Origin of the sequence: Alteromonas portus (assembly GCF_005117025.1) — a bacterium.
GTDB classification, from domain to species: Bacteria; Pseudomonadota; Gammaproteobacteria; order Enterobacterales; family Alteromonadaceae; genus Alteromonas; species Alteromonas portus.
Window position 1 is genome coordinate 1 of the sequence record NZ_SWCO01000012.1, and the last position, 115,343, is coordinate 115,343.

The following is a 115,343-nucleotide window of genomic DNA, read 5'->3' on the forward strand; positions in this document are numbered from 1 at the left end:
CCATGATCAAACTCTTCAATTAAATATATCGAAATATGAATCGTCGTTGTGACACTCTTAACGAGTGCCCACACAGATTGTCTTGTCTAAATTTTTAAAGAACATTCACTTGAAGCCGTTGCTTCTTAGTGACTCACCCTGTTCGAGTGAGGTGCGCATTTTACATCGTTTATTTTCGATGTCAACCATGTTTTTAAACTTTTTATTTGCTTGAAAACTTGGTTTCGCACTTGTTGCTAAGTTGGCTTTGTTTTTCTCGAAGCCCCCTCAGAACGTGGAGCGCATTATAGATACCTCTTATGAAAGATCAACACTTAAATTGGATTTTTTTGCTTTTTACACCACTTTTGGTGTTAACCGCTCATTTCTGCATCATTTCTAGGTACTCAATCCATCTTTAGACTAGTTTTTTCACATTTTATTGTTCAATTTGTTACAAATGAGTAAACTATATACAGCCTCCAACACCATAATAAACAATAGAAAGGTAGGTATATGAAAGTAGGCTTTATTCAATGCGCTGTTATTAGCGCTATTTTTGCAATTGCAGGTTACTTGTTATTTTCTTCTGCTAGTTTAAACGTCCATGTTCCATTAACTGTATCAGCAGCTCTGCTGATCAGTGGTATTGTTACTCCTTGGCTAGCGTCTCTTATTCAAAGTCCATCTTCCTCAGATGCCAGAGCACATTCTAGTGACGGATCAGTAGAAACTTTATATGTGGGTAATTTGCCTTACAGAGCAAATGAGAACGCAGTAAAGGAGTACTTCAGTAGCTTTATTGAAGTGCAGTCGGTTCGTTTAATGAAGGATCGTAAAACTGGAAAACGGAAAGGCTACGGTTTTATCGAAGTTGTCACAGACGACCTTAGCAGTGTTATCGATAAAACTAACGACTCAATCTTTCAGGAACGAACGTTGAAAGTTCGACCTGCAAAAGACAAAGTCGAACACGCGTAATTCTTATTCGTAGTTTTCAGTAATGTAAAAAAGCCCGGTAAGCTTTCGCTTCCGGGCTTTTTATTATCGTAAGCATTAGCTCTCGCTGGCTTCAGCTGATTGAGGAAGGCCATCTAATAGAGTTTGGTTAAAAGATCGAAATCTATTTATGGCAGATATAAGATCAGGAACCTGTACATCTTCCATTTCGTTAATGATGCCAGCTATTAGCGTATTGTAGTCTTCACTACTTTCTAACGTTCTTTCAGCATTAGCAAAAGTATCCATCATCTTCTCTAGGTATTGCGCTATTGGACTTACCACATTTCCAAATTTCGCATTGTCGCTTTTGTCTTCATTGTAATGTTGGATGTTCTCGTACGTCTTTAACACTTCAGTCTGTGTTGTTCTGTTTAACTGCAACGCGTAGCCAACTAACTCTTTATCGTCAAAACCTAAACTCAATGCTTCTTCAAATGCTTTATCAATGTCTCCACTATAGAAGGTATCAGCGAGATCCTGAACTTGAACAACCAAATCAGCTATCGACGCTAGCTCATCTTCATCAAGTTCTCCCTTCAATGAAAAGCTAATGCCGCTTCGCTCGAAATATTGATAAGAAGTTTGCTCAGTGTAAGACGCTGAAAAATTGCTTTCACTTTGCTCGCCACTATTGCCAAATTGATCTTGAGATGCCTGAGCTTGGAAGCTAAGTTGTTGAGACGCTTCAAACGAACGAAGACTTTCAAAGCTAAAAGTCACCTCATCACCGTCTTTGGTTCGGATCAGCAAGCTACCGCTTTTCTCATCCGATGCGGCAACAGCGTTTAAAGATGAAAGCGTCACAGCAGTCGGTTGCTGGCGACCAAATATATCCGTTTCTAGATCGTTTATTCCGGTATCGATGAGATCGCGGCTTTTTGTCATTCCTTGTTCGATCTCTTCATTCATAAAACCAGCGAGATCTTTTTCTGCCATCGCGAACCCTCGGCTTACGCCTTCTCTCGCTTGGCTAAATAAGCCATTGAGCTTTTCTTCGCTAGCGCCACCGTTTGCCGCACCTCTAATAACGCCACCTACGAACTTAAGTACGTTTCTGGCGACTTTTTCAAAGTCGAACAAACTGTTCGACTTATCTTCGATATTCTTCTCTTTAGTTTCTTGCGGCTTTTGACCATCTATTTCCAATGCTTGGTTAAGGCTACTGCTAACCACTCGTAAACCAATGCTAGTTTGGCTACTTGAAACAGATACTGATGCCGCTTGTTGTTTCGAAAACTCAGCCGCTTGCTGCAATCCGTCTTGCTGTAACTGCTTTTTCAACATTTCGTTCGGGTGAACTGATGCCTTTTGATCTGCTTTTTGATCAACCTTTTGGTCGCCCATAAAAGCCTTAATTTGACCCACGTTCATAATTTGATCCTCACTATCCTCAATCTTATTATCGGCAAAGAATCAGCATTGTTTAATTTTAATACAGCTTTTTTTCTAGGACATTCTTAATAATAACGTAGAAGTAGATAGCGCTTGTTGCAGTTATTTTATAAGGGACTACAATTCGCGACCTTAACATTGAATGGAGAATTTTATGACCGCGACCGAACAACAACGCTATCAAGCTCAGTTGGACGAAAAAGTAGAACGTCTAACTGCGTTACTTTCTCCGTTCAATGCGCCTGACTTGTCCGTATTCCCATCGCAACCAACGCACTACCGTATGCGCGCCGAATTTAGAGTATGGCATGAGGGCGATGATTTATTTCACATCATGTTCAACCAGGAAACAAAAGAAAAGTATCGCGTAGATAGTTTCCCTCCAGCTTGTAAAGCAATAAACCATGCTATGGGTCTGTTGCTTGAAGAAGTAAGACCAAATGAAGCGCTAAGAAAGAAGCTTTTTCAAATCGATTATCTTTCTGCACTATCTGGCGAGCTTGTCATCAGCCTTTTATACCATCGCCAGTTAGATGAAAAATGGGAAGAGGCTGCAAGAGAATTAAAGGCAACGCTAGAGAATCACTTTCCAAAAGTAAACATCATAGGCCGTGCTAGAAAACAAAAGCTTATTATCGACAATGACTTTGTTATTGAGCGCTTACCCGTTAATGGAAAAGAATTCATATTCAAGCATATAGAAAATAGCTTCACTCAGCCCAATGCCGAAGTGAACTGTAGCATGATTGAATGGGCACTAGATTGTGTAAAGCCGCTCTCTGGCGATTTACTGGAGATGTATTGCGGTGCAGGTAACTTCTCACTGCCGCTAGCGCTTCACTTCGATAATGTTGTGGGGACCGAAATAGCTAAGCCTTCTGTACAAGCAGCGCAGTTTAATATTGAACAAAACCAGCTTAACAATGTGAAGATAGTAAGACTCGCCGCTGAAGAATTCACTCAAGCTATGAAAGGTGAACGTACGTTTAGTCGCTTAGAAGGCATTGATCTAAGTGCATATAATTTCACGACTGTATTGGTAGACCCACCAAGAGCTGGGTTGGATGAAGACTCGCTGAGAATGATTCAGGATTACGATAATATCGTGTATATCTCGTGTAACCCTGAAACCTTAGCTCAAAACCTTGAGCTTTTAAGTGAAACTCACAACGTTGCTCAATCGGCGCTATTCGATCAATTCCCGTTTACTCATCATATTGAAGCTGGTGTTTTACTTACACGCAAAAGCTAGTTTTGGTACAAATTGACAAGGCCTTTGGAGTTACAAAGGCCTATCGACACTAATTCAATTATACGCTTTTTTGAGTTGCGCCTACTTGAACAAAACGAAGCTGCGCTTTAACTCTCTCACCGATTTCGCGGCGAAGCTTATCGTCTGCTTCTAGGGCCTCTGCCCCAGCACTGAATACAAGCCTTACCATAGCATCAGCTTGAAGCTGTGCGCATGCGTATTCTACGCCCTGCTGCTCAATAATATAGTCGGTCAACTCGTCGATGAAGTGCTGAATCTCTCTAAATACTGCTAGTCGATAAGCCGACGACGTACCGGTATGCTCGCGAAGTAATAAACGAAATACGTTTGTGTTGGCCGCAATGAACTCCATGAAGGTTTCAACAGAGGTATGAATGACGCCGCCACCAGAAGCTATACGTCGCCTTGCTTGACGCATAAGCTGACGCAACGCTAAACCGGCTTCATCCACCAGCGTTAAACCCAATTCGTCCATATCTTTGAAGTGTCGATAAAAAGACGTAGGTGCAATGCCCGCCTCTCGGGCGACTTCACGCAAGCTGATTGCCGATAAGCTGCGGTTTTCATCTAACAAAGAAAACGCAGCATGGATGATATTTTGGCGGGTTTTTAATTTCTGTTCTTGTCGACTCACATTCGCACCATTGGTTGAGTAGCACTTAACGGCTTGATGATTTTTAGCGCTTGGGATTGAAGCCCTTACGTCATCTGTATAGCCATTAACGCAATCAAACTTCGTACATCAAAGACTAGCATGCGTAGTCTATCGCAACACACACCAGTGGGGAAAGAGAAACAGAATCAACTCTTTTATAAACAAGGATTAAGCAGAAAAGGCGTCAAATAGCGAGCGCTTTAGCATAGCTTTACTATAATTAAACTTTACACATGTAAGCAGAACTAATCGGGGTTTTGCTTGCCTGAAGCCTCGTAAAACGATAAATTAGCGAACAGTTGTAAGCCAAGTTGTATAAAATGAAAAAACCTCCTCTTATCCTTACTAATGTGCTGGTATTTATTATATCTGGCGCAATTGCATTTATTGGTGTGCCGCTATGGGTGGCGTATCAGGGCATCGATTGGGCAGAAATCGGTGTGGCTATATTTTTATTTTACTTTACCGGTATGTCTATTACTGCCGGCTATCACCGCTTATGGTCTCACAAAACCTACGACGCTAATGTGGTCGTTCGTGTGATCCTTGCCATTGGTGGCGCTATGGCGCTGCAAAACAGTATTTTGCACTGGTCGTCAGATCATCGCGTCCATCATCGTCATGTTGATGACAATGACAAAGACCCTTACTCAGCGAAGAAAGGCCTTTGGTTTGCACACATTGGATGGATGTTGCGCGAGTATCAGGCAAAACGATACGACGACTACAGCAACTGTAAAGATCTACAGAAAGATAAAGTGGTAATGTGGCAGCATAATTATTATTTGCCCATCGTGCTGGCCGCTAACTTTGGTATCACAGGCCTGCTGGGCTATTTGAACGGTGACGTATTGGGTATGATCTTGGTAGCAGGTGTTCTTCGCCTAGTGCTTGTTCACCACGTGACCTTTTTCATCAACTCTCTTGCTCACTTTTGGGGTAGTCAGCCATACACCGATAAGAATACAGCACGTGATAACGGCATTCTTGCTTTCTTCACCTTCGGGGAAGGCTATCATAATTACCATCACATTTTTGAGTACGACTATCGTAACGGCATTCGCTGGTATCAGTTTGATCCTACAAAATGGCTTATTAAGGGATTATCACTGGTAGGGCTTACATCAAACCTTCGCAAGGTTCCAGAAGAACGCATTGAAAAAGCCTTGGCAGCAATGCAGCTGCAAAGAGCAAGCGAGAAAGCATCGCTACTGCCTAATGCTGAAGAGGTGATGCACACCATTCAAGAAGAATACGACTTATTAATGCAGCGTATGAGTGAATACTACGCCACGAAAAAGCGCGTTATGCGTGTTAAGAAGCGTACTCTAAAACGCAGTATTGAAGGGCTTGAACTTGCATACAAATACAAAGAACTCAAACATGCCTTTGCTGTACAGAAAGAGAAGTGGATGCAGTTACAGAGCCTATCTTTGCAAATGGCCTAAATTAGCGCACGCTGTTACAGTATAGAACCTTAAAAACCACATAAGTACCTGCTTATGTGGTTTTTTTTATTCTATAGTTGGTATTACAAGGTAATACCAGTCTGCACAGATAATTACCCAACCAGCGAGAGATAAAATGTTCTTAGTCGCGGCGTGTTACCGCAGGTATAGCGGTTCTGCATCAAGGTGACACAACAAAGAGGAAGGACTTTTTAAAACGCGCTCTTCGAGAAGCGCTAGGAAGCTTCCTCTGGGAATTTAAAAGGGAACAGCCATTCCTGCATTCCCACGCTTTGCTAGGAAACTTGCCATCGCCTTCTGAGTGGGCAATTAGCTATGCGGATTGGTATAGGGTCGTTATACTAAAACCAGAATTATTTATTTTGTATGAAGGTCAACTTTTTACGTGACGTCGAATTACAAAAGTAACAACATGGGAATTAAGATGGCAACGAAGCAAAAAACCAAAGCCCCGGCGTATCATTATGATGCAATCGTTATTGGAACAGGTCCTGGTGGAGAAGGCGTTGCAATGCAGCTTGCCAAAGCCGGCAAAAAAGTGGCCGTTGTAGAGCGCTACGAGGCGGTGGGAGGTGGTTGTACCCATTGGGGAACCATTCCATCAAAAGCGCTTCGTCATTCAGTTAGTCGTCTTATTGAATATAACTCATCTCCCCTGTTTGCCGACAATCATTTAAGTAAAAGTCTTACATTCTCAGATATTATGAGCCATGCGAGTGGTGTTGTGAAAAGCCAAACTCGACTTCGTTCTTCTTTTTACGACAGAAACCGTGTAACGCTTTTCCACGGTGAAGCCAGTTTTATAGATGCGCATACGCTGGAGATAACACGTAAAGATGGCTCGAAAGATACAGTTACGGCAGGGCAAATTGCTATCGCTACAGGGTCGCGTCCTTATTGCCCGAAAGACATCGACTTTAATCATCCCCGTATTTATAACTCAGACACGATCTTATCTTTAGATCACGATCCTAAGTCCATCATAATTTATGGTGCAGGGGTTATCGGCTCTGAATATGCCAGTATCTTCAGAGGACTAGGGGTGAAAGTCGATCTAGTTAATATGCGCGATCGCTTACTGTCATTCCTTGATGACGAAATATCAGACGCATTAAGTTACCATTTATGGAATAACGGTGTGCTTATTCGTCACAACGAAACCTACTCTTCGGTTGAAGCAAACGATGATTCGGTAATTTTGAACCTTGCGTCAGGCAAACGCATGCGTGCAGATTGTTTGTTGTTCGCCAATGGACGTACGGGTAACACTGATACGCTTAAACTTGAAAACATTGGCTTGAAAGCAGATGGCAGAGGCCAGCTTAGCGTTAATGAGAATTATCAAACTGAAGTAGACAATGTCTTTGCTGTAGGCGATGTTATCGGTTACCCAAGCTTAGCATCTGCGGCTTATAACCAAGGTCGCTTTGCTGCTGAAGCTATGCTTGGTATCAAAACACACTCGGCGCTGGTAGAAGATATACCGTCAGGTATATATACCATTCCGGAAATTAGTTCTGTAGGCAAAACAGAGCAAGAGCTTACTGCTGCAAAAGTACCTTATGAAGTGGGAAGAGCCCAGTTCAAGCATTTGGCACGAGCACAGATCGCATCAACGCAGACAGGTAGTTTGAAAATCTTGTTTCACCGTGAAACTAAAGAAATATTAGGCATTCATTGTTTCGGTGAACGTGCCTCCGAGATTGTCCACATCGGCCAGGCTATTATGCAACAAAAGGGCGAAGGCAATACTATCGATTACTTCGTAAACACTACATTCAACTATCCGACCATGGCTGAAGCTTACCGCGTAGCCGCCATTAATGGTCTTAACAGAATTTTCTAGCAGGCACAAAAAAGCCGGCGAAATTGTCGCCGGCTTAATATGCGTTAACTAGGAAGTTAGTTACGGTTCGCAGCAAGCGCGTTAAGCGAGTCTTTATGTGCTACGATGTCGATGTGCATATTTTCTTGATCGAATGTCATTGTTGCAATGGCGTAGTCACCCTGACTATCGCTTGCAATATCAATAAGCTTTGCTTGTGCATCACGGAAACGAATGTTATTGCCGATTTGATCCGACATACATTGGTTATTCATTTCGAATGTTTTCGCATCCATGCAATCGAAAAGCTGGTTTTCACCAGATTCCGCATGCGCAATACCAAAGGCTGCTGATAGAGCTAGTGTTAGTACTACTTTACGCATGTTTCTTCTCCTGTGCTACAGTCTACTACTGTCACTATTAAACATACTGTATATACATTAGATAGTCAAATTGAGATCATACAATTGTGACAAAAGTATTACAAAGAGAAATAATTGGAGAAAATATTGAAAGGGCACAATGTACTGGTGGCCAAAGCAAAAAGTTGCACGTTGTGTGCACCTCATTTACCTCACAAACCTAACCCTATTTTTAACACTTCACCATCCACAAAAATTCTTATTATTGGGCAAGCACCAGGGCTTAAAGCGCACGAAAGAAGCATTGCGTTTAATGATCCCAGCGGGGATCGCTTGCGTGAATGGCTGTGCGTATCTAAAGAAACTTTTTATAATTCTCGCTTGATCTCGGTGCTACCTATGGGCTTTTGCTTTCCAGGATACAAAAACGGCGCTGATGCCCCTCCTAGAAAAGAATGTGCACCTACATGGCACAATGAGTTTCTCACCTACCTAAAGCCTAAAGTCACGCTTTACGTAGGTCGATACTCACAGCAGTATTATTTACCCCAGTACAAGACTTTGACTGAAGCAGTAGGCGCGCCGACTAATACACACTTTGTTTTACCTCACCCGTCTGGGAGGAATAACAGGTGGCTTGCTAAAAATCCATGGTTTGAGCAGACTATACTTCCCAAACTGCAGCGCGTTATTTCAGCAGCCTTATCTGATTAATCGTGCGCCTCAAGAAACGTTAGAAGTGCATCAAAAGGCATGGGCTTGGCATATAAATAACCTTGCGCCTCATCACAACCAAGTTTAATCATGTAGCTTGCTTGCTCTCTTTTTTCCACACCTTCGGCGATGGTGAGTAAACCCAACTTGTTTCCTAACGTTACTATGGTTTCGGCAAGCACTGCACTAGCACCCGGTTTGATGTCTTTAACGAACGAACGATCGACTTTCAAACGATCTAACGGTAGCTGCTGCAAATAGCTCATAGATGAGAAACCTGTACCGAAGTCATCAATCGCTATTTGAATGCCAAACTCTTTTAGAGAACGCAAGGCATCTATGACTATTTGTGGTTCATCCATTACCACACTTTCTGTTATCTCAAGCTCTAGCAGGCTTGGCTCACAATTGGATTTAGAAAGTGCTTGTTTAACTTTCTCAACAAATAATCTATCTCGAAACTGCGGAATTGATATATTTACCGCAACCCGAAGGTGCCCGAAGCCTTTGTCTTTTAGCTGCTGCAAGCGGCGGCATGACTCTTCCAATACCCATTCGCCGATATCAACGATAAGCCCTGAATATTCAGCAAGTGGTACAAAAACAGCTGGAGATATATAGCCACCCTCGCCATCCGGCCAGCGCAATAGACCTTCCATCCCAACCACTTTTTCACTAAGTAAGTCCACTTGCGGTTGAAACCAAAGCTGTAGCTTTCTTGCTGCAAAATCACTGCGTAGTTGGCGAATCATATCCAGACGCCAAGTTGTCTGATCTTCAATGTCTTTAGCGTAATATTCAAAGTTGTCAGTCAGATTTTTCTTAGCGCGGTTCAACGCAATATTACTGCGCTTTAAAATCTCAATGCCGATTTGGCGTTTATTATCTAATTTGCACAATCCAATGGTGACATTCACAGGAAGGGTATGATCACCAACTTGAAATGAGGACTGGAAAATCTTGTTGATTGATTTAGGACAAACTAGCTCATCAGGACCAATGAGCCCAAACACATCGGCCCCTATACGGCCTTTTTGAACCTTGGTATCGAGAGAGGAATGAAAGCGGTCGCTAATTGCTCGTAAAAGCTCATTACCAACTTCTTGCCCAAGACCGTCATTGATATCTGAGAAGTGATTAACATCGATAAGCGCGACCGAATAATTTGTTCCCGCAAACAAATGAGGCTTATCAAGCATATTGATAAATTCGTTACGGTTGGGCAATCGCGTTAGCCAATCTCTGAACGCAGCATTTCTCAATTCATGAAATAGATTAACGTTCTCATAGCCTACAGAAATACTGGACAGAAAAACTTCTAGTAAGTTTTTATCCAACTCGCTTATTTCGTGAGTTTGTCTCACATAAACCGCCGCTTCAAAACCAGCCCTGCTTATGAAAAGTACGGTACAAGTAGACTCAAAGATATGCTTTTTAAGACGCAAACAACGACTTACATTCTCTTCAATTTCACTATTTCTGACATCTACAACAGGGTGATTAATAAATTTGGCATACTCCCCAGCAGCACCGAGAACATATACTTGTTCGTCATCTCGATCTAGCAGCGACCCTGCTCTAGCGCATAGTAAACCTTCAGAGTCGAGCCCTATTAAAGAGCTGATTTGAGTGACAACACCTTCACAAAATTCTTTAACTGAATGTTCTTCAAATAAATTAGCTGAGGACGTAATAATCTTTTCTAAACCAGTACGACTTTGGCTTATGGTTATAATTTGCTGGTAAGAGCGAAGCGAGGAAATAATGGTAGTAAGCAGTTTAGCGCGGGTTAGTTCAGTTTTCGTCTTGTAGTCATTGATATCATAAACTTTTATGACCTGCTCTTCTGGAGCGTACCCTGGTTGCCCTGTGCGCAAAATAATACGAGGCTCGAACAACTTCATATCTTCGCGAATGTATTTAACAACATCGAAGCCAGCATCATCAGTTTCCATTACTACGTCAAGTAGGATAATAGCGATACTGTTACCGTGTTCGTGAAGCTTCTCTTTAGCTTGTTTTGCCGAGTATGCATGGATGAAGTTTAACTTGCGATCATTGACTATGAGATCAGAAAGCGCAAGACGCGTCACTGTGTGGATCTCTTCGTCATCATCGACAATAAGAATGTTCCAGTCTTTACCTAGTAAGGGTTGTTCTTCGACCGAACCATCATCATCTAAAAAAATTAACTCGTCGTTATCGTAATCCATTGCCGACATTACCGCTCATTTCCTCGATACATACAAAACAAGAATGTACGACTTACCGTATAAAGGCAACGATCACATTGATAATTAGATTACGCAATGCAATAGTGCTCTCATGGTACATGCTAATTTACATTCATTTATTTAAGCAAATATGAAGATTACACCTCAGCACTTCTCACCTGAGATCAGAAAAACTCAGAACTCGGAGGTCAATAGCACTAAACCAAACATTGACCAACCCGCTGCTGAGAAAGTGGCAAGCACTGTACAAACCGATGCTAGCCGCCAACGCATGCTGTCGTGGTTTGCTAGAGTGGGCATAAGCCCTTCAATGTTGTCTCCCGATCCTAAGAAGCAAAAACATGCACTAGAGCGAAGAAAACAGATTCTAGAAACTCAAAAAGCGAGCAATCTTCAAGCAGTCTTAAATATAGCACTAAATGTATCAATCAACGAACAAACTAGCGATAATCTTGATCCAGACTGGTTTTTCGCTTTTAGTACCATGGCTGAAGAAATTTACAGCTCACCAATGCAAGAATTGTGGGGCAAGATTTTTGCCGTGGAAGTAGCGCGTCCGGGTAGTTTTTCTCTTCGCACCCTACAATTGCTTAAAACGCTAACTCACAGAGACGCAAAAGTATTTAATAAAGCAGTTAATGTAGCAAGCCGAAAGAGTAGTGATGCGGTTCCGCGTATATTAGTGGGGTATCATAAGCGCAAAGGTCTTTTTTCGTTTCTAAAAAAACCTACTCCAGAACAAGTGAACTTAGCTTCAGTTGGATTAAGTTACCCTGATTTATTATCGCTGCAAGAAATGAAATTAATTTATGCCAGTGAAATCGAAAGCGGAGAATACATTGAAGGACAGCAGGTAACTTGGCGATGCGTTAATGAGAATATAACGCTTACTTGTAAGACACCAGGAGTGGCTTTGGTGTACTACAAGTTTACTTCAGTGGGTAGCGAACTTTATAAACTAGTTACTAAGTCTTCTAACGAAACATATCTACAAGCGTTAAAGCACGTGTTGGGAGAGGTATTCAACATAAGTTAAATACCATCTCCAAACTCATGCAGTCCACATTCACGCTTTAACCCAAAGAAACGTGTGTCTTGCTCACTCATTCCTTCTTGAAGCGATTGAGTTGTATGCCAATCACCAATTGAAACATAACCTTGTTCCCACAATGGATGATAGGACAGGTCGTTGTCTTTAAGATAGTAGTGAAGGTCTTTATTACTCCAATCGATAATTGGATATAGTTTGAACTGCTGACCCACTTTTTGTAACACGGGAAGTTTGCCACGAGTATCAGATTGGCTTCTGCGCAACCCAGCGAACCAGGTTCCTGCTTTTAGCTCGCGTAAAGCGCGCTGCATTGGCTCAACTTTGTTCATCTTATTGTATTTCTCAATACCTTCAATGCCTTGTTCCCAAAGTCTACCAAAACGCGCTTCTTGCCATGCAGAAGACATCTCAGCACTGTACACGTGTAAGTTTAAGTTGAGCTTTTCAACTAGCTCATCGATAAACTTATATGTTTCTGGAAACAAATAGCCGGTATCGGTAAGCACAACAGGAATATCCGGCTGTGCTTGAGTAAGCATATGCAGCATAACTGCCGATTGCGCTCCAAAACTCGAAGACACAATATGAGCATCAGGTAAGTTATCCAGCGCCCAAGCAACCCGCTCTTGCGCCGTCATTTTTTCCAACATATCGTTGATATCAGCAAGGGCTTCCTTGCTGATATCAAGCGTAAGTGTCTGCTGCTTTTCTGCTGTATTATTCGTCATAGAAATCCCGTGCGGAGTCTACTACTGGTTTTACAACACCAGCGCGAACTACATAATCACCAAACGCTTCACCAGCTTCACGTTCTTTGGCCCATTGACCAAGTAGCGTATCTAATTCAGCCATGATTTCTTGTTCGCTAATGTTTTCTCGATACATACGTGGAATACGTGTACCTTCTCGGTTTCCGCCTAAGTGCAAGTTGTACTTGCCTGGGCCCTTACCTACCAAGCCAACTTCTGACAACATGGCGCGACCACAGCCATTCGGGCAGCCAGTTACGCGGAAGATAACACTGTCTTCTTCTAAACCGTGTTTGGCAAGTAAGCCCTCTAACTCAGTAACAGCGTCTGGCAGGTAACGTTCAGCTTCTGCCATCGCTAACGGACAAGTTGGCAATGCAACACAGGCCATTGAATCCAATCGCTGGTTAGAGATAGAAGGTGCTATGAGACCATGCTCACGAGCCAAAGCTTCTATCTTGTCTTTGTCCTGTGGTGGAACACCAGCAATAATCAAGTTCTGGTTTGCTGTTAAACGGAAATCCCCTTTGTGGATCTTCGCAATTTCTGCACAGCCTGTTTTAAGCGTTTTACCGAGATAATCTAGTATACGGCCGTTTTCGATAAACACGGTAAGGTGGTATTTTCCGTCAATGCCTTCAACCCAGCCAAAGCGGTCACCACGGTCGGTGAACTCGTAAGGGCGGCTTTCCTGGAAAGTTACGCCTGCGCGCTTTTCAACTTCAGCTTTGAAATTGTCTACCCCTACACGCTCTAGGGTATATTTGGTCTTCGCATTTTTACGATTAACACGGTTACCCCAGTCACGCTGGGTTGTTACCACCGCAGCAGCTACCTCTAGCGTGTTTTCAAGCGGAATAAATCCGAAGTCAGAGGCTTTACGCGGGTACGTGCTCTTGTCGCCGTGAGTCATTGCAAGACCACCACCAACAAGTACGTTAAAGCCAACTAGCTGTCCATTTTCAGCAATCGCAACAAAGTTAAGATCGTTAGCGTGAACATCTACATCGTTTTGCGGAGGAATAACCACCGTCGTTTTAAACTTACGCGGTAGATAGTTATCACCCAAAATAGGCTCTACAGGCTTTTCAGTCGTTTCGACTTTTTCACCGTCTAGCCAAATTTCAGCATACGCGCGAGTCTTAGGAAGTAAGTGTTCACTTATCTTTTTAGCCCACTCAAACGCTTGAAGGTGAAGCTCAGACTCAACAGGATTAGAGGTACACAGAACATTTCGGTTTACGTCCCCTGCTGTCGCGATAGAGTCTATACCGGCCTTGTTCAGCATTTGGTGCATAGATTTAATTTTAGGCTTTAACACACCGTGAAATTGAAACGTTTGACGGGTAGTTAAGCGAATGCTGCCGTACATAGTGTGGTCAGCGGCAAACTTATCTATGGCTAGCCATTGGTCTGGCGTGATAACGCCGCCCGGTAAACGTGCGCGTAACATCACATTGTGAAGCGGCTCTAGTTTCTGTTTTGCACGTTCAGCACGAATATCACGGTCGTCTTGTTGGTACATACCGTGGAAACGAATAAGCTGGAAATTATCAGCCGTGAATCCACCGGTAAGATCATCTTTAAGATCGGTAGTGATGGTGCCACGCAAATTATTACTTTCACGCTTTAAGCGCTCGTTGTCAGCCAGTTTGCCCTCAACGATAAATGGTGATTTTTCGTTACTCATTAATAGACATCCTTCTGATAACGTTTCGCTTTTCGTAACTCTACTACATAGGCTTTTGCATCGGCTTCAGACTTTCCACCGTGCTCTTGCACAATACTAATAAGGGCGTTTTCAACATCTTTCGCCATGTGCATTGCATCGCCACACACATAGAAGTGTGCGCCCTGCTCTAGCCATTCGTACACCTCTTTACCGTTTTCTAGTAAACGGTGCTGAACATATACTTTTTCTTCTTGGTCACGAGAGAATGCCAGCGTAATTTTGTCTAGCAGGCCTTCTTTAACGTAGCCTTGCCATTCCACTTGGTATAGAAAATCTTGCGTGAAATGTGGGTTGCCGAAGAACAGCCAGTTTTTGCCTTCCGCGCCTTGTACATCACGCTCTTGCATGAACGATCTAAACGGTGCAATACCCGTACCTGGGCCAACCATGATGACAGGGGTATTGGGGTCGGCTGGCAAACGGAAGTTATCGTTACTTTCTACGAATACTTCTACGTCGCCATTTTCTTCTAAATATTCACACAAAAAGCCAGATGCGCCACCTTGATGACGGTATCCAAACGCTTCATAGTCAACATGAGCTACGGTTAAATGTACTTCTTCTTCCACCTCGGCTTGACTCGATGCTATCGAGTACAAACGAGGTGTGAGAGGACGCAATGCGTCTACAAGTTGTTGTTCAGACAACTTACCCGGATGGTCGCGCACAATATCAATGATTTGGCGCTCAGCCATGTAGGTTCGCAGCTGTGCTTTGTCTTCCATCAAGGCAGCCAATGATTCAGAACCTGTCGCCGCCTGATACGACTTGATAAAATTAGGGTAGCTAAGCGTTAACTCAAGCTTAGACGTTAACGCTTCAGTTAACGGCATAGTCGCATCACCAACCGATACTTCGGCATTGCCGTCGAGTGATAAAATGCTGATAAGCTCAGAAACTAACGATGCTGCGTTTTTAAACCACACGCCCAACGCATCGCCAGGCTGATAGGTAATACCGCTATCTTCAAGGCTAATCTCGATATGGCGAATATCTTTAACTGAATCACGGCCAGTGATCTTTTGAGCATCAATTAAGGTCGCTTTAAACGGCGCCTTTTTGGTGTAAGTTTGCGCTGCTACACCCTGCACTGCCGCGCCAGTTTGCGCCGCTACGGCAGTCTGTGGAGCTGCACTAAAATCGCCTTTTAACGAATCGATAAGCTTGTTCAGCCATGCCTCAGCTTCTGCTTCGTAATCAACGTCACAGTCAAGACGCTCCACGATAGCTTTACCGCCTAGCTTACCTAAACGCTCATCAAAATCTTTACCCGTTTGGCAGAAAAACTCATAGCTGCTGTCACCTAAACCTAAAACGGCGTACTTGGTGCTAGCAAGCTTAGGTGCTTTTTTACCTGCCAAGAATTCGTGAAGCTCAATGGCATCATCAGGTGCATCGCCTTCACCGTGGGTACTTACAAATACCGCAACGTGTGTTTCTGCTTTCAAGTTACGCGGCTTGTAATCTGCCATGCTAACCAGCTTACTATTGAAGCCTGCTTCTTCTGCTTTAGCCTGGCACTGCGCAGCCACGCCTTTTGCATTTCCCGTTTGAGAGCCATACAAAATAGTTAACGTTGGCGCGTCACCCGCTACTGCCGGAGCGCTCTGTAACGCTGGGGCAATCGAACCGCCTTGTGCAGCAGCCATGCCCGCAGCATAACCACTTACCCAAGTAAGTTGATCACGATTTAACCCTGCAATGGCCTGCGTAATTGCATTCCACTGCTGTTCGTTTAATACCGCGCCTGGCGCTGAGTTCGAATTAGAATCTTGTGACATAGTCTTTTAGCCTTTTATCAATGGCGCTAAGGTAACGGCTTTCTACAAGAAGAGAAAAGAATAAATGAAACTTTTTTATTACTGAAAGTGCTAATGACTGTGTTAATAGGTAATAACACCGTCAATGGTTACTTTAGATTCACAAAAAAGGCGTGAGCTGCAAAACGCAGTCACGCCTTTAAAAATCTAATGTTTATGCCTAAAAGTGAAGCTCTAGCCCAGCAAATACGCCGTCGAATTCCATATCAGCGTAAACATCGTCAAGATCTTCAATATCAACCGTTACGTTTCTGTAACCTACTTGAAGTGTCATATCGACAGCTAAGCTTTCAATAAACGAATATTGAACAGCTGCTTGATAATCACTTAGCTCGTGGTCATCGAATGACAAATAGCTACCTTCAAAATATGCAGACAACCCAGTAAACGGAAGACCTAACTGCACTTTTGAATACGCCATTGGGACTATGCCCGAAAACTCAGCTGACCCGCTGGTGTTACTGTCTGTTTCAACAACACTTAAAGCGCCATCAATATATTTTGCATTTACACCAAGATCAAAACTAACTAAGTCGTTATCAAACAGCTCGTAGTACAAAATGAAATCAGTTGCATCAAGCGCTATTTCAGTATTAACAACAGCGTCGCTTCGGAACAACTCGTCATCAAAGGTAAATTCAGATTGAAGTGCTGTAGTCCCAGAATTATCTAACGTGGTGTGATTTACCTTCACATTCGGCAAGAAAGGTACTGGATGTTCAAAGGCAATGTATAGCGCCGTATTGGTTTCATCATCAAAGTTGAAGTCAGCGGTGTTATTGTTATCAGCAAATCCACCTTGAGTGTCGGTTTGCCATACCTGTGCACCAACATACACGCCAGCGATAGTGTCTGCTTGAGATGAAACTGAAAATAATGCGCATCCCAATGCGGCAGCTATAAGACCCTTTTTCATTAATTATCCTTGATTAAGAAGTTCTGATATTTCAATTAAAGCAGCGTTTGCACGAGAAATATAGTTAGCCATAACTAAAGAGTGATTAGCTAACATACCAAAGCCGCTGCCATTTAAAATCATCGGACTGAATACAGACTGTTGTGTTGCTTCCAGTTCGCGAATAATTTGCTGAAGACTTACTAGTGCGTTCTTATCCTCTAGCACATCGTTAAATTCAATTTCTACGGCTTTAAGGAAGTGTAGTAAAGCCCATGTTGCGCCACGCGCTTCATAAAAATTATCATCTAACTTCCACCAACTGGTTTGAACAACGCGTTGATTAGCACTAGGCGTAGATTGTCGCGCGTTAGCATCTCTAGCCAAATCTGTATTAATTCTGGCTGATCCTACGCTGGCGCTTAGTCTTTGTGAATAGCTACCCAACCGTTTTTCGACCTGTTTCAACCATTCGCGCAAATTATCTGCACGGGTGTAAAACTGACTATCGGCGTTTCGCGTGTTTGCTAGTTCGTCGCGATATTTTTTCAATAATTCAATACCTTCGGCGTAGCTCGATTCAGACGAAGGTAGCGCCCAGCTTTTATGATCCATATTAAATTTGGGATGCGCTTTGGTAAGGTATGGGTTTTCAATTGATTGTGATTGAGAACGGCTGAAATCTTTACGCATAGAAAGAGCAAGATCACGCACCATTTCCAGTGCACCAAACTCCCACGCAGGCATATTATCTAAAAAGACACCAGGGGGAATGACATCATTTGAAAGATAACCACCTGGCTTATCTAGCAAAGTTTCAGTCACATCAATCATAGTGGTAGTTAAGGTGTAACCCGCGATACTTGTTGGGTTCTCAACAGGTGAGTTCTGCTCCAAGCGCTTTCTGACATCGAACGTGTCTGGAGATAAACTCCAATACCACCCGATTAACCAGAAAAGTAAAAAGATCACCACAGCGACAATCGCTATCCGTTTTGAGTTAATAGATTGTCTCATATAAACACCAACCTTCCTTTTAAATAACAAATAGCCGACGGTGGTCAGCTATTTGAAGTCGTAATACTATGTGAAAAATGCGAAACCTTTATGACGGTTACCGATATAACACCACCTTTTACTACGTTAACACAATTTAAATTTATTTATGTTAATTATAAAGTATGGTGCATGTTCTGGTCATTTTGCTGCTTATAAGCGGCAGAGTTACGATTTTTCAGCGCATATAGGGCAATACCGATTAGTATAACTGGCCAGAAAGCGCTGACTCCCATTACGAGGAGTGCTAAAAAGCCCGCTCCCAACGCTAATAGAATTGTACCCAAAACGCTTACGGCAACGACGAAGCCCACGATGGCTAAGACTACACCTATTAACGATAACACAGCCACATTTTCCCAGGGGCTAAGCAGTTCGTCAGACATTATAAGATGCATACCTAAGTAGCTGTCTACAAGGCTACCTAAGCAATTCACCAGTATAATGGCTATTATCAATGCAATAAGAAAGTTTTTCATTACACTAATCTCGGTAACAGGATTACGGCAGCCACGTAAGCCACTAGCGTGATAGGGGTTGCGATAAATAGACCCGCTACAGCTGCTGCTCTCACCCATACTGCATCTATATCAAAATAACGTGCAACCCCTGCACATACACCTGAAATGATTCCAGAATCAAGGTCTCTATAAATTCTTTTTTGTGATGGTACTTTCATCATCTTCTCCAAAAATGCTTAATTTCGATATCTTCAACAATATGGGCGGTAGCTAAGGCCGCTTACGCAACCTTTTTCTTCTTAAGCTCTGCCAATTCCTTTTCAATCGCTTCGTTTGCTTCCATCGCATCGAACTCAGCCTGCAAAGATGTTGCTTCATTCGACTTTGTTAGGTCGTACGCATCCACTTGCGCTTCTAGATGGTCAATGCGCTGCTCGTAGCTTTCGAAACGCATCATTGCGTCATCAATTTTGCCCTCGTGGTCAGCTTGCTTCACTTTCAAGCGTGTTTGCGCTGAATGTTTGCGCTGAACTAAGGTTTTTTGCTTAGCTTTGGCTTCAGCCAACTTACTGTTCAAGCGAGCAGTATCGGCTTGAATCTTTTCGATACTTTCTGCAAGTTGCGCTTCCTGCTCTTCAAGAGACGTAAGTTTAGACACATATTTTTGCTTCTCTATAAGCGCCGCTTTTGCCAATGTCTCTTTTTCGTTGTTCATTGCAATTTGTGCTTTGTGCTGCCAACCTTCCACTTCTTTGTTTGCTGACGCGATATGACGTGCTAATGTTTTTTGCTGTGCAATAAAGCGCGCCGCGTCAGTGCGAACTTCAACCAGGGTTTCTTCCATTTCTTGAATAATCAAACGAATGATTTTTTCAGGATCTTCAGCTTTATCTAACATCGCGTTGATGTTTGCTTGAACAATATCGTTAATGCGTGAAAACATACCCATGATTCTTTCTCCGTTAAAAGTAGTGTTGTGGTTCCCAGCATTTATTCTTAAGTTCACACACTGCTGGTTACCGCTGACTGAGTTCTCCTCAACACTTTTAGTATTACAATGACTATGCCACTTATTTAAAGTATTGATAAATATAGATTTATTTAAAAATGACAGCCTAGCAATTTGTACACTTTAATAGCAGATACGATAAATTAGTGTATTTAACTAACTGAATTGTTAAATTGACCACTTTTAATCGTCAGCATTCAATCTTTAGTATTTCAAACATGCTTACATCATTTTTTAAGCAAAAAAAAAGCGCCTTTCGGCGCTTCTGCTAATTAACAATATTTATCTAGTCTGCATCTTCTTCTGTTGAACTACCGTCTGAAGTTGCGGCAGCCACTAAATCAGTCACACTGACCTTACCGCTTCCACGTTCTTCTTGTGGGCTAAGTTCAAAGTGATAAGTTGCGTTTGCTACTGCTTGATATACGTCAGCCTTAATCTCTTGAGATGTGCTGGCGACTGCATTAGTAACTACATTGGTCAAGAACGATTGAAGCACTGACTCTTCTGCATTTGCTACGCTGCTTGCCATGCTTGCTGTCAGTAAAGTTGCTGCGATTAGTGAAGTTTTCATGATATCCCTCTAAATTTAGTCAGTGCAACAACACGCCGTTGTTGCGATACTTAGAGGATTGCGAGAGCTGTGCCAACTCCTTAAAAACAACTTAAGCAGCTGATATATATAAACTTTAAGAAAAGCTCGCGTAAACGCGAGCCTTTAGCTAAATTGAACAAATATTAAACTTTGGTCAAAAGTACTAAGTTATTAGTCTTTTTGACTATTGTACTCAGCAACTTCTTTTTGCGCGCTCTCAACAGCGTCGAGTGCATTCAAAAGTAAATTAGGATCTGGACTCTTACCCGTACCATTTTGACTTAGATATCTACGCCAAATGCGTCCACCCGCTTGCCCTTGATAAAGGCCCAAAATATGCCGTGCAGCATGCCAAGGTTTAAAATATGGGTCCTCTTGACGTTCAATGTATTGCTGCATTTGAAGCACTATCTCACGTCGCGACAAACTCTGAGCATTAGTATCGCCAAATATGTCTTTATCAACGGTAGACATGATATACGGGTTTGCGTAAACCTCGCGTCCTACCATAACACCGTCAACGTTCTCTAGTTGTTGCTGAGTTTCAGCAAGTGTTTTAATACCGCCGTTAATGCTAATAGATAACTCAGGGCGCGCCTGCTTTAGCCTGTGAACTCGAGGGTAATTCAAAGGCGGAATTTCACGATTTTCTTTTGGGCTTAAACCTTGTAACCACGCTTTTCTTGCATGAACGATAAAGGTGTCACAGCCAGCGTCTGCCACTACATCGATAAAGCGAGCAAAGTCTTCATCTTCGTCCATATCGTCAATACCAATTCGGCATTTTACCGTCACGGGAATATCTACCGCTGCCTGCATAGCCTTAACGCAACTTGCTACTACCTCTGGCTGAGCCATCAAACAAGCACCAAAACTGCCATTTTTAACTCTATCGCTTGGGCAGCCTACGTTTATGTTGACTTCATCGTAGCCGCGCTCTTGTGATAATTCAGCACACTTGGCCATGTCAGACGGGTCACTGCCTCCCAATTGAACCGCCACAGGGTGTTCTTCTTGGTTATAGCCAAGGTAATCGCCTTTACCATAAATAATCGCGCCTGTAGTGACCATTTCAGTGTAAAGCAGCGTGTGCTTAGACATTAATCGTAAAAAGTAGCGACAATGCCTGTCTGTCCAATCCAGCATGGGGGCGACTGAAAATCTTCTATCTAATGATTTCATTAGCTTTTCCTGTTAATTCATTATTTTTCATATAGATAAAAGACAACTTCTGACGTTACGTTTTGATCTATTTTTGTATATCTATGACTATTTTCAATAAAAATGTCCCCTAGGGAACATCAAAAAGGGACATTTCTGTACCCTACCACTTACTACTTTGATAGTATGAACACACTAATTCTACTACAAATTGAGATATGAAATCATGGCTACAGTTTCTATTGAGACGAGAAAACTCAAAAGCGGATGTTCTTATAGAGCTAGGGTTAGAATTACAAAGCGTGGAAAGGTTATTGATAAATCTGAAAAGACCTTTAAAAACAGAGAATCAGCCGAAAATTGGGCAAAGAAGAAGGCTAAGCAACTCGAAACTAAGCAAGAAGAAATAGCTAATGGAACATACTACTCTGAATATAAAGAAGATCTAAGAGATGTCACCGTTGGTGAGCTGATACATGAATATCTGCAAAACCCATTAACCTCAAAAGACCTAGGAAGGACCAAAGGCTATGTCCTACAAGCTCTACTAAATTATGACATAGCGAATAAAATAGTTAGTTCACTACAAGCATCTGATTTAATTGAACATTGTCAAACTCGACTCAGTGACGAAAGTGCTCCATCGCCACAAACTGTATATCATGACGTCACTTATCTACATTCTGTGATCAAAAGAGCAAAACAAGTATTTAAAGTCAAAGCGAACTTGAGCTATCACGAAGAAGCGATACCTGAGTTAGTTTCTTTAAAACTAATTGGGAGATCTGGAAAAAGAAGTAGAAGACCCACCAGAGAAGAACTCCGAATGCTTAAGGATAGATTAAAGCAAAGAGAAACACAGCGGACATCTAAGATACCTTACTCAGATATCCTTGATTTTTCAATTTACACAGCAATGAGAATTGGTGAAATAACAGAACTAAAATGGTCAGACGTAGATCATGAAAATAAAACAATTATTGTCAGAAGCAGGAAGGACCCTCGAAAAAAGCAAGATAATAATTGGGAGGTCCCGCTACTTGGTGAAGCATACTCGATATTAATTAGTCAAAAGGAAAAACAAGATAATCCAGATGAAATCTTAATATTTCCATTCAACCCTAGAAGTATCACTGCAGGTTGGCAGAGGGTAAGAGCCTCTTTAGGTATTGAAGACCTCAGGTACCATGATTTACGCAGAGAAGGTGCTTCTAGATTAGCTGAGCAAGGATACGATATCAGAACCGTAGCTAGAATCACGGGGCACAAAAATTTAAATATTTTATATGATGTTTACTCATCAATAGAGATAAAGAAATTTTCTAAATTAGAAAATGAAAAATATGAAAAATCACAATCGCAATCAATAGACTGATTTTCAAATGACAATAGAAGAATCTTGACGGGGGGGTGAACTGCAAGGACGCATTAACCTGTCATAAAAAGTATTGCAAAGGCGTTCACCTATTTATCAGGCATCTATTTCTGCAGTGTTTTTATGGGGGGCATAACTGCTGAGCTGATCAAACTCACTGACTTGGGGGGCATCACTCCCAGACCTTGAAAAGATCCGACTACAAGTTCTTCTAGTCGCAAAGTTCAATCTTAATAAGATTGAATTAATAAATTTTCACCTCTAAACCTGTTTATACTAACTATAGTACATCCCGTCTTAATGCAGGTAGAACGCCATTGGTTTATTTTTTATTTGCTCAGTCAAAGACTAAACGCCCTGCTTTTTACTAGTGCTGGTTGGTTAACCCGTATTCTAGGTGTGGAAATAAACATAAACACACTTCTTAATAAGATAGGTACCACATAATTCAAATACTTCAATAAGTTAAGGTAACTTATTTTTTGTTTGTAGTTTTTCTGCTGACGAACGTTCTGTTGTTGTGTATCGCAAAACGATACCGAAAATTAGCAAATTTTTTATTTATAAGGCCTATTCTGCGAAACTGGGAGCCCTAAACTGGTTTACGTTTTGTTAAATCAGTTGAAGGTCTAAGGGATTTTGAAATAACAGTTTCACTGAGTGAACTACCCGACTCCCCCTTAGCTAAGTATTGCTTTCGAGACTCAGCATTTAGATAGAAAATACTTTCTAGGTAACTAAGTTGTGCTTTTGTCACTGTATTTGAATCATACTTGGTTTCAGCTAAAGCTTGTATCGCTAGCTCGATAGTCAGACCTGCATTTATAAATGTGAGCAATGTATAAGATTGGTGTTCGCTTTCATCAGCGCTAATAATATTATCGACAATGGCGCAGACCCTTTGTGATGACCAGCATCTTTCCTTGTCAAAGTAGCTATCTATAGCCGATGCAGCGCTAGCTAACGATACACTCTGTAGAAGTGGAATGAGCTTTGGCTCAACCAATAAAAGTTGCGTTACCTCACTTTTGAGCCAGTTAGTATTCTCAAGTCGTAAAGCGTCAATCAGTTTAATCGTTATTTTTTCATAAATGTCACAGTTGCCGTTATTCATAATCTTATCGTTTGTTATATAAATAGGATTACATATTGCAAATGCTTTTCAACGCATGGCATTGGCATTTATGGAAGAAGTGAATAAATAATGAATTAATTTTTCTTTCTACGCCTGCGCTTTCTTTTGGGTGATACTTTTGAATTATCTGGCATTACATTATTCAGCTGCTCAACTTTTTCAATAATAGGCATCAATTCAGTATCACACTTTTCTGATAAGTCATTTAGTGTATCGAGCTCCATTGCTACTTCGATAGCACGCTGTTCGCTAGGTACAGGTAAAGATGCCAGGTAATTATTTGCCCAGTGCTGGATCGACCTAAACACAGTCTGATACTTAGCTTTCAGTTGATTCACCTTCTTTTCAATTAGTTTGGCTTTCTCTATTCTGACAACCCAGTAAGGTTTGTTGTATTTCTGTCTTCGTCTGGGTGAGTAATTGTAGTTATCTTCTCCTACAGTTATACGAATCCCATCGTTCAAAGCTCTTTTTACAATATGAGTAACTGCATACTGAGTGATTTTCTTTTGGTAGACGTCATCAATTACATTTGAGACAAGAAGATGAACATGAGAGGGTTTATCTTGTGAAGATGACTCATCATGAAGTACTGCATAAGCGTGTTGTTTTATCGAAGCTGCGTCCGTGCCTATTTCGTTAGCGATAGCCCTATAAGTAATATTAAGAATTTTTTTCCAATCTTCGGGTGTGGGTTGCTCAATATCTGTTGGTATTGTCATTATGAACGAGGTGCAGTAGTTGCTTATGCCACCGCCCCTGAGTCCATGTTTGCGCCTTTTATCTTTATGTCTTTCTATTGCTCGTAGGATTTCTTTAGCATTATCAGTAAGTATGCTTATATTCGTGTAATGATGAGAAGCTCTGCTTTTGTCTGCCAAGTATTCAACATGGTTCGTAAATCCTTTCTCTGCATTTTTTATTTGTTTAGTTTTAACTATCCAATTTTTTAACATCTGATAATTTTTTTGTTCTAATTATTTTTTATCATAATTTATATAAAATACAATGAGTTGCATGATTTCTTATTAATAATGATATTACTTACTGAAATATCTCGTGCTTAGCAAGATAGGGGCTTTAATTCTTAAACCGCCCTCTTGCAAAAGGGCTGAGCCCCTTTGAACCCTAAATTTCTCCGAAATTTACAAAATAAAACACGCCAAACCTTTATAACCAGAAAGAATAATCTATAACAAAATGATACATATATATAATACTATTAATTAAGTTCCTGTATTCATAACTAGCCACAGAGAATATTAATGATTTCACTCACTATTTTTTTAAGAAAAATTGCAACTTTCAAAACAAGAGAGGGAAAGAAAAGTATTATTATAAACATCTGAAAGAAAAGGAAAAAATACACGCAGCCCAATCATTGATTTTAATATTTATAACCTTAATATATGTTTAGACCAAGAAACATAGGAGATAAAAATGGTTCTATTCGAAGAAATAAAAAAAGAAATAATAAGGCTTGGAAAAGCCAAATCTGCTTATATTTTAGCTCGAGCTTCAGCATCAGCTTGTAATTCTGAATATGGTGTAAGCCTTTTACAAATTTCTGTCGGACTCGATAAGAGAAACAAGTTACTTGCAGCACGACTATTTAATATTAGAAATGAGCCAGATTACAGCAATCACTCCCAACACATGATGCTTGATTGGCTTGAAAATAACGACTGGATTACACGATAAATATAAAAATAAAGAGCAAAGAAAATAATTATAAAAACTGATACAAAAAATTTAAATTGAACATTTCTTTACTCCTCAATATTGGAGTAAACATGAATAAAAATAATTACAATACTTTAACACTTCACCTTCTGTTAGGCACGTATGGAGGTAGAGTTTTAATACCGTTAGAAGAAATTTGTTATGAGATTTTTGGACTTTCCTTAAATACAGCAAAACGGCAAGCTAAAAAGGAGTTACTGCCCGTACCCTGTATAAAGTCTGGCTCAAGTCAGAAAAGCCCTTTGATGGTTAGTATTTATGATTTAGCAAACTACATGGATAAAAGTAGAGCTATTGCGTACAATGAATGGAGAAAAGCTAGAACCTTCTAATGGTTTCTACAAGCCCTGTAATCTGCGAGTCCGATAAGTGATGGTTAAAAGCAATAGAGCAAATCTCATGCTTCTTAGCTTATCGGCTTTATTACAAGCTGATAAGGTTTTGGTCTTCCTGTATAGTCACGATAAATTTGATGTAACACACTTTGATATGACGATCGTACTTAACGACACCTCAATTCGTGAAGAACTCAAGACGTTTCTCAACTCTTCTTCGATACGCCCAAGAAAAATTATTGATGAACTTCATGTACACAGAGGAAATGCAATCGCAGATGTAGTGGCTTTGTATAAGGAAGCTCATTGCTTTGAAATTAAAGGAGAAACAGACAATCTATCACGAATTAGAAAGCAATCTCAGTTTTTTGATTTAGCTTTTAAAAAGGTTACGTTAGTTACAACAGAAAATCATCTAAAACAAGCAATGATTGTTGCACCTATTCACTGGGGAATATTGTTAACTTATCAAAAAGGCTCTGTAGTTAAATTAAAGTACATTAGAAAAACAGGTAGAAATCCTCATTTTAGGAAAGACGTTGCAGCGCTCACTTTATGGAAACATGAAATGTTAGAGCTTAGTGCATCCAGTGGGCTAGAATCTTCACCTAGAGCCAATAAAAGCAGTCTATCCTCCGCACTAGCCTCTAATTTGCCAGAAAAGGCACTTAATGAGGGCATTGCGAATCTACTGGTGAATCGAACTAAAAATAGTCATTCATCATGAATTCAATGTGAAGATTAATTAGTGCCTTCGGTATTGTACTGGGTGTGACCTGTTTTCCAGTTGTTGTTCTAGCTTTTTCATCGATATACTTGTCGCCAAATGAGTATGCAGCTCCTCTAAAAAACGGCTCTGTAATCAAAATGGCAGATAAGTCATTATACTGTAAGTTTCCTCTTGGATGATTGTCGAGTGCAGCTCCACGTTTTATGTGGACTAGGTTGTCATAACTATAAATTAATCTGGGAGCAGTAACTTTACGCATCAAATTACCTTCGAATTCGATATCTGAATAGTTTGGGCTTACTGCTGTGTAATCTCCTAAAACTATATCAGGAAATTCGTTCTGCACTGAGTGAAAAATAGTCAATTCATTTCTCTCGACCGTTACTTCTTCACTTGGATTCAATAAATCCCTAATTGAAGCCGTAATTGTAGAGCCAGTAACTATCACTTCCTCAAAATCATAATCTTCTAAGATCTTCCCCAAAAAGTTTATAATCTGAGCACTCCTACTTCCGACATCAATTCCGAAACATACACGGTTATCAATAATCAAATGCATAGTTTTGAAATTACTAGCACAATCACTAATAAGATCTTCAATTTCATCATCTATCAAAGGATAAGATAGGACGTTATCCACTACTATTCGTATAGCGACTGTATCAGATTGAATTGTTCCATCTGCTTTTTTGCTATTAACTAATTCATTATGGCGTTCACTTCTATCGATGCCGATTACAGGGATAAAATAAGAATTTGCAAACGTATCTATTAGAAATGCATAGCTATCATCAGAATTAATTTGTATGCGATCATCGATATCAAAATTATCTAAATAGAAAAAATCTAATTTGCTTAGATATTTCTGATACTTAGCAAAACACTTTCCAATTGTAGACTCTAAATCTTGCCCTGTTAGATTCTCTTTTCTCGCAATATCAAAAAAAGGGTACAATTCCTCTTTTGTATGATCTTTCAACTCATCAATTGCAGCAATTTCATTTGTTTTAAACTTTAAAAAAGGTATGTAATCCATTACAAAAATTCTCTTACATCATGTTCATTTACTAAATCGGAAAATAAGTCCCAGCGATTAAGCTCCTTCCTAAGTCGCCCAGCAACAATGGCGGGATGAACTCCAATCTCTTCGGAAAATTTAATAACATTCTCAGGTGTCAAAGAGTACTTGGCAGGGCACGTTCTCCATAAGTTTTTCGGAATAAGAGAATTTAATGCAAGCTTATCAGCTTCCAACTCAATTATATTTTCGGCAGAATCACTGTCTAAATCATCTATGATTGGTGATGATAACTGTTCACTATGCAATACAAGATGTGAGAGTTCATGCATCAGCGTAAACCAAAAATTATCTACTCTACCATACCTCAAACTCATCGCTATTAGTGCCTGTCCTGATTCAAGCAAATAGCAGGCACCATCTAGATTTGCTCCTTGAAGTGATCTCTCAAAAACTAGAACAATACCTTTAGCTAATAGAATTTCTTCTAATTTTCTTAAATTACTCAGATCTTGTGTTAGCGAGGAGAGTTCTTTGAGGTCCTGTTTAGAAATTCCCTTAAACTCTACAACATTGTTTAAGGCAACAAACATAGTAGCTAGTTTCTTCGCCCTTCTAAACCACATTAGTGACAACGTAGAGTTAGAAGAATCACTTTTTCTAAACAAAGTTGGAGTGGCTATATTTTCGTGTATTTCTCTAAAAAGCTGAGCCTTTTCTATGTCTGATTTAGGTCTTTTCTGCTTTGGCAATTCATTTAATTTTTCTTTGAAAACAGCATAAGATCTCAAGGCATCTGTAAGCTTAAACTCAGATTTTGTTACTGAAAAGTCATCAATATGGTCTGATATTTCTTTTTTCATGACAGCCCCAAATATTGCTTGGCACCATCTTCAGGCATTTCATAAAATGCTAATACCCCCTTATCAAGCTCTGTACACCTAACCATACCAATTTTTTCATAGAACCCCATAGCTTTTGGTAACGCATGCAATGAGAATCCGTACCTTAAACCTAAAGTGTTAATTGCGTAATTCATAACGAGTTGAATAATTTCAGAACCCAACCCACTATATTTCTTAATTTGCATTGGGTTCGTTCTATTCCAAGGGGCTACTGCTACATATTCAATATAGAAGATGTCTCCAGGTTCAAGTGTACTCGCTTTAGGATGATATATTAGACAGACTGCTTGGGTCTTCCCCTCAACATCAAGGAAAAACCATTTATACTCTTCTGACTGAAAATGAGCTGACTTCAACAACCAGTCCCAATGCCTATCATCCAGTTGTATATCACGTTCAATCTGGGCAATTTCATCCTGTGTGAAGTCGGAGGTGGCTATGAATTCAATCAGTGAAACGTTGAACTCTTCCCAAAATTTATCGCAGTTGTTTGCTCTAACGAAATCAAGTCCAAGAAATGTTTGATAGGTTACCAATTCTCCTTTTTCATTATCTTTAATGCTCCCTGACGCAATACAGTTGTTATTGTCAGGTTCAGCTTCATCAAGCATCTTCCTGATTTGCTCAACGGTCATCCCCATCAGTAATTAATCCTTTAGTATAAGTCACTTAATGTTAACATAAGAGCCCACATTCGCCCAATTCCCTCTACCATTTATCCCCTTTTATCCCCTAAAACAAACCAAGCGAAAGCAAACTATTGTTTTTCATATCAATTTTAGTTAAATCAGTCCAATCCAGCATTGGAGCGACAGAGAAGCGCCTGTCGATAGCAGGCCTAACACAATTCTCATTTAAAACCTTAATATTAGGCACTTACAGCATTCCTCAAATAATCACCAATGCCACAAGCATTGGACTTTTCACGGTTTTTAGTCCCCATAAAGGGAACGCGGTGCCCAAATGGTGGAATAATTTTCCGCTTTGGCGCACCCTTTACAATAGGTCAAATAAGATGGCTAATATTAGCATAACTAAGGGAACGAGAAAAAATGGAGTTTCCTATACAGCAAGGGTTAGACAGAAGCAAAGTGGCATTATTACGCCCGAATTCAGATAATAAGTGCACCACTCATGGTTAAACGGTGAGAAGAGATCAACTGCCTGTTGGTGGTACTCTGTAATAGCTAAAAAAAAGGGTAGTTACCATGAGTTACAAACAGTTGATCGAGGGACAACGATACCAGATAGAAGCCTACTTGCGCTTGGGTTTCAGTTATCGGGAGATTGGAAAACGTCTGAGAGTGAGTCACAGCACTATCAGTCGGGAAGTCAAACGCAATCGAATTCGTGACAGCCATTACTTGCCTGAAGTGGCTCAGAGGAAAGCAATGAAACGACGATGTCACGCCGCAAAGTTCAAACTGCCGCAACTGACGATTGCTTTTGTTGAGTTCGGACTTAACTAGAAATGGAGTCCTGAGCAGATAGCTGGCGTAGGCAAAATTATCGGTCATCACGTTAGTTACGAGTGGGTTTATAGGTATGTCAGACTTGATAAATTACGCGGTGGTAAACTCTATAAACACCTACGGCAGAGCCACCGAAGATACCGTAAAGGTAACCGCGCGAAGCGTGTGATTATCTCGAATCGCGTGGGTATAGAGCATCGCCCCGCGTGAATAAGAAAAAGCGGTTCGGAGTCTGGGAAGCTGACACGGTTCTGGGTAAACAAGGAACGGGCGCGATTGTTAGCTTGGTCGAACGCAAAAGTAAGCTGTATCTGATATGTAAAGTACCAGCGAAAAGTGCAGCCGATGTGGCGCGGGCCATGGTTGGCATGCTGTGGAAATATCGAAGTCATGTTAGAACTATTACGGCTGACAACGGCAGCGAATTCTGTGACCACGAGTTGGTCGCAGAAAAGCTTAGAACTGATATCTACTTCGCAAACCCGTATTCATCCTGGGAACGCGGATTGAAAGAAAACTTCAACGGTATACTGCGCCAGTACATCAAGAAAGGCATCGATTTACGGACGGTAACAGATAGGCAAATTAGCGAGGTTGAACGGGCGTTAAATGCCAGACCGAGAAAATGTCTCGGCTTCAGACAGCCCATCGCGGTATTCAATGAATTACGCAAGGCTGCCTAATTTAGCGAGTGGTGCACTTCGGAGTTGAATTCACGGAAAGATGAAATAAAAGAAGAATTAGGCATCAATCTCGCTAAATCTATATTAGATGCTAGCTTATCGACGAGAGACAACTTGGTTAAAACGCTTTCTTCAATTTCCGTTGTCTCAATACCAGCTTACATTGGCGCACTTAAAGTTTTCCCCACCTCAATTGAATCGTTTGAAGTCGGGTTAAAATTACTACCTGTATTGTGCTGGGCTCTCGCATTATCTATTTGCTTTGTGATTCTTTTCCTGAAAGCCGTTGTGTTTGATTTTAAGAATATACAAGTAATAATTGAAACTCATTATGATGTCGCGAAAAAGGCTAAAACGAAAGCACTATTTGCAGTCGGGCTACACATCGCTGGTTTGGTTCTAGCATCATATATATTTCTATAAATGCATAACAAGCGCTGCAAAGGACAAACTGCGGGTCGCTTCCGTCACAATTAGTTTCACTCTGTTTTGCCACTGAGCTAGGCGTTGGGCATTTCTTTATTGGCCATGGTCGTTTCTTCATTTGGTTGTGTGACGAGTCTATGAATTAGATTCAATATTGAAAAAGAAAATCGCAAACCATTGTGATATGAGTGAATCGCAGGCTTAACATTAGCGTCACCTAATGTTTAGATACTTTGCGAAGCTCTAAGTATAGATTGGATCTGCTCTGAATTTACTTTACTTCTTCTAAAGAGATTAAATGATCAGGTTAGCGCAGATAACTCATTAGAAGACTTCTGTCGTACTGAGAATATCAATTAACTTTCTAGATATTTCTAACATTAATGCGTCAAAAATATTATTGTATTTGTTCTATGGCGCAGATAAATTGTCCACTTACGCATATTGGGTGGAGGAAGACTAATGCCATATGCACCAAGTATAGGGCTCAGTGGTATAGATTATCTAATAAGAGAATACGGCCAAGACAGTGATAATTTACTTATAGAAGTTGGAATTGACCCTGAGGTACTAGTAAGGGCAGAAAGCCAGATTGACGGACAATTATTTATCGATGCTATTGAGAAACTCGCTAGAAAATTAAATCAGCGTTACTTAGGTATTCAACTCGCAAAGATTCAAGGGGCAACTGTGTTAGGCCCACTATGGTTTCTGCTTAGAAACTCTGCTACTGTTCAAGAATCCATCGACAGCCTGTTGTTAAATTATCCTTCTCATACTGATATTTCTTATTTTTCCACACAATTGCACTCCAGAGGTCTCATACTTACGTATGATATAAATCCACAAATTGGCGGAAACCATACACAAGCGATTGATCTTGGGCTAGCAATTTGGTGTTTATCATATAGGCGTTATATTGATCCTAAATGGCAACCGAAGGCGATATATTTGAGAACAACTCAACCTTATGATTCAAATGCTTATCATGAAATATTTGGAGAATCGATTTACTTTGACCAAGAAATAAATGGTATAGTCATAAGCGATGATGAGTTAAAGATACCAATAAAACAAGCTAGCCCTTTAAGAAAACAATATTATAAAAGACAACGGCAGCAATATGTAGACCTCAATCCACGCTCAACAATAGTTCAAGTCGAACACGTAATACATGCGAACTTGACTTCTCATTGTTGCAATTTAAATTTTGTTGCGCTGTGTTTAGGATTAAAACCTCGAACATTGCAACTACACCTACAAAAGCAAGGCGTAAAATTTTCTGAGTTGCTTAATAAGGCGAAGTTAGCCCTAGCTATTAAATATTTAACACACTCAAATTTATCAGCAACTGAAATATCTCAAAGACTACACTTTAATGATTCAGCTACATTTACACGCTTTATAAAAAGGCACAGTGGCAAAACACCCAAACAACATAGATTAAAGTGCGTGCGATAAACACATCACATGTTGATTACCCTACCTTTACTCTGAAAGGTGAATTGTAAAAACCACAATCACTTAAGTCTTTATCAAAGCTTTCATCCTGCTTTTATATTTTGCGCAAATAGTCAAACTATATGCGTAAAAAATCAATTTTAAATTTAGGTTATTTGTTAGCTTTAGTACATGAACAGTTAGAGACAAGCTAATAATAGAGAGTAATAATTGGCCAAACAACGTCTGCTAGTTAATGATACAGAAGTTATTATTGATGGTGATGGAAATGACACCATTTTAATGATACACGGCTGGCCTGATAATTCTGAAATATGGAACAATCAAGTTGCGGCATTCAGAACACACTTCCGCTGTGTGAGATTTACTCTTCCTGGATTCAGCTCGACTGATACTTGCATTTCGCCAAGTTTAGAAGAACTGATTGAATTATTTAAACAAATAACAGTAAGTGTTAGTCCTAACAAACCAATCATTTTAATGATTCACGACTGGGGCAGCTTATTTGGTTACCACTTTTACAATCAATATCCTGATCTCATTGCAAAGATTATAAGTGTCGATATAGGAGATTGGAAAAGTTGGCAGGACAATAGCTCATTATACACGAAGTCATTAGCCTTTATGTATCAAATTACTCTAGCATTGTCGTGGAAAATTAACGGCTTGCTTGGCACATCAATTACTCACTTGTTAGCACATATGTTTGGCAGTCCTACTCATAAAAGGCATATCTCAGCCAACATGAATTACCCGTATTGGTATTTTTGGTTTGGCGGTAGACAGAACTATAAACGGCAATTTAGAGACTTCAACCCCAGTTGCCCGTTCTTATTTATCTATGGTGAAAATAAACCAATGTCAGGTCACGACAGTCAATGGCTGTCAATTCAAACAGCCAAATCCGGTAATGAATCACACTCTATTAAAGCTGACCACTGGCTTATGAATAAAGCCTCTAGTCAGTTTAACGAGATTGTGTGGACGTGGTTAAAAAAGAACTCCAATTAGGTTCCTAGCACGAGTTATACATTCTAAGGGAATAAATATGCGAAAAGTGAAAGATAGATTTTTTGATGTACCTACTAAAAGCCTGACTTCATCTGTAGGGGAGGTGCAAACTCCAATTAAGTTTTTCGATGCAAGTAATGTCCATGCGTTTTTTCTGTGTTCACGCAAGGCTGTAGAAAAACACTTAGAAGGTACAAATTTAAAGCCAGGGCTAAGTTTTGGTAAGTACACCGTGGTAACCGTTTCATTTTATGAATACCGGAATTCAACAGTCGGGAGATACAATGAAGTTGGCGTTGCCCTACCGGTTTTAAAGAAGAAAGCTAGAGCACCATTGGGAGGGATCACCGACTTGTTTCGAGGAATAGAAAATAGGGAATTGTGCTACTATATTTTAGATTTGCCGGTCACTACCGAATTCGCTAGTGAAGCTGGGATTGAACTTTGGGCACTGCCAAAATTTAACACAGGTATCAGCTTTGACCTAACTAGAAACCGCTTCGATGGGGTTGTCTATGAACCAAACTCTAACAACCAAATCTTGTCACTAAAAGGAAGCCTTGGTTCTGGTTTGACGGTTCCGCCATTTAGTATTTGCCTTTACTCTATAGCGGATAATAACTTATACCGCTCAATGATAGATGTTAGAGGACGAGTAAAACTTTCACTCAATTCAGGGCTTATACTCAAAATTGCAGATACTGAAAATCCAATGGCTATGAGAGCTAAATCTCTTGGCTTAGATGGTGCAAAAGCGGTAGCAGTTACGACCACCGATAAACTGCATTCGTTGATGTATGAAATAGTTAAAGTTGGCGAACTTAATCACTCTTAAATACCATCAGGTCACAAATTGCTAAGTTAAAGGTGTTGGGACCTGAATGCTTTTCATGTTTCGATTTAAACAACACTTTTACTTGGGTGATAGTCATCGCTAAATTGTAGTGGTGTGATTACCAAGGGATACTGACGGTATAAGTACCAAGCGATTTTGACGTAATCACACTAATCCAACCAAATATATTAAGCGAACGAAACAAAAAAACTCATCTCCCAATTTAAAACCTTTAATGCGCCGTTGTATGTTAAATGTTTAAGTAATTAGCCTCACTCGTCATTCAAATCAGACTCCCAAAGCACCACTTGTCCTTTTAACTCACCAAAAAGGTTGAAATACTTATTGTGTAATACGTGTCTTTTTATTTTTAGTGTTGGGGTCAGTGTATCATTTTCTGGTGTCCAAGCCTCATCAACGACAACGATGGCGCCCACTTTTTCGTGACTTTCTAACTGCTTATTGACCTTTATTAACGTTTCATTTAGTGAATTAGCAACTTGTCTTCTTGGTTTATTGGAAGCCCCTTCAGACAATACCACTAAGGCGATGGGAGCCGCCATACCAGAACCTATAATACATAACATTTCAATGTGCTTATCTTCAGCCAATTTCTTTTCAATAGGTATGGGCGATACAAATTTTCCTTTTGCAGTCTTAAAGTTATCTTTTACTCTCCCTAGAATAGATACTGCTCCTGTTACTTCATCTATCTTGACTAAGTCACCCGTTTTAAAAAATCCATCAATGGTAAAAGACTCTTTAGTCGCCTGCTCATTTTTATAATAACCATCAAATAAACCTCCGCTTTTAAACAAAAGCTCTCCGGCCTTTGATACTTTTACCTCACAGCCAGGTAGCACGTGACCAATGCTACCTAGAAAAGCTTGATTAAAAGGCATATTGCCAATGGCATATATACAGTTTTCGGTCATGCCCCAACCTTCACATATATTCAGTCCAACTCTCTGATACCAAGAAAGAAGGTGTGGTGATATTGGAGCGGTTCCTGTCGCAACTATGCGTGTATGCTCTAACCCCAGTCCTCTTTGTATTTTTTTTCGAATCACTGCAGAAATAAATGGCGTGGACAATAAAAAGTTTAACTTTTTATCTCCAATACTATCTACGATCTTCTTCTGAAACAGACTCCAAAGGCGCGGAACCGATAAAAACACAGTGGGTTTTGCAAACATTAAATCGTCTACAAAGTATTCAAGTGATTCAGTGAAATATAAGGTCATATTTGCCTGATATGCAGCTCCTTCGACAAAACAACGCTCTGTAATATGCGCCAGTGGCAGGTAAGATAACATTCTGTCTTCAGGACAAAATTCCATTATTTTAGTTATATTATTATTTGCCCAAGCATATGCACGAAAGCTTATCATCGCTCCTTTTGGATGACCTGTACTACCTGAGGTGTAACTCAATGTCATTAAATCGTCTAGCTCTGGCTCATATGGCACTAGACAACTAACACTTGTGCTGTCCTGTTTGATATCCTCCCAACTAAATTGACAATCCAATGACTCATATCCCATAGATATGCTTAGTATTGAGTTATCTACTCCAGCTTTTGCCTCCTCAGGGCTATCTAATTTGCCAATAAAAACTGCTTTTGACTCTGAATGGTTCAACACATATTTAACTGTTTCAGCATTAGCTGATGGATAAATTGGCACACTGATCATTCCTGAACGCACAATTGCTAAATCTGCGATAATCCACTCGGCGCAATTTTTAGCGAAAATAGCGATCTTGTCTCCTCTTTTAAGCCCTAATTTATTTAGGAACGCGGATATATTTTCAACTTTTTTCTGTATCTGCTGCCAGGTATGTGTTTCGATTACTCTATTTTTAGGTTGGTGCAAAAAGACTTTATTTGGAGTCTTCTTTGCCCAGTGGTTAAGCCAATCAACCGGCGTCATTTTTTCAGGTGTAATCATTTTTAAGGTCTTAATTTTATTGTTACGGTAATTTACCTAGTTGGTTAGTAGAAAAAGAGCCTTCTTAGGCTCTTTTCTCGACTCAGCTTTACTCGGTGAGCCCCGCTTTAATCACGTCATTTGCTGCTAACTTGGCCAGAATAGACTTAGGTAACACTTTATTTGCCCAATACCCAGCTTTTGCCTTAGTGCCCGTCATTACCATGCACTTTCCTTTTTTAATTGCCTTAACAATGTCATTGGCAACCACATTGGGTGGCGAACCGTCATTTTGATACTTAGCATTTAAATTGGCGATTTGCTTAGCTGTAAACGTTAAATGTCCGGTAGGCAATAAATTAGTATTGATTAAACCAGGATGCACACTCATGACCTTTATATTGCTATATTCAAGCGCAAGCTCTGTTCTAATTGCATCTGTGAAACCTTCAACGGCCCACTTTGAAGCGACGTATGCAGATTGAAAAGGAAATGGTGTTTTTGAAGCTATAGATGACATATTTACCAGATAACTAGGGGACTGTTTCGACCGCATTTTATCTAGAAACAACTGGCAACCATTCACTACTCCCATGATATTGACCTGAATGGTTTTATTCCAAGTAGCCTCAGTAGTCTCTTCTAATCTTGACAAAAATGCCACACCCGCATTGTTAAAAACAATATCTGGGCAACCGTGCTTGTGAATAATATTTTCTACTAGGTTTGAGTATGCGTTTCTATCTACTACATTTAACTCATAGGTATAAATGACTTGGTTTAATTGAGAAACCTCGTTTGCTAAAATATTCAACCCTTCTATATTAATATCAGTAGCGATAATACGGCATCCTTCTTTTGCAAACGCGATACAAGTTTCAAAACCAATTCCAGAACCAGCGCCAGTGATAAACACCAATTTGTTCTTCAAATCTTTCATAAAAGTTATTCCCCTACATTTTTTGAGATTTGCTCGAACTTTTCGGGCTTAGCGATTGCCCTTCCTTCTGGATTTATACAAAAGAATGCAGGCAAGCCATCTTCATGAGCATAGGCAGGTAAATTGGAGTTACTGGTACAAACTTGACCGTCTTTGGTGAATTCAAAATCTCTAAACCAAACGACTCGACTAGGCATCGGATAAGATATAAACCTTTCTTCTTTAGGGATATATCTAAGTACCCGATCTGAATTATTAGCTGCAATCCAAATATCTCCAGTATGCTCATGAACATTTAGAGCATAAGGAACTTCATATTCGTTTTTTGATAGCAGCGGTAATTGGATGTTTTCAAACTGTTTTGTTGAAGGATCAAAGCGCATTAGAACACCTTCATCAAAAGAAGGAATCCAAAGGATACCATCTTTATCAAAGCGCATTCGTCTAGGCCCTTTGTATGGCGTTTCATATTCCGTTATTTCTAGTGTTTCAGGATCGATATGACCAATTTTGTTATCTAGTAGCTTTGCATACCACACACCACCATCCGTTGGATGGATATCAATACCATATGGCCAGTTAAAGATTTGGCGGCCACCATCTAGAGTTTTATGGTGAGAAAGCGCTATCTGATAATTTTCTTTAGGCCAGTTAGAAGCTATCTTTAATACAGTTCCCATAAACATATCCGTCATCCATTTTAAGAAGCCATTTGACGGCAATTTTATTTCAGTAAACTCTTCTTCATCTGTATCAAATTTCAGTACCATGTTAGAGCCAAGTACAGTAAACCAAACATCATTATTTTTATCTTTTCGGATGGTGTGAGAGTAGATCCCTTTTCGCCATAAAAAGCCTCTCGGGATAGGGTAAAGTTGCCATTGTTTTGTATCAGGATGAAAGCTAATTAGTACACTAGATAATGCGGCGGTAAAGAACATACGACCATCGTCGATTTGTACACCACTATGAGGGCCATGGTGACCTGTAAATATCCCTATGGGTAGTTGAGCCCCCTCAAAGTTACCTCCCTCTGGCAAATCCTCCGTTCCAGGAATCTTATGTAAAGTCACTTTATCTGTAACACGGTCTAACTCATAAATGGTATCGCTTCCTTCATCAATACCGTATAAATTACCGTTCTCCCCAACAATAGTATCGTGCAAAAATGACATAGGAGTCGCTACTAGCCATTCATGAATAGTGGCTTGAGCTAACTCTGGTGAGTAATCTAGTGTTTGAATAACTTCAACAGGTGAGCCGTCAAAACCATCAAACAACAGGTCCTTTATTTTGTGATGCTCTTCCTCTGTAATAAACGCGCCATATCCTTCCATTCTTTTTATACTCATACTCCAAGCATCTTTATTCCTTGGAACACGTGTAATAGAATTACCCAATTGATGACAGTAATTACATTGGCTAATAACAGCTCCACGCGTTTCTTCGTCATCTAATTTTAGCTTAGTCACATGAGCAGAGGCGGGTAAAGAATCTGAGACTTCCTGAGCTGACTCCATCTTTTCCAAAATAATCAGCTGCTCGGCTACAGTATTTTCGTTCAACTCTAGTGGCAAGTTGTTATCTCTGTAATATGGGCTCCGACCTCTGAGCGTTGTCTTTCCAACAAAGTCCGTTTGCAACTTAAAATATCCTGTGTGGTCAGTGTATGTGCTAAGTTTTTGAGTTCGTTCTTCATTCCACAAACTAACAATTGCACCCGCAATGACTTGTTGGCCTTCGGTCATAACGCGACCAGATATTTCTGCAGCATAAGAGCTAAAGCTGACCAAATTTGTATAAGTAATAATTAGAGCTGCGAGCAGTAAATTCTTATGAGAGTAGAAGCACGAAACATTTTTTGTGTGATTAATTTTACAGTCCATCTTCGGTCCATGTTAATTATTTGTGATAAAAATTAACAAATTAAAAATTGAGTAATTTGATTTATCGCGCAAAATTTTTGATTATTTACGTGAATTGATAATATAACCTTCGATGTACTTGATCTCGGGCTGAGTTAATTCGCCATACAAGAACTCAGTTTTATCGCAAAAATTTTTTTCTTAACACCCAAATAATTATTCATACAATCCGAAGCAATAGCGGCACTTATTCGGCAAGAGGATGTGTTTTTTCCCTACGCCCCTTTACCAAAAAAAGACTGCCTAGAAAGCGATAGCGCACAAGGGGCAGTATAGAGAATGCAGCGGCGGCAATTCTAATACATGCATCGATATTACCAGGTGAATCTACGACAGGGTAAGAGAAGCCAAAACTTGAGATGCACTGTACTCAGTACCCCGTTGTTGAAGCGGCCCCCTTACTCCCCTAAAAATGTTAGACACGAATGTCTTTATTGTTCATTAAATATCAATGTTCAAAAAAAGTGAACAGTTAAAAATAATGAACAAATGGATAACTTACTAGCTGAAGCTGCGAAACTGTTAGCCGCAAATACCAAGCTAAATGTCACTTATACGCATCACAATGCCCGAAATACTGAGGAAACGGACGGACAACTGACGATCACTCACGGAAACCAGAAACATACTTGGTGTGTGGAAGAAAAGGAGGGGCTTACTCGCCACAGACTACACAAGCTTCAACTAGAAAAAATAGTTTTTAACAACAAAAAAACACTTATAGTCACAACCTATATCAATGAGAACATTGCCGAGCTTTGCCAGGAATTGCAAATCGATTATCTCGATCTGGCAGGTAATGCACACCTCAACATACCTCCCTTTTATATTGATATCAGAGGCAAGAAACCACCTAAAGAGCATCAAATACAATATGCGAGAAAGCTAACAGGAAAAGCGTTTCAACCTAAAGGCATGAAACTGGTCATGATGTTGTTATTGAAGCCTGAGCTTGTTAATCAGCCAATGCGGGTACTTGCGGAGCAAGCTGAAATTGCTTTAGGCACGGTAAAACAAGTTTTAGATGACCTTAAGCAACTCACATTTGTTCTCGAAAAAGGAAAAAAGGGATTCGTCCTCAACGAAAAAGATCTGCTTCTAACGCGATGGCTGGACGCTTATCCACACAACATGGAAGCAAAACTGGAGCAAAAGCTATATGTGCCTCAGAATATAGAGCAGCTTCGTAACGCACCACTAGTTAAGTACGGAGCACTCTGGGGCGGAGAGGTCGCCGCTGATGCCTATACTCATTACCTTACCCCCAAAACATATCAAATATATGCTGATACTGAAGCACATAAAGCCCTATTAAAAACGTTCAGGCTACGCCGATTACGTGCTGAAGAGACAGACGTTAATATACTGAAAATTGTAGAGCCGCCTGTGGGAATCGATAAAATTAGGGGTGAGTTACCTGGCTATATCGCACCATTGCTAGTCTATGCTGAACTACTCAACAGCGATGACCCTCGCAACCTTGAAACTGCCAAAAGGATCTACCATGACCACCTCGCTTGATGTATCCGAAAAACTGCCCAAAGGGCTTGTCGAGGTATATAGTCAAATTCACGGTATTGCCGAAGAGCTACGTGTGCCGTTGCTAATTGTAGGGGCTACTGCACGGGATATTATCTTAGTTCACGGCTATAACGCTGCTATCGAGCGCGGTACGAAAGATGTGGACTTTGGTATCGAAGTGCAGAATTGGGCGCATTACGAAGTGTTACGAACTGCACTGATAGAAGCGGGATTTACACCGCACTCGAAGAAGGCACATCAACTAGACACGACTGACAGTGACGGCTTGCCTTGGGAAATCGACTTGATCCCGTTTGGTGGGGTCAGTGACGATAACGACCAGATCGCTTGGCCGCCAAAACAAGATTTTGTTATGAGCGTGCTAGGGTTCGATGAAGTCTATCAAAACGCATGGGACGTTACCCTGTCAAAAGGTTGATATAACAAAGTACACTGTCGCAGGTTATGAAGAAGCCGACATACTCATAGAGATTATAAAAGATAGGCTAAATGGAGTATAAAACCATCGGTTGTTTCTGGATATTTCCGTCAATATTCTTACACTGAGGAACACAATAAGAATACAACGAATGTCACTTTTTACCGAAATCCCCATATATATCAAGGCGTTTTAAAATTAGGCGTAACTATCCAACATTGGAGCGACAGTGAATTTGCGGTTGATAGACTTTACAGCAGTATTCAATGTGAACCTTTATTTCGTGTACTCAAAACTAATCCAATAGATGAAAACCCTTTGGGTATTCATCTCTTCAACTCCTTACTGCACTCTCTTTGGCGTAACGGCCTTCAACAAGAAGTAATTTGGCGGGATTATAGCATTTGGGTAGGCAGAGGAGAAACCAAACTACTTTTTAAAAAGGGACTTTGCCAGTCGCGGTCTGCCACACCTTTGTAACAGACCGTAGTTTTACATAGGTAGATTTCTATGTTTGATTTTAGCTAGTTTCAAGCTCAGCTTCAGCACTAGAGAGCATTGCGAACTCTTCTTCAGCCGATCCGGCCACTAAGTGATGCTTGGCATAGAAAATATAATAGAGACCTCCTGCGAGAAACAAACCTGCAGTGAGGAAAAATGCTTTAGGGTCGAATGCATATACTCCAGTCAGTGCAATCAGCGACAGGACTAAAGCAATTGCAGAGGTGACTATGCCGCCCGGAGTTCTATACGGACGCGCCATGAGAGGTTGTTTAATTCGTAAAAGGATATGGCTAAGCGCCATCAGCGCATAAGAAATCGTTGCTCCAACCACAGCCATAGCAAGGATCAGATCTCCTTCACCACTAAGCGAAACTAAAAAACCAAAAACTCCAGGAACCACCAACGCCCGCACTGGTGATTTATTTCTATTAGTGAGAGACAAACTCTGTGGCAAGTAGCCTGCTCGTGAAAGGGCAAAAACCAATCGGCTATACCCATATATGATTGAGAAAAATGACGCAACGAGCCCAGCTAAACCCAGTACGTTAACAAAGGTAGCTAAGTGACTAAAACCTTCAATATTCAGTGCATCTACTAAGGGAACAGCACTGCTACCAATGACTTCTGCTCCTACCGCACCGGCGAGAAGCACAACTACAATTATGGCAGTGACTAACAAAAACACCATAGCTCCGATAATACCTTTTGGCACATCGCGCTGAGGGTCCTTAGCCTCTTCAGCGGCTAGCGGCACACCCTCAACAGCCAAAAAGAGCCACATAGCAAAGGGTAAAGCTGCCTAAACACCATACCAACCAAAAGGTAAAAAGCGGTCTGTATTATTGGCGCTTGAAGTAATATCGAACAAATTTGTCGCATCAAATGACGGTAAAAGTGCCGCGCCTGTCACCAATATGGCCACCACTGCAAGTATACTTATTACCATCATGACTTTGAGTGCTTCCCCTACTCCCTTGCAGTGAATACCAATAAAAACTGCATAAAATGCCGCATAAATCAGGGGGCCATCTACACCGAGCAACTCGTTAACCGCAGCGCCTATAAAAATGACGATAGCCGCAGGAGCGAGCGCATATTCAATCAATACTGCCAAGCCGGTAAAGAAGCCACCGGCGGGTCCCATTGCCTGACGAGCAAAGCTATACCCCCCTCCCGCAGCGGGAATAGACGATGACATTTCCGCCAACGAGAGTACTAATGTTAAGTACATTATCGCCATGGCAATAGCAGCAATAACAAAGCCGCCCCATCCTGCCTGACCGATACCAAAATTCCATCCCGCAAAATCTCCGGAAATCACATAAGATACTCCCAACCCCGCAAGCATTAACCAGCCAGCAGTGCCTCGTTTTAGTTGTCGTTTGGCAAGATATGTTGATTGTTCAGACATCATTTTTCCTGTGTGTAATTTGGTGCAGCAACTAAAAAGCTAGAGCCATTTGAGTGGTTTAATGTGACGTCGCTATCAAGTGTTGATGAGCGATCTTTTAAATTCACGCCGGTTAACTTCCTTCTGCGTGCTTCTCTCATTAGATAAAAAGCCTTTTGGCATGCTTCGGGATAGTTAAGTCCTTGTGGGCGTATATTCGATATGCAATTGCGAGATGAATCTCGAGCCCCTCTTTGGGCCCCCCATGTTAAGTACATTCCCATACTGTCGGGCGAACTAAGTCCTGGCCGTTCACCAAGTAATGTCACTACAAGTGAAGCATTTAAACACTCTGCTACATCATCGCCCACCGCCACCCGACCTTGGCTAACTACTATGATGGGGGCTACGCTCCAACTCACCTCATCTTCACTTAGTAACGTTAGTAAGCCTTCAATCACGGGTTGTGCATGCCGACGTACCGCAGTAGCAGATAGTCCATCAGCGACAACAATTACTAGGTCAAATGTGGTTTCAGTTTCCGAGCAAAAATTGCGCAATGTCTCCCAACTGCTTTCGCTGAGTTGGCGACCTTTGTCAGGCCGTTGTAAGTAGTCAAAGCGGTCGAGTGCTCTACTATTAACGGCCATTGGCTTGCCTGAAATACGACGACTGATAATCGTACTGTCTCGAAAATTGGTTAAAAGTGTTGGGATATCCAATGCACTGTGTACCGCATCAATTGCGCGGGCGTGATCCAGCTGAAAAGACAGCATTTGTTTAGTTGGAATACTGGTGCCTGCTCGTCCTAGTGCGATGCGAGCTGAGGTAAAAGTTTTTAGTTTTTGCCATGGGTTTTCATGAGTGACTTTATCTTCATCTCGCTTATCTAAACTCTCTTTTCCACCGTTTTTTTTCATAAACTTTTCTATCCTAAATGGGCCAATGAATGCACCAGAGGAGAGCGGTTACTGTTGCTCAGCCTAACTTCATCTACACTGTCAAAAATCTGCATTTTAGTAAGCCACTGCTCGAACTCAGGCGCAGGCTTCAGCCCCAGAACTTTGCGTGCGTAAAGTGCATCGTGAAAAGAGGTGGTTTGATAATTGAGCATAATGTCGTCAGAACCCGGAATGCCCATAATGAAAGAACACCCGGCGGTTCCAAGCAGGGTCAGAAGATTATCCATATCATTTTGATCGGCATACGCATGGTTGGTATAGCAAATGTCACACCCCATAGGCAGCCCAAGTAGTTTTGCGCAGAAATGATCTTCCAAACCTGCACGAATAATTTGCTTACCATCAAAGAGGTATTCAGGCCCGATAAACCCCACAACGGTATTAACTAAAAGAGGGTTGAACTTGCGCGCTACTGCATAAGCTCTAGCTTCGCAAGTTTGCTGATCAACACCATGAAATGCATCTGCCGATAACGCAGTACCCTGGCCTGTTTCAAAGTACATTGCATTATTGCCCACCGTGCCACGTTTGAGTGATTGAGCAGCATCAAACGCCTCTTGCAATATAGAGAGGTTTACGCCAAAGGTGTCGTTTGTCCCCTGAGTACCGCCTATGGACTGGAAAACTAAATCGACTGGTGCTCCAAGTTCAATCGCTTCGATAGTGTTCGTAACGTGAGTGAGTACGCAAGACTGGGTAGGAATTTCATAGTGATTAATGACGTCGTCCATTAACTTTAATAGGCGAACAGCTTGCGGAACATTGTCAGTTGCGGGATTAATACCAATGACAGCGTCACCGTTGCCATACATTAAACCATCAAAAATTGTCGCTGCTATACCATTCTCAGAATCAGTAGGATGGTTAGGCTGTAGCCTTGTCGATAGTCTACCTGGCAGGCCAATAGTATTGCGAAATGCGCTTTTTACATGACACTTCTGCGCTACTAGAATTAAGTCTTGGTTTCGCATAATCTTGCTAACTGCTGCTACCATCTCAGGTGTTAAGCCGTGGCGAATAGACGCTAATGTACTGGGGGTCACAACATCTGAAAGTAACCAGTTTCTAAAGTCTCCAACTGTTAAATGACTAATTGGAGCAAATGCAAGTTTATCGTGGCTATCAATGATCAATCGCGTAATTTCGTCCATCTCATATGGAATTACGACCTCATTTAAAAAAGTTGAAAGGGGTAAATCTGCCAAGGTCATTTGTGCAACTATGCGCTCCTCAGCACTTGAGGCTGCGACACCTGCCAGTTGGTCACCAGAGCGTTCTGGTGTTGCTTTAGCCATTAAATCTGCCAACGATGAAAAATGGTAAATTTTTGTCCCCTGCTGGCGTTTAAAACGTGCGGTCATAATAGTTCTCAATTTCCACTTACTGGTGCGCTGCTTGCTACACCTCATTAAACTAAATCTTGCGAAATGCGAACCAACGGAATATCAATAATCGGCATAATCAATACATGAGTAAAAACAAGGTGTTGGCATACACCGCACATTATTAGGGCAAAACAGATGAAGCAGTCCTATGACAACTCAAAGTGCAACTCACCAATGTGGTGCACGTCATACACACAAGATGTCAATGCTCAGGCTGGCCAGTTAAAAGGTTGGCAACAAGAGTATAACCAGTTGTCTGACGGTACCTTTCAAGGTGCAATGATTCATACAGATCTTGGACATTTTCGCTTATTTCAAGAGCATACTAGTCAGGCCTTGCAGCAATTCTGTAGAATACCTGAAGGTGCTATTTGGATAGGTTTTAGTGCTACACCACAACGTGTGTGTATTAACCACCAGCAGACAAATGCAAATACTCTCATGGTACGTCCCGGCGGTATCGATTTTGAATTATCTACTGATATAAACAGTACGTTGTTTGGCGTGGTGATCGCGTCAGATACCCTAAAAGGGCAAAGTGAACGTTTATTGGGCCATTTCGCAGAAACACTAGATACCCCTCAAATCAATGCATTGAGGAATTACATGGCGACGGTGTTCAAAGCACAACGGTTACGTTGGCAAAGCAAAACCCATCAGCAGCTGCTACATGATTACTTTAATAGCTTGTTGTCTAGTAGCGAAAAAAATGCACAGTTAACAAAGAACCGCAATCAAGCTATATCTGCCGTGCGAACCTATCTCAGTGAAGCGAACAATGAGGCAACCATAACGGTAGCTGGGTTGGCAACCGTTGCTGGGCTTTCACCTCGCGACTTATATAGGCTGTTTTACGATCACTACGGTGTATCACCGGCTCGCTTTTTACAATCACGCCGTTTAAATAAAGTTCGCCGTGAATTGCAAAATAACTTTAATAAACGATGTGTAGCAGACATTGCTTTTGAAAATGGTTTTTTCCACCTCAGCCAGTTTAGCAAGCAATATTGCAGGTTATTTGGTGAACTGCCTTCTAAGACTAAACTAACGGACGTTTAGGTGCAGACATTACGGATTAGATTCACACATCAAAGCGTTAAACTCAGCCTCAACGTTTTGGCGTAGAAACGAGATTCCGTGTCCTATTCAACTTACTGAATAAAGTATGGTTTTTGTGTAGGTATTTACCACTATTATGCTTTTAGCGTATTTCAAAGTGAGCGATTAGCGGCTATTGTATAAAGAGAAAACTAAAATTATTAGCACAGACAAAAATGTGACTGCAGTAGACAAGCATGTACCATGCTAAACACTGCACCTTCCGGAGACATTTTATGGCGGACAAGAAGCCGAAGGATCAGCAAGCGCAAGACGTTTCTCAAACAGACAGTACACCTCAACCCGCTGATGAGCTTGCACAACTTAGAGAAATATTATTCGGTCAGACAAACCGTGCTTTTCGAGCAGATCTTTCTGCCCTAGAATCACGGGTGAACGACAGTTTTACAAAACTTAACGCACACCTTGATGACCAGTTCAATGATATACGTAAGCTTATCGACCAGCAGATCACCGAACTTTCAAACCAGTTAGCCAGTGCCAATGACAACCATAGTAATGTGCAAGAGCAGTTGCAGCACACTACAGATAAGCTACAAAGTGAATTGGAAATAGCCGAAACTGCTGCTAAGAACGACAACGACGCTTTAGAAGCACACGTTGTGAAAGAGTTGGAGTCACTGGACAACTTGTTTAGCAAACGTCATCAAGAGTTGTTAGAAAAGCTACAGCAGGTTACCAGCGAACTTTCAGAGAGTAAAACCGACAGGAAAACACTGGCAAACTTACTTTCAACCATGGCAACCAACCTCGCGACCGATCATTAATTAATGAGTGACAAGGTGCCGCCGTCTGAATTGCCGGACAACTCTCTTGAAAAAGTCAGAGAGCTGCTTATTGGACGGGATGACAAGTTCGTTCAAGAGAAGCTGCAGCGCGATGCCAAAGGCATCGTGACTAATGTTGTCTCCGAAGCGCTGTTTGATCGAGAAACAAAAGATGGTTCGGTTAACAAGGTGCTCGTTCCCCTTGTTGAAAAGTCGCTGCACCGGTCTATTGAAGCCAATAGCGAAAAGATTGTCGGCACACTTTACCCATTGGTGGGGACGCTGGTTAGAAAAGCGGTGTCTTCATTTCTTGTAGAGTTTGTCGAGCGCACTAATGCGCTCATTGAAAATAGCTTCAGCCCCAAAAGTATATCGTGGCGTTTTAAGGCATGGCAATCTGGGGTCAGATACTCAGAATACGTTGCGTCGCAAATTTATCAGTATCAAGTTCAACAACTTCTTGTCATACATCGTGAAACCGGCACCCTACTGCATAGCATTTCATCCGATCCAGAAAAAGAAAAGGATGCCGACCTGATTTCATCAATGCTGGTAGCCATTAATGACTTTGTTGCCGACGCTTTTGGTGTTACCGCTACCGAGTCTGACAACGAGTTGGGCGAGATAAAAACCGAAGACTTTACGTTATTGATTAAAATTGGACCGCAAGCTCTGCTTGTTGCAGCAGTTACTGGGAGCATCCCGCCCGAGGTACGCGGGAAACTGCAACAAGCCCTAGAGGAGTTTCACCAATTTTATCAGCAGCCGTTAATTCAATACGATGGTGACAACGCTCCGTTTGATGGTTGTGAGACTATTCTTTCTGATTGCTTGATCAGTGAAAGAAAAGAAGGTGAAGGGAAAAAATCAAAACGCATAGTAGGCGCTGCGGTGATAGTAGTTATCTTTGCCGCACTAGCAGTATTGTCGTTTATGCGATTGTCACTTAGTATTTTAAAAAGTGATTTGCACGAGCTTACTCCTCCCCCAGGTATCATAGTAACAGACACCTATATTTCTAACGGCAACGTGTACGCCAAAGTGCTGCGCGACCCCGTAGCCATCAACATAGAAGAATGGCTAAATGAAAATGCCATTGATGCGGACAAAGTCACCATTATTGAGGAGCCATTTGTTTCTTTAAAACCGAGTGTAGTCGAGCGCAAACTTGAGAGGCTAATTGACGACTATCCACTTAGTGAATCAGAAAGCATTTCCGTTGAAAAAGGTGATAATCGCCGCTTTGTTATCTCAGGCACCGTATTTACTCCTACCGCAGTTAACCTTACTCAGCAAATAAGCGCGATACCAGGTATTTCAGCGATTACCGTTGATACAAATACACTTGATGTAAAAGCGCCCTATGAAGTAGATGATACTGTACTTCAAAAAGCAGCTTTAAGTCGGCTAGTGAATAAGGTTTCTTCACAAAATGTACTTTTTGCTACTAACCAAGAAGCGCTTTCTGAAGTACAGTTAGCAAAACTAGAAGCGCTGGCAAACGACATAAAACAATTATTAACGCTCGCAGATAAAACAAATACTGTTGTGAGTGTCGTTATTATGGGTGCCAGTGATAATTCAGGGTCAAGCGCACGCAATCGCGCCTTGAGCCAAAAACGAGCAGAGAATGTTGTGAATTCATTAATTTCACTTGGCGTAGAAAGTGATATCCTTATACCCGTTAGCTTAGGAGAGCTACCATTGCAGAAGGCATCAATGGGTCGTTCAGTCATGTTAAACGTTTTAATATCCAGTGAGCAGTAGTAAGGAAGCTATGCGGTGATACAGAAAAAAGTTTGTATTTTAGGGCCCACTGGCGTTGGCAAAACAAGTCTGGTAAAGCAGTTCGTTGAAGGTATTTTTTCTGAAAAGTACAAAACGACTATTGGCGTTAAAATTGACAAAAAACAAGTCAATAAAGAGGGACGAGGTGTTCAACTTCTGCTTTGGGATTTAGAAGGTATCGACAGATACTGTGGCTTTAACCCTCGCTACCTTCGCGGAGCCAGTGCTTATATTATTGTAGTTGACCAAACCCGCTCTCAATCCCTACTTGAGGGTATCGAAATTCTAGATCTTGCCAAAGAGCATTACCCCGATATTCCCGCATTTTTTGTTGTGAACAAAACCGACCTTCCTACAAGCTGGCATTGGAGTGAGGAAGAGTTAAATAACTACGCCCAAAAGTTTTCTTCACTTACCAAAACAAGTGCGAAGACCGGTGAAAATGTAGAAAACTTATTCAGTACAATTGCGTTTTGGTAGGAGAATGCCATGGATATCCATTTATTAAATGCGTTGGGCATAACTAACTGCGCGTTGTTTAAGTGCAGTTCTGAAAAAGACATTACGTGTTTAACACCGGAACTACCATGGTTAGCAGATGTTGTTGCGCTTGACGAGAACAACAAACTGCAAAGGAAATACATCCCCTCTATCTTTCTAGACGATTTCTTTCTTGACGCTGATGAGGTGTGGAAAGGCGAAGCGTCGTTTACCCTCTCTTCAGGTTTTTGGACAGAGCAAACCGAAAATAAGGTGTTGCGTCTTGAAGCCTTGGCGATAAACAGCGAATCAGGTTCACGCTATCTTGTCGTGAAAAACGTTGAAGAACAGTTCGATGAAAAACAACAAACGCTGCAAGCAGCCAGAGAATTGCTGTTAAGCCATCATGAAATTGTAGGGCAGCACGAATATATTAGGCATAGATTGAATAATGTGCTGCGTAAAAATACCCGACTGCAAAAGTTAGTGCCGCCTATCCAGCAAGCTATTCATAATTTAGAAACGGGTGTTGTTATTTTAGATAGCGAGGGCGCGTTAATTCTCGACAACAAAGCTTCTCACAGATTGCTGCTTTGCAATAGCACCACGCCAAGCTCTATTCGCATAGGAGAACTGATAGAAGACATTGATGCTCCATCGACTTTCCTGCCTGCATTAGTTCAACGAAAAGCGCCGTGGCAGGGAGAAATATACTGGCAACCGGTAGATGATTATAAAGTTTGGCTTCAGGTAACAATCCATCCGGTACTGCATGGAGATGAACTCACTCACTGGGTTTACTTGTTTACCGATATTACGCACATACACAATAGAGAAGAAAGTGTATTGACTGCAAGCGGGATGGATTCACTAACAAAAGTGGCAAACCGCAATTTATTTACCGATACGGTAAGGCGACTAGTACAAGAAGACACCCCGTTTAAGTTATTTATTATTGATATCTGTGACTTTAAAAAGATAAACGAAGCGCTTAGCTATCAATCCGGGGACGAAATATTAAAATCTTTCGCATTACGCCTGCAGACCTTTATTGGTAACAGCGGGTTTATTGCAAGGATAGGCAGTAACGAGTTCGCGCTTGTAAAACGACTAGACACCTTTACAGATGTAAATGGCGCTGACTACGTCCACCAGCTGCAGAGCAAAGTTACACAGACATACACCGTACTTAACGGTAGCGAGCCAAACTTAGGCGTAAATATTGGTGAAGCAAGTTTTCCTGAGCACTGTTCTTCAACAGAAACGTTACTTCAGTGTGCAGATATCGCACTTCAAGCGGCTAAATATCAAGGTCGAAATGTTGCGCTGGTATACAGTGACGAATTGCACAAGCAGCATAATGCCATTCACGAGCTTGAAACAGAGCTTCGCAATGCCATTAAAAATAACGAGCTTAAACTATTCTTACAGCCCATTGTCGACCTATCTTCTGGGAAAATAGTGAAATGTGAAGCACTGGCAAGATGGATTACACCTGAAGGCAAGTTTATTTCACCGGAAGTTTTCATCCCACTAGCAGAAAAAAGCGAGCTCATTTTCCCTTTCGGCGAGTGGCTTATAAATGAAGCTTGTGATGCCATTGAAGCGCTAAAGGCATCTAATTTAGATATCAGGTTGGCAATTAATATATCAGGCCGTCAAGTATCAGATTTAGCCCTACTTACACAAATAAAAAATGCGCTGGAAGATCACCAGCTACCTGGGTCCAATCTGTCTATAGAATTAACAGAGAGTGTTTTTGTTGAGAGCCTAGACACAGTGTCAGTCTTACTTAATGAGCTTAGAGCAATGGGTATAACTGTGTCGATTGACGATTTCGGCACAGGTTTTAGTTCACTGGTTTATCTAAAGAAACTACCCATTGATGAACTTAAAATTGATCGCTCTTTTGTGAGTGAGCTTGAGAACAACACCGACGACCAGGCAATTGTGCAAGCTATTCTTGGGTTGGCAAGTAATTTGAACATCAAAATTATCGCCGAAGGTATTGAGACTCAACAGCAACAGCAATTTTTACAAAACCATCACTGCACATACGGACAAGGTTATTTATATCAGCGTCCTGTGGAGATTTCTGAATTTATCTCACTTGCACAGAAGCTCAGGTAAGAGCAGGGCCTTCATTTTTTGCAAACAAAAAAGCCGGAGCAATTTCCGGCTTTCTTCCAACTATACTTGGCGCTTAAATCAAGCCCATGTGCCCTGCATGAAACTCCAAATGCTCTTCAATAAATGATGCGATAAAGAAGTAACTATGGTCGTAACCTTCATGCATATTGAGCGTAAGTTGGGTGTCGGATTGCTGTGCAGCGTGAACCAAAGACTGAGGCTTTAACTGCTCGTGCAGGAACTCATCTTTTGTGCCCTGCTCTACTAGTAAAAGCACACTATGGGTTTTACTTGCTAATAGCAAAGATGCGTCGTAGTCCTTCCACGTTGCTTCGTCATCACCTAAGTAACGACCTAACGCTTTTTGGCCCCATGGGCAATCTGACGGATTAGATATAGGGCTAAATGCTGAAACCGATACAAATTTATTAGGGTTGCGCATGCCAATAACTAATGCGCCATGCCCACCCATAGAGTGACCACTAATAGCCCGCTCTTTGGTAACAGGAAACTCGCTTTCAATAAGCGCGGGAAGTTCGTCAACAATGTAGCTATACATTTTATAATGTTTATTCCAAGGCGCTTGGGTTGCATCGACATAAAAACCAGCCCCTAAACCAAAATCGTACGCCCCTTCTTCATCATCGGGAACCCCTTCCCCACGGGGCGATGTGTCAGGAGCAACGATGGCCATGCCAAGCTCCGCAGCCAGTTTCATTGCCCCCGCTTTCTGCATGAAGTTTTGGTCGGTACAGGTTAGCCCTGAAAGCCAATATAATACCGGCACGGGTTTTTCTTTAGAGGCAAATGGGGGAAGAAAAATTGCGAAAGTCATATCGCATTGTGTGGATTCAGCTTTGTGGGTATAGCGTAAATGCCGCCCACCGAATGCTCTATTTTCGCCAATTAGCTCCATTTCAGCTCCTTAAATTCTTAAATTTGTACCTTTATTGTGGAATCAGTAAAGGCTCTATCGGATTTTAGATCAAGTTCGTTTACACTAAGCGCCTAATTTTTGAGGTAAGTACAATGGTAAAAGCCCTGTTGCATCATATTGTTGGCACTATTTCGGTTATCTGCTATTTCCTGAATACAGTTTTGTGGTCAACGCCCATATTCATCTTAGCGATATTTAAGTTAATTCCTATTGCCCCGTGGCGACGTTTCATCTCTTACTTACTTGATGCATGCGCAACGGCATGGATTGGGGTAAATAACCTTAATCAGCGCATCAGTGGCCGTACAAAGTGGCAAGTGAACGGGCTTGAAAAACTCACTCGAGACGACTGGTATCTCGTTATTGCTAATCACCAATCTTGGGTCGATATCCTGGTTCTTCAACGTGTATTCAACCGAAAGATCCCTTTTCTAAAGTTTTTTCTTAAAAAAGAACTGATATATGTACCAATACTTGGTCTAGCTTGGTGGGCACTCGACTTTCCATTTATGCGCCGTTACTCAAAATCATTTTTGGCTAAGAACCCACATTTAAAAGGGAAGGATATGGAGACCACGCGCAAAGCGTGTGAAAAATTCCGTAATAAACCAGTAAGTATAATGAATTTCGTTGAAGGTACCCGTTTCACGCAGGCAAAGCACGATAAACAAGCTTCACCTTTCAATCACTTACTAAAACCAAAAGCTGGCGGCGTTGCTTTTGTTTTATCGGCCATGGGCGAGCACTTACATAAGCTTATTGATGTAACCATAGACTATCCGAACGGCGTACCATCTTACTGGGACTTCGTAAGCGGTAAAGTGCGCGACGTTCGCGTGAACATTAAGGTTATGTCTATTAAAGACATTATGGAAAATGGGGTATTTAACGACAGTTATTTTGACGACCCACAAGTTCGTGCACGCTTTCAAACATGGCTCAATGAGCAATGGCACGCCAAAGATCAACTTTTAGATTCACTTAACGCAACTCAGAAACCATTATGATCCGTGTAGTACTAGCGCCCTTTATATTTGTTATGCACACCACGCTGCAAATTCTCAACCTCGCTCTATGGGGCGGACTAATTATTCTACTTGGCTTGGTAAAACTGCTGTTACCAAATGGAAGAATTAGAACTGCCTGGAACAAGGTTATGCATGCCCTAATGTTTAGCTTTGGGCGTATTAGCGTGATATTGATTAGGTTATTCAATAAGGTTGATATTGAGTGTTCGGTTCATGGTGAGCTTTCAAAGAACAGTTGGTATTTGATTATCGCTAACCACCTTAGTTATTTGGATATCATCCTGCTCATAGAGTTCGCCACACACCGCATTCCCGCGCCCAAGTTCTTCCTTAAAAAAGAGCTGATATGGCTACCGTTTGTAGGGCTTGGAGCATGGGCTCTTGATATGCCGTTTATGCATAGATACACCCGTGCATACCTTGAAAAACATCCAGACAAAAAAGGCAAAGATCTAGAGACCACTAAAGCGTATTGTGAGAAGTTCAGAACGGTTCCGACTACTGTCATTAATTTTGTTGAAGGTACTCGCTTCACCACACAAAAACACTTGTCTAAGCAAAGTCCATACGAGAATCTACTTCCGCCAAAAGCCGGCGGTGTATCCTTCACGCTATCAGCTATGGGCGAGCTATTTACCAACGTGTTAGATATCTCGTTGCTTTATCCAGAAAACAAGCGCCACCCAATGATGGCAATGTTAAGCGGTCAAATGACAAAAATCGTCATTGACGTAAATGTTACACCCGTCCCCGAGTTACAGCAGGAATCAGAACGCACTGAGTCTGAGTTTCGTCTCTATTTTCAAAACTGGTTGAATGGTCTATGGGAAAATAAAGACAACCGTATTAAGAAACTGTTGGAGTCGTAAATAATGGAAGTCAGTGCTTCAGTACGCGATCACTTTATACATTTGGTAAAAGACATTTTTCCAAATTTAACTACTGATGACCCCCTTTATAGTGTGCTAGCGCTAGGATCTATATTATTTGTTGCCGCGCTCATTTATATCGTTGCGCGCCTTATAGTACGTCCTCAAATTGCTAACTGGGTATATAAGTCAAATAATAAGTGGGATAACGCGCTTCAGAAACACGGCTTCTTCAGGCGTTTAATGCACCTTTTCCCAGCCCTCTTTATTTACATCACCACACCTGTGCTGATTGATAACGAAGCTGTGATGCATGGGATGGTGATAAAGAGCGCTCAACTGTACATGTTGTATAGTGGGTTATTAGCTTTGTATGCCATGCTAAGTACGGTAGAAGATGTGTACAATGCGTCAGCCCTATCAAGGCGCGCTCCGATCACTGGCTTTATTCAAGTCACTAAGCTCGCTTTTGCAATCATCACCATACTATTGAGTATTTCGTTGATTGTAGACAGAAGCCCACTGCTTATTGTGTCTGGCTTAACCGCCATTGCCGCTGTTTTACTACTCATTTTCAGAGACACCATTCTAGGCTTTGTTGCCGGCATTCAAATAGCCGCTAACCGCATGTTTAACACGGGCGACTGGATTGCTATGCCCAAATATGAGGTAGACGGTGAAATACTCGAAATAGGCCTTACTAACGTTAAGGTACAAAACTGGGATAAAACTATTTCGACGCTGCCGACTTATAGTCTTACCACAGAAGCAGTTAAGAACTGGCGAGGTATGCAAGAGTCTGGTGGACGAAGAATTAAGCGCGCCATTTATATTGATGTGCACTCTATCAAGCTCTGTGACAACGATATGCTAGAGCGCTTTTCGAAAATTCGCTATATCAATGACTATATCGATAAGAAGAAAAATGAGCTCCGCGCTTATCACCGAGATTACTCTATTGATGAGTCGGATCTGCTAAACAGCCGCCGCCTTACCAACATCGGCACTTTCAGAGCTTACTTAGAGGCATACTTGCGCAAGCACCCGGATGTAAACCAAGAGCTGACCCTAATGGTTAGGCAGCTACCGCCCAATGAGCTTGGTTTACCTTTAGAAATTTACTGCTTCAGTGCCCAAAAAGAGTGGGTAAAATACGAAAAGGTGCAGGCGGATATTTTCGACCATGTTATGGCCATGCTGGATTTGTTCGACTTACGCGCTTATCAACGTGATGGACATTTGTCGTTACTTGCCCACCGTGAACACAGCGCTTATGGAAACAGTAATGAAAGCCGCAGTACGCAAAAGGATGATCAGGAAAAAAGCGAGTCTAATCAAAAGAGTAACGACGAATAAATTAGACTAACCAATAAGGCTTAATTTAGGCGAAAAAAAACCGGCTGAGATAGCCGGTTTTTTAATGCTTATCGCTTAAGCCAATGCGTAGGCCATCAGTAAGCAAAGTACTAAACCAGTAACGCCAAAAAAACCGTACTCAATTTTTTCCTGCATACCTTCAGCACCTGCTTTAGCAGTCATAAAGCCCATAACGATGCTGCTTAGCCCTAGCGTAAAGGCAATTAGCGCAACACCAAACATAATTGCATTAATCCAATCAGCCATTGTGATAACCCCTTAAAAATATTGGCGGTATTATGCACCAATAAATAAGATTTAACCATGCTTGGATTGGCTTAAATGTACCCCTATTGGTATTAATTGATCTTAGTCAAAACTACTAATTAGTTAGTAAATTCACTAAATAGTGTATTTAGCAAAACATCAAGAAATTATAAATTTTAATTAACCATTTGAAAAATAAAGACTTTAAATATTGGCAAGGCCATTGCTCTACCTTAGATATAACAGCGAATATCGCTAGCGTCTATCTGTCAGTGACACTACAACGCATTGCAGTTTACTTCGAGTACTTTCGTTAACGCGTCACACGTAAATTAAGGAATGAACAATGTCTAACAAACTATTACTTTCAGTTGCCGTTACCAGTGCTTTGATGAGTGGCCAAGTATTTGCCCATGACCGCAGCTTTCAAAACAACAGTTGTGACATGGAACTTGATGGCCATATTCAATATTACCAAGGCGATTTAACGGTACAGATGGACAATGGCTCAGTGATGACGATTGATTCTCACCACAATATGACTATTAACGGTGAATCGGTTTCGCTTAATAGTGAGCAACAGCGCTGGGTAAGTGAGTATTACAACAACATTGATATGGCTATTCCTATGACGTTGAATATCGCTAGTGAAGGCCTACAAATTGCCAATGTGGCAGTAACTGAAGTGTTTACTGAACTGCTGGGCGGCGATCAAATGGGTGATGATTTTCGTGAATTGTTCGACTCCCTTGAAAACAAACTAAACGCCTCATTCTATGATGACGCAGGCAATATTCGCGTTGACTCAACTAAATTCAACGAGCCAGGTTGGTTTGACGAGAGCTGGGAGCAAGAATTTGAGACGCAAATCGAGTCTTTGATCAGTGAATCTATGGGCAGAATACTTATTGCGGTGGGCACACAAATGCTGTGGGAAGGCGGTGATATGTCTGAGTTTGAGCAAAAGATGGAGCGTTGGGGTGAAGATTTAGAGTATCGCCTTGAAAGCCAAGCGGCTGCGCTAGAAGAAAAAGGCGAAGCTTTGTGTAAAGTACTGAAAAAAGCCGACTATGCCGAAGGTAAAATGCAGGCATCTATATCAGGCCTTGATGACTTGAACCTGCTAGACATTGACCAAGACAGCCACCATGATCACAACGACGAAATGAAAATGTAGTGAGATGATTTAGCGAACAAACCCTGTGAAACCAAATTACTTACTTTTCTGTATCACTTACTTTAAAAACCGACTGTAACCCAGTCGGTTTTGTGTTTTTTGTACTCGTCGTTAACAAGCTTCATTATTACTTCACCTAATTCAGATTTCTAATTTTACAGTTAACGACAATCGCCCTTCAATTAATGTACTCTTAAGCCCTAAACAAAGGGGTATTAAAACAATGACTCAGAAAGTAGTAATTAGCGGCTACGGCTGGTTAGCTGGCTATATAGGCAAGGCGCTTACAGGGAAGGTCAGTATCGTTGGCACCACTCGAAGCCAACAGAAACGCCTGGCGTTAAAAGAACAAGGTATCACCGCAATTGAATATGCACTGGGCGATGATACATCCGCGCTATGCAACCACCTACCAAACGCAACCCTATTGCTAAATATTCCCCCCGGTAGGAGAAACACAGATCTCGCGTCATTTACTGATAATATGCTGCAGTTAGTAGACGCAGCCATCAGCGCAAACGTAGCGCATATCGTGTTTATCAGTACCACATCTGTTTACGGCGATGCCACTAACGAAGTAGTTACCGAAGTTAGCACTACGCAGCCGCAAACAGCTTCGGCCAAGGCGCATGTTACTATTGAGGACTATTTGTTGTCTAAACGAGGTCAGGTTGATATCAGTATTGTTCGTCTAGCCGGTTTAGTAGGGCCAGACCGTCATCCCGCCCGTTCTCTAAGTGGAAGACAGTTGGATGCAGGAAATAAACGAATAAACTTAGTACATGTTCACGACATTGTTCCTGCTTTGACGACTATCATTTGTAATACGCCGCTTAATGACACTATACATCTTTGTAGCTTATCTCACCCTAAACGTGGCATTTATTATGTGGATGCGGCGAAAGCAATGAATATTGATGCCCCACACTTTTCCGATACTGAAGCGCCACCTGTGGGCAAGGTAATTGACGCTTCGAAAAGTTGGGCAAGGCTGAACATTACGCCATTGTATGGTGACCCCAATCGCATGTTCTAAGCCCAGTAAGCCTGCAGCTAAGTATGATAATTAACAATATATGATTGGGTTCAGTAAAATTACCGGGGCTTATTGGCTATTCAATTACTAGAAAATTACACGCTAGCCAAAACCTATCAATAGAAACAAAAACGGCAAGCGTACGCTTGCCGTTTTGTTATGTGATTTTCTGCTATTTCGCGAGAAATAAAGCAATTTTTATAGTGAGTCTTATTAACCGAAAAAGTTGTAGCCGAAATATTTAACGGCGACCGTGTTGACAAAAATCACAAGTAAAATTGCCGGAATAAACGTTTTCAGTGAAACGTCAACATACTTCTCGAACCAGCTTCCTTTATAGCCGCTACTGCCCTCTTCTAAAGAAGCATTGAAGTTCACACTCTTCCAACGGTAAATAACAAACAAGCAAATTAGCAAGCCGTTGAGTGGCAAAATTGTGTCGTAGAACACATCGTAAATCACGTCAAACAGCGATTTATCTGCGCCAGCGTAGTGCATAAACGACGTTAGCATTTCAACTTTACCAAACGACAACGCACTAAGAATTGCCAGCACTATCATTATGCTACCTAACGAACCAAGGGCCCATTTACGGCTTACGCCTTTTTCATCCATAAGCGCCGCAACCGGTACTTCAAAGATAGACACTAATGACGTTATTGCCGCAAAGAAAACAAGCAGGAAAAACAGGCTCGCAACAATTGATGCTCCCATATACCCAATAGAGTCCTGTAACGCTAAAAAGATACTAGGCAGGTAGGTAAAAATCATACCCACTGACGATTCACTTAACTCATCAGGATTAATATCTGGGTTAAAAGAGAAGATAGCAGGAAGAATCATTAAACCCGCCGTAAACGCTACAGCCGTATCAGTTAACGCCACCAACTTTGCCGCATTCGGTACATCTGCACGCTTATCTATGTAGCTGCCATAGGTAATAAGAATCCCCATACCCAAAGATAAAGAGAAAAAGGCTTGTGATAACGCACCATTTACCACTTCGGCAGTAATTTTTGAAAACTCAGGAACGATGTAGAACTCGACGCCAGCCATGGCATTTTCGCGGGTTAGAACGAAGATAACCAGACCTATAAGCATAACGAAAAGCGCAGGCATCAGCAGCTTGGCTGCTTTTTCTATCCCTTCTTTTACACCGCCTTGAAGAATGAGGTAAACCACACCAACAACGGCCGCCATATAGGCAAAGATTGCTTCTGAATTAATGAACAGCCCAAAGGTGTCTGGGTTGGCTAACTTATCTAGATTTCCGCTTACGGCTTCGAACAAATAGCCGAAAAGCCAAACAGTAATCACCATGTAGAAAACGGCAATCATAAACGGCGTGGCAATAGCCAACCAACCGGCGATTTTCCATCTCTTTTGATCCCCACTAATTTCGCTATATGCGCCTAGCGGGTCTTTTTTAGCGTGGCGCCCCACCGACATTTCTGCCAGCATTACTGGTAAACAAATGGCAAAAACAAAAATAGCGTACATTAAAAGAAATGCACCACCACCGTTTTTAGCTGCACCGACAGGGAAACCTACCAAATTACCTATACCTACCGCAGAACCTGCAGCAGCCAAAATGAAACCTATGCGCGATCCGAACTGTTCTCTGGCCCCGCTCATATCCCTTCCTCTTGTTGAGTTATTGTTATAGCAGTTCGCCGTATTGCACGTTGTGATTAACAATACGCCTTGTGATGCACAAGCACGTCGTGTACTCACCACTTATACTTGCTGTCGGTACTTACTGTTTGTAAGAATCGAGCCGAGCGAACTGGTATTCTTTATTATCAGGATGGCGTTTGTTGTAATGACTCACGTGTGGCGTCAACGCGTTGTATTGCTACCTCTATGGGCGTATCAATACGCTGCACCATTCCCAAAATAACATGGTAACAGCAGTGAAATAAAAAGTCTTGATGTTGAACTTGCAGAAATGGAGTTAGACCGTATCACCAACTTACCACTTCGCCGTTCCAGTCGATAAAATGACAAGCTTGGTCCCGATCAAGCTTAGAAAGATGGTGAATAAGTTGCTTAGCAGTAAACTCGGGCGTAAACAGTTTTTTGGCGGCGACATTTTTTTGGAAAGGCTTAGAAAGCCCTGTATCAACCGTACCTGGGTGATAACAAACAAGTATGGCGTCTTTCAATCTACGTTTGTATTCCACAGACGCTGTTTTAACCAACATATTTAGCGCCGCCTTCGAAGCGCGGTAACCGTACCAGCCGCCAAGTCCGTTATCAGAAATGCTCCCTACTCTTGCACTTAAGCAAACAAGGGTAGACCCATGTTTACTCATTATATTCACCAAGTGCTTAAGCCACAGTGCGGGAATGATGCTATTTGTCGCGAAATAGGCAGCCAAGGCCTGTTCATTGAGATCATCCAAACGTTTCTCAGGATGAATATTCTCGCTTTCACGATGTAGAAATCCTGTTGTGATAACTACCGTTGTTAGCACAACCTGCTGTTCCGCCAGCTGTTCAACGAATTCGCTTATGTGCCTATCGTCCTGTTCGGCAATCTGGTGATATGAAACATTCTCAGAATGATTAATATCAGTTACGGGGGCACGACTTACCGCAAACACCCTTGCACCTTCGCTACAATATTGCTCAATAAGCGCAGACGCGATGCCGCCAGAAGCACCTACTATAAGAACGTTATTTTTCATTCGCTTCTCCTGGGATGCACCGGTCGCACTGGCGTTTTTTGCCTGTTAACAGATATGAAATGGTGTACCTGTGCTTTGCGAAAATATTATAAAACCCATCGGCCACATAACGAATAACTGGCCAGCGAAGTGGTGCATACAGCCACCCCATCCCCACGGCTTTCCATGCTTCATGAGTGACATCAAGACCCGTTATTAGAGTTCCGTCTTCGCGAAGGCCATGAATTCTGGCATTAAGCGCATGCCAATCCATGGTTGGATATCGGCTTGAAAAATCGGGGGCCTGAATATCTACCAAGGTCAATTTGTTATGCTTATCTCTTTTTCTTAAATGACGCATTTCAGCAATACACAACGGACAATAACCGTCATAAAAAATAATCACGACTGAATACCTCTGCCAAATCTTGAACACATTGATACGCATTGTTATAGGTAGCGAACTGCTTCAAGGAAAACGATTAGATGTTCAGGTTAAAACCTTTTACCTAACTCGCACGTTATTCTTATTTAATATTCGTTTATACGATAAAAAAACACGCTTGGATGACTTGTGTTGTGACTTACACGTACCCACACTACAGTCAAAGATTAAGAGAGGTTTTACTATGGCAAATTTACAAGTCGCCACCTTGGCTGGCGGATGCTTTTGGTGTATCGAATCGGCGTTTAACAGCGTTGAAGGCGTGGAAAAAGCAATTTCTGGCTATGCTGGGGGCGAAAAAGCCGATCCAACCTACGAAGAAGTTTGTTCGGGCAATACTGGCCATGCTGAAGTAGTACAGGTAACGTTCGATGCCGACATCATCAGCTATCGTGAAGTATTAGAAATTTTCTTTGCGCTACATAACCCTACACAGTTAAACAGGCAGGGTAACGACGTAGGTACACAGTATCGCAGCGCCATCTTCTATCATGACGAGGCACAAAAAGCTGAAGCAGAAAAAATTATCGCAGAAATTACAGAAGAAAAAATTTGGCCCGATCCTGTAGTGACTGAAATAGTAGCAGTAAATAACTACTACGACGCCGAAGATTATCATCAAGATTATTTCAAAAATAATCCCCAGAATCAGTATTGCTCAATGGTAGTTGCGCCTAAGCTTGCGAAATTCAAGAAGACCTTTGCATCTCGACTTCGCAGTGACGCATAGATAAATCGGTTGTGTGAAGCGAATTTTTAATGGCGTTATTTAACAGTAAATGGGTTGCTTATAAGCAACCCATTTTTATCATTGATAAGTTCCGCTTACTCGTTAACTCTATTCAAACCAAACGTCATTTATTTTAAGCGGAAATAGCAATGGCGCTAAGTCTTCATAACGCTTCTTGTGCGCTTCACATGTCGCGTTTTTAAGGTAATTCTTTTCCCAAGGGTCGTTAATGATCCACAACGTATTTTCAATAGTCACTAACCCTTCCATTGACGAATTATCCATTGTGTACTGTTGGCAATTCTGATCACTAGCAACATCAAAGGTAATGGGAATGCGTTTAGTTGGCTTGCTACCAGTGGTATCAATTACCCATAGTTCATTGTCGTTTCTTGCGGCGCCAAACAAATATGATGCGCCAGTTGAATGGGTATATAAAGCCAAACCATTTATAGGGTGATTACCCGAGGTAAACGAAGGAAGCTGAAGGTTTGGTTCGCTCACAATTGCAAAGTCGGTCGATGAAAAAAAGTCTTTATCGACAGACAATGTAAAGATTCTTGGCTGCCCCGCTTTGTCTTTTTCTAATGCCAAATACAAAGTGCCGTCTTCCGCCATAGTCAGGCCTTCAATGCCGTCATTTGGGAAATTTCCAACTTCCAATTCTGTAGGGAACTGGAGTGGACGTACATCTGACATTTCAACAGTGCCGTTGTCCTGTCGCGTTAGTTTAACCAACAGGGTTGGGTAGTCTGTCGAGCCTGTATCTTCGTACTTGGTTTCACAACGAGGGCTTAAGGCTCCTGTACGGGTTGCATCTTCTGTGACGGTATAAATGATATTAGAATCTCTAGGGTCTACCGCTAACGCTTCTAAATCTGGTTGTTCGCTTAAATAGCTATAGAAGCAGCTTCGGCGAACGTCTCTTGAGAATGAAAAGCGCTCACTAGAGGCAACGAGCGTTGCCGTTTCAGGTGAAATGGTATGCAACCTCAACTGCTGTATAACATCCGCGCTTGCATCAGCAATTGTCACAAGCTGTCCGTCTAGCACGACTAGCCCCGATGTTTGGGGGTCAAACATGACTTTCCCATCTTCATTGAGGATCCACTTCCCTACAGTTGTTTCGGTCAAATCGGTAGGTTCGGGACTAATGACGACATCTTTGGGTTCGCTGCATGCAGTCACCAGCATCGCCGTTAAAACGCCGGCGGATAAATATTTAAGCATAATATGAAGTCCTCTCTCGACTCGCTAGAGCGAGAGCAAAAGCTAAAACTGAAAAAATTGTAAGGGAGTATATAGAGCATACCGTTTACGCACAAAAAAGAGTAAGGTTATAACGGTTATTTACATAGCTACTGGTTTTGTGGCTGGTAAAAGACACTATAAAGACTGTAAAGCTTCTTAGTGTTTAGGCTGAAAAGCTTTAACGAATAAATCGAGTATTGAAGGAGAAAATCATTCCTACGCAGCACTTGCCCCAAGTCATTGCAGGGCCAATAGTTAGAAAAGTGACGCCTACTGAAAGCCATATATGGGTAGTCACTAGTAACGCCGAAGCTCCACAACTGAAACTGTCTGTCTGTGACCAGACTATAGTAGGTGAGTGTCAGATTGAAACTGTACGCGTAGGGTCTTTTGCCTTCATTCACCTCATCTCTTTTTACGCCGCTGACACTTTTAAAGACAGAGCGCGCATTAGCTATCAACTGTTATTTGACGATCCGTCTGCCCAAGACAAATGGGAAAAAGAACAGCGCGCAATACTCTACGATGGCCAGCCCTCGCCAAGCTTTCACTATACAGAAACCCCCGAAACTATCTTGCACGGCTCTTGCCGCAAGCCTCATTTCCACAGTGAAGATGCGCTTGCGCAGGTTGACGTGCTTCATAAAAATGCGTTTGAAAAGGGTAAGGACTTTCCCGACTTACTTTTAATGACGGGGGATCAAATTTACGCAGATGATGTGGCAGGGCCTATGCTTAAAGCCATTCACAGTGTGATAGAGCGTTTAGGCCTTTACCACGAGGCTCTTGAAGGCGCAGTGGTAGGCAATACGAGTGAACTTGCAACCCATGAATTTGGGTTTTATGAACGTGAACAGCTTTTGCCGCAAATAGCGACCAACACGGTACTATCTTCAATTTTCTTTGGCGCCAAGAAAAAGCCTGTGTTTACGTCGGTCAATGCACAAAACCATTTAATTGGCAGTGCAGAGATCATCGCTATGTATTTACTGGTGTGGTCCGATACGCTGTGGCCAGATACGTTGCGCTCTGATGGCTCTATAAATAAAGACGGTATTCCAGAAAAGTATTCGAACATTTTCGATAAAGAAAATGATGCGCTTGCCGGGTTCGTTAAGCAATTACCACAGGTGCGCCGAGCACTAGCGCACATTCCTACCTATATGATCTTTGACGATCACGATGTTACTGACGATTGGAACTTAACACGAGGTTGGGAGCAAGAAGTTTACGGCAACCCTTTATCAAAACGCATGATCGGCAATGCACTCATTGGCTACTTGCTATGCCAAGGCTGGGGCAATGCGCCTAAAAAAGTCGCGCCGCTGATTGCAAAAGTACAGGAATCTATAAGTGAAGATGGTTTCACTGCACATGATGAAGTTATAAACGATCTTTTAGATTTTGATCAATGGCATTACCGCTTAGATACCACGCCTCCTATTGAAGTATTAGATACGCGAACACAGCGCTGGCGCAGTGAATCAAACATGAACAAGCCCTCGGGCTTAATGGATTGGGAAGCCCTGTGCGACTTTCAGCATTCAATAATCGGCAAAGAATCTGTCATCGTTGTCTCTGCCGCCCCCATCTATGGGGTTAAAGTTATTGAGGCCATTCAAAAAGTGTTCACGTTTTTTGGCAAGGCGCTAACGGTAGACGCTGAGAACTGGATGGCCCATAAAGGTACTGCCAACGTCATATTGAACATATTCAGGCATTACAAAACGCCCCCCGATTTCATTATTCTATCTGGCGATGTGCACTATTCCTTTGTATACGATGTACGTCTGCGCTTTAGGCGCAATAGCCCCCATATCACACAGTTCACCTGCAGCGGATTGAAAAACGCATTCCCAGATGGGCTAATAAGGTGGCTAGATAGATTAAACCGCGTATTGTATCGCTCCAAGTCTCCCCTGAACCTTTTCACTAGGCGCAGAAATATGTCGGTGAAAGCCAGAGAACCAAGTATGGGTTATGGCGAATTATTCAACGGTTGCGCCATTGGTGTATTAAAAATTTCACAGAAAAACACCGATGTTCAGTGCAAAGCTTTGTTGAGCAACGGTAAAGAGGTAGAATTCCCAGCTTCTAAAGATGATTAGTTTAAAAGAGGTATCTAATGAGTGATAGCGCACTGTCCATCGGATTATTTTACGGCTCTACAACTTGCTACACCGAAATGGCAGCAGAAAAAATCCAAGCGCAACTCAATAGCCTTTTTGACGAAGACATTGTTGACCTTCACAACATTAAAGATGTAAACCTGACGCGCACGGCCGAATACGACATCATCATATTTGGAATTTCGACCTGGGATTTTGGTGAGCTCCAAGAAGATTGGGAATCTCACTGGGAAGAGGTTCACGGCTTAGATTTAGCAGGTAAAACCATTGCACTATTCGGGCTAGGCGATCAACTCGGTTATGGAGAGTGGTTTCAAGACGCATTGGGCATGCTTCACGATGCGATATTGCCAACAGGCTGCAACATCGTGGGTTACTGGCCAAACGAAGGCTATGAGTTTACTGCCTCTAAAGCCTTGACCGAAGACAAGACCCAGTTTGTAGGTTTATCTCTTGATGATGAAAACCAATACGATAAAACAGACGCACGCATCGAAGCATGGTGTGAACAGTTATTGGTCTCAATGGCCTAAACAGCGGTTGCATTGGGAATTCAGTATTGGAAAGTAAAGGCCGTCTTCATCAGCAGTTTTATCGCAACGGTCCGAGCCACCGGGACGGCGCTGACGTTTCATTTCAAGATATTCGCAAGCTGTTTAATTTTGCTACGATCACTGTAGGCAGGTGGGTAACCGCTGAAGAACAACAGATCGCAGCAAATTTGTTTTTTGATGCGCTTTACGATCTGGTTGCGATCTTAAATATAAATGAACAGGTTCTGTCGCTAAACGGTTCTTTGTCACTGGCATTCGGCAGCGGCGGTCAAAAACACAGTAGCGCTCATTACAATAGTGCAAAAAGGCAGCTTGCGTTAGCTAAAAACGCCGGGGCTGGCGCGCTGGCTCACGAATGGTTTCACGCTTTCGATCATTACATTGCGCCCAGGATGTTCGACGGCATCGCCGCCGGTAGCTTTGCGACACAGGCATGGCTCGACAATGCCCCAATGAATCCCCATCCATTGAATCAAAAATTAAGCGATTGCTTCTCGCTATTGTTCTTAAATGATCAAAAAAGGCCAAATGAGTACTTTGTGCGATCCGTAGAAGCTGATCGCGCGCTAAAAATGTATTATTATGCTATGCCTCAGGAGATGGCTGCCCGAGCATTTGAAGCCTGTATTCAAGATCACGACATCAAAAATGCGTTCTTGGTACAAGGAACAAAAAAATCAACGGAAGCTAGACTTGGCATTTATCCTCATGGTAACTTGCGTACATCACTCAATCAGGCATTGATGTTGTATTTTTACCAATTAGGTGCCGCTATTTCGCGCAAGCAAACCTAGTTTGTTGTTTTATTACCGTGAAACTGAGTATTTTTTCAACAACAAGTGTTAATGAGCACACTGTTTTTATACAAAAGTCTGTATATTTTTGTAACAAGCAGTATACTAAATGGCTCGAACGTAACAGAAGAAAGAAGACGAGATGAAAAGAAAGAAGCATACCTCGGCTGAAGACGAGGCTCAGATTGATATGACCCCCATGTTGGACATCGTGTTCATCATGTTGATTTTCTTCATCGTAACGACCTCGTTCGTGAAAGAGAAAGGTTTAGACGTAAACCGTCCAGAAGATAATCAAGCGAAAAACGACAAGCCTTCTAAAGCGCTTTCTATTCGTATTGCGGCTGACGGTACTATCACGATGGGTGGCCGTGAGGTTGATATTCGTCGTGTGGTTGCGAACACGCAAACATACCTAGCAGAAAACAACACTGATTCTGCTGCTATCCAGGCTCACGAAGACAGCGAGCACGGCACAGTAGTTGAAGTTATGAACCAAGTTAAAATTGCTGGTATCGACAAAGTATCTGTTTTGGTTAAAAAGAGCAGCTAAAACGCTTTATTAATCAAATACTAATTAAGTAAAAGCCACCTTCGGGTGGCTTTTTCGTATCCTCTCTTATACCAAAGTATCTCTTGTGCTATCGCACGAATTTTGTTCAGATCGTACCATTCGGTGTGTCTGGATAAACCATGTTGAAACTCGGTTCCAGACTCGGATGTCACTGGAGCCATTATGCACAAGAAACTAGTTTACACTGCTGTACTTGCAGCGGTGATCTCAGCACCTCAGGTGTCTGCAGCCAAAATTGAATTAAGCGAAGCGTTCGACTATAACGCGTTCATCTTTAATAGTTATGAAGGTGAGCGATCTGACGTTGAAGGCTCCTTAGCTGTTGGTGGAAACCTAACGGTGGAAGACTTCGATGTGGGTCTTTTACTTCCTACCGATCTTTCCTCTAGTGCGCTTTACGTAGGTGGCGATCTTAGTTACACCCGAGGCCATGTTCACGCAGGGCAAACCACAGTTTCAGGTATGGTTACCGCTAATAGCGTAATGTTCGATGGAGCACTAAACAGTGGCAGTACTACCACCGTAACCTACGGTAGCGTGGAAAACGGCGGTATATTCAGTGAAGGTGACGTAACATTAGAAAAGGCAGGCGTTAATAACGGCGATATCCAGTCTGAACAAGCCGTTACCATCCGTGAAGCGGGTGTGAATGGTTCGATAACCTACGGTACAACGCTTACTGTGGATAACGCTGGCTATACTGGAAGCGCTGTGCAGTCTTCTAGTAACACAGTTAACATCGACAACCTTGATTTTAATTCAATAGCTGCTGAAGTAACGGCACAATCTCAAGAGTTTGCTTCGATGGATGTCAATGGGACAACCACGCTTACCTGTACTGATGCCTCGGACCCTAACAGGTTAGTCAGCTGTAACGATAGCGATAAAGACACACTAGATACCATCGTATTTTCTGGCACCGATGATGTAAATATTTACTCTATTACCTCTGATTGGTTTAGCGCTGACGATAAAAGCATCGTTTACAATTTTTCTACCACCAGCTACAACATCATTAACGTGTATGGTGAATCCGTTGAGTTATTTAATACTGGATTCTTTAATACTGCTTTTACGCAGGAAAACGAATATTTTACAGAAACTGGCCAGTATAGAGACAATGACAACAATATAGGTCAGCGCCATGATGGCCTTTATACCAACAATATCTTGTTTAACTTTGTTGATGCTGATTTCCTTACGCTGCACAGCGTAGGCGTTAAAGGCAGTGTATTGGCGCCATACGCCCAGCTAAGTTTCTACAATGGTCATGTGGATGGTAACGTGATTGCCAACAGTTTGATCACGCCACTAGTAGAACTGGTGAACGACCTAGGCGAGACCTACATTGCACCAACGGGTCAAATAAATAACTATCAGTTTGGTGCTATCAACGTCAGTGAACCAGCCTCAATCGCCCTGTTATTTGGTGCGGGTTGTTTTATGTTGGTTAGACGCAGAAAAGCGAGTTAACGCCTTAAAAGAAAAATTACTCTTCAAAATAAAGCGGCTTTATAACGCAAAGCCGCTTATTCTTGGTGAAGACAGCAATAGTTCATCGCTGGTTACACCAGTACCTTTCCCTTCTCGCCATCTTATCTGAATACCCGCTTCAAACGCTTGATACTCAACCGCAAAGGCTTTTCCAATATACCCAGCCACAATCCAGTTGTGGTTAATACGATATTGACCTTCTGCCGTAAGGTTTCCGCTCAGGCCTGTGTCTGAGCTCTCACCAAGAGTGGTATCGAGATCTGAAGGGAGGTAGGCTTCTCCTATAGGGAACCTCAGATCATCATCTTGCTCTACATGTGAGAGCGCAAGTGAACTTCGCAGTTTAACCTGCCAGTTAAGTGCTTCAAGTGTGAGCAGTTCAGAATAGCCGCCAATACTAATAAACGCGCTCGGGCTAAAATAGCCACCGTTGCCAATGGTAAAGCCGCTTAAATTTTTGTCGTAGCTTGTATAGCTTAAAAATGGCCCTACACGCCAATAATCTAGTCGACTAAACACTAAGCTAGCAATATCGTAACTCACGTCACCACGTAGCGACAGCGCGCTATTATCTGCAACGCGCTCGCCTTCCAAACGACTTATTTGCGCAGTGCCAGCTACTGACATATTGTCAGCTATTGAATGGGCGATTAATCCACGAAAACCACTTTCTATTACATAGCCCCATGACTGATCGCGATTAGCATAAAAAGTGCCCGTCTGGCTTAACAAGCTGTCTTCTTTTGCTTCTCTAAATAAGGTTGCCGCAACGGTCGTATTGGCTAAAAACCTTGTCGCCGAAATTTGCCCTGTGACTTTAGCGCTAACAGGTTGCTCAAACATGGCATATTCTAAATTCGCGTAAAAGTTGAAGTCTGGCGCTTGATAATAGGCTTCAGCCCGAACACCTGTGTCTTCGAAACCGCTTATGCCCAAAAATGAGCTGTCTAACTGCCTGTCTCCGAACCAATCACCTACTTGAGGAGTACCACTGTAGAACTGTTTATAGTCGAGCGATACTTGCCACAGCCAGTTTTTATAACCGCTGCCAACACCTATATACTGAGACAGTACATCAAAGTTACCAAGCCCTTCACCACCACTTCGGCTACGGGTATTTATTCCATACAACGCAGTGAGTCCATCTTTAGTTTGTGCGGTAACGGCTTGAGGATCGTCGTTTTGATAAGCCAACCAAAACTGTTTTCTAGGCCAAGCGTTGCGTGTCGTGCGCTCTTGAAAAATACGTTTTACTTCGCTGAATTTCAGTGCCAACCTATTTAATGTGGCATCATCACTTTGATTAAGTGACACCAATTCATTGGCTATAACAGCATTGCTTGGCGTTTTAGATAGCACTTGCTCAAACGCTGCCGTTGCTGTTGTGGTGTCTTGAATTTCTTTGGCAGCCCAGCCTATTAGTGCTTGTTCATCAGTGCTTAAAGGCCGCAAACGGGCGAGTGATTTACCGGCTTCGATACTTTCTTTAAAACGCCTTGTATCGTAAAACTGTGCCTGTCGACTAGCCAGACCATCAGCACAGCGACGAATGAATATTTCCGTGTTGATACTGCATGCTAAATCGAAGGCAATTTGCGCAGCATTATCACTGCCTTTTGCAATAAGTGATAAATACCTGCCCTCATTATCATTGACCAAGCCAAATAATGCTTCAGCAAAATCGTAGTTTTTAGCATCGTATTGCTGCCACGCCGCGCCTTGAAGTACCTCTTTTACGTAGCCATTGTCGTCAGACTTGAGAAACTGTGCCAACCTTGTCGTATCACGCAATGACAGCGCCTGCTGTAGCTTTATACCTGTAACGCTGTTAAGGCCTTGCTGTGCTGATTGTTTATCGATATCGCGAACAGACGATTGCAAGGCCTCGGTAAACTGTTGCACCGCCATTTCTAGCATACCTTTGTCGATGGCAGTCCACCCCATGAGCAAGTAAAAGTCAGTGCGCTTTAACTGATTGCTTAACGCAATCAGTGTTTCTACTTGTTGCCTTGATGCATTTGCTCGGGCTTTAGGGGTTAATTGAGCAAACTGCTCAAGCGGTAAGGCTTTTGAAGCGGGTGCTGCTTGCTGCTTTTCATTAGACCCTGTTGACTCACCTGACTCAGCTACTTGCTCTATCGCTTTGGGCGCAGGCTCTATCAATTGCTCTGGCTGTGTTCGCTCAGTTTTTGGCTTTGAAGCAACAGGCTTTATTGTGCCTTTTAATCGACCATTAATTCTATTTAGCTCGGTTTCAACTTCTTGAGGCACCTGCCATCCGGGGTAAAGGGCCTTTAAGCGGGCAAATTCCTCATTGGCTTGCTGTACTTGCCTTTCATTTATATGGTACCAAAGGCCTGTTAAATCTGGCTGATCTTGTTGAACCGGTATTATGCCCAGATCTTTTTCTTTGTAGGTTGTTTTCGTTTGTCCAACGGCCTGCATCGATACCAATGACGTTGCCACTGCGCCTAGAGCCAGATATATAGATGTGCGGGTAAACCTAGCTTTCACGATGCATTATCCAAAACCGCTAACATAGAAAGTAGCGTTAAACTTGCCGAATAATAATCCATGTTGCGATTAATCGTAGGCCAGTTAATTCCGTGCTGTTCTTCCGTTCCCACCAGACTATTCACAGCAAGCTTAACTGACTGCATGCCTTTAGACATTTCATATTCAGCTGTTTCCTCGCTTAACAGATTTACAGTCGCTGGTGTAGGTGTCATTGCCCACCATGCAAAATAAGGCGCAATGAGCTTTTCGGTTAAGATCGCGTCATCTCGAAACCGAGGTGACCATGCAAGCTGCAGCGGAATACGGATCGCGTTAAAGCCAAACTCAGGTGATATCACGTTGTCTAAACTTAACGTACCAATCTTGTTGTCTTCGTCAGTAGTGTTGGGCGTAAAGCGTACCCAGTCGCTAGGCAATTGATAGGATGAGAACTGCATTCTAGACAGCAAAGTTATGCCCGATTGGTAAAGTTGCTCCCATAGTGAAGGCGTAGTCGAAATTGATGCTAAATCTGTTATGGCGGGAAAAACCCAGTAAGACAGATTCAATTGCACGCTGTTACCGCCTGAATGTTCTTCTAGAAACCCGTATTCTCCCGGCAACAATACTACGCTGTTCTTATTCGTCACGAGCAGCTTCTGCTCTACAGCACTTACAATATTTCTCGCGTCTTCTAAATAAGCACCGGTGCCCCATTTTTTATTAGCTCGCAACAGTGCCCAAGCGATGAGTAATTCACCATCAGAAGCGTTATTAGGGTCGTCGATACATGAAGAAGAATTATCAGCACAAGGGCGGTAGCGCCAGCTAAACAACCCGTCATCTCGCATTAACGTGCGCTTTGTCCAGTGCCATAATGCGTCAAACGTGTCTTTATCGTCGGCCGCAGCTGCGAAGAGCATCCCGTAGCCCTGCCCTTCGCTGTGAGACACATTATCATTACCTGTGTCTATCACTCGGCCATCATCAATAAACAATGCCTTGTAAGCAATGTATTGGGATGTAAACTCGCTATTATCTTTGGTAGAGCAAGACACTACCCAAAAGGCAATGCCAAGCAAAAGTGCTACTTTGATAACGCGGTGCATATTTACCATGATTCTTGCACTTGTTTATTTCTGCGTTTAAGCAGTAAGTACACTAGCAAGCTGACAACGAACACCACAAATACAAAGCCTATTAGCCAATACCATGGATTATTTGATAACCATAACCTTAAGTGCAGCCACGTATCATCAGCTTCGCCAACTTCGTACTTATCGCTGACCTGCATGACAAGGGATGGCGACAATCCATCTTTCCAAGCAAAGAAGTCTCCTCCCATTTGTCCCCACATGGAAAGACTAACAAGATCTTCAACCCTGGCATTAAGTAGCTCCGGCGTTTGAGCCGCCAATATAAACAAGGTATCGGTTTGTGTAGAAACTGGGTGTTCTTGAGCGGTAAGAATAGCCTGCTCACCTAAATCGCTTTTTTGAACGGTATGCCCATCTATCCTCATCTCTTTGAAAGACTGATCGCCTGTCATAGTTCTAATACCGTTATACAAGTTGTTTTGTAGTCTGTATGGCCAGCGTTTTGTAGCTTCAATCGCTGTATTGAATTCAGCTTGCTCTATCTCATCTAAGGTATCAGGCGTACCTAGTACAATCACCGAGCCTTGTGAAGAAAGATCGCTCCCCAAACTTACTTGCACATTGAGAAGAGGCGCACGTGCTACTTGAGCGAATTTTGCCGATAATGTTAACGCAGGGTCTAAATAGTCGTCTGATGGAATTGCTATCGTCGAAGGCGGTGCCGATTTAAAACGTGCGAATGGGTATGCAGTTTCAGAAAACAAAGCCAAATCAGGCTGCACAGCCACGCTTCCCGCCTTTGGGAGTTTTATAGCGGAAGAGTCATCCAGTTGGAAAACTAAATGCGAACCAGACACATCATCACACGGCACACCCGCTAATGGTGCTCGCATCGATATCGCAAAATCTAAATTATTTACACCACCTTTGAAAAAGCGTGCGGGCACCCTAAGCTGATAGTCTCTGTATGACTGTCCGTTGACATTATTAAGTGATAAACCATGAACTAACTCATCGTTTACGCTGACATTCATAACAGAGCCTGGCCCAAAGCCAGCTCCGTAACCAAAGTCTAAAAGTAGATCTACACTTGCGTTTTCGGGCACATAGAAGTCTGCAGGTAACCTAAATGAAACACGTTTATTGAAACTATCTTCACCCCTAAATTGCGCCGTAGACACGCCAAAATCTTCAAATGCATAGCTTGTACCGGGGTTCAGTACAAGGTTACGCTGCAGCGTTTCAGCATTCATTTGAGACTGGGAAAGCACCGTAACCTGAGAAACAGGATTAATAGCATCATCCATAACTGCAAGGGCTTTGGCGGCCTCTAGTACCTGACTTTGGGTAGTACCGCTAATAATAAGGCGATAGCTCATGGGCACAATGACTTTGCTGTCTTTAATAAAGGCCGGAGTGCGCTGCGTCATCAAAAACGCACCATCGATGTCGTTTATCACGTCATCAGACAAAACCGGTGAAAGCGCTTCGGCAGTACCAACAAGCACATGAATTGGCTGCTTTGGCTTTGCGTTTAAATACCATGCACTGCGCTCATACCTTGCTACATTTTGTTCGTTCCAAAAACTGTTTTCTGTCTCTTCTAGCTCCGGTAAAACATAGCCATCGTCGAAACTATCGTGGTCAATGAAAAGCGGTTGATATTGGTTTCTCAATGCAAGTGCTTGCGCCACTATTGGCAATACTTGATGCTTTATTTGCTTTTCCGCTTCACGCGCAGTATAAAGCTGCACTTCTCGCTGACCACCTATGCCTGGGTGGAAAAAGCCGCTAAGCTCATCAAACGTGAAGCGTTTTTCACTAAGCGATGTAGCCACTTTTAACGTTGAGTTATATGCATTAATTTCACTCCATAACTCTGGCGCGCCTCCGTCAACACACTGCTCGGCATAATGCTGACTTACTGTCAGTGTCAGAGAATTGAACCCTGCCCGCCATAACGTTTTAGGAATAACAACTTCAGACACTAAAGACGGCCTGTCAGGATCAAATGCAATCTGGCCAATAGTGGCATTGTTAAACCTTACGAAAAGCTGCGAACGCTTTTTAATCAGCGCCTGCGAGCTGACCACTTCTAAGGTTAACAGCGCGCTATCAACGTCTGTCATTGCACTTAGTGGAATTGGAATATCTATAGAGGCAGCTTTACCTTGCAATCGAACATTGCTGTCGCCCCCGAAAAAGTCTGTCAGGCGATAGGTATCGGTCTGTGCTGCAAGGGTAAAAGGCATGCACAAACATGCTATGAACATAAAGTAGCTTTTTATCATTTATTTTCCTTTACCGATTTTGGAAGCACACCCAATTTATCGGCGAATTTACCCATTAATACAAGCATATGCAACAAAGCGGGCTTTAAGCCAACTTTTAATACATGTTTAGCGCCAAACCAATATGAAATTGGCCGTGTCCTTCTTCGTTGAAAGGATAACCAGCGCAAACTATCACACAGTGAAAAGGCAATAACTTCGTTTTCTTGTTCTGAAGTTGTCGGAATGAAGCGTACGCGGAGCATTTTTGATTTACTGTCGTAGTGCAGCACGTTTATTGGTATATGCACATTTTTACTAAGCGCATGACTCCATGAAGTCAATATCGCGCCTTGGGGTACGTAGGCGCCCTCTCCCTTTAATCGAAGCCGAGCACCGCCTAACGACATATCAACTAAATCGCCAACCCACGCTTGGCCGTTTTCAGCCTTAATAACAACGCTATTGGTGGCAGGCAGGCGCGCCTGACTGCGTACTTGTTTTCTCTCTAATAATACACTGAGTACAGACAGTAATAATATTAAATTAAATACGTTCCAGAGCATGACTACTACGGTTAGCTCACGTGTTATTGGCTGGGTAATAAATTTATAGATGCCGCTGCATAATGCGATTAAAACGACCAAAATCAGCCAGTAAAATACGTTAGAAAGTGGCGATACAAATGTTTTTTCCAGGCTTTCTCCTTTTGGCGTTACAACAAAAGAAGGGGCGCGGGGTTTAAGGAAAACTTTTACAAGGGCGTTCAGGGTAAAAGCACACTGCAATATTTCATATAACTCTGAGACCAGCGGCCATCGCGTTCGCCCAAAAAGCATGGTAGATATCATGTAGGTAGCGATAACATGAGGCATCGTGAAGGCGAAAATCTCAAGTAATGACGCGTGATACACTTGTAGCCCAAAAACCAAATATGCCAGCGGCATTAATAAGAAAATGATACGAGCAAAAGGAAATAGCCAAAACATAATGGAACTCATGTAGCCCACCCGCTGGTACCACTTCAGTCCTTCTGCTTTAAATGGTTTTTTAAGTAGCAGAATCTGCGTCATACCCTGCGCCCAACGCATGCGCTGTTGAATGAATGCATCAAAAGTTTCAGGGGCAAGTCCGCTCACCATAGGCCTATCGACATACACTGACTCGTAGCCCATTTTATGCAAATCTAGCGCTGTCTCGGCATCTTCCGTTATAGATTCACCGGAAATACCGCCAACAAGGTCTAAATGCTTTCTGCGCATTAATGCTGCTGAACCGCAAAAGAACGAACTTCCCCAATAATCGAGCCCTTTTTGAATTGTGCCATAGAACATGTCATTTTCTGACGGCATACGTGTAAACGCCGAGAAGTAGTTACGCTCTACGGGGTCTGGGTTCGCCATAAAGTGAGGGGTTTGAACCAAGAACACTTTTTCATTTTTAAGCATCCAAGGTACAGTTCTATCCAGAAAATCTGAGGTGGGCACATGGTCAGCGTCTAAAATTACAATCAAATCACCCGTTGTGTTTTGAATTGCGCTGTTAACGTTACCCGCCTTTGCGAACTCATTTTTTTCGCGTGTGTGATACGTAACACCAAGGCGAGAACAAAGCGCCTGGAGATCCTGTCTTCGCTGCTTTGCCGAGGCTGCTGAGACCGGATTCTCAGCATTGATTTTTTGATCTGTTCCGCCATCGTCGAGCAAATGGATATAAAGCTTGTCTTTTGGGTAATCCAACATTTGCGCGGCACGAATTGTCACCTCTAAGATCTCTTCATCTTCGTTATAACTGGGTATCATAACGTCGACACTGGGCAGCGTAGACTTATCCATACCTTCTAGAGTTAGTAACGGCCGACTTAGAGGGAAAGCATTGACGATAGCCCCCAATACAGAAGTAATGCCTGCATAAATTTCCGCGCCAAACAAAAGCCAAACGGCAATCATTGAAAGTACATCAGAATAAGTAAGCGTATAAATGCCACGCCATAATAAATACCTAACGCTCAATGCTATAGCAAGGATAAGCGCAAGTACTCGAAATAAGTTCTGATATTTTTGGGTATGTCTTGCTTCTTTACTACAAAGCGATATGAAGATGAGAATGGTAATGGATGCTAAAAGCTGGCCGAGGGCATCCATGGGTGCTAACAGTAGCGCCCCAAGTAAAAACGACGCTACTAATAAAATGATAATAAGGTGTGACGTATAATGATGTTTATGAGTTTGCGAATAATCCAAGGTTGCTATCCAGTATGTGTATGTGCGTTACACTTGCATAGTTCGCCCTGTTGATTAACGTCATCTTTCCGTCTGCTATTTCTACCTCATGATTGCTTTTGTAAAACAAACTAGAGATGTGATCTCTGCGCTTCCTGTTGCTTTTAGATATTAAGAACCACGCTGGGTAAGTTGCAACGCCGAAAGCGGCCACTGCGCTTAGTACGTAAAAAACAACTGGAGACATAGACGGTGCTAAGTACAGGGAAAATAAAAACATAGCCATGCTCAATACCGTAAATATACCAGTAATCTTGCGTAAGCGTATAACTTTAATCAGTTTATTTTCTGCATCTAGCAACATATTAAGTCGCTTCTTCCACAGATTTTCTGTTTCTAGACTTGTTCGTGCTTCTACTAAACGAGGTTGCTCGCTTGCTGAGGTAGCATCGCGAAAATGTCTCGCCCGCTCAAATACGTTAACTGCCATGCCGTTATTTATCGCACTCTGAAACGATTGCTCAAGCAAGTCTGATTGACTAGTTTGTTGTGTATTTTCCACTAATTTCACTGCGCACACTCCCCTCATTACTACACGATGAGTTTACTTCCACATATTCAGAGGAAAAATTGCTGAAACCATACTTACTGATTAGAAATGATACGCTTATATTTGGATAAAGATATTGAACTTTAGCCCATTGAACTTTGGTATACCCCTTTAAAAATAAGGCGTACAGAGATTTGGCATAATATTTATTGACCGTTTGGTTAAGTATTTTTAAGAATTCCAACCACCGGGAACTGCTCTTTTTTTGAGCAAAAAGAGAGGCAAATTAGACTAATTGATTAGATAAAGGTATTGAAGGTTTTAACTAGGGTTTGCGCAGCTTACTTAAAATACTGATCAAATTGCTTACGTTGAATACCGTGCCGAAAATACTTCCTACAGAAATGGCGTACAGCAGCCCCAAAGTTTCAGCTAGAAGAAAGACTTTTCTAATAGTATGTGTGTTGCGAATAACCAGTGATCCCACTGTAAAAATAAGTGACGACGCATAGGCAATGAAAATGATCCAACTGTGATCTAGTACAAACCATTCGTAAGCCAGAAAGCCTAAATTCACTGCAACAAAGAAGAACAAAATAATATTACTTCTATGTTTAATGGCAACGAAATTACGTACGCTGGCAAGTAGCGTTCCGATGCCTGCGGCCATAGCGTCTAGCATAAAAAAGTGCACGCTAAGTGCGCTTAAGGCAAAGGCAGAAATGAGCAAATATTTGTCTACATTCGTTTGGCGATAACCAATAAAATTTAAAACCACGGCGATTGCGCCAAAGCCTTCTGCGATTATGTTCATTTATATAAGCTCATCAAAATTTAAGGTAAAAAGGCTGACAAAGGGCTTTATATTCGCTTGTGTAATTACCCTGCGCGTCTCTAATCGTTAATGTTGTCTTACTCGCCTCTTCATTAATTACCCCGATATTTTCAATTGGCGATAATGTGGAAGTTAACGCTAGTTTTCTAAAGTGAAACGCACAAAGGTAAGGAGTGCTGTTAGATTCATGCCTGACGTAAAGCTGTTTTTCTAACGCGAAGCTATATGAAGCGGCGATCTGAATTACCCTTGCTTCTAGCGAAAAAGGATAAACGCAATACAAATGCCCGTTTAATTCAAGCATTTCCTGACTGACTTCAAAAAACTCTTCTGCACTAAGCGCCAAAGCCTGCCTTGCCACATTTCGAGGTTGGCTTTGCTGATTGTAAGCATTTGAACGTTTGGCTGGCGAGTCGAAGTAAGGCGGATTTGAAATGACCACATCGTACAAATAGGGCGATGTAAAACTATTTACATCACAACAGCGGGCAAATAATTGGTTAGCCCACTTTGAATTTTTAAAATTTAACGCGGCCTGCGCCGTTGCATTTTCATCAATTTCTATCGCATCTATTCGAACGGCTTGCTGGTTATCAACACGCTGTTCATCGGCACTACTATGAAAACTATGCTCCAACTTTTGCGCCATCATCAGCGCAAGAATGCCACTACCCGTTCCAATATCTAGAACATGCTTGGCCGGACCTGGCTCAGCCCAACTTCCTAAAATCAGGCTGTCAGTGTTCACTTTCATGGCGCACTTGTCCTGCGCTACGGTGAATTGTTTACAGCGGAACATAAGAAAGTCGTATTACCTAATGCGTTAAAAAGGCGCGCATATTATACCAAGTCGGGTTGTGCTTCACGTTAACGTTGTGACATTTACTGTGAGCACTTATTTCCAGCGCTGCAGCGACATCATGTTCCTGGCCACATCAACAGCATGAACGGGGCGGTATTTCTTTAGCGGCCCTTTCATAATACTTTGCCAAATAGGCGCGGTTTTCTGCGCTATATCTTCCAACGTTCGAGATTCATCGCGACTGCCTAGCAATAACGATGGACGCACTGCAGAGGCATGGGGTAATTGCGGCATTCGCATGATCGCGTTTTCTAGCTCACCTTTTACGCGCAAATAAAAGTTACTGCTTTTAGCATCAGCGCCAACCGAAGATATCCATACAAAGCTGTCTGCGCGCTGTGCACGGGTAAGCTGTGCGGCAACATGCACATACTCAAAATCAACGCGGCGAAAGGCTTGTTTGGACCCCGCCTTTTTGAGTGTAGTCCCTAGGCAGCAATACACATGGTTTACGCTAAAGTAGCCTTGGTAGTCTTGTAAGTTGTTAAAGTCGATGACCACAGGCTTTAAGCGTTTGTGGGGGTCGTTAAACATGCTAGAAGAAAGTGGCTTTCTGACTAAGCAGGTTACTTCGTTGTACCGTCTGTCCTGTAACAGCATATTTACAAGCGTTCGTCCTACTAAACCTGTCGCTCCTAGCACCATTGCGGATTTCATACGTCGCACCTTGTATCATAAATTGATATAACTACAATCAAACCTTCGACAGTCAATTATGCAGATAAAAATGAAAAAAGCCCTTTTAATTGGAGCCGCTATGCTCTCTACTGCTTTAAACGCTGAAACGCTCACAATCGAGCGCATTTTCTCTTCACCTTCTCTTGATGGCGATGCCCCCCGTTCTTTAAAAGTGTCACCCGATGGTCAACGGGTAACATTCCTTAAAGGTAAGCAAACCGACTACGAGCGCTTAGATCTGTGGGAATATCACATTGAAAGTGGTCAAACTCGCATGCTGTTCGACTCAAACGACCTACAAAGCGGTGAAGAAGTACTTTCCGATGAAGAAAAAGCACGCCGGGAGCGCATGCGTTTATCTGGCAGCGGTATTGTTAGCTACCAATGGTCGGACGATGGTAAAGCATTGTTATTCCCGCTGGGCGGAGACGTTTTCTATCACAAGTTAGGCGAAAAAGGCGCAAAACAGCTTCTTGATACTGAGGCATTTGAGACCGATATTAAATTATCGCCGAAAGGTAACTACATTTCGTTTATCCGCGACCAGAACCTTTATGTTAAACACATAGAGTCAGGGAAAGAGACAGCAATTACCAAAGAAGGCGGCGGCAACATAAAATTTGGTATGGCTGAGTTTGTAGCCCAAGAAGAAATGGGCCGCATGACCGGATATTGGTGGTCGCCAGATGAAACTAAAATTGCTTTTACCAAGGTTGATGAAAGCCCAGTAGACGTGATCACGCGTTCTGAAATCTATGCTGACGACATCAAACTTATTGAACAAAAATACCCTAAAGCAGGCACGCCAAACGTATTGGTTGAACTTGCTATTCAAGACATCAACTCTGGCGATCGTACTTGGGTTGATTTAGGTAAAGACAAAGACATTTATTTTGCCCGCGGTAAGTGGATGCCAAATAGCACTACCTTTACCTACCAGTGGCAAACGCGTGATCAGCAAACGTTAGAGCTACGCGCGTTCGACCTTATCAGCAAAAAAGAAAACGTATTGCTTACAGAAACAAGCGATACCTGGGTAAACCTGCACAACGACCTTTATTTCTTAAAAGAAAAAGGCCAATTCATCTGGGCATCTGAGCGCGACGGTTTTAAACACCTTTACCTATTTAACAACAGCGGCAAACTGGTTAAGCAATTAACCAAAGGCGACTGGGTAGTGGACAGCGTTGAAGCTATTGATACTGCAAACAACCGTTTGTATTTCTCTGGCCGCAAAGACACGCCACTAGAAAGCCATGTTTACAGCGTGCCTTTAGATGGCGGCGAAATTTCGCGTATTACTGAACTAGGCGCGTATCACAGCGCGGCATTTAGCAAAGATGCCTCTATCTTTATTGACCGTTTCTCAACGATTAACTCTCCTGCACAAGTTAGTCTAAATAGCGCCACAGGCGAGCGAATTACCTGGCTTGAAGAAAACAAAGTTGAAGAAGGCCACCCTTTGTACGCTTACATGGATAGCTGGACAGCACCTGAGTTTGGTGACATCACCACGAAGGATGGTGCAACCCTTAAGTATCGAATTTACACGCCTGACAGTGCCAAGCAAAACCCTAAACAGAAGCACCCGGTTATTGTTTACCTTTACGGCGGCCCGCACGCACAAGTTGTAACAAATAGCTGGGCGGGTAACCGTGGCTTGCTATTCCAACACTGGGTTGACCAAGGTTATGTGGTATTTACGCTAGATAACCGCGGCTCTAACTATCGCGGCAAAGGCTTTGAAGATCCTATTTACAAAAAAATGGGCTTTATTGAAGTAGACGATCAGGTTGCAGGCGTAGAGTTCTTGCGCACACTTCCTTTCGTTGATGCTGAACGTATTGGTGTTCATGGCCACAGCTATGGCGGCTACATGACCCTAATGACCATGTTCAAAGCGGGCGATTACTTTGCAGCGGGCGTGTCAGGTGCGCCGGTCACTGACTGGCGCCTATACGATACCCACTACACTGAACGCTACATGGGCAACCCAAATACGGATGACGATGCATACACTGCGTCTTCAGTATTCCCTTACGCAAAAGATCTGAAGGGCGACCTTTTGATTTACCACGGCATGGCAGATGACAACGTGTTGTTTACCCATTCAACGATGCTCTACAAGCACCTTCAAGACTTGGCAATTCCATTTGAAACCATGGATTACCCTGGCAAGAAGCACAGCATCCGTGGTAAGCAAACGGGCATTCACTTATATAAAACGATAACTAACTTTTTCAATAGAACGATTAAGTAGCAATAAGTAGATGAAATATAAGGGTATAAAGACAACTTATCTTTATACCCTTTTTTTTGGTTATTAAACTTTATAATAATTTTTTGCTACAAGGTTTGTTAAATTTTTTTTCATAGTGTAGCTTCAAAAACGAGCATTTTGCTTACCCACCACACAAAAACAATCAAAAAGGTGGGAATGAACAACAGGTGGAATAGAGTGGTACCTATGAAAAATAATAAATTTACCCCTTCTTTAATCGCTGCTGGCTTGGCACTTTCAAGCTTCGGCGCTCTTGCAGACAACGACCGTTATATTATTCAAGTAGACAACAACGCCAAAGGCATTGTCAAAGCACTTGCAAAACAGTCTGGTGCAGAAATACACGTTGATGCCGACGGCTTTATTGCTGCAACCTTCAGCGGTAAGTCACTAGACGACGTTAAAGGCTTACTCAACAATCCACACGTAAAACTAGTTGAGGCTGACCAAAAACGTGTACCACTGGCCTTATTTAACGATGACGCTGGCGACCCAACGCAAACTCAATTAACTCCGTACGCGGTTTATCAATCACAGGCTGACCAAGTTGTATTTGATAGCAATGCAGGCATGAAAGTGTGTGTCATTGACTCGGGGCTAGATTCATCGAATGCTGATTTTAATTGGTCTGCAATTACCGGTGACAACGATATTGGCACAGGTAACTGGTTTGAAAATGGCGGCCCACACGGCACGCACGTGGCGGGAACCATCGGCGCCGCGGATAACGGCTTTGGTGTAGTTGGCATGGCACCAGGTGTTGATATGCACATCATCAAAGTATTTAACGCTTCTGGCTGGGGCTATTCATCAGATCTAGCGCAAGCAGCTCAGCTTTGTTCTCAAGCTGGTGCCAATATTATCAACATGAGCCTTGGTGGCGGCGGTGCAAACTCTACAGAAGAAAATGCGTTTAAAGACTTCGTTGCGGCAGGCGGTCTGGCTGTGGCTGCAGCAGGTAATGACGGTAATAGCGTGCGCTCTTACCCGGCTGGATACTCGTCAGTTATGATGATTGGTGCTAACGACGCCGACAATAACATTGCTGATTTCTCTCAGTATCCGTCGTGCACCACAGGTCGTGGTAAACGCGTAACGACCGACGAGACCATCTGTGTAGAAGTCACCGCAGGTGGTGTAGATACTCTATCCACCTATCCAGCAGGTGGAGCTTCACTTTCTTCAATGAGTGCTGACGGTGTCGGCTTTGCTTCATCAGCGATGGAAAATACCGGTACGGCATCAGCTGCAACCTACTTCCTGGGTCTAGGCGACGCAGTAGATACCGGCGCAGCAGGCAAAGTTTGCGTAATCGACCGTGGTAGCGTGTCGTTCTACGACAAAGTTAACAACTGTGAATTATCAGGTGGTGTGGGTGCTGTTATTGTAAATAACGAGCCGGGCATGCTTTACGGCACCCTAGGTGATACAAACAATACATCTATCCCTGCTGTAGGTGCAGCATTCGAAGATAGAAGCGCATTAGTTGCGGCATCTACCATTGATATCTCTATTGGCGCAAGCGACTACGGCTACATGAGTGGTACATCAATGGCAACACCAGCCGTTGCAGGTATTGCAGCACTGGTATGGTCAAATCACCCAACTTGTACAGGTGAAGAGATTCGAAGTGCACTTAAAGCAACTGCGATGGACGCGGGTGCCGCGGGCAAAGACGACTTCTTTGGTTATGGTATCGCCCAGGCGGCTGATATGAATGCATACCTTACTCAAAATGGTTGTGCTGGCGGTGGCGATACTGGCGGCGGTGACACAGGTGGCGGCGACACGGGAGGTACGGGTGACCTGACCCTAACCGCTAATGGCTATAAGGTAAAAGGCACCCAAAGAGTGGATCTTTCTTGGGCTGACGCTACGTCGTCAAATGTTGATGTATATCGCGACGGCAACGTGATTGCTACCACGGCGAACGATGGCGCTTATACTGATGCCCTTAACGTTAAAGGCGGCGGTAGTTACAGTTACCAAGTGTGTGAGGCCGGCACTACTACCTGTTCAGCAAGTGTTAGCGTGGTTTTCTAAGGCTTTAGCGGTTAATGTTTCTGGCATGAAATTGCAATGATTCGCAAACATATTGTCGAAACTGAATTTGAAAGAAATTAAAAAAGCGGGCAGTTCACGCTGCCCGCTTTCTTTTCATTAACCGTAAACTAGTAAAGCAATAGCGCCTAGCTAAACATCTGGGTTGCTAGGTTTTGCTGTACCGCCTGAGCAGACGATGCACTTAGTTCAATCTCAATAGGATCGGCTTTGCCCGACAGCCAAATTTTAAGCTCGGCGTCAGTATCAAAATGCCCTGCTGTCTCAACGATAAACTGAGTAATAGATTTGTAAGGAATGGAGTGATAGTTCACTTTACGCCCGGTAAGGCCTTGCTTATCAATAAGGATTAGGCGCTTGTTCGTGAATACACTTAAATCGCGCACTAGCTTAAACGCAGAGGTAACAGTTTCATTAGCAGCAAGTATAGGCGTAAGCTCTTCTTGAACGTCTGAAGCGCTAGTCTCGCTTGCATTACCCATGATGGTATCAAATAAACCCATGACATTTCCTTTTAGGCAGAGGCAAGTTTAACTCGCCATTGAACTCTATGCGCCAGCGGCTTGGGTTTATCTAAAGCAAAGCCTTGACCGAAATCTACTTTAAGCTCTCGTAACACTTCGGCGGTCGCGTTATCGACCACAAACTCGGCTACGGTCTGTTTACCCATACTGTGCGCAATATTATTTATCGCTGTTACTGTAGCATGATCGATAGGATCGTGAACGATATTTCGCACAAAGGAGCCGTCAATCTTAACGTAATCAACATCAAGGTTTTTAAGATAAGTGAATGAAGACATACCTGCACCAAAGTCGTCTAAGGCAAAGCTACACCCCAAATCGCGTAGTGTAGAAATGAAGTGTTTTGCAGCGCTTAAGTTAGTTACTACTGTTGTTTCTGTAATCTCAAAACAAATTTTCTCAGCAGGTACAGAGGTACTTTGCATGCGCTTGGCAATGTTGTGCAGCGCCATTTCATCACCCAGTGTAATACCTGATAAATTAATTGCGACTTTGCCTACGTTATCGATGTGAGCAGGATTACTTTCAAGGGTTTTAAGGGTGTTATCTACCACCCACATATCCACTTTGTTCATTAAACCGTGACGCTCTGCTAACGGGATGAAAAGCCCCGGGCTTATAAGGCCACTGTCTTTTGCATTTAGACGAAGCAAAATCTCGTAATGCTGAAGTTGGGCGGCCTTTTCTTGATTGGGCACGTTAAGCGGCATGATTGCTTGGCTATACAACTCAAACCCGTCGTTTTGTAGTGCGTGGTGCAAGGCATGTAACACCTGGTTTTCACTGTCATCAATGGCCATCTGTGAGTCGTTATCATGAAATACAAAGTAACGGTTTCGCCCCAGGTGTTTAGCTTTGTAACATGCGTTGTCGGCCGCTTTAATTAACGCTTCTGCGCTTTGTGTACTCTCGTTTATTTCGATAACGCCAATGCTTGCCCCCACAAAGAACAACTTGTCGTCATAAACAAATCGGTAGTTTGAAATTGCCACTAAAAGCTTATCTAAGTGCTTTGTAACCTCATCCAAACTTTGATTGCGAAATATAATACAAAACTCATCTCCCCCTATTCGGGCAAGCAAGTCTTGCCCATTCACGTATTGCCTAAATATGGTGGAGATCTCTTTTAGTAGCTTATCACCTGCTGGGTGACCACAGCTGTCGTTAACTAATTTGAACCTATCCATATCGATAAAGCACATTACGCTTTGCTTGTGATAAGCGCGAGGCGAATAGATGTTTGCCGCTTTTTTAAAACCAACTTGGCTCAAAGCTGCGCTATTGCCTTGCGGAACAACGTCATTATGTGTTTCATCAAGGATCTCTCGCAGTTTTTCATCAAATGCGTAACGATTAAACAGCCCGGTTAACTGGTCATGATTAGCTTGAAAATACACTTCTTCCTGCAGCGCCAGCTCCTTGGTCACATCACGCGCTATGCCTTCAATAGCCACCAGTACGCCTTGTTCGTCAACAATGGGGGTGTCTGAAAACTCAATCGCTAACGGTGTACCCACTTTGCCTTGATAATGCACAATATAAGGCTCGGGCTTTTCACCACGGGCAATGGTTTGACGTATCTCAAACGTCTCGTCAGGTACTTGGCGAACGTACCTCGACTCGTTCGCACAGAAGTCTTCTGCACTAAAACCCAGGATCTTTTCAATCCCGGCACTCACATACATAAAGTTGTGATCGACGGTCTTGGTGTAAACAAAGTGGCGGTGCATACCATCAACTAACCGACGATATTTTTCTTCGCTGCGCTTTAGATCGTGCTGGGCCCGAAAACGTTCGGTCACGTCCCTTACGGTTACCGCAATATTATCACCCGCTTTAACCACCTGAACTTTTATCCATTGTGGCGCTATCTTGTCGCTATGGACGGCGAGGTGGGCTTCATAAGGCACGCCAAGTTCAGCAACGTTTTTGGCGTTTTTAAATTCACTGCTTAAGCCTAAATAGCGCGTTTGCTCAGCTAAGCTCATAGGCTGCAAGATGTCACATGCACCGCGAAACAAATAGCGACTGTATGAATTTGCTTCCACTAGAAAAAAATCATCGTCTGTGGGCTGATAAATAAGAAGCGCGTCTAGGGATGCTTCGCTAGCAGTAAGGTAACGCTGCTGACTTAAAGATAAATTAACCGCGCCTTTAAGCTGCTTATGCAGTACGTAGCTCACCAGAGCCGACATCAACAGACCAATCATCATGATCAAAAAGCCAGCATTATAAGGACTTAACTGGGATTGCATGGAAAGGGAAAAATCCCGTTCTAAAAACGTGAACGGCAAAAGCGACACAATAGTGCCGTCATTGATTAACTCACCACTTTGAAACAACGTTGCACTGTCGGCGTTAAGCTTAAAGTTAAACTGCGGGCCAACTAACTCGCCTAACATCACGGTTAATATGGTTTGTATGTCGAAACCCGCCACTAAAAACCCATGTTCAGGCTCTTGAGGGCTTATAGCCCTACCTACAATAATAAAATGGTGTTTAGCGGCATCTGAGTATAAGAGTGTGCTTTCCAATTCTTCGGACAAATGCGAAACGTTTAAGCCTAACGCTTCCATAGGCTTGCCAATCAAACTGTTGTCTATGCGGGTTTTAATACCAGAGGCTGGCGTTGCCACCCACGCTACCTCACCGTTGGCATCGACAAATACCAGCGATGAAAAGCCTCGCTGCATACCCATTAATGACAAGGCTTGCGCATTAAACCAGTCTACTTGGTTTGGCTCAAAGGTAGGCCAATTTTGCATTAAATTGTGCAGTGCTTGGATGCGTTCGCTTGAGAAAACTTCTAGACTAATTTTTACCTGCTCAGCAACCGACTGGGCTTTAGAAATACGTGCAGCGCGTTCATCGTTTTGAATAAAAATGCCCGCAGAAACGAATAAAAAGGTGAGAAAAAGAAACAAAACCGTAGGTAAGGCGTAAATACGATGGTTGTGTTTGCTTAACATGTGCCTGTCTCCGGTAACTTGCGCCCGTATACTAAAGTAGAATTATTAAATAAATATGAATTGTCTTATGTGGTTTAGGCTCTGGCGTTATCTCATAGTATCTGGCACTGTAAGGTATTTATTTTCCTTTTAGTGCGTAAAGGCCCTTGTCGGCGCTACCCCATAAAAAAACAAAATGAAAAGAGCGTGACTTAATGAGTATTTCCCCAAATTTCGAAGATATAAAACAAGCCTATGAACGTATAAAAGGCGACGTAAAGAAAACACCGATTGTTGAATCTTCGTTGCTCAACAAATGGATGGGCAACCGCATTTTGTTTAAAGCGGAGTGCTTACAGACCATCGGGGCATTCAAAATTCGCGGCGCTATGAATTTTTTAGCCCGCTTGAAAGAAGAAGGTCGTTTACCGAAGCATGTAGTTGCCAATAGTTCTGGAAATCATGCTCAGGCAGTAGCCTATGCAGCGTCTCACTTTGGTATTAAGGCCACTATTTTCGCTAGCGAGACCATTTCACCAATTAAAGCTGCCGCTACGCAAAGCTATGGTGCTGAATTAAAACTATTCCCTACCCGTCCAGAAGCAGACGCTGCTGTAGAGCAAGCCTCAAAAGCGCCAGACACAGTCTGGATACCGCCGTTTAACCACAAAGATATTGTGGCAGGACAAGGCACGGCAACGTTAGAAGCGCTTAACGAAATTGGTGAGGTAGATGCTGTCTTTGCGCCGTGTGGTGGCGGAGGGTTATTATCGGGTTCGTTGTTGGCAACTCGCGCACTACAGCCAAATGCATTGGTCATTGGCGCTGAGCCCGCCGAGGCGAATGACGCCTCTATGTCGTTGCAAGCTGGGGAGATCATTGCTTTAGATTATGCACCAAATACCTTAGCCGACGGCGCAGCCACGCCATCTGTTGGCGATGTAACGTTTCCTATACTTCAAGAAATAGACGATTTCTACGAAGTAGATGAGCTGCAAATTGCTTATTGGACGCAATGGCTACATCATCTACTAAAGCTTCATATTGAGCCTACGTGCGCGATGACCATGGCTGCTGTAGCGGCTTGGGCTGCCAACACTCCCCCCGGGCAAACCGCCCTTGTCATATTGAGTGGTGGCAACATTAGCCAGGCGAGTATGGCTAAGATTTGGGAGAGAGACTTTTTGTTGCAACCTCCCATCCTCGAGTTCGATAACGAAGACGAATTAGAAGTTACCGAGCGTGTTGAAGCATAGGGTTGTGTTAGCGCGCAGCCTTTGAAGCTCGAGCAATTCTTGATGTTTAGGCTGCAAGGGCAACTTGGTATAAAAGACTAAAAAACAAAGAAAAAAGCAGAAATAAAAAAGGCAGAAACTCACTATGAACTCTACATTGTTCAAACTGACATTTAAAAAGCGTTCGCTTTCAAAATTACTCACCTCAACGTTTGCGACAGCGGCAACGTTAGGCGCTATGACCGCCACGTTTACAGTGGATGCTGCAACGCTAGTCGAGAATGTAAAAGGCTATACGTTAAATGAAAGTGGCAAACTCATTATGTTTAAAAACCTTGTCATTGATGAAGGCAAAGTGGTTGCATTAGATATCGATAAAGGCAACACGCCTGTCGACAGCACCATTGATGGCAAAGGCAAAGTCATGCTACCCGGGCTTATCGACGCTCACGGGCATTTGCTAGGCTTAGGCGCAAACTTGCTAGAAGTCGATTTGCGAGAAAGTAGCAGTGCTCAAGACGCGGCAAAGACAGTTGCCGAATACGCCTTTGCAAATGGACAACAAGCTTGGATCACTGGGCGCGGTTGGAACCAGGAATTGTGGTCTGACAGAGCGTTTCCAACAGCGGCTGACCTGGATAAAGTAATTTCTGACCGACCTGTGGCACTAGCTCGCGTAGACAGCCACGCTACCTGGGTGAACAGTAAAGCGATGGAAATTGCGGGTATAACTAAAGACACCCCATCGCCTGCAGGGGGCGAAATCATTAAAGACGCTGACGGTAATCCTACCGGTGTTTTCATTGATAATGCATCGCAGTTAATTGAAGCGCATTTGCCCAAAGCAAGCAGCGCTATTTACGAGCAGCAATTACATGCCGCAGGTGAGCACTTACTAGCAAATGGCGTTACGTCAATGCACGACGCAGGCGTAGACAGAGACGTTTACGATTTCTATTTGAAAGAAGCAGTAGAAGGTGACTTGCCCGTGCGTATTTACGCTATGGTGAGTGCTACAGACCCTGATCTCAGCACCATGCTAGGCAACGGCACCATTCGCGACAAAGACGATTTCCTATATATTCGTTCGGTTAAAGCCTATGGCGATGGCGCATTAGGTAGCCGAGGCGCTGCATTGCTTGAACCTTATTCAGATGCGCCGCATCAACATGGTTTACTGTTAACTCAACCAGAAGACATGACCCAACTGTTTACCACAGTTATCGGTGCAGGCTTTCAGCTTAACTACCATGCTATTGGCGATAAAGCTAACCATGTTGCACTGAACGAGTTTGAAGCAACGTTTAAGAGTATTGGCGGCAGTGAACTGCGAAACCGCATTGAGCATGCACAGGTCATTGCGCCAGATGACCTAGCTCGCTTTGCTTCGCTAAAGGTTTTACCTTCCATGCAGCCAACTCATGCCACCAGCGATAAAAACATGGCGGAAGATCGCCTAGGCAAAGATCGTATGAAAGGCGCTTACGCATGGAAAACGCTACTCGATTCGGGCATTGCACTGCCCTTAGGCTCTGATTTCCCCGTTGAGCTTGCTAACCCATTTTACGGGCTTCACGCTGCGGTTACGCGCCAAGACAGAAACAATCAGCCCGTAAAAGGCTGGTATGCCCACGAAGCGTTAACCATTGAACAAGCCTTCAAAGGGTTTACGTTAGATGCAGCCTATTCAGGGCACATGGAAGATACCTTAGGTACGCTTACGCCTGGGAAATGGGCAGACTTTATCTTGGTAGACCAAGATATTTTTACCATTGATGCCAAAGACATTTGGAAAACCGAAGTACACGCTACTTATGTGGCTGGAGAAGAAGTTTTTTCTAAATGAGCAGTGAGAGCAAAAGCCTGTTAACCAAAGGGATTGGCGGCATTGGCGCTGCCCTTTTGGTGTTAAATGGCCTTATTGGGGCAGGCATTTTTGCTCTGCCCGCTAAAATGGCCGCTGAGCTTGGCGCTTTCAGCCCCTACATCTTTTTGATTTTCGGTGCACTTATGTTGGCCATTGTATGGTGTTTTGGGCAGCTAGCGGCGCTGTATCAAGAGACCGGTGGTCCTGTGGTGTACGCTCAAAAAGGCTTTGGTGACGCAGCAGCATTTCAAACTGGCTTTATTTACTACTTGGCTCGCGCAACCGCGATTGCCGCCAACATGCACGTGTTATTGCTATACGCCGGCTATGTGTGGCCCGAACTGAATGCGGGAATAGGCAAGTCATTCGCTATTATCGCGCTTACCACAGCACTAATTATAGTGAATATTGTTGGCCTCAAGGCCGCCATGCGTTCACTTGATGCTATCTCGATGCTAAAGCTACTGCCCTTCGTGGCGCTAATTGGAGTTGGCTACTGGCAGTTCGACTTTTCTAGTGTGCTAACGAGTTCTTCGGCAACAGTAGTGCCTGCATTTGATACCATTTCTGCTGGTGCCCTACTTACACTTTATGCTTTTATTGGTTTTGAAACGGTAGTTGTCACAAGCGGCGAGACCAATTCACCGAAAAAGACTATTCCTCGGGCTTTAATGCTTACGGTTTCAGGCATTGCCATATTTTACTTTTGCGTGCAGTGGTTATATTGGCACACAGTAGGGCCTGCAAAGCCGGATAGCGCACCGCTAATTGCACTCGCCAATATGATATTTGGCGAAACCGGGGCCCTTATAATGACGCTAACCGCCGTGGTGTCGGTTGCCGGTAACTTGTTAGCGAATATGATATCTACGTCTCGACTTACGTTCTCTATGGCGCAGCAATCACTCATTCCAGGTAAACTGGGACAGAAGTTAGGTGAGATTCACACATCCTTTGCTACCCCAGCAGTTTCCATATTAATACTGGGAATATTTGCCGGTACTATGGCACTTAGTGGCAGTTTCACGTGGCTAGCGATTTCGAGCGTGCTTGCACGGCTTGCGGTGTATGCAGTGTGTGTAGTGGTGTTGATAAAAGCGCAGCGCGCGCCTTTACAGAGAGCATTTTTACAGGGGGCTCGCTTGCAGGGGACTCACTTGCAGGGGACTTCCTTGCAGAGCGCTTCTTCACAAAGCAGCTTTCAGCCCGACACTTCTGAAAAAGATGCTTATTTCAACGGCTCTGCAGGCGCATTAGCCAGCCCTGTAAACCTGTTTCGACGTCTGATACCCTTTGTAGCACTAGCGGTTTGCGCATGGTCTATTGCACAGTCGTCAACCAACGCATGGCTATTTTTACTGGGTGAATTGGTAGTTGGCGCACTGCTCTATTTTGCTCAAAGCAACAAAATATCAAAAGGTTAAACCGTGGAAATTCAAGTTATACCCGTCACGCCCTTTGCTCAAAACTGTTCTTTAATTTGGGACTCATCCACTAACAAAGGCGCATTTGTCGACCCGGGCGGCGACATTGAAAAGTTGATTGAAGCTGTATCGAATAAAGGCGTGAGTATAGAGAAAATTATACTCACTCATGGGCACTTAGATCATGTAGGTGGTACTGTCGCCATAGCAGAACATTATGGTGTACCCATTGTTGGGCCGCATATTGGCGATAAATTCTGGTTAGATGCACTTATGCAGCAAAGCCAGATGTTTGGCTTTCCACCGGCCCAACCTTTTGCTCCCAATGAGTGGTTAAACGACAACGATACAATTTCAGTGGGCAATTTAACGCTAGACGTGCTGCATTGCCCGGGTCATACGCCTGGACATGTGGTATTGGTAGAACGCTCAAGCAATCGGGTTATTGTGGGGGATGTCATTTTCGCAGGCTCTATCGGTAGAACTGATTTTCCGCAAGGAAACCATCAGCAATTAATCGACTCGATTAAGCAGAAGATTATGGTGCTGCCGGATGATATGACGATTTACCCGGGTCACGGGCCAACCACAACGGTTGCGACCGAAAAGGCCACGAATCCTTATGTTTCGGGTCAATTCGGATAAAACCTCACGTTTTATCAGCGGTTAAAGAACAAAAAGGCGAGGTGCGTTGAACAAGCTTTTGCTTGTTTCGCCCTCGCCTTTCGCTTATTTAAAGCTTGCTATGCATTTGCTTAACGCAATGCTTAAAAAGCGTTATTAACTAACGCTTATTCGTATGCACCGCTAGCATAATGCAACTCATAGCTGTGGCTATAAATTTCAAGGATGTTGCCAAACGGGTCTTCCATGTAAATCATGCGGTAAGGCTTTTCACCCGGATAGTAATAACGCGGCGCCTTCATTCGCTTCTTGCCACCAGCAGCGACAATTTTTTCAGCCAAGCCTTCTACGTCTGGGTCTTGAACACAGAAGTGGAAGATACCGGTTTTCCAGTATTCAAAGTTGTTTTCTGGGTTTTCTTGGTTGCTGAATTCAAAAATTTCAACGCCAACACGATCACCTGTTGAAAGGTGCGCAATGCGGAATTTACCCCAACCTGCACCGAATACGTCGGTACACATTTCACCAATGGCCGAGTCATCTTCAACAATCTCGGTTGGCTTCATGATGAGGTACCAGCCAAGTACTTCGGTATAAAATTTCACGGCAGCTTCTAAGTCAGGTACCGAAATACCGATGTGAGAAAACGTACGTGGATACGGTGTTTTTACTGCTTCAGTCATCACTTACTCCTTTGTAGTGCAAGTTATCAAAATGGCTTAAGCGACCGTTTCGTAGGTTGTGTCTGTGCTTAGTTCAATGCAACGTTAATAACACCTTCTATATTAACGCTATTGCTAAGCCTCTCGACATGAAATCCCTCTCGAACACCGCTTAAGTGAATGTGCATTTATAGTAGCTAGACAAAGATGAAACTTGAAATTATTATATTTTCTAAATTTGATAATTTAAATTTATACAGCGATGATTAACCCTATTTGGCTAGATACCTTTATTACTTTAGTAGAAACGGGTAATTTTACGCGCACTGCTGAACAACGTTTTATGACGCAGCCGGGCGTAAGTCAGCACCTAAAGAAACTAGAAGAAGCATGCCAGTGTGAACTGGTGGTTCGTTTAAGCAAAGGGATTCAGCTTACAGAACAGGGCCAGCGTGTATATCAATACGCCAAAGAGCAACAGACAAAAGAACAAGACTTTATTGCCAGCTTAAAGTTCGACGCTCCTTTTGAAGGAAAATGTGTAGTAGCTTGTTCAGGTGCTATTGCTCAGCGTATTTACCCTGCTCTTTTGACACTACAAAAGCAGCATAGCGCGCTTAATATTCATGTGGAAGTCGCGCCTCGACGCACAATTTTAGCAGGCATAGCGAACAATACGCTTGAACTTGGCATTGTAACTAACCAGCCAGAGAGTGAAGATATACACAGCGAGTACTTAGGCGAAGAGGCGTTGGGGCTTATTCTACCGCGTAGCCTGCCTAATACGCTTACCGCACAGCTTTCTGAATTACCCATTAGTTCGCAGGGCTCTGTTTCAAGGTCTGGGTCTGCGTCGGCGTCGGGTTCGGGTTCGGGTTCGGGTGCAAAAGTAGCAAGCGTATCTGGCAAAGCAAAGAGCAAAACTGATGATGCTAGTTCGTTAAAAGACGTCCTTAACCATCTAGGGCTTATTAACCATCCAGATGCCATGCACTACTTGCAGCGCTATTTTAACGATTGCGGAGAACCAGAGTTAGCCAACGTCAATCCTAATAAACTCCCTCACACCGGCTACATCAATCAACTTTCGCAAATTTTGCTTCCGGTAAACGAAGGGTTAGGTTACACCGTGCTGCCCACCAGCACATTAGAATTTGTATCATTTGCCGACAGACTGTCCATCTACAAAGCCAAAAACGAGGTAACAGAGCCCCTATACAGTGTTCAAACACCCCACAGCGCACTACCCGCCCGCTACCAAGCAGTTAAACAAACCATCACACAAGTATTGGGTTAAAAATGGGGTCAGAGTACATTATCAAGCTAGCTAATCTGAATATTGGGGTCAGAGTACATTTTTACCTTGGGTTACCAACTAAGCGCTAAGACTTTAGAGAGCGGACTATAAAAGTTACTCTGACCCCATAGTTCAATTTTGGGGTCAGAGTACATTATTATACTGGCTTAACGACTAAACGTAGAGCTTTATGAGAGCGGAGCCATTAAAATTACTCTGACCCCACAATTCGTGATTAGTCGTGAAGCGAAGGGTCGGGCGCTACCATTTCGGCTTCTTTTTTATGTTCAGGAACATCCACTTTACCCGAGGCTATGACTTCGCCCTCCTGCCATAGCTTCCACTCGCCCCGTTCGTAGATATCCCAATGTTCATCATTGGTCAGCGGTTCTGTAGCTATAATGCTTACCACATCCTTAGGTGTGGTCTCAGCGGCAAAATCAATTTCTACTTCAACATCACTTAAACAAGCCGGGCCGAAAGGCGCTCTACGGGTAATGCTGGCTAGCTTCGTACTACAGAAGGTAAACAGCCAGTCGCCATTGCTCAGCAAGCAATTGAATACACCTTGCTGTGCATATTCTTGTGACAATGCCACCAGTGTTTCAGCTAACTGTTCAGGCATAGCGTCGCGGGGTAAATTCTGCCTAACATTATTCATAATGTCGCAGAAAAGCTCTTCGCTATCGGTATCCCCAACAGCCTCATAAATACCTGCTCGACGTGAGAAGTTGGGCAACTGCCCATTATGTGCAAACACCCAATAGCGACCCCAAAGCTCGCGAGTAAAGGGATGCGTGTTCGCCAGGTTAATATTACCTACATTAGCTTGCCGGATATGACAAATGGCATTTTTACTTTTGATAGGTAGCTTCGAAACAAAGTCAGCGATGGGTGACGTAGCGCAGGGCTCAGGGTCGTGAAACATACGAACGCCTTTTTCTTCGTAAAATGCAACGCCCCAGCCATCTTTGTGTGGCCCGGTTTCACCACCGCGGCGAGTCAGCCCGGTAAAACTAAAACATAGGTCAGTGGGAGTGTTCGCACTCATGCCTAAAAGTTCACACACAGCGTTTATTACCTATAGCAGTTATTTCATTAAGTACATCGAGAATACGCAAGCTTTTGGATTGAATCAATTCGACATAAGGTAGGAGTATCACATTCTGCCTGAGGTTCCATATTTGCCTTACAACTCGACGGAGATTGGGGTCAGAGTACTTTTTGAGGAAATGTACTCTGACCCCAATATTTTTTTGTTGCTGACCAGATAAACGTAGGTATTTTAAGACTTACAGTTTTTATTCGGCAGTTAAGAAGTAAACCTTTTGCGAGCCATCACCGTCAGCGACGTTCGCTGACGCCGTAATAGGTTTATATCTCGCGCTGTGCAGTGAAGGCTCAAGTTCCCTGTGAAGCAGCGAAGGGTTATCTACGCTTAGGTATAACGTTGATATACTCTCATTTAATAAAGCCATTCCAGAATAATATGCTTGAGGCCTATTGAAAGTAAGTTTGACGTTAGCTACTCCCCTTCCAAAGTGAAAGTCCTCTTTGGTTAAACTTCTACTCCACTCGCCAATTTCCATGCTTTCTATATTCGCTTTTGGAATTACTACCATTCCCCACCACGAGTTGTTCACTACAATCTTATCCTGACAAACATAGCAACTGTAATTTTTGCTCACCCGGTAGTTCGCGACAAACATGATCACTAGATAGAACACCAAGGTAGCAACCACTAAAGCAATAGTTTCACTGAATTGCGATAGCAATACATATGAGGCATAGGTTGTGACACTCAAAGCAATGAGTACGCCCAGTAAATGCCACCACTTACCAGAGAGTAACTTAAGGTGCACTGCGTTTTTTACATGCTTTTTACTGAAGCTAGGTATAGCGTAATACCAACTTGCCGGTTCGTGAGCCAACATTAAAGCAAGCTCTAGTTGCTTAGCCTCTTTGCTACCTTTTTCCGGCCCTTCTTCTTTTTCGTATTTTTCAAGCATGTGAATACGCGGGTCGCCACTTAGTTTACGTGCGCCCCAAAGTGCTTTTACGATAGTTACTAGTAGCACGACTTCAATGACCATCAACACAGCAATGATGGGGTATTTTAGGTAGCTAATAAAAGCAAAATAATGCGCAAGCTGCTCCGGATAGTTATAGCGAGCTATCAAGCTACTTAAGGAAAATATTAGCAGTACTTTCCAAAGAGCTTGTTCGCCAATACGGATAACCCAGAAGTAATACAAAACTGGCAGCACAAGGAAATAAACCAACGAAACAAGCGCCGTATTACGCCAGCTTGGCTCTGAAATGATATTGCTAAAGGTAAACGTAATGTCTGGCAAGGTACTCGGTAAAAACCATGTGCCTACGTAAAAACAAACCGCAGCAACAATTAAAAAAGCAATTCTGTATTTGACGGGTTTACGCATATTTCATCCCTGATGCGTTGAAGATAAGAAGCTAAATAATTGATACACAATACGAAAAAATGGGGTCAGAGTACATTAATTTGATGGCAGAGGTCGTCTAACGTTGGCGAAATGTACTCTGACCCCAAATCTTACGGGGGCAGAGTATATTAGTTTGGTGGCAGGGTCGTCTGACTTTGGTGAAATGTACTCTGACCCCGTTACTTTTATGCGGCTTTTACTTTGGTGGTTGTTTCAGGTTGTGAAACGTTAGTCTCTAATTGGGGTTCGACGCTACTTGGCTCGCTATGAGATTGGCTATCCCGAACATTCTTTTGAACCGTTATGGCGGCAAATAAGCCTAAGGTAAACGCCATTCCGAAAAAGCCTTTTTCACTTAATAAGAGTTCGGCGTTCAGTAACCCAATCACTAACAGTACAATGGCTGACCCAGTAGCTACTGCTGAAGCTAAAAAGTATGCTTTGGTTGTAGGTACACCTTCCATTTTATCACGCACCGTTTTTTGTAAGCTCACCACAGAAAACAAGCCAAATAGCATAATAGTGAAGTAATAGCCTTTTTCGTTAAGGGCCATAGGCGCATTGTACAAACCTATGAAATACGCACCTACGCCTACAATTAATGCTGCTAATGACGCGATTCGAAACGCTTTAGTGGGTTTATTTATGTGTTGCATAGTAAAACTCCTAAATATTCTGTATTTGACCCAGGTGGGTGAATGTAACGGCCTTACTTATTAGGTCGTACTGTTGCATGTAGCGAGCAAGACTACCGAAAGTGGTGGTTTCTATCTTGCGACCGTGATCTGATAGGGTTACGCCATCGCTGAACATACTTGCCAAGCCAAGTTTTGCGCGGCTCATGTTTACTTTTTGCGGTACAAAATGCGCTTTTGCATTTACCTTTAATTGTGCAATATCAGTAGTTGAGTAGATTGCAGCGTTCAAAACATCAAGGGTGTATTCTGTGCAGTTCTGGCGTTGGCTATTAAACGGGTTGGCCACTACCGAATAGCGAGTGTTGTGAAGCAGCTTAGCTTTGTCATCGCGATACAAATTCACTAACGCTTGCTGCACTTCCGTGGAAGGAATAATTATTCCTGCTTCAAGCGCATACGCGCCCCAGAAGAAATCTACAGGATAGTCGGTAATCAAATGACTTTTTCCCTGCTCTTCTGCATCTTGATACAAATTGTGTATTGCATAACCTTTCGCCGTACTACCGTCACTTAGTTGAATACTTGAGTAAATGGCAACGGCGGTATGAGTAAAGCGAATGCCTTTCGGCATATCCTCAATAGGTCTGCCACGTCTAGCAATGATAAAAGCTCTCGCCCCTTCATTTGCCGCATACTTTTCCACATTTTTAGAAAAAGTCGCAATCGCTTCTGGCGTAAAAGTGGGCTTACCATGCTGCTGGCTACCCGCGTATACGTCATGAATACTAGACATCAACAATACAAAGGCGAACCCGATTGAAGTTAAGTAGGCTTTCATGTTTCACCTACCGCTGAGTATTAGTTGTGGTTGTGATCACTTTAGTTTTGGTAGTAACCACTTGGTTTGGAGCTGGGTCGGCGGTAATAATGGTTTCAGTTATTACCAAAGGCTGGTTGTGCGCTACTGACGATTGATGGCTAGCCAGATGAAGGTTACGAGCGCTTTCATTCACAGCGCTTTCTACCACCGCGCTTCCGGCAACAACCGCACTTCCGGTCAATACTACCGGTACTGACACAACCGCACTTGCTACCGAAGCTGTTGTAGCTAAACCTTCAGAGGCAGCCAAAACACTGTGCTTACTGGCTTTGCCGCTATGGTCAAAAGAATCATCCGCCATTGCAGAATGGGTAAGAAGCGCACTACCAAGTAGTGCAGTTAACATCAATGTTGAACGTGTATTTTTCATATCACTTGCTCCTAGTTTGTTAAGACAACGTTTGTCTGAACACTTTCCACACTAGAACCAAGAATAAATTTCGTAAACCAAAATGATTAATGTAGTATTAATTTACACCACAAGTATAAAATATTAATACCATGAGCCAGATTAGTCTTGTGTACGACACCTTGAAGCAATGCTTACGGGAACAACGACTTACCTATAAACAGCTTGCAGAAGCGCTTAGTGTGAGCGAAGCGAGTGTTAAGCGTAACTTTTCGTTGCAGGCGTTCAGCCTTGATAAGTTAGAGCAAATTTGTGAGTGCTTAAATTTGTCATTAAGTGATTTATTTAGCCTTTCACAAAAACAGCAGGAGAAGATTTCGCAGCTGTCTGAACAGCAAGAAATGGAACTGCTCGCTAACCCCAAGCTATTACTTGCCGCGGTGTGTGTTCGTGACGGCTGGCGCTTTTCAGAACTCATCGAACATTACGATATTGATGAAGTAGAAGGCATTAAGCTAATGACGACCCTCGACAAGCTTAAGCTTATCGAACTGTTGCCGAACAACCGTTATAAGCTGCTTATCGCACAGGATTTTCGCTGGATACCAGGCGGTCCGCTAGAAAAATTTATGGAACAGGAAGTTATGGTGAAGTTTATGGACCCAAAGAAAAACGAACCTTGGATGTTCCGTTTTTATTTGCGCGGTCGCTATTCGCAAACCTCAGTTTCGATTATTCAGCGGCGCTTAGAGCAGCTTAGGCAAGAAGCAGCTAAACTCAGCAGTGAAGATAATGCCCTGCCGATTGAAGAGCGCCAACACATAGGGCTTTTAATGGCCATGCGGCCTTGGGAACCCTCACTTTTTGAAAACATGAAACGAAAATAACCCTGTCGAAGTATATTTGGGGGGTCAGAGTACATTTCGTAGAAAAGTACTCCGACCCCATTAGTCTACTACACAGAAAATTACTCTGACCCCGTTAGTTTACTACACAGAAAATTACTCTGACCCCGTTAGTTTACTACTCAGAAAAGTACTCTGACCCCATTATTTTTTGCGCAGAAATGTACTCTGACCCCATTATTGGGAGGCGCTTTTTGCCTGCATAGTGACGGGTACCCTGTTGGACAGCAGCAGGTATACCATGCTGGCAATGATTAACCCTACAAACCATGCGTAGGCGTAAAGCGTATCGAAAATGGCTGGCACGCTTTCTACAAAACCAGCTGCGTGCAGAAAACCCGGGATGTTGGGTAAAATGCCTATAACAAGGGCAGTCACACCTGCCATGTTCCAACCGTTGTTCGCGCCATATTCGCCACTGTGTTGAAACAGCGCATCTATGTTTAAGGTCGATTTTCTTAAGATAAAATAATCGGCAATCAATATACCCGCGATAGGGCCAAGCAGCGCAGAATACCCGGTAAGCCATGTAAATAAATAGCCCCCCGCTGTTTCAAGCAGCTTCCAAGGGAAGATAGCAACGCCGATACCAGCGGTTATATACCCCCCCATTTTAAAGCTTATTTTCGATGGCGCCATATTCGAAAAGCCATAGGCTGGGGCTACCATGTTAGCGGCTAAGTTTGTGGTTAGCGTTGCAAGTGCTAATGCTGCAAGCGCCAAGACCACGCCCATGCCGCCCATTCTGCCTGCAAGAGCCACAGGGTCCCAAATAGCTTCACCGTAAATGGTTACGGTTGCCGAGGTAACCGCTACGCCAATGAAGGCAAACAGTGCCATGGGTAAAGGCAAGCCAATAGCTTGGCCTAACATTTGGTCTTTCTGTGATTTAGCAAAGCGGGTGAAATCGGGAATATTCAAAGCCATGGTTGCCCAGAAGCCCACCATAGAAGTTAGACCCGCGAAGAAAGCTGTCCAAAACTGCCCTTCTTTAGCACCGCCTTCAACAAACTGAGACGGCGTTGACAACATTTCGCCAAACCCACCAGCATTTACGTATGCCCAACCAAGAAGCGCTAGCCCCATTAAGATCAAAAATGGTGCAGCAAAAGTCTCAAGCCAACGAATAGATTCAGTGCCGTGCTTAATAAAAACTAAGTGCATCGCCCAAAAGGCAAAAAAGCACAGAGTTTGAGTGATATCGATACCTAAAAACGGTAACGCTTGCCCCACAAATGCGTCGCCGCTGACGCTGTTTAGAATAACGTAAATAGCACTGCCGCCTACCCATGTGTTAATTCCAAACCACCCGCATGCCACAAGTCCACGAGCCAGTGCAGGAATCTTCGCGCCTTTGGTGCCAAATGCGCTACGTAATAATACGGGAAAAGGTAAGCCGTATTTTGCACCTGCATGACCAATTAGCATCATAGGTACAAGCACGATGATGTTGCCCAACAGCACGGTGATAACCGCTTGATACCAATTCATGCCTTCTGATACCAGGCCGGCAGATAAGAGGTAAGTTGGTACACAAACCACCATCGCAATCCATAATGCCGCATAGTCTTTCCACACCCAGGTTCTGGTTTCCGCGTTGGTTGGCGCTAAATCTTCATTCCATAAATCGCCATCGTAATGGGAAGGTTTTGTCATGGTCTGATTGTTGGTGTTATCCACGATCTATTTCCTTATTGGGTTTGCTATTACTTGTTGCTTCTTTTTACACAGCGTAATGCTCGGCAAAGCGGTAGGTTAAAAAATGCATCAGCACTCTCAACGGCGAAACGATTAGATTAGAGGCTCGCTGCTAACCTATATTGGGGCCTGCTGATCTTTGGTGTACAACAAAGGTCAACAGCCCCTAGCAAAAAAGAAAAGCAAAAACACTGCCGTTTCGCGCGCTTTAATAGTGCTAAAACTAAATACCGTTTTGTTGAAGCTGATATTCAGTTTTTTCTTAAAAACAGATGAAGCGCTTTATTTCATTGAATAAAGCGCAGCTAATAGACTTAAAAATTACGTCTTATTGTTACGCCATACGTCCTAGGTTTGGCATAAGAAATTTGTGACGTTCCATAAAACCCAGACACATCGAAGCCTATTAGTTCGTGGTCAGAGTCAAACAGGTTATCTACGTAAGCAGCTAGGCTCCATTTGTCTTGCCCATCTACCCACGTTAAGCGTGCATCTGCCGTAGCATAGCTGTCAATTTCATGAGCGGTAAAATTACGCGCATTGTGAAAAGTTTCAGACTGATAGTTTGCTGAAAGTTGAGCTGCCATATTGCCCTCAAAGGCATCCCAGTTGTAGCGAACCATGGCCGAGGCTTGATACTCTGGCGTAAATGGCGGCGTTGTATCAGCAAAGTATCCAGAGGCCACTTCTAGGTCTTCAACCACGGCATCGGTATAAGAGAAGTTAACCATTACATCTAAACTGTCTGTCGGCGTTAAGAATACCTCTAGCTCTACCCCGCTAAACGAAGCCTCTTCATTAGTCACCACGCCCGCATTATTCACCCATGAAAACGACTGATAATCGCTGTAATCATAGTAAAATACGTTAGCATTAAATACGCCGCTTCCCTGCATAAAGCTGTGCTTCAAGCCAGCTTCGTAGGAGGTTAGCTCTTCAGGCTCATAAAAACTGAACCCGCCAAATAAGGGCGCATTAAAACTCCCCGCTTTTACGCCACGATTAATTCCGGCGTAGTACAAACTATTGCCAATGCTATATTCCAATTGAAGCTTTGCAGACCATAAGTTTTGATCGTTACTTTGCTCTGTAGATTCTAGCGAAGGGGTGCTGGTGTCAATCTCAATAACTCGATCGTCGGTGTTCTCGTTCTGATAAACATTACCCACAAAGTCTTTATCTTCACGGGTATAGCGTAAGCCACCAACCAGAACAAGGTCGTCAGTCAAGCTATAGTCTATTTGACCAAATACAGAGTAAGATTCGGTTTCAAGAGACACTAAAGTGTTATTTTCTTCACCGCCCAAGAAAAAGGTAGTGGGTGAACCCGCCAAGCCCTGGCTATAGTCTGTATCGATAGACAGATAATAAAGCCCCCCAACCCATTTCAGGTCAGCAGTTTCACCAGAAAAGCGAAACTCTTGGCTAAACTGCTCTATCGTGCTGTTGGATTGGAAAATAAGTTCGGGTGACGCGGTTTGGTCGGAGTCGAGGCCAACGGTACGTTCAAATTCTTTATAATCAGACATAGCGAAGAAATCGAATTCTTCGAAGGCATAGTCTAATGTTGCTGCAAGGCCTTTCGATTTGATTTTGTTTTGATCATCAAAAGCGAAGTCTTTATTTACTTTATTACCCGAACCATCAGGGTCGAAGTTACCGTTGAAGTCGCCGCCTTGCACAGGACGGAAAGGGTCACCATTGAAGTTGCCGTCTACGCACGCGCCAGCCTGAATAGTGTCACAGCCTAGCGGGTCGTCAGCAGCATAAATAACGTCAATCACATTGCCGTCGGCATCTTTTACTTCTGTGGTATTGACCACCTGATACGGGCCTTCACTTTTGGTTGTATCAGACCAGTTACCGCTTAGTAGCAGCGAGCCTTCCTCACCAATATCAAACAGCAGTTGAGCACGAAACGCTTTGGTATCATCATTGTACCCATCTTCACCGCCTCCCACAGAACCTAAACGGGTATCAGGTGCAGCGCCGTCTTCATAAATATTCTCCAGGATCTCACCTTGCTGATTGGTAAATCCAGAAAAGCGACCGTAAATGCCGTCTGCTAGTTCGCCTGATATCGCTCCTTCAAAGCGGTATTGCTCGAAACGTGCGGCAGTAAACTCAGCATAACCCTCTGTATCGGCAGTAGGCTTGGCGGTAACCGTATTAACCAGTCCGCCTGTGGCATTTCTTCCGAATAATGTTCCCTGCGGGCCTTTAAGAATTTCGATGCGAGCTACATCGAATAAACCAAAGGTTTGTGCTTGAGTGCTGGCTAAATAGCCACCGTCGACATAAACCGCCACCGGCGCTTCCGCCAAGTCAGCGTAATCGTTTTGCACCACGCCTCGAATATTGAAAATGGCACGCTGACCACCTATATCACCGGCTAACGACACGCCAGGGGTAAACGCGATAAGTTCAGTACTGCTTTCAAGGCCAAGGGCTTCTAGTTGTTCACCAGAAAACGCGGTAATGGCAATCCCCACATCGCTTATATTCTCGTTGCGCTTTTGCGCGGTAACTTCAATACTTTCCCAAACATTCTCTGCAGCAAAGGCCGCTGGCGTACCGAACGCCATAGCTACGGTTAACGCCAGCAGACGCTTGTGTGTGTTTAACGTATGCATGTTTTACTCTCGTTTATATTTCTTTTTAACAAGCCTTGCGGCGGTGTTGTCCCGATATTTTTTTGTAAGAGTAACGGTCGACGTGAACTGCATATCGATTGCCACTGGGGTGCAAGCCAAAGGCAGGACTGGAGAGGAACTGCCGAAGGCTTGCGGTTTAAAATTGTTATTATTGATGGCTCACTGTTAAGCCTAATTTTCTGTTCTTTTACCTGCTGTAAATAGCGAGTTGCCATGAGGGCTGCCTAGCTATTTCGCGGGGGCAAAGTTCTCATGGTCAGTTAAAACCAATACACCAAGGTATTAACTTGGAAATGAAAAACTCACGCCTTCTCGAACGCCACTTGAAGGCCAACGCTGAGTAATAGTTTTGCGTTTGGTGTAAAAGCGTACGCCATCCGGGCCATATGCGTGAAGGTCACCAAAGAGTGAGCGCTTCCACCCACCAAAGCTGTGATAAGACACGGGCACGGGCAGTGGTACGTTTATGCCTACCATGCCCACTTGGATATTGTCTGAGAAGTAACGGGCAGCCTCGCCATCACGGGTGAAAATACAGGTACCATTGCCGTACTCATGGTTGTCAATGAGTTGCATGGCTTGTTCCATACTGTCAACGCGCATGACTTGTAGTACAGGTCCAAAAATTTCAGCCTTGTAGCTGGCCATTTCAGGCGTAACCTTGTCGATAAGCGTTGCACCTAAGAAGAACCCCGTCTCGTAGCCTTCTACGCTAGGGTCTCTGCCATCTACGACCACATCTGCGCCTTGCTCAGCCGCACTGCTAATGTACCCTTCTACTTTCTCTTTGTGCTGAAGAGTAATAAGCGGACCGAAATCGTTAGTCGCATCGTCAAAAGCCCCTACTTTTAAGCCTTTCATGGCTGATTGCATTTTATCTACAATTTCATCTGCCACTTTATCGCCTACGGCAACCACGACAGACAACGCCATGCAGCGCTCGCCTGACGAGCCAAAAGCAGCACCTAAAAGCTGATTCACTGCGTTGTCGATGTCGGCATCAGGCATTACAATAGCGTGATTTTTAGCGCCACCTAATGCTTGGCAGCGCTTGCCATTAGCATTGGCTTTCGAATAGATGTATTCGGCGATGGGCGTTGAACCCACAAAACTCACCGCTTTAATGCGCTCGTCATCTAGTATTTGATCAACCGCTTCTTTGTCGCCGTTTATAACGTTAAAAACGCCGTCGGGTAGCCCTGCTTCTTTGAGTAGCTTGGCTAAGTAAATGGCGCAGCTTGGATCTCGCTCAGAGGGTTTTAAAACAAAGGTGTTGCCGCATACAATGGCAAGCGGAAACATCCAAAGGGCCACCATGGCCGGAAAGTTAAATGGTGTAATTCCCGCCACCACGCCAAGAGGCTGAAACTCGCTCCAAGAGTCTATGCTTGGCCCAACATTTTTACTGTGCTCGCCCTTTAACAACTGGGGTGCACCACAGGCAAACTCAACATTCTCGATACCGCGCTGTAATTCGCCTGCCGCGTCGTGGCTTATCTTGCCGTGCTCCGCACCAATTAACGCAATAATTTCATCGGCATGCTCTTCAAGTAAGCTTTTAAATTTGAACATAACGCGAGCGCGCTTACTCACTGGCGTATTACGCCACTCAACAAACGCATTTTGCGCGCTGACGATAGCGTCGTTTACCGTCGCTTTTGATGCCAGTAAAACCAGCTTTTCTGCCTCGCCCGTCGCTGGGTTATAAACATCTTGCATGCGCCCCTTTGGGGTACAGGTTTCACCGTTAATAAAGTGGCCTACTACTTTCATTATTTGTCTAATCCTTTAATTATGCGTCTTTGCACGCGCTGTGATAGCCGCGCTGATAATACAAAAGCGCGTCGGCTTCTGGGTCTTGCTTGATATCCACCACCTGGCAAAAAATAACGTCGTGAGTGGCCACACTTTTAACGTCTGTAATAATGCAATCGAAGCTAACTGCAGCATCGGCAAGCCTTGGGCAACCGGTCGTCGATTCCACCCAATCACCAATTTCAAAGCGTTCGTTCATGGGTGCTTTGCCACCAAACGTGTTTGAAATTAACTGATGCTGTGAGGTAAGGGTGTTGATAACCAAATGCGTGCTGTTTTTAAAAACCTGATGTACAGACGCACCGCGATTCAAACAAACCAGCAAAGTTGCAGGGGTATCGCTTACGCTACATACGGCGGTCGCCGTGAAGCCTGCACGCCCTTCTGGGCCAGTGGTTGTAACGACGTTTACCGCTGCCGCTAAACTCGACATACCTTCTCGATAAGCTTCGGGAGTTACCGGGGGTAGCACTTCTGTTACTGCGTTTTTTATTGCTGTAATAGTCATACAAATATCCTTTAAGTTGGCGTTACACGATTTGGCAGGCTTGCTCGAAACTTAAACGAGGTAAGCGTTTATGTACTTTCTCTTTATCGCCGTAGCCAATGTTCAGTAAGAAATTCACCTTCCACGTGCTATCTGAAAAGAAAGTCTCGTTGAGTAATGTGGGGTTGAAACCAGACATGGCGCCAGCGTCAAGGCCTAAGGCACGAACGGCGCTTATTAAGTAAGCCCCTTGCATAGAACTATTGCGCATGGCAGTCTCATAGGCCGCTTCTGGGCTTGAAGTAAACCAGCTTTTCGCATCTGCATAAGGGAATAAGGTAGGAAGCTCTTCGTAGAACTCTTCGTCGTATGCCACAATAACCGTACAGGGTGCGGTCATGGTTTGCTCAACGTTACCGCTTGAAAGGCAAGGTTTGAGCTTTTCTCTCCCTTCATCTGAGGTAATGAAAACAAATCGCGCTGGACTACAATTTGCCGATGTCGAGCCTACTTTTACTAAGTCGTACAGCTGTTTCAACACGGCTTCTGAAATAGGTTTGTCGTGCCATTTGGTGTGGGTATGCGCATCGGTAAAGAGTTGGGCTAGTCCAGCCTCGTCAAGCGGGCTAGTTGCTTTAAACTCTGTATTTTGTGTATCAGTCATTTTAAATTCATTCCAGTTTTATCAAATCTTTTAAACACTGCGCTATGTTTTCGTTTTTTACGCTTAGCGCTTTTTTAGCCATCACGTCATTGAGGCTGTAGCTTTGCAGCTTGTTTACAATGCATACGCCTCATCAGCTATAAAACACTCTAAAGCCAGATTCAGTGTCACGGGTACGTTAGGCCACTTGCCTCAAATACCCTCGCAACAGTTCATTAAACGCAATTGGGTTTGTGATGCTTGATGCATGCCCGCCGTATTCCATCACCGACAATTCGGCGTTGGGCATAGCTTCAGCCAACATCTGTGAACGCTGCCACGGCACCAAGGTGTCGTCTTTGTTGGCAAGTGCTAGCGTTGACGTGGTGATGGTGTGCAAACTTTTATCGATATCGAACGCACTAAGAGCACCAATGCGGGCAAGCAGATTGTTTACGTCTGGGAAGTGGTTGAGTGAATGGGCCTCTTCCTCTTCCAAGTGGGCAGCATTTGCGGCTATCCAATCAGGCGGAAACAGCAGCAGCGCCTGAAGTTGCAGATACATGTCTTTTCTGTCTGCGGCCAATAATGCTTTGCGTATGTTAAAGCAGCGCAATGTGTGCGGATTTGCACTGCTCCATGCGTTTACCAGTACTAAACTTTGTAAAAGCTTAGGTTCAGACAAAGCAAGCTCAAGCCCCACCAAACCACCCAGCGCGTGACCGACGAAATGGCACGCTTGCACTTCGAGTTTTTTAAGAAGTGCAGCGAGTTCATCCGCCATATGTGAAATGCTGTAATTCGCTGGCAAGTCACCCACACTTTTGTTGGTGCCATAGTGATCGTAAGTGATCACTCTGTAGTCTTGGGCAAAGTCACCCAGTTGCGGCTGCCAAAATTTAGCTGCCCCGCCCAGCCCTGAACTAAACACAATCGTGGGGGCGTCGGGCGACGTTAGACCGTGTACTTCGTAATGTAACTTGTTACGCATTTCGCCGTTCATTTCGCCGCTAATGTGGGCGTAGCCTGCCTGCGCATCAGAATGCATAAAGCTCACCTATATAAAACCAATGGGCGTAGTTCATGGGTAGTCCAAACATAACCGTCTACCCAATGTGCGCTACAGATGCGATTTCAATTAAGGCCTCTGGCTTTACCAGCCCAACTTTAATGCAGTAGCGCGCCGGCTTTTCACCTGGAAAGTATTCGGCGTACACCTTGTTTACCGCGGCGTAGTCATCCCAATCGGTAATGAAAATTGAGTTGAAGGTGACGTCATCCATAGTGCCGCCTGCTTCTTCGATGACGCTTTTAATGGTTTCTAAAACGTGGCGCGTTTGTGCCTCAGCATCGCCCACGTGGACTACATCGTTGTTTTCGTCAAACGGTAAGGTACCTGACACATACAGAATATTGTCAGCCATAGAGCCTGGAACAAAAGGGGCTATTGGCGTTGATGTACCTGCTGGAATAATGGCTTTCTTTGGCATGTTCTTATCCTTTCCATTGCGCTTTCTATGCATTGCTGCCTAGCGCCTATAAATGGTTTATTTCAAATCGTGCAAACTGATTTATCGCGTTGTTTTTGTCTGCGTGGCTAGTAGATGCTAAGAAGAAAGCACCTAACTCGCCCCTTCAAACACTTCACAAAACTGCGCGGTAGTAGACACCCACCCGAAAAACGTCTGAATGTTGAAAAGTGAGGCCTCGTGAATATCTGGCGGGCCAGCTTGATATGCCGCATCGGCCAGCACCACACCAAAATATTCCAGGTGAAAGCCATCGCGCAGCGTCGACTCCACACACACGTTAGTGGCAATGCCGGTAAACACTAAGTTGCGAATACCGCGTGCGCGCAGCATGCTGTCTAAATTAGTATTGTAAAAACCGCTGTAACGGGTTTTCGGTATAACGATGTCGCCATCTTGAGGCTTTAGGGCATCGACAAGCGCGTAATCCCATGTCCCCTTGGCGAGCAAACTGCCCTTAAGTTCTGGTTGTTTACGCATGGTTTTAAGGGCATTAGATTTGTACCAGTTCGGCGAACCTGGGCCGCCTGCCTCTTTATAGTCGGCATCCCACCCATTTTGTAAAAACACCACAGGCATACCAGCAGCCCGTGCGGTTTCCAGTACCTTAACGGTATTCTCAATGACTGGTGCCGTGGTAGACACATCAAAACCCGCTTTATCTAAGTAACCGTTTTTACTGGCATAAGCGTTTTGCAAATCCACCACTATTACAGCAGTTTCCGCAGGGTTTAACGTCAACGGTTCAGGCTTAGCTGGTAGTACGGGCTGCCCTGTTTGACGTGCTTGAAAGCACCCTGACACTTCAAATACTTCACCGGCAGACATTAGGCTGCTCCCGATGTTTCAAGTAGATGCTGACGGGACTTCATTAACGGCTGAATTTTAGTGCCGAAATCATCCATACCTTTAAGGAAGTCATCAAAGGTAAGCAATACACCTTCACAGCCTGGCACTGTGGCTATTTCATCAAGCATAGAAGCGACTGATTCGTAAGAACCAACAAGGGTACCCATATTCAGGTTTACTGCTGAGGTTGGGTTGGTCATGTCTCGGATATTAGTGTCTTTACCCGATTTCTTATCAGCGGCCCCTTGCGTTGCCATCCAATCTAACGCTGACTGATCTTTACCTTCTTTATAGCTTTCCCATTTAGCCATCGCTGCTTCGTCGGTTTCATCAGCAATGACCATGATAAGTACCGCAGAGCCAACGCTGCGACCGTGCTTTTCAGCCGCTTCGGTTAAGCGCGCTGCTGTGGGTGCGAAAGCGGTAGGTGTATTCACACCTTTACCGAAACAGAAGTTATAGTCGGCATGACGGGCCGAGAAATCCATACCAGCCGCACTTTGGCCCGCACAGATGAGAGGAATTTTTCGCTGTGGTTTAGGTAGCATACGGCAGTCATCCATTTGGAAATGCTCACCTTTAAAGTCGCTTTTTCCGGTTTCCCACAACTCTTTCACTACTTTGATGTACTCATCTAAATATTCGTAGCGGTTACCGAAAAATTCATCGCCCGGCCACATGCCCATTTGTGAGTATTCAGGGCGTTGCCAGCCAGTCACTAGGTTTACGCCAAAACGACCGTTAGAAATAGAATCGATAGTAGTCGCCATGCGCGCCATGATCGCAGGCGGTAAGACTAACGTGGCAGCCGTAGCATACAGCTGTATTTTTGAGGTAACGGCCGCAAGACCAGCCATTAACGTAAACGACTCTAAGTTGTAGTCCCAAAATTCAGTTTCACCGCCAAAACCGCGAAGTTTGATCATAGAGAGCGCAAAGTCCATATCGTACTTTTCAGCCTTCATTACAATCTCTTTGTTGAGATCGAATGATGGTTTGAACTGAGGCGAATTTTTAGAAATTAACCAGCCGTTGTTACCAATCGGAATAAATACACCTATATCCATGTTGTTCCCTCTGCTTGTCTGCGTTTTAAGCGGTTTACCCCGCTTTTTTTAAGGTTGCCGAATTCAAAACATTGAAGTGGCGGTATACATAGTAAACAGCATAAAGCAGGCCAATTTATTTATTTGTTAATTTTCATGGGCTTACAAAATCCACACCTTGAAATTAGACCTATTGGTTCAATTTGGAACACCCAGTCCAGTGCAACTGAACTTAATTGGTGCATATTTGTGCAAATGGGTTTATAGGTTAGAAAACTGCGCGTAAACTATGCGCCAGATTGCAGAAATCCGGTTAAGAAGAATTGAGTAGTGAGTAAATCTGAAGACCAACTAAGTACAAAAACAGCAAGAGCTTTTAGCCCTACTACCCAGAAACGAAGAGAAAAGGCGCTATTAGAAAAGCGCACCCGCATTATGGATGCTGCCCTTTCTCTGTTTTCAAAAAACGGCGTAAGTGGCACAACGGTAGAACAAGTATCGGAATTAGCGAATGTCTCAAAAAGTAACTTACTGTATTACTTTAAAAGTAAAGACGGCCTTTATTTGTCAGTTATCACTCACCTATTAGATGTGTGGCTAACGCCACTGCAAAGCTTTTCAGCAGAACAAGCGCCCATAGAAACCCTAAGCGACTACATTAAAGTAAAACTTGAAATGTCGAGAGACAACCCCGCTGAATCTAAGCTTTTTTGTATGGAAGTGGTACAAGGTGCACCGCTTTTAATCAAGGAATTAGAAACGCCGCTTAAAGCATTGCTGGATGCGAAAAGTGCCGTTATTAACGAATGGATAGAAGCGGGTAAGTTAAAGCCTGTAGACCCATTACATTTGATTTTCAGCATTTGGGCCATTACGCAGCACTACGCCGATTTCAGCGTGCAGATTAAAGCGGTCACCGGAAAAGATTTGAGCGATCCGGACTTCTTCGATAGCACGCTTAGTAACATTCAGCACATTATTTTAGATGGGCTGAAGCCTTAAATGGAAATGGGGTCAGAGTAATGACTCTGACCCCATTGTTTGTGATAAACTAAAACATAGAGTAAATGCAAATCAGCGGCACATTATGGACCAACAACCCAACAATCCCCTACACGGCTTAACGCTTGAAAAAATTGTGACACAACTTCATGAGCGCTACGGTTGGGACGGGTTGTATTACCGTATAAGAGTGAACTGCTTTAACAACGACCCTTCGATTAAATCTTCTCTTAAGTTTCTTAGAAAGACCCAGTGGGCGCGAGACAAAGTAGAACAGCTCTATATTCAAACGTTTAGTGATTAGAATAGCGTAGCGTTTTACACTGACCCCATTATTTCTAGCCTAAGCGTCTTTGTAGAGTGTAGTTATCCACTTCTCTTCGGTAATAAAGTTCCAGCTCCAATCAGCCCACTTTTCATCCAAGCCCATCGCTTTAACTTCATCAAGGGTTTTGCCGTCCTGCTTAAGTGCCTTAACGTAGTTGAACGTTTCGCTGATCATAGCTAAAAACGCGGTGTATTCTTGTTTGTTACTAATGTCACCGTGACCGGGAATGATAATGGTCTGGTCATTTATTTTTGCCAGCAACTGCTCTACCGATTCCATGTAGCCTTCTACATTGCCACCTGCACCTTGGTCAATGTAGGGAAAACGACCATTGAAGAATAAGTCGCCCGTGTGCATAACGTTGGGTTGCTCAAACCACACTACGCTATCGCCATCAGTGTGACCTACCGCTAAATGCATTACATGCAGGGTTTCACCATTAAAGTAAATTTTTATCCCATCTTCATAGGTAATGGTTGGCAGGGCTTCGGGCTTTATCTTCTCGTCGTTGGCTAGCCGAATGCGCACATTCTCATGGGCAAGAATAGTTGCCCCCTTATGACTATGGAAAAATGCATTAGAACCTGTGTGATCGCCGTGATAATGCGTATTTATCACATATTTAGGCTTATCGCTGCCTAGTTCACCAAGCTGTGCTGCTATTTTTTCAGCCAGTGGCGCAAATTGATCGTCGATGATAAGAACACCGTCTTCCCCAGCTGATACGCCAATATTTCCACCTGCGCCTGTAAGCATGTGCACAGAGCCTTTTATCGCGGTTGCCTTTACTTCAACATCGGCGAACCTGTCTTGTGCATTTGCGGGATGAACCGATGAATAAATTAACGGGCTTGCAGCTAAGAGTGCGGCCATGATGTGGGCGCTAAAACGAGGGGCAGTTTTCATTATTATTTCCTTGTAAGAAGCCTGTTTAAATAAGACCTTTTACACTATGACCTAATTTCACAATTAGATCATTTTTTCATCTTCAGGGATATTACCTACATAAGCAAAACGAGGGAGTGTCTCTCCGTCTTTTTCTACTGACTCTAAAAACATATCCAGTGGGCGAACCCATAACGCCTTTTCGCCATAACACGGCCGATATACCACTAGCTTGCTTTCGTCTTCTGAGTGGGTGGCGACTTCGTAAACATCGTATAAATTGCCTTTATAATGCTTGTAACGACCGGGGGTTTTAAGTTGTTTTGAGTCCATAGTGACCTTCGAGATATATGTTGCGTCAGAGAATAAGGCGCTAGTGTTAATTAAGTCTGCTCAAAAGGCAAAACCAGCTGTTGTGTTGCTTGGTCGGCGGCGAGGCCTATATGCACGCCAACAAGACGGATACCACGGCCTGTTGCTCGCTCAAAAGCTTCCTGCATTAACGTGTGAAAATAAGCTTCATCTAGCGTGGCACAGCGATGCTCAACAGTGGTTAGCTGAAAGTCGTTAAACTTAAGCTTTACGCCTTGGGTGCGAATACGCACAGGCTTGCCCGTCCGCTTCTTATGGTTTTCCATTCGTTCTTGAAGCTTTTCAAACAAGTGAGGCAAAAAGTCGATGCATTGCTCAATAGTGTGTATATCTTCACTTAGCGTGCGCTCTACGCCTATAGACTTGCGCTCTCGCGATACTGACAACTCTCGCTCATCAATGCCATGAGCCCGTTCCCACAGTACACTACCGAACTTGCCCAGTTCTTTTTGAATTCGCTCAAAAGGATACTGGCGAACATCGTTACAGGTATTAAGCCCCATACGCTGAAGCTTTTGCATAGTAACTTTGCCCACGCCTGGAATTTTCTTTAGCGGCATTTCGCGTACAAACGCATCGAGATTATTGGGCGTGATCACACAAATGCCGTTGGGCTTGTTTTCATCACTGGCTACTTTCGCCACGAATTTGCAAGGCGCGACCCCTGCTGAAGCGGTAAGACCTAACTCGCTTTCAATACGAGCGCGTATTTCTTCAGCAATTAACGTGGCACTGCCCCCACAAAACTCACTATTGGTCACGTCCAAATAGGCTTCATCTAATGATAGGGGCTCAATAAGGTCAGTGTAGTCAGCAAAAATCTTACGTATTTTTTGCGACTCGGCAGCGTATACATCCATACGCCCCTTAACCAGGGTTAAATTCGGACACAGCTTTAGGGCATACGCAGTAGCCATAGCTGAGCGCACACCGAATTTTCGAGCGGGATAATTACAGGTAGAGATAACACCGCGGCGGTCGGCACTTCCACCAATAGCGATGGGAATATTGCGCAAAGCTGGGTTGTCGCGCATTTCAACTGCGGCGTAAAAACAATCCATGTCGACGTGGATAATTTTTCGCATTACCTGCCTTTGTTCTTAACGTGCTTACACGAAACTGTACAAAAAGACAGTATATTATCAATAGCGTTTAATTACACTACCTCGTTTGGATTATTAACGAGATTGATTGGACCCCGCTCTTTTTCATAAACGGTTTAAGTTAAAACGAGTGTTTTTTACAGAACGTTACCAGAATTAAAGTACTAAACAAAAAAGCGGCGGCACACCAACATTGATGTGTCGCCGCTCAATTATGTAAACGCCAAAACAAGTATCCAAATTGTCCCAGCAGTTTTACTTAATTCGCTCGGCCTAACCAGTACATTACCCGAGATGTTGCCATCATCACTTCTAGGCTTCCCTCAGCAGATTTTCTTGCGTGCAGAGAGTGGCTGCGGGCCGGCCCAATCAACGCTGGACTTTTCCAAATGGTGATGCCTTCAACTGTCATTTCGCTGAGTTCAGAAGCACTGTAGTAACTCCAATCATCGTCATGCGCCGTTGTCACAAGAAGTGTTTGTTCAGTAGCGGTTACTGGATTAGCTACCATGTCTACAATAACCTTACTCACCGAAACGTCTGATGTCTTAGTCAAACTAGTGTCAGTTACATCAAATATAACCAGTGATTGGTTCTGGTTGTTATAACAGGCC

101 protein-coding genes and 2 pseudogenes (1 of these 103 running past the window's edge) are annotated in these 115,343 nt (G+C 43.1%); 43 read left to right on the forward strand and 60 right to left on the reverse strand.

Annotated features, from left to right (window positions below; genetic code table 11):
- The first annotated feature begins 495 nt into the window (after positions 1 to 495).
- Positions 496 to 960, forward strand: a complete 465-nt coding sequence (locus tag E5672_RS18675; RefSeq protein WP_136783708.1) for an RNA recognition motif domain-containing protein — start codon at positions 496 to 498, stop codon at positions 958 to 960.
- A 75-nt stretch (positions 961 to 1,035) separates the two neighbouring features.
- Here E5672_RS18675 and E5672_RS18680 read toward each other — a convergent pair whose 3' ends face one another.
- On the reverse strand, positions 1,036 to 2,352 hold the full coding sequence (locus E5672_RS18680; RefSeq protein ID WP_136783709.1) for a DUF5610 domain-containing protein: 1,317 nt from the start codon (positions 2,350 to 2,352) through the stop codon (positions 1,036 to 1,038).
- Between the two features lie 175 nt (positions 2,353 to 2,527).
- On the opposite strand from E5672_RS18680, the gene trmA reads away from it, so the two are divergent.
- Positions 2,528 to 3,625 carry a tRNA (uridine(54)-C5)-methyltransferase TrmA gene (trmA, locus tag E5672_RS18685; protein WP_136783710.1) on the forward strand — a complete coding sequence of 366 codons (1,098 nt, stop codon included), beginning with the start codon at positions 2,528 to 2,530 and terminating at the stop codon, positions 3,623 to 3,625.
- A gap of 58 nt (positions 3,626 to 3,683) precedes the next feature.
- On the opposite strand, the gene fabR is transcribed toward trmA, so the two are convergent.
- Complete coding sequence (gene fabR / locus E5672_RS18690) at positions 3,684 to 4,280, reverse strand: HTH-type transcriptional repressor FabR (RefSeq protein WP_014977408.1); 597 nt, start codon at positions 4,278 to 4,280, stop codon at positions 3,684 to 3,686.
- A 341-nt stretch (positions 4,281 to 4,621) separates the two neighbouring features.
- Here fabR and E5672_RS18695 point away from each other — a divergent pair, with 341 nt between their 5' ends.
- Complete coding sequence (locus tag E5672_RS18695) at positions 4,622 to 5,749, forward strand: acyl-CoA desaturase (RefSeq protein ID WP_136783711.1); 1,128 nt, start codon at positions 4,622 to 4,624, stop codon at positions 5,747 to 5,749.
- 445 nt (positions 5,750 to 6,194) lie between these two features.
- Positions 6,195 to 7,616: a Si-specific NAD(P)(+) transhydrogenase gene (sthA, locus tag E5672_RS18700; RefSeq protein ID WP_136783712.1), complete on the forward strand. Its 1,422-nt coding sequence runs from the start codon at positions 6,195 to 6,197 to the stop codon at positions 7,614 to 7,616.
- A 56-nt stretch (positions 7,617 to 7,672) separates the two neighbouring features.
- On the opposite strand, the gene E5672_RS18705 is transcribed toward sthA, so the two are convergent.
- On the reverse strand, positions 7,673 to 7,978 hold the full coding sequence (locus E5672_RS18705) for a hypothetical protein (RefSeq protein ID WP_039216325.1): 306 nt from the start codon (positions 7,976 to 7,978) through the stop codon (positions 7,673 to 7,675).
- A gap of 114 nt (positions 7,979 to 8,092) precedes the next feature.
- Between E5672_RS18705 and E5672_RS18710 the strand changes: the two genes are divergently transcribed.
- Positions 8,093 to 8,671: a uracil-DNA glycosylase family protein gene (locus tag E5672_RS18710; RefSeq protein ID WP_136783713.1), complete on the forward strand. Its 579-nt coding sequence runs from the start codon at positions 8,093 to 8,095 to the stop codon at positions 8,669 to 8,671.
- Here E5672_RS18710 and E5672_RS18715 read toward each other — a convergent pair.
- Complete coding sequence (locus E5672_RS18715; RefSeq protein ID WP_136783714.1) at positions 8,668 to 10,893, reverse strand: bifunctional diguanylate cyclase/phosphodiesterase; 2,226 nt, start codon at positions 10,891 to 10,893, stop codon at positions 8,668 to 8,670. The two genes, E5672_RS18710 and E5672_RS18715, sit on opposite strands and share 4 nt — an antisense overlap.
- A 142-nt stretch (positions 10,894 to 11,035) precedes the next feature.
- On the opposite strand from E5672_RS18715, the gene E5672_RS18720 reads away from it, so the two are divergent.
- On the forward strand, positions 11,036 to 11,941 hold the full coding sequence (locus E5672_RS18720; RefSeq protein ID WP_136783715.1) for a TIGR03899 family protein: 906 nt from the start codon (positions 11,036 to 11,038) through the stop codon (positions 11,939 to 11,941).
- Here the strand turns inward: E5672_RS18720 and E5672_RS18725 are convergent.
- From E5672_RS18725 to dusA, 10 genes are all read right to left on the reverse strand, one after another.
- The gene (locus E5672_RS18725) at positions 11,938 to 12,684 is read right to left on the reverse strand and encodes a phosphoadenylyl-sulfate reductase (protein WP_136783716.1); all 747 of its coding nucleotides are present in this window, start codon (positions 12,682 to 12,684) and stop codon (positions 11,938 to 11,940) included. The genes E5672_RS18720 and E5672_RS18725 overlap by 4 nt on opposite strands.
- Positions 12,674 to 14,395, reverse strand: a complete 1,722-nt coding sequence (cysI, locus tag E5672_RS18730; RefSeq protein WP_136783717.1) for an assimilatory sulfite reductase (NADPH) hemoprotein subunit — start codon at positions 14,393 to 14,395, stop codon at positions 12,674 to 12,676. The genes E5672_RS18725 and cysI overlap by 11 nt, the downstream gene beginning before the upstream one ends.
- Positions 14,395 to 16,218 (reverse strand): assimilatory sulfite reductase (NADPH) flavoprotein subunit, encoded by a 1,824-nt coding sequence (locus E5672_RS18735; protein WP_136783718.1) that lies wholly within the window; start codon positions 16,216 to 16,218, stop codon positions 14,395 to 14,397. Before E5672_RS18735 ends, cysI begins: the two co-directional genes overlap by 1 nt.
- Positions 16,219 to 16,417: 199 nt before the next feature.
- Positions 16,418 to 17,173, reverse strand: coding sequence for a TIGR04219 family outer membrane beta-barrel protein (locus E5672_RS18740; protein ID WP_136783719.1), 756 nt, complete (start codon positions 17,171 to 17,173; stop codon positions 16,418 to 16,420).
- A gap of 3 nt (positions 17,174 to 17,176) precedes the next feature.
- Positions 17,177 to 18,169, reverse strand: a complete 993-nt coding sequence (locus E5672_RS18745) for a DUF2333 family protein (RefSeq protein ID WP_136783720.1) — start codon at positions 18,167 to 18,169, stop codon at positions 17,177 to 17,179.
- Positions 18,170 to 18,324: 155 nt separating this feature from the next.
- Positions 18,325 to 18,687 carry a hypothetical protein gene (locus E5672_RS18750; RefSeq protein WP_136783721.1) on the reverse strand — a complete coding sequence of 121 codons (363 nt, stop codon included), beginning with the start codon at positions 18,685 to 18,687 and terminating at the stop codon, positions 18,325 to 18,327.
- Positions 18,687 to 18,887, reverse strand: a complete 201-nt coding sequence (locus E5672_RS18755) for a PspC domain-containing protein (RefSeq protein WP_025254029.1) — start codon at positions 18,885 to 18,887, stop codon at positions 18,687 to 18,689. Before E5672_RS18755 ends, E5672_RS18750 begins: the two co-directional genes overlap by 1 nt.
- Positions 18,888 to 18,949: 62 nt before the next feature.
- Complete coding sequence (gene pspA / locus E5672_RS18760) at positions 18,950 to 19,618, reverse strand: phage shock protein PspA (RefSeq protein WP_136783722.1); 669 nt, start codon at positions 19,616 to 19,618, stop codon at positions 18,950 to 18,952.
- 346 nt (positions 19,619 to 19,964) lie between these two features.
- The gene (locus E5672_RS18765; RefSeq protein WP_039216335.1) at positions 19,965 to 20,252 is read right to left on the reverse strand and encodes a hypothetical protein; all 288 of its coding nucleotides are present in this window, start codon (positions 20,250 to 20,252) and stop codon (positions 19,965 to 19,967) included.
- 192 nt (positions 20,253 to 20,444) lie between these two features.
- Entirely contained in the window at positions 20,445 to 21,455 is a 1,011-nt protein-coding gene (gene dusA / locus E5672_RS18770; RefSeq protein WP_136783723.1) for a tRNA dihydrouridine(20/20a) synthase DusA, read from the reverse strand.
- Positions 21,456 to 21,660: 205 nt separating this feature from the next.
- Here dusA and E5672_RS18775 point away from each other — a divergent pair, with 205 nt between their 5' ends.
- Positions 21,661 to 22,809 carry a site-specific integrase gene (locus E5672_RS18775; RefSeq protein WP_136783724.1) on the forward strand — a complete coding sequence of 383 codons (1,149 nt, stop codon included), beginning with the start codon at positions 21,661 to 21,663 and terminating at the stop codon, positions 22,807 to 22,809.
- Between the two features lie 592 nt (positions 22,810 to 23,401).
- Here the strand turns inward: E5672_RS18775 and E5672_RS18780 are convergent.
- Both E5672_RS18780 and E5672_RS18785 read right to left on the reverse strand, forming a co-directional pair.
- Entirely contained in the window at positions 23,402 to 23,923 is a 522-nt protein-coding gene (locus E5672_RS18780; protein WP_136783725.1) for a hypothetical protein, read from the reverse strand.
- 95 nt (positions 23,924 to 24,018) lie between these two features.
- On the reverse strand, positions 24,019 to 24,900 hold the full coding sequence (locus E5672_RS18785) for a hypothetical protein (protein ID WP_136783726.1): 882 nt from the start codon (positions 24,898 to 24,900) through the stop codon (positions 24,019 to 24,021).
- Between the two features lie 484 nt (positions 24,901 to 25,384).
- Here E5672_RS18785 and E5672_RS18790 point away from each other — a divergent pair, with 484 nt between their 5' ends.
- The 3 genes from E5672_RS18790 (at position 25,385) to E5672_RS18800 (ending at position 26,749) form a co-directional block, all read left to right on the forward strand.
- Positions 25,385 to 25,645: a hypothetical protein gene (locus E5672_RS18790; RefSeq protein WP_136783727.1), complete on the forward strand. Its 261-nt coding sequence runs from the start codon at positions 25,385 to 25,387 to the stop codon at positions 25,643 to 25,645.
- A gap of 92 nt (positions 25,646 to 25,737) precedes the next feature.
- Positions 25,738 to 26,019, forward strand: coding sequence for a pyocin activator PrtN family protein (locus E5672_RS18795; protein WP_136783728.1), 282 nt, complete (start codon positions 25,738 to 25,740; stop codon positions 26,017 to 26,019).
- A 40-nt stretch (positions 26,020 to 26,059) separates the two neighbouring features.
- Positions 26,060 to 26,749 carry a sce7726 family protein gene (locus E5672_RS18800; protein ID WP_240692288.1) on the forward strand — a complete coding sequence of 230 codons (690 nt, stop codon included), beginning with the start codon at positions 26,060 to 26,062 and terminating at the stop codon, positions 26,747 to 26,749.
- Here the strand turns inward: E5672_RS18800 and E5672_RS18805 are convergent.
- From E5672_RS18805 to E5672_RS18815, 3 genes are read right to left on the reverse strand one after another with little or no spacing between them, the layout of a single operon-like run.
- Positions 26,727 to 27,788: a beta family protein gene (locus E5672_RS18805; protein ID WP_136783730.1), complete on the reverse strand. Its 1,062-nt coding sequence runs from the start codon at positions 27,786 to 27,788 to the stop codon at positions 26,727 to 26,729. The genes E5672_RS18800 and E5672_RS18805 overlap by 23 nt on opposite strands.
- Positions 27,788 to 28,633, reverse strand: a complete 846-nt coding sequence (locus tag E5672_RS18810) for an ImmA/IrrE family metallo-endopeptidase (RefSeq protein ID WP_136783731.1) — start codon at positions 28,631 to 28,633, stop codon at positions 27,788 to 27,790. The genes E5672_RS18805 and E5672_RS18810 overlap by 1 nt, the downstream gene beginning before the upstream one ends.
- Entirely contained in the window at positions 28,630 to 29,316 is a 687-nt protein-coding gene (locus E5672_RS18815; protein ID WP_136783732.1) for a GNAT family N-acetyltransferase, read from the reverse strand. The genes E5672_RS18810 and E5672_RS18815 overlap by 4 nt, the downstream gene beginning before the upstream one ends.
- Before the next feature lie 567 nt (positions 29,317 to 29,883).
- Between E5672_RS18815 and E5672_RS18825 the strand changes: the two are divergent.
- From E5672_RS18825 to E5672_RS18845, 5 genes and pseudogenes are all read left to right on the forward strand, one after another.
- Positions 29,884 to 30,830 (forward strand): annotated as a pseudogene (locus tag E5672_RS18825) (IS30 family transposase).
- Between the two features lie 24 nt (positions 30,831 to 30,854).
- Positions 30,855 to 31,253 carry a hypothetical protein gene (locus tag E5672_RS18830; protein ID WP_136783733.1) on the forward strand — a complete coding sequence of 133 codons (399 nt, stop codon included), beginning with the start codon at positions 30,855 to 30,857 and terminating at the stop codon, positions 31,251 to 31,253.
- A 465-nt stretch (positions 31,254 to 31,718) separates the two neighbouring features.
- Entirely contained in the window at positions 31,719 to 32,717 is a 999-nt protein-coding gene (locus tag E5672_RS18835) for an AraC family transcriptional regulator (protein WP_136783734.1), read from the forward strand.
- A gap of 210 nt (positions 32,718 to 32,927) precedes the next feature.
- Positions 32,928 to 33,728, forward strand: a complete 801-nt coding sequence (locus tag E5672_RS18840; protein WP_136783735.1) for an alpha/beta fold hydrolase — start codon at positions 32,928 to 32,930, stop codon at positions 33,726 to 33,728.
- 37 nt (positions 33,729 to 33,765) lie between these two features.
- Positions 33,766 to 34,563: an acetoacetate decarboxylase family protein gene (locus tag E5672_RS18845; protein ID WP_136783736.1), complete on the forward strand. Its 798-nt coding sequence runs from the start codon at positions 33,766 to 33,768 to the stop codon at positions 34,561 to 34,563.
- A 272-nt stretch (positions 34,564 to 34,835) separates the two neighbouring features.
- On the opposite strand, the gene E5672_RS18850 is transcribed toward E5672_RS18845, so the two are convergent.
- The 3 genes from E5672_RS18850 to E5672_RS18860 form a co-directional block, all read right to left on the reverse strand.
- Positions 34,836 to 36,512, reverse strand: a complete 1,677-nt coding sequence (locus E5672_RS18850) for an AMP-binding protein (protein ID WP_240692283.1) — start codon at positions 36,510 to 36,512, stop codon at positions 34,836 to 34,838.
- 88 nt (positions 36,513 to 36,600) lie between these two features.
- A complete protein-coding gene (locus E5672_RS18855) occupies positions 36,601 to 37,431 on the reverse strand; it encodes an SDR family NAD(P)-dependent oxidoreductase (RefSeq protein WP_136783737.1) in 831 nt (276 codons plus the stop codon).
- Positions 37,432 to 37,436: 5 nt separating this feature from the next.
- Complete coding sequence (locus E5672_RS18860; protein ID WP_136783738.1) at positions 37,437 to 39,317, reverse strand: hypothetical protein; 1,881 nt, start codon at positions 39,315 to 39,317, stop codon at positions 37,437 to 37,439.
- 528 nt (positions 39,318 to 39,845) lie between these two features.
- Between E5672_RS18860 and E5672_RS18865 the strand changes: the two genes are divergently transcribed.
- The gene (locus E5672_RS18865; protein WP_136783739.1) at positions 39,846 to 40,877 is read left to right on the forward strand and encodes a type IV toxin-antitoxin system AbiEi family antitoxin; all 1,032 of its coding nucleotides are present in this window, start codon (positions 39,846 to 39,848) and stop codon (positions 40,875 to 40,877) included.
- Positions 40,861 to 41,316 carry a hypothetical protein gene (locus E5672_RS18870; RefSeq protein WP_136783740.1) on the forward strand — a complete coding sequence of 152 codons (456 nt, stop codon included), beginning with the start codon at positions 40,861 to 40,863 and terminating at the stop codon, positions 41,314 to 41,316. The genes E5672_RS18865 and E5672_RS18870 overlap by 17 nt, the downstream gene beginning before the upstream one ends.
- Before the next feature lie 520 nt (positions 41,317 to 41,836).
- Here the strand turns inward: E5672_RS18870 and eat are convergent.
- The 3 genes and pseudogenes from eat to E5672_RS18885 form a co-directional block, all read right to left on the reverse strand.
- A pseudogene (gene eat, locus E5672_RS18875) lies at positions 41,837 to 43,231 on the reverse strand (ethanolamine permease).
- Positions 43,231 to 44,130 (reverse strand): ethanolamine ammonia-lyase subunit EutC, encoded by a 900-nt coding sequence (eutC, locus tag E5672_RS18880; RefSeq protein ID WP_136783741.1) that lies wholly within the window; start codon positions 44,128 to 44,130, stop codon positions 43,231 to 43,233. Before eutC ends, eat begins: the two are co-directional and overlap by 1 nt.
- An 8-nt stretch (positions 44,131 to 44,138) precedes the next feature.
- The gene (locus E5672_RS18885; RefSeq protein ID WP_136783742.1) at positions 44,139 to 45,533 is read right to left on the reverse strand and encodes an ethanolamine ammonia-lyase subunit EutB; all 1,395 of its coding nucleotides are present in this window, start codon (positions 45,531 to 45,533) and stop codon (positions 44,139 to 44,141) included.
- Between the two features lie 159 nt (positions 45,534 to 45,692).
- On the opposite strand from E5672_RS18885, the gene E5672_RS18890 reads away from it, so the two are divergent.
- The 5 genes from E5672_RS18890 to E5672_RS18910 all read left to right on the forward strand — a co-directional run bounded on the left by E5672_RS18890 (position 45,693) and on the right by E5672_RS18910 (position 51,841).
- Entirely contained in the window at positions 45,693 to 46,616 is a 924-nt protein-coding gene (locus tag E5672_RS18890) for a helix-turn-helix domain-containing protein (protein ID WP_136783743.1), read from the forward strand.
- 275 nt (positions 46,617 to 46,891) lie between these two features.
- On the forward strand, positions 46,892 to 47,443 hold the full coding sequence (locus E5672_RS18895) for a hypothetical protein (RefSeq protein ID WP_136783744.1): 552 nt from the start codon (positions 46,892 to 46,894) through the stop codon (positions 47,441 to 47,443).
- A 3-nt stretch (positions 47,444 to 47,446) separates the two neighbouring features.
- The gene (locus E5672_RS18900; protein WP_136783745.1) at positions 47,447 to 49,210 is read left to right on the forward strand and encodes an OmpA family protein; all 1,764 of its coding nucleotides are present in this window, start codon (positions 47,447 to 47,449) and stop codon (positions 49,208 to 49,210) included.
- Between the two features lie 15 nt (positions 49,211 to 49,225).
- Complete coding sequence (locus E5672_RS18905) at positions 49,226 to 49,711, forward strand: Rab family GTPase (protein WP_136783746.1); 486 nt, start codon at positions 49,226 to 49,228, stop codon at positions 49,709 to 49,711.
- A gap of 9 nt (positions 49,712 to 49,720) precedes the next feature.
- Positions 49,721 to 51,841 carry a putative bifunctional diguanylate cyclase/phosphodiesterase gene (locus tag E5672_RS18910; protein ID WP_136783747.1) on the forward strand — a complete coding sequence of 707 codons (2,121 nt, stop codon included), beginning with the start codon at positions 49,721 to 49,723 and terminating at the stop codon, positions 51,839 to 51,841.
- 73 nt (positions 51,842 to 51,914) lie between these two features.
- Here E5672_RS18910 and fghA read toward each other — a convergent pair whose 3' ends face one another.
- Entirely contained in the window at positions 51,915 to 52,757 is an 843-nt protein-coding gene (gene fghA / locus E5672_RS18915) for an S-formylglutathione hydrolase (protein WP_136783748.1), read from the reverse strand.
- A 113-nt stretch (positions 52,758 to 52,870) separates the two neighbouring features.
- Between fghA and E5672_RS18920 the strand changes: the two genes are divergently transcribed.
- The 3 genes from E5672_RS18920 to E5672_RS18930 are packed head-to-tail and all read left to right on the forward strand — an operon-like array spanning position 52,871 to position 56,031.
- Entirely contained in the window at positions 52,871 to 53,785 is a 915-nt protein-coding gene (locus E5672_RS18920; RefSeq protein WP_136783749.1) for an acyltransferase, read from the forward strand.
- The gene (locus E5672_RS18925; protein ID WP_136783750.1) at positions 53,782 to 54,675 is read left to right on the forward strand and encodes an acyltransferase; all 894 of its coding nucleotides are present in this window, start codon (positions 53,782 to 53,784) and stop codon (positions 54,673 to 54,675) included. The genes E5672_RS18920 and E5672_RS18925 overlap by 4 nt, the downstream gene beginning before the upstream one ends.
- A gap of 3 nt (positions 54,676 to 54,678) precedes the next feature.
- On the forward strand, positions 54,679 to 56,031 hold the full coding sequence (locus E5672_RS18930; RefSeq protein ID WP_136783751.1) for a mechanosensitive ion channel family protein: 1,353 nt from the start codon (positions 54,679 to 54,681) through the stop codon (positions 56,029 to 56,031).
- 75 nt (positions 56,032 to 56,106) lie between these two features.
- Here E5672_RS18930 and E5672_RS18935 read toward each other — a convergent pair whose 3' ends face one another.
- Entirely contained in the window at positions 56,107 to 56,298 is a 192-nt protein-coding gene (locus E5672_RS18935; protein WP_014950735.1) for a hypothetical protein, read from the reverse strand.
- Between the two features lie 346 nt (positions 56,299 to 56,644).
- Here E5672_RS18935 and E5672_RS18940 point away from each other — a divergent pair, with 346 nt between their 5' ends.
- Positions 56,645 to 57,475 carry a DUF2884 family protein gene (locus tag E5672_RS18940; protein ID WP_136783752.1) on the forward strand — a complete coding sequence of 277 codons (831 nt, stop codon included), beginning with the start codon at positions 56,645 to 56,647 and terminating at the stop codon, positions 57,473 to 57,475.
- Between the two features lie 223 nt (positions 57,476 to 57,698).
- Positions 57,699 to 58,511 carry an NAD-dependent epimerase/dehydratase family protein gene (locus E5672_RS18945; protein ID WP_136783753.1) on the forward strand — a complete coding sequence of 271 codons (813 nt, stop codon included), beginning with the start codon at positions 57,699 to 57,701 and terminating at the stop codon, positions 58,509 to 58,511.
- Positions 58,512 to 58,724: 213 nt separating this feature from the next.
- On the opposite strand, the gene E5672_RS18950 is transcribed toward E5672_RS18945, so the two are convergent.
- From E5672_RS18950 to E5672_RS18960, 3 genes are all read right to left on the reverse strand, one after another.
- Positions 58,725 to 60,146, reverse strand: a complete 1,422-nt coding sequence (locus E5672_RS18950; RefSeq protein ID WP_136783754.1) for a sodium-dependent transporter — start codon at positions 60,144 to 60,146, stop codon at positions 58,725 to 58,727.
- Positions 60,147 to 60,475: 329 nt separating this feature from the next.
- Complete coding sequence (locus tag E5672_RS18955) at positions 60,476 to 61,201, reverse strand: SDR family NAD(P)-dependent oxidoreductase (RefSeq protein ID WP_136783755.1); 726 nt, start codon at positions 61,199 to 61,201, stop codon at positions 60,476 to 60,478.
- On the reverse strand, positions 61,191 to 61,586 hold the full coding sequence (locus E5672_RS18960; protein ID WP_136783756.1) for a thiol-disulfide oxidoreductase DCC family protein: 396 nt from the start codon (positions 61,584 to 61,586) through the stop codon (positions 61,191 to 61,193). The genes E5672_RS18955 and E5672_RS18960 overlap by 11 nt, the downstream gene beginning before the upstream one ends.
- A 223-nt stretch (positions 61,587 to 61,809) precedes the next feature.
- Here E5672_RS18960 and msrA point away from each other — a divergent pair, with 223 nt between their 5' ends.
- Positions 61,810 to 62,355: a peptide-methionine (S)-S-oxide reductase MsrA gene (gene msrA / locus E5672_RS18965; protein WP_136783757.1), complete on the forward strand. Its 546-nt coding sequence runs from the start codon at positions 61,810 to 61,812 to the stop codon at positions 62,353 to 62,355.
- Between the two features lie 108 nt (positions 62,356 to 62,463).
- Here msrA and E5672_RS18970 read toward each other — a convergent pair whose 3' ends face one another.
- Positions 62,464 to 63,585, reverse strand: a complete 1,122-nt coding sequence (locus E5672_RS18970; RefSeq protein ID WP_136783758.1) for a hypothetical protein — start codon at positions 63,583 to 63,585, stop codon at positions 62,464 to 62,466.
- Positions 63,586 to 63,833: 248 nt separating this feature from the next.
- Here E5672_RS18970 and E5672_RS18975 point away from each other — a divergent pair, with 248 nt between their 5' ends.
- The 5 genes from E5672_RS18975 to E5672_RS18995 all read left to right on the forward strand — a co-directional run bounded on the left by E5672_RS18975 (position 63,834) and on the right by E5672_RS18995 (position 69,130).
- Entirely contained in the window at positions 63,834 to 65,714 is a 1,881-nt protein-coding gene (locus tag E5672_RS18975) for a metallophosphoesterase family protein (RefSeq protein WP_136783843.1), read from the forward strand.
- 17 nt (positions 65,715 to 65,731) lie between these two features.
- On the forward strand, positions 65,732 to 66,268 hold the full coding sequence (gene fldB / locus E5672_RS18980; RefSeq protein WP_136783759.1) for a flavodoxin FldB: 537 nt from the start codon (positions 65,732 to 65,734) through the stop codon (positions 66,266 to 66,268).
- Positions 66,269 to 66,294: 26 nt separating this feature from the next.
- A complete protein-coding gene (locus E5672_RS18985) occupies positions 66,295 to 67,083 on the forward strand; it encodes a CLCA_X family protein (protein WP_136783760.1) in 789 nt (262 codons plus the stop codon).
- A 142-nt stretch (positions 67,084 to 67,225) separates the two neighbouring features.
- Entirely contained in the window at positions 67,226 to 67,636 is a 411-nt protein-coding gene (locus tag E5672_RS18990) for an ExbD/TolR family protein (RefSeq protein WP_136783761.1), read from the forward strand.
- A gap of 183 nt (positions 67,637 to 67,819) precedes the next feature.
- Complete coding sequence (locus E5672_RS18995) at positions 67,820 to 69,130, forward strand: choice-of-anchor A family protein (RefSeq protein WP_136783762.1); 1,311 nt, start codon at positions 67,820 to 67,822, stop codon at positions 69,128 to 69,130.
- Positions 69,131 to 69,169: 39 nt separating this feature from the next.
- On the opposite strand, the gene E5672_RS19000 is transcribed toward E5672_RS18995, so the two are convergent.
- From E5672_RS19000 to E5672_RS19035, 8 genes are all read right to left on the reverse strand, one after another.
- Positions 69,170 to 71,665 carry a cellulose synthase subunit BcsC-related outer membrane protein gene (locus E5672_RS19000; protein WP_136783763.1) on the reverse strand — a complete coding sequence of 832 codons (2,496 nt, stop codon included), beginning with the start codon at positions 71,663 to 71,665 and terminating at the stop codon, positions 69,170 to 69,172.
- Complete coding sequence (locus E5672_RS19005) at positions 71,662 to 72,765, reverse strand: family 8 glycosyl hydrolase (protein WP_136783764.1); 1,104 nt, start codon at positions 72,763 to 72,765, stop codon at positions 71,662 to 71,664. Before E5672_RS19005 ends, E5672_RS19000 begins: the two co-directional genes overlap by 4 nt.
- A complete protein-coding gene (locus E5672_RS19010; RefSeq protein WP_136783765.1) occupies positions 72,759 to 75,035 on the reverse strand; it encodes a cellulose biosynthesis cyclic di-GMP-binding regulatory protein BcsB in 2,277 nt (758 codons plus the stop codon). Before E5672_RS19010 ends, E5672_RS19005 begins: the two co-directional genes overlap by 7 nt.
- A complete protein-coding gene (gene bcsA / locus E5672_RS19015; protein WP_136783766.1) occupies positions 75,032 to 77,257 on the reverse strand; it encodes a UDP-forming cellulose synthase catalytic subunit in 2,226 nt (741 codons plus the stop codon). Before bcsA ends, E5672_RS19010 begins: the two co-directional genes overlap by 4 nt.
- Positions 77,235 to 77,807 (reverse strand): DUF3681 domain-containing protein, encoded by a 573-nt coding sequence (locus tag E5672_RS19020; protein ID WP_136783767.1) that lies wholly within the window; start codon positions 77,805 to 77,807, stop codon positions 77,235 to 77,237. Before E5672_RS19020 ends, bcsA begins: the two co-directional genes overlap by 23 nt.
- 304 nt (positions 77,808 to 78,111) lie before the next feature.
- Positions 78,112 to 78,600 carry a YgjV family protein gene (locus E5672_RS19025; RefSeq protein WP_136783768.1) on the reverse strand — a complete coding sequence of 163 codons (489 nt, stop codon included), beginning with the start codon at positions 78,598 to 78,600 and terminating at the stop codon, positions 78,112 to 78,114.
- A gap of 13 nt (positions 78,601 to 78,613) precedes the next feature.
- The gene (locus E5672_RS19030) at positions 78,614 to 79,375 is read right to left on the reverse strand and encodes a tRNA1(Val) (adenine(37)-N6)-methyltransferase (RefSeq protein WP_136783769.1); all 762 of its coding nucleotides are present in this window, start codon (positions 79,373 to 79,375) and stop codon (positions 78,614 to 78,616) included.
- Between the two features lie 141 nt (positions 79,376 to 79,516).
- On the reverse strand, positions 79,517 to 80,140 hold the full coding sequence (locus tag E5672_RS19035) for an NAD(P)H-binding protein (protein ID WP_136783770.1): 624 nt from the start codon (positions 80,138 to 80,140) through the stop codon (positions 79,517 to 79,519).
- A 70-nt stretch (positions 80,141 to 80,210) separates the two neighbouring features.
- On the opposite strand from E5672_RS19035, the gene E5672_RS19040 reads away from it, so the two are divergent.
- Entirely contained in the window at positions 80,211 to 82,421 is a 2,211-nt protein-coding gene (locus E5672_RS19040) for a S9 family peptidase (protein ID WP_136783771.1), read from the forward strand.
- Between the two features lie 207 nt (positions 82,422 to 82,628).
- Positions 82,629 to 84,485 (forward strand): S8 family serine peptidase, encoded by a 1,857-nt coding sequence (locus E5672_RS19045; RefSeq protein ID WP_136783772.1) that lies wholly within the window; start codon positions 82,629 to 82,631, stop codon positions 84,483 to 84,485.
- A 146-nt stretch (positions 84,486 to 84,631) separates the two neighbouring features.
- Here E5672_RS19045 and E5672_RS19050 read toward each other — a convergent pair whose 3' ends face one another.
- On the reverse strand, positions 84,632 to 85,006 hold the full coding sequence (locus E5672_RS19050; protein WP_014950757.1) for a PH domain-containing protein: 375 nt from the start codon (positions 85,004 to 85,006) through the stop codon (positions 84,632 to 84,634).
- Positions 85,007 to 85,017: 11 nt separating this feature from the next.
- Positions 85,018 to 87,996: a putative bifunctional diguanylate cyclase/phosphodiesterase gene (locus tag E5672_RS19055; RefSeq protein ID WP_136783773.1), complete on the reverse strand. Its 2,979-nt coding sequence runs from the start codon at positions 87,994 to 87,996 to the stop codon at positions 85,018 to 85,020.
- A gap of 194 nt (positions 87,997 to 88,190) precedes the next feature.
- Here E5672_RS19055 and E5672_RS19060 point away from each other — a divergent pair, with 194 nt between their 5' ends.
- The 4 genes from E5672_RS19060 (at position 88,191) to E5672_RS19075 (ending at position 93,146) form a co-directional block, all read left to right on the forward strand.
- The gene (locus E5672_RS19060; RefSeq protein WP_136783774.1) at positions 88,191 to 89,231 is read left to right on the forward strand and encodes a serine/threonine dehydratase; all 1,041 of its coding nucleotides are present in this window, start codon (positions 88,191 to 88,193) and stop codon (positions 89,229 to 89,231) included.
- 124 nt (positions 89,232 to 89,355) lie between these two features.
- On the forward strand, positions 89,356 to 91,056 hold the full coding sequence (locus tag E5672_RS19065; protein ID WP_136783775.1) for an amidohydrolase: 1,701 nt from the start codon (positions 89,356 to 89,358) through the stop codon (positions 91,054 to 91,056).
- On the forward strand, positions 91,053 to 92,501 hold the full coding sequence (locus tag E5672_RS19070) for an APC family permease (protein WP_136783776.1): 1,449 nt from the start codon (positions 91,053 to 91,055) through the stop codon (positions 92,499 to 92,501). The genes E5672_RS19065 and E5672_RS19070 overlap by 4 nt, the downstream gene beginning before the upstream one ends.
- Positions 92,502 to 92,504: 3 nt before the next feature.
- Positions 92,505 to 93,146, forward strand: a complete 642-nt coding sequence (locus tag E5672_RS19075) for an MBL fold metallo-hydrolase (RefSeq protein ID WP_136783777.1) — start codon at positions 92,505 to 92,507, stop codon at positions 93,144 to 93,146.
- A 146-nt stretch (positions 93,147 to 93,292) separates the two neighbouring features.
- On the opposite strand, the gene E5672_RS19080 is transcribed toward E5672_RS19075, so the two are convergent.
- A complete protein-coding gene (locus E5672_RS19080; protein WP_015068113.1) occupies positions 93,293 to 93,808 on the reverse strand; it encodes a lactoylglutathione lyase family protein in 516 nt (171 codons plus the stop codon).
- 241 nt (positions 93,809 to 94,049) lie between these two features.
- On the opposite strand from E5672_RS19080, the gene E5672_RS19085 reads away from it, so the two are divergent.
- Positions 94,050 to 95,084, forward strand: a complete 1,035-nt coding sequence (locus tag E5672_RS19085; RefSeq protein ID WP_136783778.1) for a LysR family transcriptional regulator — start codon at positions 94,050 to 94,052, stop codon at positions 95,082 to 95,084.
- Positions 95,085 to 95,319: 235 nt separating this feature from the next.
- Here E5672_RS19085 and E5672_RS19090 read toward each other — a convergent pair whose 3' ends face one another.
- The 5 genes from E5672_RS19090 to E5672_RS19110 form a co-directional block, all read right to left on the reverse strand.
- The gene (locus E5672_RS19090; RefSeq protein WP_136783779.1) at positions 95,320 to 96,153 is read right to left on the reverse strand and encodes a class II glutamine amidotransferase; all 834 of its coding nucleotides are present in this window, start codon (positions 96,151 to 96,153) and stop codon (positions 95,320 to 95,322) included.
- Between the two features lie 232 nt (positions 96,154 to 96,385).
- Positions 96,386 to 97,525 carry a hypothetical protein gene (locus tag E5672_RS19095; RefSeq protein ID WP_240692284.1) on the reverse strand — a complete coding sequence of 380 codons (1,140 nt, stop codon included), beginning with the start codon at positions 97,523 to 97,525 and terminating at the stop codon, positions 96,386 to 96,388.
- A 206-nt stretch (positions 97,526 to 97,731) separates the two neighbouring features.
- Positions 97,732 to 98,202, reverse strand: coding sequence for an inner membrane protein YiaA (yiaA, locus tag E5672_RS19100; protein ID WP_136783780.1), 471 nt, complete (start codon positions 98,200 to 98,202; stop codon positions 97,732 to 97,734).
- Positions 98,203 to 98,212: 10 nt separating this feature from the next.
- Positions 98,213 to 99,022: a DUF2145 domain-containing protein gene (locus E5672_RS19105; RefSeq protein WP_136783781.1), complete on the reverse strand. Its 810-nt coding sequence runs from the start codon at positions 99,020 to 99,022 to the stop codon at positions 98,213 to 98,215.
- A 7-nt stretch (positions 99,023 to 99,029) separates the two neighbouring features.
- A complete protein-coding gene (locus E5672_RS19110) occupies positions 99,030 to 99,434 on the reverse strand; it encodes a hypothetical protein (protein WP_136783782.1) in 405 nt (134 codons plus the stop codon).
- A 131-nt stretch (positions 99,435 to 99,565) separates the two neighbouring features.
- Here E5672_RS19110 and E5672_RS19115 point away from each other — a divergent pair, with 131 nt between their 5' ends.
- A complete protein-coding gene (locus E5672_RS19115) occupies positions 99,566 to 100,300 on the forward strand; it encodes a helix-turn-helix domain-containing protein (RefSeq protein ID WP_136783783.1) in 735 nt (244 codons plus the stop codon).
- A 195-nt stretch (positions 100,301 to 100,495) separates the two neighbouring features.
- On the opposite strand, the gene E5672_RS19120 is transcribed toward E5672_RS19115, so the two are convergent.
- The 9 genes from E5672_RS19120 to rutA form a co-directional block, all read right to left on the reverse strand.
- Positions 100,496 to 101,998: an NCS1 family nucleobase:cation symporter-1 gene (locus E5672_RS19120; protein ID WP_136783784.1), complete on the reverse strand. Its 1,503-nt coding sequence runs from the start codon at positions 101,996 to 101,998 to the stop codon at positions 100,496 to 100,498.
- 332 nt (positions 101,999 to 102,330) lie between these two features.
- Positions 102,331 to 104,649 (reverse strand): TonB-dependent receptor, encoded by a 2,319-nt coding sequence (locus E5672_RS19125; protein ID WP_136783785.1) that lies wholly within the window; start codon positions 104,647 to 104,649, stop codon positions 102,331 to 102,333.
- Between the two features lie 303 nt (positions 104,650 to 104,952).
- A complete protein-coding gene (locus E5672_RS19130) occupies positions 104,953 to 106,443 on the reverse strand; it encodes a CoA-acylating methylmalonate-semialdehyde dehydrogenase (RefSeq protein WP_136783786.1) in 1,491 nt (496 codons plus the stop codon).
- 19 nt (positions 106,444 to 106,462) lie between these two features.
- Complete coding sequence (locus tag E5672_RS19135; protein ID WP_136783787.1) at positions 106,463 to 106,993, reverse strand: flavin reductase; 531 nt, start codon at positions 106,991 to 106,993, stop codon at positions 106,463 to 106,465.
- Positions 106,994 to 107,015: 22 nt separating this feature from the next.
- On the reverse strand, positions 107,016 to 107,636 hold the full coding sequence (locus E5672_RS19140) for a malonic semialdehyde reductase (protein ID WP_136783788.1): 621 nt from the start codon (positions 107,634 to 107,636) through the stop codon (positions 107,016 to 107,018).
- A gap of 178 nt (positions 107,637 to 107,814) precedes the next feature.
- Complete coding sequence (rutD, locus tag E5672_RS19145) at positions 107,815 to 108,663, reverse strand: pyrimidine utilization protein D (RefSeq protein WP_205676515.1); 849 nt, start codon at positions 108,661 to 108,663, stop codon at positions 107,815 to 107,817.
- A 58-nt stretch (positions 108,664 to 108,721) separates the two neighbouring features.
- Positions 108,722 to 109,105, reverse strand: coding sequence for a pyrimidine utilization protein C (gene rutC / locus E5672_RS19150; RefSeq protein WP_014950778.1), 384 nt, complete (start codon positions 109,103 to 109,105; stop codon positions 108,722 to 108,724).
- 132 nt (positions 109,106 to 109,237) lie between these two features.
- A complete protein-coding gene (rutB, locus tag E5672_RS19155) occupies positions 109,238 to 109,972 on the reverse strand; it encodes a pyrimidine utilization protein B (RefSeq protein WP_136783789.1) in 735 nt (244 codons plus the stop codon).
- Positions 109,972 to 111,060, reverse strand: a complete 1,089-nt coding sequence (gene rutA / locus E5672_RS19160) for a pyrimidine utilization protein A (protein WP_136783790.1) — start codon at positions 111,058 to 111,060, stop codon at positions 109,972 to 109,974. Before rutA ends, rutB begins: the two co-directional genes overlap by 1 nt.
- A 309-nt stretch (positions 111,061 to 111,369) precedes the next feature.
- On the opposite strand from rutA, the gene rutR reads away from it, so the two are divergent.
- Positions 111,370 to 112,041, forward strand: coding sequence for an HTH-type transcriptional regulator RutR (rutR, locus tag E5672_RS19165; RefSeq protein WP_136783791.1), 672 nt, complete (start codon positions 111,370 to 111,372; stop codon positions 112,039 to 112,041).
- Positions 112,042 to 112,126: 85 nt separating this feature from the next.
- Positions 112,127 to 112,345 (forward strand): VF530 family protein, encoded by a 219-nt coding sequence (locus E5672_RS19170; protein WP_136783792.1) that lies wholly within the window; start codon positions 112,127 to 112,129, stop codon positions 112,343 to 112,345.
- Between the two features lie 39 nt (positions 112,346 to 112,384).
- Here E5672_RS19170 and E5672_RS19175 read toward each other — a convergent pair whose 3' ends face one another.
- The 4 genes from E5672_RS19175 to E5672_RS19190 all read right to left on the reverse strand — a co-directional run.
- The gene (locus E5672_RS19175; protein ID WP_136783793.1) at positions 112,385 to 113,275 is read right to left on the reverse strand and encodes an MBL fold metallo-hydrolase; all 891 of its coding nucleotides are present in this window, start codon (positions 113,273 to 113,275) and stop codon (positions 112,385 to 112,387) included.
- A gap of 63 nt (positions 113,276 to 113,338) precedes the next feature.
- Positions 113,339 to 113,587 (reverse strand): DUF1653 domain-containing protein, encoded by a 249-nt coding sequence (locus E5672_RS19180; protein WP_136783794.1) that lies wholly within the window; start codon positions 113,585 to 113,587, stop codon positions 113,339 to 113,341.
- 50 nt (positions 113,588 to 113,637) lie between these two features.
- Positions 113,638 to 114,711 (reverse strand): DNA polymerase IV, encoded by a 1,074-nt coding sequence (dinB, locus tag E5672_RS19185; protein ID WP_136783795.1) that lies wholly within the window; start codon positions 114,709 to 114,711, stop codon positions 113,638 to 113,640.
- Positions 114,712 to 114,988: 277 nt separating this feature from the next.
- Positions 114,989 to 115,343 carry the end of an FG-GAP repeat domain-containing protein gene (locus tag E5672_RS19190; RefSeq protein ID WP_136783796.1) on the reverse strand. It continues 3,230 nt past the right edge of the window, so the window shows 355 of its 3,585 coding nt (coding positions 3,231-3,585); the start codon falls outside the window, past its right edge — the gene reads right to left on this strand; its stop codon occupies positions 114,989 to 114,991.

What these genes read in the sequence shown, in the direction of transcription:
- E5672_RS18675 (WP_136783708.1), top strand. Translation starts at nt 496, where the DNA reads ATGAAAGTAGGCTTTATTCAATGCGCTGTTATTAGCGCTATTTTTGCA.
- E5672_RS18680 (WP_136783709.1), bottom strand. Translation starts at nt 2,352, where the DNA reads ATGAACGTGGGTCAAATTAAGGCTTTTATGGGCGACCAAAAGGTTGAT.
- trmA (WP_136783710.1), top strand. Translation starts at nt 2,528, where the DNA reads ATGACCGCGACCGAACAACAACGCTATCAAGCTCAGTTGGACGAAAAA.
- E5672_RS18695 (WP_136783711.1), top strand. Translation starts at nt 4,622, where the DNA reads ATGAAAAAACCTCCTCTTATCCTTACTAATGTGCTGGTATTTATTATA.
- sthA (WP_136783712.1), top strand. Translation starts at nt 6,195, where the DNA reads ATGGCAACGAAGCAAAAAACCAAAGCCCCGGCGTATCATTATGATGCA.
- E5672_RS18705 (WP_039216325.1), bottom strand. Translation starts at nt 7,978, where the DNA reads ATGCGTAAAGTAGTACTAACACTAGCTCTATCAGCAGCCTTTGGTATT.
- E5672_RS18715 (WP_136783714.1), bottom strand. Translation starts at nt 10,893, where the DNA reads ATGTCGGCAATGGATTACGATAACGACGAGTTAATTTTTTTAGATGAT.
- E5672_RS18720 (WP_136783715.1), top strand. Translation starts at nt 11,036, where the DNA reads ATGAAGATTACACCTCAGCACTTCTCACCTGAGATCAGAAAAACTCAG.
- E5672_RS18725 (WP_136783716.1), bottom strand. Translation starts at nt 12,684, where the DNA reads ATGACGAATAATACAGCAGAAAAGCAGCAGACACTTACGCTTGATATC.
- cysI (WP_136783717.1), bottom strand. Translation starts at nt 14,395, where the DNA reads ATGAGTAACGAAAAATCACCATTTATCGTTGAGGGCAAACTGGCTGAC.
- E5672_RS18735 (WP_136783718.1), bottom strand. Translation starts at nt 16,218, where the DNA reads ATGTCACAAGATTCTAATTCGAACTCAGCGCCAGGCGCGGTATTAAAC.
- E5672_RS18740 (WP_136783719.1), bottom strand. Translation starts at nt 17,173, where the DNA reads ATGAAAAAGGGTCTTATAGCTGCCGCATTGGGATGCGCATTATTTTCA.
- E5672_RS18745 (WP_136783720.1), bottom strand. Translation starts at nt 18,169, where the DNA reads ATGAGACAATCTATTAACTCAAAACGGATAGCGATTGTCGCTGTGGTG.
- E5672_RS18750 (WP_136783721.1), bottom strand. Translation starts at nt 18,687, where the DNA reads ATGAAAAACTTTCTTATTGCATTGATAATAGCCATTATACTGGTGAAT.
- E5672_RS18755 (WP_025254029.1), bottom strand. Translation starts at nt 18,887, where the DNA reads ATGAAAGTACCATCACAAAAAAGAATTTATAGAGACCTTGATTCTGGA.
- pspA (WP_136783722.1), bottom strand. Translation starts at nt 19,618, where the DNA reads ATGGGTATGTTTTCACGCATTAACGATATTGTTCAAGCAAACATCAAC.
- E5672_RS18765 (WP_039216335.1), bottom strand. Translation starts at nt 20,252, where the DNA reads ATGAAAACTTCACTAATCGCAGCAACTTTACTGACAGCAAGCATGGCA.
- dusA (WP_136783723.1), bottom strand. Translation starts at nt 21,455, where the DNA reads ATGAAATCATTAGATAGAAGATTTTCAGTCGCCCCCATGCTGGATTGG.
- E5672_RS18775 (WP_136783724.1), top strand. Translation starts at nt 21,661, where the DNA reads ATGGCTACAGTTTCTATTGAGACGAGAAAACTCAAAAGCGGATGTTCT.
- E5672_RS18780 (WP_136783725.1), bottom strand. Translation starts at nt 23,923, where the DNA reads ATGAATAACGGCAACTGTGACATTTATGAAAAAATAACGATTAAACTG.
- E5672_RS18785 (WP_136783726.1), bottom strand. Translation starts at nt 24,900, where the DNA reads ATGTTAAAAAATTGGATAGTTAAAACTAAACAAATAAAAAATGCAGAG.
- E5672_RS18790 (WP_136783727.1), top strand. Translation starts at nt 25,385, where the DNA reads ATGGTTCTATTCGAAGAAATAAAAAAAGAAATAATAAGGCTTGGAAAA.
- E5672_RS18795 (WP_136783728.1), top strand. Translation starts at nt 25,738, where the DNA reads ATGAATAAAAATAATTACAATACTTTAACACTTCACCTTCTGTTAGGC.
- E5672_RS18800 (WP_240692288.1), top strand. Translation starts at nt 26,060, where the DNA reads ATGGTTAAAAGCAATAGAGCAAATCTCATGCTTCTTAGCTTATCGGCT.
- E5672_RS18805 (WP_136783730.1), bottom strand. Translation starts at nt 27,788, where the DNA reads ATGGATTACATACCTTTTTTAAAGTTTAAAACAAATGAAATTGCTGCA.
- E5672_RS18810 (WP_136783731.1), bottom strand. Translation starts at nt 28,633, where the DNA reads ATGAAAAAAGAAATATCAGACCATATTGATGACTTTTCAGTAACAAAA.
- E5672_RS18815 (WP_136783732.1), bottom strand. Translation starts at nt 29,316, where the DNA reads ATGGGGATGACCGTTGAGCAAATCAGGAAGATGCTTGATGAAGCTGAA.
- E5672_RS18835 (WP_136783734.1), top strand. Translation starts at nt 31,719, where the DNA reads ATGCCATATGCACCAAGTATAGGGCTCAGTGGTATAGATTATCTAATA.
- E5672_RS18845 (WP_136783736.1), top strand. Translation starts at nt 33,766, where the DNA reads ATGCGAAAAGTGAAAGATAGATTTTTTGATGTACCTACTAAAAGCCTG.
- E5672_RS18850 (WP_240692283.1), bottom strand. Translation starts at nt 36,512, where the DNA reads ATGATTACACCTGAAAAAATGACGCCGGTTGATTGGCTTAACCACTGG.
- E5672_RS18855 (WP_136783737.1), bottom strand. Translation starts at nt 37,431, where the DNA reads ATGAAAGATTTGAAGAACAAATTGGTGTTTATCACTGGCGCTGGTTCT.
- E5672_RS18860 (WP_136783738.1), bottom strand. Translation starts at nt 39,317, where the DNA reads ATGGACTGTAAAATTAATCACACAAAAAATGTTTCGTGCTTCTACTCT.
- E5672_RS18865 (WP_136783739.1), top strand. Translation starts at nt 39,846, where the DNA reads ATGGATAACTTACTAGCTGAAGCTGCGAAACTGTTAGCCGCAAATACC.
- E5672_RS18870 (WP_136783740.1), top strand. Translation starts at nt 40,861, where the DNA reads ATGACCACCTCGCTTGATGTATCCGAAAAACTGCCCAAAGGGCTTGTC.
- eutC (WP_136783741.1), bottom strand. Translation starts at nt 44,130, where the DNA reads ATGAAAAAAAACGGTGGAAAAGAGAGTTTAGATAAGCGAGATGAAGAT.
- E5672_RS18885 (WP_136783742.1), bottom strand. Translation starts at nt 45,533, where the DNA reads ATGACCGCACGTTTTAAACGCCAGCAGGGGACAAAAATTTACCATTTT.
- E5672_RS18890 (WP_136783743.1), top strand. Translation starts at nt 45,693, where the DNA reads ATGAAGCAGTCCTATGACAACTCAAAGTGCAACTCACCAATGTGGTGC.
- E5672_RS18895 (WP_136783744.1), top strand. Translation starts at nt 46,892, where the DNA reads ATGGCGGACAAGAAGCCGAAGGATCAGCAAGCGCAAGACGTTTCTCAA.
- E5672_RS18900 (WP_136783745.1), top strand. Translation starts at nt 47,447, where the DNA reads ATGAGTGACAAGGTGCCGCCGTCTGAATTGCCGGACAACTCTCTTGAA.
- E5672_RS18910 (WP_136783747.1), top strand. Translation starts at nt 49,721, where the DNA reads ATGGATATCCATTTATTAAATGCGTTGGGCATAACTAACTGCGCGTTG.
- fghA (WP_136783748.1), bottom strand. Translation starts at nt 52,757, where the DNA reads ATGGAGCTAATTGGCGAAAATAGAGCATTCGGTGGGCGGCATTTACGC.
- E5672_RS18920 (WP_136783749.1), top strand. Translation starts at nt 52,871, where the DNA reads ATGGTAAAAGCCCTGTTGCATCATATTGTTGGCACTATTTCGGTTATC.
- E5672_RS18925 (WP_136783750.1), top strand. Translation starts at nt 53,782, where the DNA reads ATGATCCGTGTAGTACTAGCGCCCTTTATATTTGTTATGCACACCACG.
- E5672_RS18930 (WP_136783751.1), top strand. Translation starts at nt 54,679, where the DNA reads ATGGAAGTCAGTGCTTCAGTACGCGATCACTTTATACATTTGGTAAAA.
- E5672_RS18935 (WP_014950735.1), bottom strand. Translation starts at nt 56,298, where the DNA reads ATGGCTGATTGGATTAATGCAATTATGTTTGGTGTTGCGCTAATTGCC.
- E5672_RS18940 (WP_136783752.1), top strand. Translation starts at nt 56,645, where the DNA reads ATGTCTAACAAACTATTACTTTCAGTTGCCGTTACCAGTGCTTTGATG.
- E5672_RS18945 (WP_136783753.1), top strand. Translation starts at nt 57,699, where the DNA reads ATGACTCAGAAAGTAGTAATTAGCGGCTACGGCTGGTTAGCTGGCTAT.
- E5672_RS18950 (WP_136783754.1), bottom strand. Translation starts at nt 60,146, where the DNA reads ATGAGCGGGGCCAGAGAACAGTTCGGATCGCGCATAGGTTTCATTTTG.
- E5672_RS18955 (WP_136783755.1), bottom strand. Translation starts at nt 61,201, where the DNA reads ATGAAAAATAACGTTCTTATAGTAGGTGCTTCTGGCGGCATCGCGTCT.
- msrA (WP_136783757.1), top strand. Translation starts at nt 61,810, where the DNA reads ATGGCAAATTTACAAGTCGCCACCTTGGCTGGCGGATGCTTTTGGTGT.
- E5672_RS18970 (WP_136783758.1), bottom strand. Translation starts at nt 63,585, where the DNA reads ATGCTTAAATATTTATCCGCCGGCGTTTTAACGGCGATGCTGGTGACT.
- fldB (WP_136783759.1), top strand. Translation starts at nt 65,732, where the DNA reads ATGAGTGATAGCGCACTGTCCATCGGATTATTTTACGGCTCTACAACT.
- E5672_RS18990 (WP_136783761.1), top strand. Translation starts at nt 67,226, where the DNA reads ATGAAAAGAAAGAAGCATACCTCGGCTGAAGACGAGGCTCAGATTGAT.
- E5672_RS18995 (WP_136783762.1), top strand. Translation starts at nt 67,820, where the DNA reads ATGCACAAGAAACTAGTTTACACTGCTGTACTTGCAGCGGTGATCTCA.
- E5672_RS19005 (WP_136783764.1), bottom strand. Translation starts at nt 72,765, where the DNA reads ATGGTAAATATGCACCGCGTTATCAAAGTAGCACTTTTGCTTGGCATT.
- E5672_RS19010 (WP_136783765.1), bottom strand. Translation starts at nt 75,035, where the DNA reads ATGATAAAAAGCTACTTTATGTTCATAGCATGTTTGTGCATGCCTTTT.
- E5672_RS19025 (WP_136783768.1), bottom strand. Translation starts at nt 78,600, where the DNA reads ATGAACATAATCGCAGAAGGCTTTGGCGCAATCGCCGTGGTTTTAAAT.
- E5672_RS19030 (WP_136783769.1), bottom strand. Translation starts at nt 79,375, where the DNA reads ATGAAAGTGAACACTGACAGCCTGATTTTAGGAAGTTGGGCTGAGCCA.
- E5672_RS19035 (WP_136783770.1), bottom strand. Translation starts at nt 80,140, where the DNA reads ATGAAATCCGCAATGGTGCTAGGAGCGACAGGTTTAGTAGGACGAACG.
- E5672_RS19040 (WP_136783771.1), top strand. Translation starts at nt 80,211, where the DNA reads ATGAAAAAAGCCCTTTTAATTGGAGCCGCTATGCTCTCTACTGCTTTA.
- E5672_RS19045 (WP_136783772.1), top strand. Translation starts at nt 82,629, where the DNA reads ATGAAAAATAATAAATTTACCCCTTCTTTAATCGCTGCTGGCTTGGCA.
- E5672_RS19050 (WP_014950757.1), bottom strand. Translation starts at nt 85,006, where the DNA reads ATGGGTTTATTTGATACCATCATGGGTAATGCAAGCGAGACTAGCGCT.
- E5672_RS19055 (WP_136783773.1), bottom strand. Translation starts at nt 87,996, where the DNA reads ATGTTAAGCAAACACAACCATCGTATTTACGCCTTACCTACGGTTTTG.
- E5672_RS19060 (WP_136783774.1), top strand. Translation starts at nt 88,191, where the DNA reads ATGAGTATTTCCCCAAATTTCGAAGATATAAAACAAGCCTATGAACGT.
- E5672_RS19065 (WP_136783775.1), top strand. Translation starts at nt 89,356, where the DNA reads ATGAACTCTACATTGTTCAAACTGACATTTAAAAAGCGTTCGCTTTCA.
- E5672_RS19070 (WP_136783776.1), top strand. Translation starts at nt 91,053, where the DNA reads ATGAGCAGTGAGAGCAAAAGCCTGTTAACCAAAGGGATTGGCGGCATT.
- E5672_RS19080 (WP_015068113.1), bottom strand. Translation starts at nt 93,808, where the DNA reads ATGACTGAAGCAGTAAAAACACCGTATCCACGTACGTTTTCTCACATC.
- E5672_RS19085 (WP_136783778.1), top strand. Translation starts at nt 94,050, where the DNA reads ATGATTAACCCTATTTGGCTAGATACCTTTATTACTTTAGTAGAAACG.
- E5672_RS19095 (WP_240692284.1), bottom strand. Translation starts at nt 97,525, where the DNA reads ATGCGTAAACCCGTCAAATACAGAATTGCTTTTTTAATTGTTGCTGCG.
- yiaA (WP_136783780.1), bottom strand. Translation starts at nt 98,202, where the DNA reads ATGCAACACATAAATAAACCCACTAAAGCGTTTCGAATCGCGTCATTA.
- E5672_RS19105 (WP_136783781.1), bottom strand. Translation starts at nt 99,022, where the DNA reads ATGAAAGCCTACTTAACTTCAATCGGGTTCGCCTTTGTATTGTTGATG.
- E5672_RS19110 (WP_136783782.1), bottom strand. Translation starts at nt 99,434, where the DNA reads ATGAAAAATACACGTTCAACATTGATGTTAACTGCACTACTTGGTAGT.
- E5672_RS19115 (WP_136783783.1), top strand. Translation starts at nt 99,566, where the DNA reads ATGAGCCAGATTAGTCTTGTGTACGACACCTTGAAGCAATGCTTACGG.
- E5672_RS19125 (WP_136783785.1), bottom strand. Translation starts at nt 104,649, where the DNA reads ATGCATACGTTAAACACACACAAGCGTCTGCTGGCGTTAACCGTAGCT.
- E5672_RS19130 (WP_136783786.1), bottom strand. Translation starts at nt 106,443, where the DNA reads ATGAAAGTAGTAGGCCACTTTATTAACGGTGAAACCTGTACCCCAAAG.
- E5672_RS19135 (WP_136783787.1), bottom strand. Translation starts at nt 106,993, where the DNA reads ATGACTATTACAGCAATAAAAAACGCAGTAACAGAAGTGCTACCCCCG.
- E5672_RS19140 (WP_136783788.1), bottom strand. Translation starts at nt 107,636, where the DNA reads ATGACTGATACACAAAATACAGAGTTTAAAGCAACTAGCCCGCTTGAC.
- rutD (WP_205676515.1), bottom strand. Translation starts at nt 108,663, where the DNA reads ATGCATTCTGATGCGCAGGCAGGCTACGCCCACATTAGCGGCGAAATG.
- rutC (WP_014950778.1), bottom strand. Translation starts at nt 109,105, where the DNA reads ATGCCAAAGAAAGCCATTATTCCAGCAGGTACATCAACGCCAATAGCC.
- rutB (WP_136783789.1), bottom strand. Translation starts at nt 109,972, where the DNA reads ATGTCTGCCGGTGAAGTATTTGAAGTGTCAGGGTGCTTTCAAGCACGT.
- rutA (WP_136783790.1), bottom strand. Translation starts at nt 111,060, where the DNA reads ATGGATATAGGTGTATTTATTCCGATTGGTAACAACGGCTGGTTAATT.
- E5672_RS19170 (WP_136783792.1), top strand. Translation starts at nt 112,127, where the DNA reads ATGGACCAACAACCCAACAATCCCCTACACGGCTTAACGCTTGAAAAA.
- E5672_RS19175 (WP_136783793.1), bottom strand. Translation starts at nt 113,275, where the DNA reads ATGAAAACTGCCCCTCGTTTTAGCGCCCACATCATGGCCGCACTCTTA.
- E5672_RS19180 (WP_136783794.1), bottom strand. Translation starts at nt 113,587, where the DNA reads ATGGACTCAAAACAACTTAAAACCCCCGGTCGTTACAAGCATTATAAA.
- dinB (WP_136783795.1), bottom strand. Translation starts at nt 114,711, where the DNA reads ATGCGAAAAATTATCCACGTCGACATGGATTGTTTTTACGCCGCAGTT.